Consider the following 115,343-nt stretch of genomic DNA (forward strand, 5'->3'; position numbering starts at 1 on the left):
GGGAAACGAAGACGTGCAAAGGCAAATGCAGCCAACGATGATAGAAATACATTTATTAACGTGGCAATCACGGAAACAACAAAACTGTTAAAAAAGGCCCTTGGTAAATTGGTTTCCTGCCAAATTCTCAAGAAATTCTCCCAATAGAACTCGGTAGGAATAATCTTAGGAGGCCAAGACATCACTTCACCCTGTGTTTTAACAGAGGTCATAAACATCCATATATAGGGACCTAAAAAGATCATCAAAACAATCGTGAGCAATACATACAACAGGACATTTCGGATCATGTTCGACTTTTTCATCATTTCTTATCCTTTCCGGATGATAGTCTTAATTGAAGCCATGTGACACCCAATAAGAATGGGAATAATACGAACGATAGGGCTGCACCATATCCGACATAGTTAAACTCAAAGGATTGCTGCCAAATATGTTTAATGACAACCATCGTACTATCCATCGGCCCACCATTTGTCAGGATGTCTACAACCGCTACAACCTGAAAGGATCCGATAACAGACATAACCATACAGTAGACTAAGATATGCATTATGGATGGCAGCGTAATATGAATAAATTGCTTCCAAGAGTTTGCACCATCAATGCGGGCTGCTTCATATAACGATTGAGGAACCGCTTGAAGGGCTGCAAGGAATATAGGGATATTGTAGGCTGTCCCTCTCCATGCACCTATGAGGATCAGAATAATCATGGCCGTTGTGGGTTGTAACAGCCATGCAGGGGGAGACTCTACTCCTGAAACTTTCAATATGTAATTTAAGATTCCAAGGTTATTATCGAATACCCACAAGAAGATCATGGCAGTAATAACTTCTGAAGTAATCGTAGGTAAAAAATAAAACACTTTAAAAAATCGGATCCCTTTTAGCTTTCGATTCAACAAAACCGCTACTGCAATGGCACCGCTTAATCCAATTGCCATAGAACCGGCGGTATATATCATTGTGTTCCCAATACTTTTGATAAATAACGCATCATTAAACATACGAATATAATTTTCCACCCCATTAAATATGGCGGGATTCGGCAACCTATACTCGTGAAAGCTTAACCAAATCAAATAGATGATGGGCACAATCGAAAACAAAGTCAAAAACGTCAAGGCAGGTAAAACAAATAGATAAGATCCGATATGGTCTTTAAGCTTATGCATATCTCTTTTCGGTTTCATGACCGATTTGTATTCATGAACAGTCTCCGTTTTCATCCTTTTCACTCCCTTATAAGGAAAAGGTATGTTCCAACACATACCTTTTCCTACTCACCCTTTGCTAACCAATTTAATTCGAATTTTCGATCGCTCTTTCAGCGATTTTCTGGGCTTTATCTAATTCCTCCTGTGGATCAGCACCGTCAAACACAGCACGCAATGCTTTGCCCCAAGCATCGTTTGCTTCCGGGAACGCTTCAAGCTTATATGGTTGTGCATATTGTAGTGTTTCAATATATGGCTTCAGTAATGGATCATTATAAAACTCATCATCATATAAATGTGTTTTCACTGGATGACGACCTTCCTCTTTGGCTAAACGAATACCATACTTATCAGAAATAAACCATTTCATTAATTCGAAGGAAGCGATTTTATTCTTAGATCCCTTCGGAACAAACAAGCTTCCCCCACCTAGAACAGATCCTTTATCAGCACCTGGTAAAGGAGCCGTCGCTAAATCTTTGTAGGCATCCGGGAATTCATTTTTGATTCTGGCGATATCCCAAGGACCTGAAATAAAGGAGACTGCTCTTCCTGTTCCGAACATAGCGACAGGATGGTCTGTTTGACGCTGTTGAGGCGGTGGAACAGGAGATGATTTATCCACTGTAGCTAGACCAGTGTATTTCTCCATCGTCTCCACGACCTTAGGATCATTCAAGTTCGCTGTCACTTCATCCCCATTGAACTTCAAGTTATTTGATCCTTCTGCAATAACATTTCCAAAGAAACTCCAACCACTGGCACTCGTGACAATTCCATATCGAGAACCATCTTTTTTCGTTAATTTCTTCGATACATCAACTAATTCATCTAACGTTTTGGGTGGTGCAGTAATCCCGTTCTCTTCAAAAACTTTCTTATTATACAGGTAGATGGTTGTATTCACATCGATGGGAACTCCGTACTTAACACCTTTCCATTCTGTATCCTGAATCCCGCCTGGAACAATTTGATCCTCAGCTCCCCATTCTTCCCATAAGTCATCAAGCGGCTCAGCTAACCCTTGAGCCCCCATCGCAAACGCATGGGCGTGGGCCATATCCGGAACAGCACCACTAGAAACCGCCAGCTTTACTTTATTACTCATATCTCCCCACTCAATCCCAACGGTCTTAACCGAGATATTAGGGTACACTTCTTTAAATTCTTCTATGGCGTCAGCGATCGGTGCGGTGTTCGCATAATCAGCAGCCAGCCAGATTTCTAAATCAGTCATCGGTAAATCTGCTACCTTTTCATTAAAAGCCGGCAGACCTTCTGCAACGAGATCGCGATCAGGCGGATTAACGGTCATTTTTTCTTCTGAGGAACTTCCAGTTTTCGATTGACATCCAGCTAGCACTAATAAAGTGGCAACTACACATAACAATACTCTTTTCATTGTTCTCCCCCTTGTCATATCAACCATTTTAAAACGCTTACATTTCGAAGTTTATGGAGCATACCCCTTTTCTCCTATCTCCTCCCTTCAAGTGTCTGATGAAATCTTTCATTGATTCCCATGCATGAATCTCTTTTCACAAGCTTGGCTGGAATCATCTTATTTTTAGGTGCTAACTCATTGTTGAGTGTACTTAATAAAATACTTGCTGCTTCCTCCCCCAATTTTTCTGGTTGCAATTCCATACTGGTTAATTTAGGGGTAATCTCGTGTGCGAGTGTCTCATTATTGCTTAAAGCAACCAGGGACACATCATTCGGAATATCTATTCCAATCTCTCTTGCTGCTCTAATGACCCCCAGTGCAACTCGGTCAGTATCGGCAATGATGGCCGTATATTTTTTCTTTCTATAGTTTTCTAGTAAACTCATATAACCGTATTGAGAACCATCTTTGCATCGTGAAGGGTCATAATAGATGACATCCTCTTCTATAAACGGTAAAGAATAATTATCATAGGCCTGTTTCAACCCTGATTTCCGATCCTCAGCAACTGTCATATGTAAAGAGGCATTTAAGAATAAGATCTCCTTGTGGCCCAGTCCAATTAAGTATTCCCCTACCTCCTTCACCATTTCTGTGTTGTTATTATCTACATATTTCGTATCTCCATTTCGATCATTAGGTCTTCCAATAATGACAAAAGGTGTTTTAGAAACTTTATATTTCAGGATTCTCTGGTCTTCATCCAGTGGATTCAAGAGGATGACACCATCAACAGGATCATTGGAGGCGAAGTTTATTTCGTCCTCTTCCACTATTCGATCTAACAGAACCCGATAGCCGTTTTCTGAACATTTTTTCACGACACTATTGATAATTTTGGTTTCAAAGCTACTAAGCTCATACTCTGCGTAAGTAGGCATTTTCAGACCAATAATCATGGTTTTTTTCGTTGCTAAGCTGCGAGCCATATGATTCGGAACATAATTCAAACGATTCGCAACCTCTATTACCCGATTGGTCACCTCTGCACTAATCGGACGCTTTTTACTAAACACATTAGAAACGGTACTTTTAGAAACACCTGCTTCTCTTGCAACATCACCTATGGTTGTCATACAATTCTCCCTTTTATCGAACCGGTTTCATTGTTTGTAAAAAAAATAATCCTTACAAACCCAAATTTTGTCTTCAAATGAGTCAATATGATGAATTCCCTATCAAACTCATCGAACCGGTTTCATTAATATGGGTTCATTATAGTTAATTAATATAAATAAGTCAATATTCAGAAAATAGTTTTTTTAAAAGAATTTCCTTCTTTTCTTGCATATTATTATAGAATATATTCCAACTATAAAACTTGGGAAAATTCCCGCAAAAAAAGATCGACCTCTTTATTTCTAAGTGATCGATCTTACAAAGTCATACTTTATTCGATGTTATAGGCTGAAACCAATCCGATTGCTCCTGCCAATCCAGCATTATCACCCAGATTCGGGGGAACAATATACTCTTCTATTCTCTCCATTATTTGTTCATGTTGAATATAATCTCCCATGATCGATTGTACATGAGTATGTATGAGTGGAAACAGCTGTTTCTGCTTCATTACCCCTCCTCCAAGAATGATCCGTTTTGGAGATAATATGAGAATATATTGAGTGATCGCTTGTGCAAGGTAGTAAGCTTCCATCTCCCATACCTTCTTCTCATTACTTAATTCATATGCTTTTCTTCCCCATCGTTTCTCAATGGCAGGACCAGCTGCAAGTCCTTCAAGGCAATCACCATGGTACGAACAGTTTCCTTGATAGGAGTCTTCTACGTGTCGCCGGACAAGGATATGTCCCATTTCAGGATGAGTCAAGCCGTGGACAAGTTTACCTTCCACCAATGCCCCTACACCAATCCCCGTTCCAACAGTGATATAAATACAACTATCGAGTCCTTTCGCAGCTCCCCAAAGACTTTCCCCCAGAGCAGCAGCATTTACATCCGTGTCAAATCCAATCGGGATAGAAAAGTGTTTCTTGAGTTCACCAATCAGATTCACATGATTCCAGTGCCTTTTCGGTGTGCTGGTTATGTAGCCGTAGGTAGAGCTTGAACGATCAAGATCAACCGGTCCGAAAGAACCTACACCTAATGCGCTAATCTTCTTATTTTGAAAAAAGGAATGGACATGTTCCAACGTTTCATCAGGAGTAGTCGTTGGAATTGTTACACGTTCGAATATATTTCCATCCTTGTCACCTACCCCACAAACAAACTTGGTTCCTCCTGCTTCAATTGCTCCAATCATCCTTTGTTGCTCCTTTCCATCACTTTCCAAAGTTCTAGTTATACTGACTTCTTTCCGAAAACCCTTACAATTACTATAATCGAATTCTCAACGTATAGGAAGGTTGTCTTTCTAGCCCGTCCGGTTTCATAACAGTAATTCTTTGATGGATACTCTTCATAGAATCCTGTAGCTTCTAGCCCTAAAAGCTAACTTTCTTTAAGTATCTAATAATTCCTACAGTCCTCTTCCCCCACCGACTCTAAAACACCTCTTTTAGCAAATATTGTTGCTATCTTAAGGAAGAAAGCAGTAGTTGATTTCCGCTACAGGTGCTCGCTTTCCGCGGGGCGTGAGTTGAGCCTCCTCGGGCTTTGCCCTGTGGGGTCTCAACTTTCCCGCTATTCCCGCAGGAGTCGAGCACCTTCCTCTCCAATCAACTTTCTGAGCATGTTTCTTTTTAAAAAGATAAATATTAGCAAACAACATTTTTTAAAGAGTGTTTTTTGACACCTTTTAGATCTGTCACGAAAAATCTCTTAAAGATGGTGAGAAAAAACTGCGTAGACTCCGGCGGATTTTGGTCGTGCCGAGACCCCGTTCGACTAAGCTGAAGAGGCTTGGCCGAACGCTAGCTGCAAGGAGCAGTTCCCCTCGCCATCCAGCACACACTGATTGACAAAGCCTCGTCAGAGCTTATGTTTAAAAACAACAATCTTTGCGAAAAGAGCCAACAGTAAAAAAAGAAACTCAACTTTTACAATAAAGTTGAGTTTCTTTCATTCTATCACCTATTCGATCATTTCTAATAATTTATAAGCTTCCTCTTTGTTTTCAGCATTCAACAACTGATTCCGATAGTCTTCGTCCATCAGCTGTCGGGAAAGTAGCTGTAAGATTTTCAGATGTTCATTTCCTTCACTCTCTTTCGGCACGGCAATCATGAAGATCAACTTGGCATCCGATCCATCCAGACTCTTCCAATCCACACCGTCTTTCTTGATTCCAAACACAACACTTGGTTTTGTAACGGCAGTGGACTTCCCATGAGGAATGGCAATATTCATACCGATTCCCGTGGTACTTTCTTCTTCCCGGTCTATGATGGCCTGTCTAAAATCGATGGGTGAAGTGATCGTTCCCGCTCTATCTAATTTTTGAATCATTTCATCAATAACATCGTCACGTGTAGAACCTTTCAAGTCAACATCAATCAGCGCTAAATTGGTTATATCCGTTAGCTTGTTGATTTCAATTGACTCCATTTGAGGTTGCTCTTCAGCAATTTCTGCTGAGTTCGTAATTTCACCCTCTGCTACCGCCTCTTCATCCGTAACAACATCCTTCTTTAAAAGGTTGATTACTAACGCGGTGACAACGGCACCAGCAATAACAGCAACAAAGAACATCAATACGTTATCCACCGCACCAAGGACAGCAACAATCGGACCACCATGGGCCACTCGGTCTCCTACATGACCAAGCATCGCAATGACGGATCCTGTCATGGAACCAACCATGATACTTGGGATGACACGGAGTGGGTCTTGTGCCGCAAATGGAATTGCTCCTTCTGTAATACCGAATAAGCCCATTGTAAATGCTGCTTTTCCTGTTTCTCTTTCAGAAGCCTGGAATTTCTTTTTGCCGATGAAAGTGGCCAGTCCCATCCCAATTGGCGGGATACAAATGGCTACGGCTATCGGCCCCATAATTTCATAGTTTCCTTCTGCAATCATGGCAGAACCGAAGAGGAAGGCAACTTTGTTCACCGGTCCTCCCATATCGAAGGAGATCATGGCGCCGAGTATGAGGGCAAGTAAGATAGAGCTTGTCCCTTGCATACCTGCCAGCCAGCCTGTTAGTACTTCAAATGTTTGAGCGACTGGTGCACCAATTATAAATACAAATGCCAGTCCGACAATTAAGGATGCCAACACCGGTATAATGATAATCGGCATGATTGGTTGAATGGCTTTAGGTACTTTAATCTTTTTAATATAAAGGGCAACGTATCCAGCCAGGAAACCAGCTATGATACCACCGATAAACCCTGCACCGGCTTCACTTCCATAGAAACTTCCATTCGCTGCAATATACCCACCGACGATACCCGGTGCAAGTCCAGGTCTGTCTGCAATACTATACGCGATGAACCCTGCCAGGATCGGGACCATGAATGTGAATGATGCTCCGCCGATCGCTTCAATGCTCTTCCAGAATGAATCCTCTGGTATGACGAGACCACCCGGCGTTTTCACTCCACCCATCGTCAAGGCAACGGCAATCAATAATCCACCAATCACAATGAATGGGATCATATACGATACGCCATTCATTAGGTGGCGGTAGATTGGGTTTTCTTTCTTCTCCGCCTGTTTCTTTTCTCCGGAAGTAGAGTGGTAGACAGGTACATCGCCACTCATTACTTTCTTAAGCAACTGCTCCGGTTTACGAATGCCATCCTGCACTCCGGCTACTAATACTTTCTTTCCATTGAACCGCTCTTTGTTTACGGTTTTATCAGCAGCAATGATAATACCGTCTGCTTCTTGTATATCCTTTTCAGTGAACTCATTTTCTACCCCGATGGAACCCTGGGTCTCTACTTTCAATTGGACCCCCAACTGTTTTGCTGCTTTTTCCAGATTTTCAGCAGCCATATAAGTATGGGCAATACCATTAGGACAAGATGTAATGGCTAGTAGTTTCATCTCTCATTCTCCTTTTCCGTAATCGCTTACAATCACTATACAATGAAAAGCCGAAACAAAAAGACCATTCTTTTACCGGAGCTCCGGTAAAAAGCCAAAAATAAGAAGCAAAGCCAATTCGCTTTACTTCATTCATTCTTGAACACAGATAGAAAGTTCATGATATCCTGTTGCACAATCAACGTTTGAATCTTCTTGGGGTCTTCACTCAAAGAGGAAATTTCGCTAAAAAGCTGTTTCACTTCTTTCTGCTCTTCATTTTTCACTGCCAATAGAAAGACTAATGATACTTTTTCTACGCCCCATTCAATAGGTTCCTTTAAGGTCGCAATACCAATTGCCGATTGCTTGATCAAGTCCGGGTGTCCATGTGGTATGGCTATCCCTGCCCCGATGGCGGTAGCTGACATTCTCTCCCTTATCATGGTGCTTTCGATATATTCTTTTTCGACGTAGCCTTTTGAATAGAGAGAGGCAGCGAGCTTCTTTATGACCTCATATTTGTTTGTTTCTTCCTGTTGAATAAACACCAAAAATGGATTGGTATATTTTAATAAGATAGATTCCTCAGGTGATCGTTTTAGGGAGCGTTTATCCTGCTTTAGCCACTGCTCCAGACGTTCTTCATCACTATTTTCCAACAGAGGTGACACGACGATATGAGGGACGTTGATTTCCGGCAAAGAAATGGTGCTGATCACTAAGTCCACTTCTTGCTTACAGAGGAAATCCTGTAATTCAGACTTAGCAATACTTCCTAAAACGTGTACAGAATAGAATTTCCGTTCAATTTTCGTACGCAATAATTGAGACATACCGATACCCATATGACAAACCAGTACAACTTTTGATGTGGTTAGATGTTGATTTTTGATTCTCTCAAGTGAAGATTGAAAGTGTATGGTTAAATAAGCTGCTTCTTCTTCAGGAATATCAAGAGCTAATGATTGATTAATATCCACTAACGAAAGCATCATTTGATCAAACATATAAGGATACATTTTCTTGATTTCATGTAACATGACATTCGAGACAGGCAGTCCATGTTCCAAACGATTAAGTGTAGAATGCAAATGGACGTTTAATCCTTCCCATAATTCCCGGTCATTAGTAAAATCGATGTTCGTAGATCGGGATACCCGATCCACTAGCGTACTCATCACCTTTAAGAGAATAGGATTGTCATCTTGAAAGCTTTGGTTTAGGGTGTCCTTCTGGGATCGATATTTCCCGCCAAGGAAATGAAGGGTCAAGTATGCCTTTTCTTTATCAGGAAAATGAATGGAGAAGAAAGGTTCAAGCTTCTCTAAGAAATCAACAGCCCAACGATACTCGGTTTTCTTTTGTAAAAAAAGACGTTCTTCCTCTGATATAGAAATGATTTGTCCCAGTTTGGTCCTCTTGATCATAAGAAGAGTATGAAGGACAATCCGTTCAAAGCTTTCGTCAGTAAAACGCAGAGCATATTTCCGCTGCACTTCTTTCAGCTCCGTATTTACAACACTGAATTCTGTAGTAGAAAATTGATCCTTCATGAAATCATGAATAAGCGCTGGATGATTGACCATTTCCGATAAACGGGACAAGGCTGAGCGCTTATTCTTTTCTGTGCCTTCTAATGTTAAGCCTACCTTTTGCTTTGTACCTAACTTAATATCAAAACGCTTTAACCATGTTTCAATTTTTTCTATATCTCTTTTTATAATGGCCTTACTCACGTAAAACCGGCTCATAAAGTCCTGAGATGTGACCGGAGTAGTATCCATTAGTAGATGATAGGCTATTTGAATAACCCTTCTTTCGTCATCATGGTCACTCAATGACGCATCAGTGGAATGGAGGAGACCGAACAGCTTTTTTTCATCCTCTTCGTTCACTTCCAAACAGACACCCAGTCCAGGTTTTCGAATTAGTTCAGCAGAAGAAATACCTTCTAAAAAATGTTGGATCGATTTCAAATCGTTCCGTACCGTCTTTTCAGAGCACTGTACTTGGTCGGTAATATTCCTTACTAATATATAATGATTGGATTCACCTATAAGCATACGCAGGATTTCGTTTTGTCTCTCATTCATATTTTCACCTTCTTTATGTTTGAGACAATTATCTACCTTATGATACTTTTTGCTTATGGAAATGTAAACTCGGTACTGGGATTGTTGTTCCAAACATAAAAATAAGGCGAGGTTCTAGTTCCCTCGCCCTTCCATCATCTTAACAATCGCACTACCTGCTCAACCGTCACCCGGATCTGCTCACTCGTCACCTCACTCTTTAACGCTTCCTTCAGCGACCGGCACTCCGTCTGAATCGAAAATACAGCATCAAGATACTGATTCACCTCTGCCAAATCCGTATCAATCCGACCCGCGATCCCGATCACTTTCTTACCGTGCTTCTTCGCAAGCCTCGCAACCCCAACCGGCACTTTCCCCATCAGTGATTGCTGATCCAGACTCCCTTCACCGGTAAAAACAATATCAGCCTGCATCACTTTCTCTTCTAATCTCGTAAGCTCCATAATCGTATCCACCCCCGATTGAAGAACCCCGTTCAAAGCCGCCATAATACTTCCACCAAGCCCTCCGGCAGCTCCCGATCCAGGGACATCCTGGACGTCGATCCCATACACTTCACTAAATAGGGAAGAGAGCCTCACCAAACCGGCGTCAAGTTCTCCTATCCCCTCAGTAGTTGCGCCCTTCTGTCTGCCAAAAATATGGGCAGCACCCATTTTTCCGTAAAAAGGATTCGTGACATCGCTCGCAACCGTGAACGAGCATTTCTCCAGTTCGGGTAACCGCTCATGATCAGAAAAGGAAGCTGCCCTAAGCAATGGATTCCCTTCTACCCCAAGCTCTACTCCGTCCTCATCATAAAATGTCCATCCCAAAGCCTGCAACATCCCGACTCCCCCGTCGTTCGTAGCACTGCCCCCAAGGGAAATGACAATGTTGCGATATCCGTTCATGACGGCATCCTTTATCTGTTCACCCAAACCATAGGTATTCGCCTTCATCGGATCCCGTTTCTCAAATGGTACAAGGGGAAGTCCGCTGCTGCGGGCACTTTCAATAAACGCAGTGTCACCATTAAGAACAACATAACGTGCAAGGACAGGGTTCATTAAGGGATCATTGACCGGGACTTCCTTCTCTTCTCCATCCAGACATGAGAGCAGGGCATCCAGGGTTCCCTCTCCACCATCTGCCATGGGAGAGTTCTCAACATGAGCTGATGGCATAACAGAAAGGATCCCCTTACGAGCCGCTTCTCCCACTTCAAAAGCTGATAATGAATCCTTATAGGAATCAGAAGCTATTAAAAAATTCATATCACACACGCTCCTATGAAAAGGTGCCAGAAGCCTGTAAAAGCGACTGGCACCTATATTGATCTATTGTTTTACCCACATGAATTCATACGGATTTAATTCAACTTCTCCACTTACTTCTTTCCCGCTCTGTAAATCGAAGCCTGGGTGAGGAAGTGTTACATCTACGGGAGCAGCATCCAGATTGACTATAAATATGATGCTCTCTCCTGTTTCCTGATTAAAACGCTTCAGTCCGAATAGATTGGCCCCCAGTTCCAGCACTTCCTGCCCTGCGTACGGAGAAAAAGCCGATTCCTTCTGACGGATCGAAATCATTTCCTGTAAGCCTTCAAAGATCCCTTTACGACGGGAGTTTGTCTCTAACTCCTCAAGGATGCTTGAAAGCTCCAGCTTCTCGCGATTGATCCTGCGGTTGATGCCTGACGTTTCAACCCCGTATTCATCATTGTGAGAACCCAGTAAGGAATGATAATAAATGGCCGGAACTCCCACAAACGATAACAGGATCGAATGTGCGGCAAGCATCTTCTTTACTTCCAGCTCTTCTGTCGTATCCTCGCCTCGGTTGACCAATGCTGCTGAATAGTTGATGTTCAACTCATATACAGACTGGCTTCCGTCACTATTGGCTTTGTATGAAACACGCCCGCCGTTCACGGTCACTTTGTCCACGAGCAGTTGCCTCTCCTCATTAGTCAGAATTCCCTCAGTCGGACGCATCCCGATTCCGTCATGACTGGCAAGGAAGTTGAAATAAGTCGCAGTATCCGATACGGTATCAATCGTTTTCGCCCATTCCGTCAGCTTTTCACCATTGTGAGTCGTCAATGAGAACAGCACCAACGGAGGCAGGGAGAATTGATAAACCATATTGGCTTCATCGGTTCCATCCCCGAAATAGCTGATATTTTCTTGATGTGGGACATTCGTTTCCGTAATGATTTGTGTATTTGGCTTAAAGAAGTCCATGACTTCTCTCCACAGCTTGATGATTTCATGTGCCTGGGACAAATGGATGGAGGTTGTACCTGATTCCTTCCAAATGAAACCGATGGCATCCAATCGGATACTTGTCCCGCCCTTACTTGCATACTCAAGTAAAATATCCGTCGTTTCCTCCAATACCGGGAAGTGGCGGAAATTCAAATCGACCTGATCTTCACTAAACGTCGTCCAGGCCGTTTTCACGCCGTCCTGTCCTTCGTATTCATGATACAAAGGCGATGTGCGGGGACGAACCACTTCACTTGCATCAAAAGAGGGATCCTTTGGAACAAAGTATTCCTTGTATCTCTCTTCACCATTGATATAACCTTGAAACCACGCACTGGATTTCGAAATATGATTGGCAACAAAATCAAACATCAAGCGATAATCCTGAGCCAGTTCTTCAATGTTCGTCCAATCCCCGAGTTTCGGGTCCACTTGACGGTAGTCCACGACGGAGAAACCATCATCGGATGTATAAGGAAACATCGGCAGCAAGTGAACGTCCGTAATCGAACCCTTCACCTTTTCATTTAAGAAGGTACGGAGAGAAGCAAGTGTGGGCTTGCCCTCTTCGTAAATGCTGTCACCATAGGTGATCAGATAAACGTTTTCTTCAGACACAGGTGCTGCGCTTTCCCAGGAATGACGACTCCATTTATCCACTAGCCCTGTAAAAGAAGTCAGGAACTCCTCTTTGAAATCTTCCCCATAGATCGTTCTTAATCTTTCTTCCACATTTCTTACTAATTCTTGCTTTGTCATGACTTCACCTTCTTATGATAGTTTTAATGTGAGGTGGCTCTTCGGATTGACTCTCATCTCCGTGCCCGCACTTTCCTGGTATTCCTCCGCAAGATTCGTGATGGAAACCTTACTGAATTCATGATTTAATTTCACGGTTTGAACGATTTCAGTCGGATTGAACAAGCGAATGACTATCGACTTGTCATCATAAGCGCGTTTGCAGCTGCTCATGACAATGGAAGAGTTGTCCATTTCAAATAGTGAAACAGCTTCCGCCATCTCCTTAACCGGATAAGGAATTTCAAAACGCTCCAGGCGTTCTTCAAAAGTATTTAAGCTTTGTTTCTGATAAGAAGCATGTCGATCAACATATTGATTCGTTAGGTCAAACATCGCCACCGGCTCTGCATCCCCGACATAAATGCCGTATTCAAACACCATCTTCTGCTTCATCTGCGCGTCAGGGGTATAAACGACTTTATTGTTAATGCCCGATGCTCTTCCCGGACGCCACAACAGATCATCTTTCCCTAACAGACCAACGCTTCTAAATAAAGTAAGAGCGAGTTCACCTGAATCTTCAAGCACTTCATATTCCTTGATCCCTCTTGTAACGGCTGCAAAGGTATGAGATTCGGTCGATACCCCTGCAAAGTTTTCAAGTGAATAAATAGGGACAGGTGCTTCTGCAAACCCTTTTTCTTTCCAATCCTTCATATACGGATTGTTCACATTCCGCTCAATCAGCCCGAACCCCTGATCGGCAAAGGAAGTCTGAGGTTTGTTCGTCCCTGTGTTCAATCGAACGCGTACACGATGATCCTCAACAGAATTCTCGATCGTATGTTGAACCCGAACGAACTTTTCATTTTTTCGAAGCTCAAGAGTCGAGATGATCACCAACGCTTCACTGTTGATTTCCGACTGGCGGTCCTCCAGGTTTCCTGGTACAAGGGCCTCATGCTTCACTATGATTTTCTGTGATAGTCCACCTGCTTCTACAGAAAGCAGCTCTCCATTTTCCAACCATAGAGGTTGATCACCTTCTAAAGGAGAGAAGTCATAGGAATCTCCTGCATCACCAACGTTTTCAAATCGAAGCAGATTGGAAATTACTTTGCCCATACCTTTCTCAGTCAGGGTCAGATTACCATCCACGAATTCCACTTTTACGTGTTCATTTTCAATCGCCTGACTTCCGCTCTCTTCAAGCTTTTTCATTCCTTCGCTGAGTTCTTCAACGATATATGTCTTGTACCCGATTCCCGCAACATCTTTCAATTCTGCCAACACGACGGTACGATAATAACCCGGCACTTCTACCTGCTTCTCGCCTTCCGCTGTCACAACGATTCTTTTACCGCCGCTTATATATTCCTGGTCGATGGCTTCCATATCAACAGGCTCTCCGCTTTGATCCTTCACGTTGAATTGATCAGATTTTGTAAACAGGACAGCCTCCACAGTCCCGGAAAATACAGACGCATTCGTGTTAAAGAATACATAAATGGAGTCCTTGCCAAGTTTGTTGCTGATCGCTTCAGTCATTTGTTTCTTCAAGATATTCAGGAGTCCTTCTGCAATCCGGTTCACCTTTTCCAGTCGTTGAACGATATCACGATTGGTATCATCGGAGTTACACCCGCCGATACTGTCGTGGGCATGGACATCAAAGAGTTCCTTCCACATTCCGTCTAACCATGCCTGGGGATAACGAAGGCCCAAAGATTGACCAATGACGGCCAGTGGCTCCAGTACATTCAAAATCTTATGTTCAATTTCATAGTTTGCTTTTTTAATATCATAGCGCTGGGAACGAATCGTGTTATGAATGCGGGATTTCTGCGTAGCCGTCAGTTCGCCTTCAATCACATTCGAAAAATCCGCCTCGTTCTCCCAGGCGTCCTTCATGAAGGTCTCATAGTCGGAAAGGACAAACTCATAGTCCTCTGAGCTTTCATTCAGCCGCTTAATGGTTTCAGGGAAATGCTCACGCACAAGCACCTGGTCCCCGCCTGCCGGGAGAAGGAGATGGTCACTATTCTGATTCATATCAGCCAGTTTCTCCAGAATCGGAAACAGTCTATCCTCTTTATATTCCTCTGAAGCTTCAAGGAATTTCCCCGGTCCATATCCGAAATAAATATTGTTGGCATGCACCGTTTCACCGTCTGGGGATTTCCACTTGAAATTCAAATCACCTTTCAATTGGTCGGTGTAGATTCCGCGCTGAAGGACGCTGTTGTCGATACCGAATCCTTTGAAAATCGAAGGCAGATACTGATTCTGCCCGAAAATATCAGGAAGGTAACCACAATTCATACTGTGACCGAAGCTCTTGGAAATCTTCGTTCCGTATAACAGATTACGTATGATGGACTCTTTATGCACGAGAAGGGAATCGGTCTGCGTATACCAAGGTCCGATAAATAGCTGCTTCTCTTCCACAAGCTGCTTCAATCGGTCCCTGTTTTCAGGACGGACCTTCAAATACTCCTCTACGATACTTGCCTGAGCATCGAATACATAACCCGTATAGTCTTGATCTGTTTCAAGGACATCTAAGAGATGATCCAGGTTTTCTGCAAGTAATACATTTGAATCTTCTATTGTAAAATACCACTCACGATCCCAGTGGGAATGAGGTACGACATAAACGCGCTTTTTCATGGATGTTCCCTCCAAATAATAGGTAAAGGGTTCCGGGTCCATAAAGACCCAGCCCCCTTTTTTAGATTATTTTTCGTTCTTTTTCAAAAGTGCAAAGCGGATGAAAATATTTGCGAAGGCGATGAATAACGCCCCGACAGCTAGTCCGATCAGGTAAGCCCAAACATTTTCAACGAGCGGCCAGCCCCAGATAGCAGGGAGTGGATACCACTGAACTGCCCCAAGGACTACAGCTGTTACAGATCCTAAAATAGCTCCAATGATGTTGATCGGTATCGTGATCAGCGGGTTACGAAGCATAAATGGAATCGCTCCCTCACTGATGGCGATAAATCCAAGTAATAATGACGTATTCCCTGCCACTCGCAGGTTCGCATCGAACACACGGCGACCAACTACATACTTATCGATAACCGTCGCCAGTCCCAAACCGATCGGCGGGATAACGATGGCTAAAACCCGGGCTGTTAACGGATAAATTTGATCAGCAGCAAGTCCAATGGCAATCGCTCCGGCTGCTTTGTTGATCGGTCCACCTAAGTCAAAGGCAGTGGCAGCTGCGATGATACTTGCGAGCACTACATTCCCTGCCCCTTGAGCTGCTGTGATCCACTCACTTAGAAGCGCATTTAATCCGCCGAAAACGGGATCAACAATGTAGAAATTCAGGAAGAAAATCGTTAATACGGAAATCGCAGGGATGATTAACATCGGTTTCATTGCGATTAAATTTTTATTTAACTTAATTTTTTCATTTAAGAATTTAGAGACATATCCGGCCGTTAATCCAAGGATTAGTGCCCCTAGGAAGCCTGATGGAATGCCACCTTCGATTCCCCAGAACGTGTAGTGAAGTCCTGCTGCAAACACCCCTCCAATAAACCCTGAAACAAGTCCAACCCTGTCGGCTATTGAATAAGCCACGAAAGCCCCGAAAATCGGATACATAAACTTAAAGATCATACCGCCAAATTTATCGAGATGATGAAGGATCACCAACAGTTCATTTGAGTGAGTCGCATACTTAATATCATGAATTTGATCTACGAGTCCCAGCGGCATGGCAGAGAGTTTCGCAATCCCCATCATCAGACCTGCTGCGACAAGGACAGGAATCATATAAGAAATCCCGGTCATGACCGCCTGAGTGATTTCAGACAGAAGACCTTGCTTATTACCTCCAGTAGAAATCTCTTCTTCACTACTGTCCCCCGAAACGGTTCCATCGGGATTCGTCAACGCGCGATTAATGATTTCCTTGGCATGCTTCAATGGTTCCGCTACACGTGTTTGAACGTAAGGCTTCCCAGCGAAACGTTCCTTATTCTTAGGAGCAATATCGGTAGCGAAGACAACGGCATCCGCCTCTTTCAAAATCCCCCCCCGGTGCTCATCTTCAATCCCATTCGCACCCTGTTTCTCCGTTAGAACGCGGACACCCATTTCACGTCCTGCTTTTTCCAATGCCTCTGCAGACATATACGTGTGGGCGATACCCGCTGCACAGGCAGTGATGGCCAGTACCGTTTTGGTATATTCTTGAGGAGCCTCGACTGCTTCTTCCTTTTGGTCCAGTAATGTTAGAAACTCTGAAGGTGAAGAAGCGCTCATCAAGTTATCGATATAACCTCTGTCCATAAGTCTTGTACTCAGTTCAGAAAGGACACTTAAATGGGTTGAACCGGCTTCTGCATCCGGAATGGCAAGCAGGAACACGAGCTGGACTTTGTTCGTCGGATCAATGCTTTCCCATGTATCGATGCCGTTTCGAAGTCTGGCGACGGCAAATTTCGCTGTCTTTACAGCTGAGCTTTTCCCATGGGGGATCGCAAGCCCTGCCTCTAATCCTGTAGGAGATATCTGTTCCCTCTCAAGTACGGCTTGTAAAAAATCTTCCTTAGACGTTAAAACATCCTGTTTATATAGCGCATCCACAAGCGTTTCAAGAATCTCTTGTTTTGAGTTTGATTCAATATCAAATATGACCAACTGTTCATCTGTCATGTTTCTTAATTCCATGAGTTTCACCTCTCTATAAATGATGGTTATTCTTCGTAAACACTGTTGCTAGTTTCACAGGGAACGAAGTAGTTGATTTCCACTCCAGGACGCTCGCTTTCCGCGTGGCGGGCGGTGAGCCTCCTCGGCGGAAGCGCCTGTGGGGTCTCACCTGTCCCGCTATTCCCGCAGGAGTCGACCGTCCTTCCGTTCCAATCAACTTTCTTAGATACGGTTGTACAGAATCCTTATTTAAACAACGTTCTGAGTATGTGTCTGAAATCCCTTACAATGTAGTTATAACACAGAAATCACAAGGTCTTTTGTACATCCAGCGTACAATTGTACAGAATGAAAACCTTATCATGAGTGAAGTAGGTAAAAGAGTATAGCAATCAGTGATATAATGAATGATAAACAATGAAACGGTTTACAAAGGAGTATTCTATGGGGAAAGTATTGGATCGATTTTCTTCTCATATCGGAGAGCTTACATACGCAGAAAAACATGTCCTTTATTATGTGGAGGAGAATTTGGAGACAGCGAAGAATCAATCGCTGACCGCCATGGCCGAAAGCAATAGCGTCAGTACCACTACGATTATTCGTATGTGTCATAAGCTTGGGCTCGGGGGCTTCTCTGAATTCAAGTTTAACCTAAAGAGCATCGATGAAAACGTAGGGCCGGCAGAAAACATGCTCGAGCGTTATCGCCAGGATACAAATCGAACACTTGAGTCTTTACGAGTGGAAGAATTAGAAAAAATCAGCCAACAGCTTTTACAAGCGAATCGGGTGATGATTGTAGCCGTGGGGTTAACGAAGATGGCGGGAGAATACTTCAGCAAACTGTTTATGCAGGTTAACAAGCCAACGTCATATGTGTATGAATCACATATCATCGATCTGCTCCCAAATATGGTGCAGCAGGATGATCTCATCGTCTTCATCTCATCCAGTGGAGAGACAAAGACCATTGTCGGGGCAGCTGAGAAGATCCGTTATAAGAATGCCGACTCCCTGGCGATCACCAATTCAGCAGACAGCACACTGGCCAAACTCACCCGGAACGCCATCAGCGCCGATGTACAAAAAGTACAGTTTGCGGGGTATGATTTGACGCCTCGGTCTACGATGGTGATCTTGATTGATTTGATTTTTGAGTTTTATTTGAAGAAGGTGATGAAATAATCATTAAACAATTGTTTAGTTGGATTCTTCCTATTGCCTAGGGGTTTCCTATGATTAATCAAACGTTTGTTTAAATCCATACAAAGGAAGGATACGTATTCAAAAAAGCACTCGAATACATAATAAACATGAAAGCTTCAATAACCTCAATTATTCCTAATGTCGTGGAAAAGCTTATAAAACGTAAAAGACCTCAACAACATCAATCATTCGTTAAGGTCTTTTCAGCAACTTCCCCTATTTTATTTACATGTTTTTAGTACACCTTCCCTGGCTAAAAACAGCGATCCCATCACTCCCTGATTGTCATTCAATTCAGGAGGCACAATATACTGTTCAAAGTCGTCAATATTGACATATTGATTAAGAAGTTTTGCTACTTCCCCTCGAATGAGTGGGTATAAAATGGTTTGCTTCATGACTCCGCCACCCAAAATGATTTTTTCTGGAGCGAGGATCAGAATGTAGTTTACGATGGCTTGGGCAAGATAGTAGGCCTCAAGTTCCCAAACTGCTTGCATCTCTTCCAGCTCGTCCCCTTTCTTTCCGTATCGGGTATGTATAGCCGTACCAGAAGCAAGGCCTTCTAAACAATCCCGATGATAGTGACAGCTGCCTTCAAAAGAATCTTCTGAGTGCCTGGGTACATAAATATGGCCCATTTCGGTATTGAAGAGCCCCTTTGACACTTTACCATTTTGAACACATCCCGCCCCAATCCCCGTTCCGACGGTTATATATAAACAACTGTCGGACTCCTGTGCAGCTCCTGAATGAAATTCCCCCAATGCCGCTACATTCACATCTGTATCAACATAAACAGGAACAGAAAAGTGACTTGAGAGGGCTTGATAGATATTGAAATTCTTCCAAAGTTGTTTAGGAGTATTTAATAGTTGTCCAAAATTGTTTCTATTCTCATTTAATTCTATCGGCCCAAAACAGCCTACTCCAATCGAAGTTAAAGCGTAATTGGAAAAGTATGAGTAGACGTTCCCTAATGTTGTCTCAGGATCTTGAGTAGGAAAGACCGTCTTACTTATGATTTCCCCCTTCTCATTTCCGATGGCACAAACAAATTTCGTTCCACCGGCTTCTATTGCACCATATAACATGAATCTCCCTCCAATTGAAAGAAGGGTTCCAACTTGTCTGAACCCTTCCCTTCAAATTATTATCCATTGTTGCTAATCGTGTAATGATATAAAGGAGAGGTGTCCCCCCGCGCTCCTATTGTTCCTTCTTCCACTCGTCATATTGCTTTTGAATTTCATCCAATACTTTCTGCATGCCGGCTTCGTTTAGCTTTTTATTGAAAGCCGGTAAGTATTCTTCAGGATCTACAGCACCTTTTAATAATGCAGGAGAGAATTCACTTGTAACATTCGAGATTGCGGCAATTTCTGTTCTAACCGGATTAGAGTCAAAATAGAAACCAAGTGCCGGAGACGATTTTGCGCTTTCATTGAATCTTTCAAATGCCTCCCATTTGTCTGCCGGATCATCTTCGTAAAGCTTTAGGATCAGCTGATTCCCGATTGCAAAGCTCGGCATGTTATAGTTTTCAACACGAGCAGGTAAGTCTTTAATCGTTCCATCTTCGTTTTCTTCATAGTGAACTCCTTCGATCCCTTTATCAAGCAAGTTTCTTAAATATTCGTCGGAGTTTAATAGATTCAAGAACATCATGGCTCTTTCAGGATGTTTTGAGGTAGCTGAAATGGCTTGCATGGAACCAGTCACTGAGTTATTGAAGATATACGGTTCATGAAGTTCTCTAGTCACGATTTCATATCCTGCTGATCTGGACCAGATGTCTTCTGCGTATGGTTGATAAATCTCTTTACGGACGAACCAGTTAGCCGTTTCCAGGGGCCATGAGTCTGTGCTTGTTGCTGCATCTTTTTGGATATAGCCTTTTTTATAGTATTCATGCATCGTTTTTAACGTTTCCATCGTAACATCTTCTTCGTATTTGTTCACAACCTCATCCGTGTTTCCATCTAAACGGAAGGCAAATGGTAACTCCTCTTGAAGGATGGAGTCGAACGGAAGATACGCATCAAATGTAGCAATAGGTGTTACATTCTTTTCTTTTTCTTTAATAACAGCCAGCAACGGCTCTAAATCTTCAATTGAGTTCACTTTTGAAATATCCAGTCCATGTTTTTTTACCAGTTCATTATTAAAGGAAAGGACGGCTTGCTGACCTACTTCTTTATTCGTTGGTACTGCATAAAGTTCCCCATCAATCTTAGCGCCTTCAAGGAATGCCGGGTCAATTAGCTTCTTCATGTCTTTCCCGTATTCATCCATTAAGTCACTCAATCCAACAAATGCTCCCCTTCTTGCATTTAATGCGTAATTGTTGGCCCATGAGCTTGTGAAGGCAATATCATACTCTTCTCCAGAAGTTGTGATAACCTGCATCCGATCATTATACTCTCCCCAATCCAGAAGTTTAAGGTCGATAGAGGTGTTGATCTTTTCCTTCGTGTACTTGTTTACCTCTTTCATGACATCGTCAACATCTTTTTGAGGTGTTCCGATTAAATACCAGGTCAGAGTAACATGATCCTTCGTGGAGTCACCTGATGTTTCCCCGCTTGAACTTTTCCCGCTACATGCTGCCAATATCCCCATAAGCAGCACCAATACAAGTGAAAGTACCCCTACTTTTTTCATTTCCATCCCCCAGTTCGTTTAATTGATTTGGTTCTATCAAAAAAGGATTTGCTTTCCTTCAATGAATACGATCAATCTTTTACTCCTCCAATAGTCAGCCCTTTTATAAAGTACTTTTGAAAGAAAGGATACGATAAAGCAATCGGAAGAGTGGCAATAACCACCATCGCCATTCTAGCTGAATCTTGCGGAATTGATTCTAAGATTGAACTGTTTTGGTTCGATAGCATGGCATTCTGTTTAATAAAGTCCATATTGTTTTCAATCCGCATTAATAGCGATTGCAATGGTATCAAGTTCGGATCGTCAATGAAAAGGAGAGCGTTAAACCAATCGTTCCAATATGCAAGGGTATTGAATAGTGCAATGGTTGCTATACCTGGAACAGATAACGGCAGAACAATGGTTAGAAATATTCTCCACTCTCCAGCTCCGTCGATGCGGGCGGACTCAAGTATTGCCTCAGGTACGGATCTTAGGAAAAATGTTCTCATGATAATGATATAGAAAGCATTAACTGCCATTGGAAGAATTAAAGCCCACATCGAATTCTTCAAATCCAGAAATTGTGTCATCACGATGTAGAATGGAACCATTCCTCCGCTAAATAGCATCGTGAAAAAAGCGATAAAGGTAAATTGCTTTCTGAATATAAACTGCTTTCTTGATATAGCATAGGCATACAATGCAATGACCGTCACACTGATGAAAGTACCTAATACTGTAACCAAAATGGTTACTCCATAAGCTCTCACCACTTGTGCTTTCATTTCCCATAAATACTTATATGCTTCCAAACTCCACTGTTCCGGAATAAGTTGATAACCATTTTCCGCTAATGATTGTTCATTACTAAGCGAAATGATAATCACATATAAAAATGGAAATATACATAGAAAGGCAAAGGTACCAAGCAATAGATGCATAAAGATGCTCGTCTTACCTGAGAATCCATAAGGGTTATACGTTTTTTTCTTCGATTGTTTCTTATCTGCTTCCTTCTGGTAACTCGTCGTGACATTAGTGGATGTTTCCATCTAGTACTCTCCTTTCTCTCTAAGGTATTTTCTTAGAACAAGGCATTATCTTCATCAATCTTTCTCACAACATAGTTAGTTATTAGAATTAATATAAATCCAACGGTTGCTTGGTATAAACCAGCTGCTGTACTCATTCCTATATCCCCCATTGTCATCAATCCTCGGTAAACATAGGTATCGATAACATTCGTTACAGAGTAAAGAGGTCCCGAGTCACGAGGGATTTGATAGAACAATCCGAAATCGGCGCTGAAGATGCTGCCAATATTCAGTATCGTTAATATCACAATGAGTGGCATGATCATAGGAATGGTAACGTGACGAATCTGCTGCCACTTATTTGCTCCATCAATCATTGCCGCTTCATAATGCGTCCTATCAATACCGACAATGGCAGCAAGATACACAATACTGCTAAACCCTACACCTTTCCACTGGCTAATAACTGTGATGAAATAAGGCCAATATTTTGGTTCGTTATACCACGAAACGGGCTCTATATTAAAGAAGCCCAGCACACTATTAAATAATCCCTTGTCTACACTAAGAAAGGCGAATACAAAGTAACTAACTACCACCCACGATAAGAAATGAGGAAACAACATTCCAGTCTGATAGATTTTGGCTAATTTCTGCTTCGTTATTTCACTTAATATAATGGCTACGGCTACGGATAATATCAATCCGACTATGATAAAGAGGATGTTATAGAGTAGGGTATTTCTCGTTATGACAAACGCATCATTTGTACTGAACAAGAACCTGAAATTTTCAAATCCCACCCATTCACTGTGAAATACGCTGGCGAAAAAGCCATCCGGATGAAACCGAAAGTTCTTAAATGCAATGATCTGCCCAAACATGGGAATATATTTCATGACGATGAGCCATATAAACCCTGGTAAAATCATTAATAGCCATATTCGGTTATCGTACACATTTTTAACAAATCGATTGACTCTGCTCATGTTTCTCCTCCCTTCTAATCTCTATAATTCAATTATATGAAAACCCTTACATGATAAAAAGTTGAGATACCTTAGATTTACTGGTCAAAATAAATACAATCATTGGAATTGACTCTATTTTTAGGAAACTATCAAAAAAAAGCCTCTTAAACGAAGAGACTTTTTCTCATGCTTGTGAGTGTTGTTTTCTCCACTCAGATGGGGTTGCATGTTCGTATTTTTTAAATTGCTTATAGAAATAAGTAGCATCCGTATAACCTACTTTTTTGCCGATATGCCCCGCTTTTTCATGTGAATTCATTAAGAGTTTCTTAGCCCGGTCAATTCTCAGGTGGTTCAGATATTTGGTGAAGGAGTCTTTGACTTCCTTTTGAAATAATTGTCCTAAATAGATAGGATTGATGTGAAAACGATGGCCGAGAGTTTTCAAGGACATGTCTTCTGAGTAGTTCTGATGGATATAGGTAAGAACCGTTTGAATGATCGGACTCTTCTTCTCTTCTCCACTCTCATCATGTTCTATGTACCTTATGCATTGATCCATGATGGCAAGGGCGTCTTCATTACCTTGAAGGTACAGAATTTGATGGATTAATTGAACGTATTGAGAATACTCCAAGGAAATCAGAAACTTGTTTTTCATCTGAAAGAAGTATTCAAGCATGATGCTTTTTATAACGAATACGTCTTTATCCTGTTCTAGCTGAGTGAAGATTCCACTTAAATAATTGCGTACAGTATCATATTCCTGATTGGCTAAGTGCTCCAGAATATCTGGTTTCAGGTAGTTAATCGTCTGCTTTTCGGATGTTGACGATTTCAAGTGCATTTCCTCTGCTATACGATGATCTTGATCCGGTAGCAGCATCTTTAATTCACACGCCATTTCTAACTCCCGGTATACCTTCTCGGCATCTTTGATGAAATCTACCCTTCTACTCATGACAACAACGTGTTCTCTCCCGTTGCATTCATGCTCAACAATCGAGGAGACTTCCGCTTTCTCCTCTTCAAAAGACTCATCAGACCAAATGAGGAGAATATCCCCCGAAGGTGTAGTGATCGCCAATGTACTAGTTTCTTCCTCGATCGTTTTCTGCAGGTGTATCGCTTCTTCCAATTCTGTTTTTAACAAACCTAGACGAAGAGGTGTTTGAATATTGACCATTGGGTAAAACGAGATTCTTTCTTTAAAATCATTCTCCGTCATTTTTCTCATCAGCCATCTCCAAATGGAGTGATCGCGGAGAATAAGAATAGACTCTTCTTCTAGTGTTATCCGATCTATTTTTTCTTTCAAGTGGAGTATGGTAGACAAGAGCTCATCTTCATTAATGGGCTTTAATAAATAATTTTCAATACCAAGTTTCAGGCCTTTTTTCACCAAGTCAAACTCTTGAAAACCTGAAAGAATAATGGACTTAATCGATTCTTTTTCCTTGCTTATCCTCTCTATCAACTCAAGGCCGGTTAGTTCAGGCATTTTAATATCAGTGATTAATACATCAAACTCAATTTCCCTGGACAGTTCTAATGCCTCCATGCCATTCTTCGCCGTAGCCACAATGGTAAATCCAATGTCTTCCCAATCAAGTATATACTTCAACCCTTCTAGAATAAGGGGTTCATCGTCTACCAGCATAACTCTTATCACTTACTACACCTCACTTATTAGTGGTAATTTAACCGTGACGGAAGTTTTGACATTAGGTACACTCCGTATCTCCACACCATAATCGGAACCATACTTTAATTGAATACGCCTGTGAACATTTCCCAAGCCGATTGAATCGGAAGTTCCTTCTTCCTGTTTCAATCTTGATTTGATGTCTTCCAACTTTTTATATTCAATGCCATTTCCATTGTCTTCAATTTCTAGGATAAGTCTATCGTTCTGCTCATAAATGGTGACCGTTAATTGGTTGGTTTCGCTATCTCTCCTGAAGCCATGCAATAAGAAGTTTTCAATCAAGGGCTGTAATATAAATGAAGGCATATAGTAGTCCCTGATTTTTTCTTCTACATTAAAGTTGTCGATTAACTGGTTTTGAAATCGTATTTTAAATAATTCAATATATTGTTGTGCATGGTTGATTTCGTTCTCTACCGTGACCAAGTCTACTGTTTTCAACGAATAGCGAAATAACTGAGCTAATTGGACAATCATTTTGGCAGATGTTCGTCCACCCTCGGCTAATGATTTCATTCGTATGGCTTCCAGTGTGTTGTATAAGAAATGAGGATTAATCTGTGCTTGAAGATTCGCCAATTCAGCTTCTCTTTGTTTCAGCTTGGATAGGTAGACTCTATCTATGTAATCATTTAAATCATCCAATGTTTTATTAATAGTATGGGAGATATCTGTAAGATCATCATCTACATTGGCTGTTATAATTCGTGCCGATAAGTTTCCTTCTTGTACTTCCTTCATCTTATTAAGAATTTCATCAACTCGTTTAGAGTATCCTCGTAACGCTATGTAAGGAAGGGCAATAGACAAAACCGTTAACAATACAATAATAGACAAAATCGTTAATTTATACGTAAGGAGCTGAGCCATTTCCTTCTCTGAAATTACGGCAGTGATCATGAGCTGACTCGTGGGCTCGATGGAGGATTGAATATAATAGCGCTCATCCAAATTTACTTTCTTTTGAACCGCACTATAAGATAAGTCCTTAAGAAGTCTTTCAGGAGCATTCCCATTAGAATAATAGAGTTGTTTGTTCCTATCTGTGATAAAAAAGGATCCCTTAGAGGGGGTATCTTTCAATGATAATAACCTATCTAAATTTTCATAACTGAAATAGACCATTACTTTTCCCAATCGATCCATAGAAACGGGATCGTTTATTTGTTCTTCCACGACATACATATCCTTAGGCACGTTATACATATCCTTCGGAAGGGGGTGGTTTTCTACCATAAAGCCAGTGTCTTCTTTAGATTGATTATTTTGATTCCACCTACCATGATCGAACAGATACACATATTCTGTTCCTAAACTTTCATTTCGAACCAGCAATGCGATGGACTCAGAATCTCTAGAGAAATAGTTCTTTACATAAATATCGAAATTATAAGGAACAAAGGAATCACTGCTCGAGAATTTATCTAAACGATACCCAATATATTCTTGGTAGTCATGTTGTAAAGCAAAAGCCAAATCTTCAATTAACCGTTCTTCTTGGTAAAGCTGACGAATACCTTGACTAACGAATTGATGCTTGGCATGTATTTCAGATTTGATTTCATCGATAACCGCTTCTTGTCTATCAATTTCACGTTGAACGATAAAGTCAGAATAATATTCTGATAGAAAAACAAATAAGGTGGACATTGTAAGGAAAATGATGAGGGAATAAGTTAAAAACACCCTATAAAACATTCTCTTGCTTATTCGTTTGAAAAATAGGAACGCTTTCATTTTTGAATCCCCTAACGTAAGGTAAAAGGGGGAACAGAAGCTCAAGACGCATCTGTTCCCTGTCCTTCACCTGCGATTCTATCAAATTGGCAAATCTGAGGTGCTGTCCGGATGATCCAACCTGTAATATTCTTTTTGAGTTTAAACTTGGTTCAGTCCAATAGGGACGCTCAGAGTTCTACTCCTTTATGACGATTTCAATCGTCTTGATTTCATAAGGATCGAATGTTAAACATAATGGATTTTCGTTAAAATCCGTGATGTTTTCATCTTCCATGAGGTTCACTTCCCGCCATGCATCTACCGGCAATGAGCTGGTGATGGTGACGGACGAGCGTGCACCTTCCATTTCATGAAGACGGACAATCAGGGATTCACGGTCTTCCGCTTTTTTCACCGTGTCGATGATGACGCCATGACCGGAAATAGACAGAAGGGGTTCCTGGAACCCGGGTTGGGTTTCTCCCCGGACGATCCGAAGCGGTGCGTTCAGGTAAGTGGCTTCCCGTTCTATATCATGCTTAGACGTCTGTCCAGCGAAAGGATAGAGTGAATAGACGAAGTGATGATGCCCTATATCCGCCTTGGGATCTGGATATACGGGGCCTTTTAGTAAGGAAAGGCCCAGGACATTATCTTTAATAGAGTAGCCATACTTACTATCGTTCATCAAACTGATCCCATAATAAGGTTCGGTGAGTGCAGCCCATTTATGTCCCACCGACTCGAATCTCGCCATATCCCAAGAAGTGTTCCAGTGGGTCGGGCGTTTGACGTTCCCGAACTGGATATCGTAAATGGCTTCCGTGGATCGGATGGCAACTGGAAACTCCACTTTGAGAAGCTGCTGTCTGGCCGACCAATTAATATCCGTCTCGAAGTCGATGCGTTTTGTATGAGAATAACAATGGATTCTCTGGAAAATTTCCATTTGTGGAGTTTTCCATGTAAATGCTACGGTTGTTTTTAATGGTCCATTTTCAAGTATAGTACACTCCTCAAGTAAATCAATAGGAGTCGATTTCTCCACATAATAAAGGTCAATGTCCCAGGCATCGTGGGCTAGTGGCTTGTCTTCATAGAGTTTCAGCACATTGCCTGATGCTCCCGCCTGAATCATCTCCCGTCCCTCTTCTTTATCGAAGAGACTTGTGATGTGACCATTTGCATTCCATCGGATGCGATAAACCGGTGTTTCCCATTTTCTTTCATCCAGGTCAATGTTACTCAACGTCCCCTTTTCCTTCTCCGCCCTCCCTGTCAAAGAGATCGTTTGGTAAGAGAACGGTCTCGATTCAGGCACAAGGACGAGGGTATCACCATTGGACAGAGTCTGGGTCTCGACCTCTATCCCATCCAGCTCATAAACTCCGTTGGATTCAGGCACGGTGACCAGCACCGATGATGTATATTGATGTGGGTGTAGAAAGGACCAATGATGATCTCCATACAAGATATGATTCTCTTGAGAGGATATAATCGTATCCTTGATTCCAGACGCTTTTTCATAATCTTGGTGGGCATCCTCATATACTTCCGTAATCGAAGAACCCGGGATGATGTCGTGAAATTGGTTTAGTAGAATCATCTTCCACCCCTTTTCAAGGAGCGCCTGGGGATATTGATCCCATCCATTTACAACACTGTTCCAGGAAGAGAGGAGTTCCGCTTCACGGTACCCGTATTCAAGTTTCCGATTCATCTCTTTCATCTTCGCATGGCTTGTGTAGGTACCTCTGTGATACTCCAAATATAATTCCCCGTCCCACGTATGGGTGTACTGATCAGATTTCCCCACGGTATCATGAAGCTTCTCGAAATAGGTCTGGGCATTGACGGACTTAACGGACGGCATGCTTGGAACGGTGTCGAGATGGCGCTTCATTTCGATCATTTCACGATTGACGCCGCCACCTCCGTCTCCGTATCCATATGCCAGGAGCAGTTCTTTATTCAAGTCTTTATCACGGTACTTTTCCCAAATGCCTTTAACGGTTTCCGCCGTGATCAGCCCGTTATACGTATAGAACCATGAGTCGGCAGGTCTTCCCGGTTCAGGCGTCGTAATGAAATGGGTCAGAATTTCGGAACCGTCAATTCCCCTCCACTGGAACGTATCGTGGGGCATCCGGTTGTATTGATTCCAACTGATCTTCGTCGTCATGAACGTATCAATACCAGATTTCCTTAATATTTGCGGGAGGGACCAGCTGTAGCCGAATACATCAGGAAGCCATAATGTCCGGGTCTTCTTATTGAACTCTTTCTCAAAAAACCTTTTACCATATAAAAGCTGACGTACGAAGGATTCCCCGGATGGAATGTTACAATCGGCTTCCACCCACATGGAGCCCTCCACCTCCCACTGACCGTCCGCAACCTTCGCTTTGATTGCTGCGAACAATTCCGGATCTTCCTCCTTCACCCATTCGTAAAGTTGAGGCTGGCTTTGCAGGAAAGTGTAGTCAGGATAAAGTTCCATCAATCTAAGTACTGTGTAGAACGTCCTCCTTGCCTTTTCCTTCGTATGTTTTGTACGCCACAGCCAGGCAAGATCGATATGGGAATGACCGGTGGCATGTATGGTTACATCCGAATACTTAGGAAGGTTATCCATTTCATGTAATAGTACAGAACGAGCAGCATAAAGACTTTGATAAAAGGCATCACTACCTCTGTCCGACCAGTCGATCTCACGGAATGCCCGGTTGAGGATGGTCAATACGATGGAACGGTTAGGGTCGTGCTCATCTTGCTGTTTAATAGAATCCAGTATCGCTTTGGATTTAAAATACAGCTCATCCACTTTCTCATCCAAGTATCCCCACCAGGCTTCCTGTAACCGGTAATACTGGTTAGCAGGCTGACCGCCCCCCTCTAGGCCGGACCAAAGCTGAATGGAAATATCGAGGGAGTCCTCTGCAGGCAGGATGACTTCTTTATGATTGGTGTCGACCCCTTGGAACGGCTTCCCATTCACAAAGAGGAGGGACTCGAATCCTGAGTTGTTCCCTCCTCCGGTCCTTCCGAGATCGAGGTAGAGGACAGCCTTCTTTCCTTCCCATTCTTCCGGGATAGAAAGAAACGTATTCAGCCATAGATATTTGTCCCTTCCTGACCAGGTATCGTTTACTTTCATTTTTTGATCTGAATATCCTTCAGGGAAATTGTTCTCTTTTCCTTTTATAGGCTCATAAAGATTGAAAGAGTCGATGACCCTTATATCCCGGTAACGCAGGCGATCCAACTCGTTCACTCTGTTTTCTAGCTTTTGGATAGGATAAAACATATGGACCCTCCATTCAAGAGTTTTTACTGATAAGTGCCAATGGACTTTCGGGTACGAAGATCCCGACTTCACTTAGAATGAATTCACTAAACATGGAATTGGCCCACGCAAACCAAGAACGAGTGAACTCTTCCGGACGATCGGCATCGAATCCTTCGTGCATGTAAAGGGTGGATGCGTGTGTATTCTTGAACATCTCGAGGATCTTTGCCTTTTCTTCTTGAGAAGTCGCCGTCATTCCCTGGATGGCCAGGCCGATGTGCCAGATGTAATGATCAGGTGTGTGGGGACTTCCGATTCCTTTCGCCTTTTTCCCTTCATAGAAGTAAGGGTTGTGGCGGCTTAGAATGAACTTCCGGGTATTTACATAACTTTCATCATAAGGATCTGTATATCCTAGGTACGGGATGGCCAAAAGGCTTGGTACGTTGGCGTCATCCATCAGATTGTACCGCCCGTCCCCATCGGTTTCGTAAGCATAGATTTCCCCGAAGACCGGATGGTTCACTTTAGCGAATGTTTCGATACCCTTCTTGATTTCAACAGAAAGCTGCTCCATTTGACCGGCGAGCTGGTCCTCCTTCATTTCCTCAAGCATTTCCTTCGCATACCCCAGTACCACAACAGCGAACATATTGGCAGGCACAAGATATCCATACAAACACGCGTCATCACTAGGACGGAATCCCGACCAAGTCATACCTGTCTTCACGGAATATCCACCTTTCCCCTCCCTTAGAAGAGTATCCGATACGCGGCAGTTCTCCCGTTCAAAGAGATACGGAGAGTCGGCCTCGTGATCCTGCTCCACTTTCCATACATCATGGATGACCGTCAGCACTTCCTTTAGCTGGTCATTCAATACGCTCTCATCACCTGTCGCCTTCCAATAAAGGTACGTCAATTGAATCGGATAGCACAGGGAGTCCACTTCATATTTACGTTCCCAGATCCAAGGGGTCATCTCCGTACGGTCAGCCTGATGTCCTAGATTGTCAGCCGTTTGGTTGAAGGCATTCGCATAAGGATCCAGAAGAATGTACTTCCATTGGCGTTCGATGACCCCCTTCAGCATAGCGGCGATTTCCGCATCTTCTTTCGCGAGAGTCAAATACGGGCGAACCTGAGCGGACGAATCCCTGAGCCACATGGCCGGAATGTCCCCTGTTATCACAAAGGTTCCATCCTCATCCTTTTTCAAAGTCGTTTGGTACGTATTCAAGAAGCAATTTTCGAATAATTCATAGACTTCCGGATCATGGATATAGGCCGACTTCACTTTATTCATAATCGTTTGAAAAGACGCTGGTACTACTTTTTCACTCATGATATTCACTCCTCGTCAGTTTGAATTAAAACAGTAATAATTTCTTTAGGTCGTATGGTCCGCTCCACGTTTCCGTGTCCTAGACATTCTTTCTTTTCTTCTAGAATCGTAGAAAGATAGACTTCATCTCCCTCTACACTCAGTTCCTGTGGTTCATCCGTCGGGTTAAACCACCTGACAATGATTCCTATTCCTTCTTCCGCCGGCTTGCATGCTGTCAAGGCTAACGCATCACCCGACCATTTAAATAGATTACTGTTCTTTTCATTTCTTCCTTCAGCTTGTTCTACTTGAACAACAGTCGGATTCAACGGATAGTGATAGGCTTCATTGAAAGCACGCGAATCAATGACATTTCCTCGATGAGGGATCACCATAAATTCTGCTTTATTTAGACCAAGGCACTGTGCTTCCGGTGTTTCAAACACCCCCCAATCCCCGAGCTCTCCGACGGATCGGAGCAGTGTGACCGCAATGGATTTTCCGTCCACGATTTCATATTCATGAAGACCCTTCCCAGCAATCGTCAACCCCTTCTCATGGTCATTGAGGCTGACAAACCTTTGCATATGGTGATCGAACGTCGGATTGATCCACTGGCTTTCCGGTTTATTTGGACGCTTTACCACTTCAAACACACTATCGGCAAAGTGATACAGGTTCCCAGTTCCAACAGGAAACAACGCACGCAAGCGATGGTCTTTTGCTTGATTGTCTATTGTCACTTCGACCTTCAGCCCTTTAGAACCCTTTTCGAGGATGAGCAAGGTTTTAAAGGTTAGCAACACTTCTTCCTCATGTCGTCCCGCTTTACGCTCAGGGTGCCAGACCAGGTCCTGCCGCTCTAATTCCAATTGTTCATCGGCTTGCTTAGGGACAGAAATCTTGGACTCAATCTCAATGGATGCACGATACGGGTTATTTTCAATAATGTTCACGGAAGAGGCTTGCTGCTCCGTTGTGTAGACAATACCGTCACTACTTGCTTTGAACATATACTCGTTTCCGATATCCCCCATGTCTTCATACATTCCAAGGCTTTCATAATGATAGCCTGTTTGTTTGTCCAAGATTGAATAGGATCCATTCTCATGAACGGTCACACAGATATGCTCGTTTTCAAGCTTTTGTTCTGACTGATGCCACATAAGGTTTTCCTCATGAGGCGTATCTTCACCAGGCACTAAATAACACGTTTCATAGCCAATATGAATAGGGGATTCTATTGCAAATGTTATTTCTATTTCCTTCGCATAATAAGGTTTTCTGAATCCATCTCCCGGGAGGTCGTAACCGAATGAGATGCCCTTTTCTTTCACATGAACAGGTAGCGTCGTTCCATCCCCTCTCTCTAATACAAAAGAAGGGAGTGGGGTGCTCTTTAACTTACCGGGAATCTGACGAAAATCCAATTCATCAAAATAGATTTTCTGAACCATCACTTTTTCTCGAATGACCTGAGTAGAAGGTTTTCCCTCCGTGTAAAACAGGATAAGGGGAATCGCTTCAGGGTTATGATGTGTCGTAGAGATACCGGATGCAATCTCACGCGCTTGCTCCGTAACATATCTCAAAGCCCCTTTCTCGACCTTATCGAAACGTGTCTCCATTTCACGGTGAACGCCATCTACACTGCACCCACAAATACTGTCATGAGGATGATTCTCCATAAGCATCTTCCAATAAAATTCCGCAAAATCACGGTGAAGTCTTTTGTCTTCTACCAGGAGCCCCATCGGCTCAAATACTCTTTCCAATAGAGCCTGACAGCGGTCGTTCGCCTGCTTTAAATAGATTCTAGCAGAAGCTGTGTTCACAAGTGTCGACCATCCATCCGTTTTTTGGTTCCTGAGTTCTCCACGAATGGTTTGAAGCTCATCCGGCAGTTCTTTTTTCACCTCATCTATATATTCTTTGAAACTTGAGTGCTTGAATGTGACATTCGGAATGAGATCATTTGCCGTCGCGATAGCTTGTACAATATCTTTTTGCAGAGGTTGATGATCACAACCATTCATAAATAATAATTGGGAAGTAGAAGCAAACTTCTCAGCATCTGCAAGTTTCTTTTCCCAAAAGGCTTCAGCCTCCGCTTTACCGGCGGGAATTTCATTTCCATTGGAATACCAATTGGCGAATAAAATCCCTAATACATTCGAGCCATCAGGAGCTTCCCACTTCATTTCTGAATAAGGGGAAGAGAATTCATCACCGTGATGAACCTGATTATTAAACCCTGTCGGTGTCACCCCTCTTCCGAAGGCTGCAACATCAATATGGGCTTGTTGTAATAATTGCGGTGCCTGTCCATAAATGCCGAACGTATCAGGAAAATACCCCAGCGTACCTTCTTGCCCAAGTTTCTTCGTATCTTTCATCCCATAAAGCAAATTCCTTACATTCGCTTCAGAACTTGTAAGAAATGCATCCTGCAAGATATACCATGGACCGATGATCAAACGTCCTTCACGAATATATCGTTTGACTTCTTCTCCTTTATCAGGACGGACCTGCAGGTAGTCATCCACCATAATCGTCTGTCCATCAAGGTGAAAACTGTGGAAACCCGGATCTTGTGCCAATTGCTCTAACAGATCATCAAACAGCTTTACTAAGTAATAACGGTGTTCTTCAAGTGACATATACCATTCCCGATCCCAATGAGAATGGGAAATAATATGAGCGGTTTTATTCTCCATCATGACTCTCCTCCAATCAATTTCTCTTGTAATTCTGTATAGCGATTCATCGAAACTTTCATCACCCAATAGGAAGGCATGACACCTAAGGCAAAGGGAATTAACCCAGGCATTTGATAAATCAGGTAACCTACCATCGTTAAGCCGATGGAGAGGATAAGATTCTGTTTGAAGCTGATGATCGTAATAATAAATGGCTGGTACAGGTAACGCCTAAAAGACTGGTCAAAATGAACGTAATAGGGGAATAAATATAGAAATGAAAATACATACAGGATTAGTATGAATAAAATGAGCATCGTGCTGAATAAAGCGATGATACCTTTTAGTTGAGTCACAAGATAAAGATCAATCCATAAGAATAGACCAACACCTGAATAGATCCAGCCCAGACCGTTAACCTTCCAAAAATTCTTTTTGTAATAGTGATGGTATTCACGGAAGAAAGGTTCATCCCGTCCACCTTTCAACCACTTTCTAGTAATGGCAAATAATGAAACGGTTGCGGGAAAAATCCCAAGGACAACACCCCCCATTACAATATGTAAAATCCAAAAAAGATTAAGCTGAATCGTCTTCCAAATCCAAAGGCTCGCTTCTATAAATAATCCGCCTAATCGACTAAACATGAAGATCACCCTTTCTGTATTCTGCCAACCACACATAAGCAGCTCCAACCAATTGAGCTTCATCCAGATAGTGACACAAAGAAATGGTAGGACGTACCTTAGCAATAGGCTTTGATTCCAATATCTTGTCCATTCTGGATTCCAGCTCCTCTAAAAAATCAGGCTGTCTGGTAATTCCTCCCCCTACCAAAATCTTCTCAGGATCCAATATGTACTGGATGTTGAAGATTCCGATCGCCAGAGTATAAAAAAAGGAATCTAATGATTTCTGAGCTCCTTCATGGTTCTTCCCGGCTTGTTCAAATACCAGCGGTCCTGTCCATCCATCGTCATAAGGGGCTTGATGCTTCAGCCTTCTTGAAATGGCAGAGGACGAACCCAACTCACTCCATGTCTCATAAACATTTTCATGAATGTCACTTGCTAAAATCGAGTATCCAAATTCGCCGCCATGAAGATTGGCTCCCTTGAAGAGTTTCTTGTTAATGACAAGAGCCCCACCTATTCCCGTACCACATACAATACAGGCGAAAGTTTCACATTCTCTTGCCTCCCCTTTCCAAAGCTCTGAAAGGGCAGCACAGTTGGCATCATTCTCCATGGCCACCGGCAAACAATATCTCTTTCCGAGCAACTGCTTGACATTATGCTCATGAACAAATGGCACAGCACTATACCCTAAAACATGCCCTGCATCCGTCACACTTCCCGGACTACTAATGGTTATGCCAATCAAGGAATAATTCTTGTTCATCCGCTTATAATACTGATCGATCATGTCACTAAATTCATCGATTGATTGAGGGGTTGATTCTTCTTCTTTCTCAACTAATTGACCTGTAATAGAAATCAGCGCAAGCTTAATATAGGTGCCGCCTATATCAATGGTTAATAAAAACTCCATAACTTATCACCCTAAATCCGGAAGCTGATTTGATTCGGCAAGTGCCTTAAACCAGCCTGCACTTTTTTTCTTATACCTTCTCCCGGTCTTCAAATCCAGTTCAACGAGTCCATACCTATTCTTGTACTCATTTAGCCATGACCAGTTATCAATGAAGGTCCATACATGATACCCATAACACTTTGACCCTTCTTCGATTCCTTTGTGAAGCCACTTTAGATGATTGCTCATAAATTCAATCCGGTAGGAATCCTGAATCATCCCTGTTGAATCTCTAAACCTTGATTCACCCTCCACTCCCATCCCATTCTCCGCTATATACCAGGGGATGTTTCCATATTGGTCTCTTATCTTGAGGGCAATATTATAAATGCCTTTTTCGTATATTTCCCAGCCGCGATGTGGATTCATTTTCGCTCCGTCCCATTGATAAGGTTCGAAATAGTGATCAAGTGTGTTTATCGAATTAGGTGACCCTGCCTGTACCCTTCGTGGTTGATAATAATTAACACCAAGAAAGTCCACGGGGGAATCTTTCAATAATTGGAAGTCTCCAGGAAAATAACGGACGTGAATGTGTTCTTGTTCTATGAAGGACAACAACTCTTCCGGGAACTTACCCTTAACAACCGGATCTAAAAAGCTCCGATTATACAGCACATCGGCCCACATAGCTGCTTCCAAGTCTTTAGGCTTGTCTGAGCGGGGATAACTTGGCGTTAAGTTTAAAATGATACCTATTTTCCCCCGATGGTTCCTGTCCTTAAATGCCCTTACTGCTTTCACATGGGCCATCAACGTATGATATCCAGACTGAAATGCTCGATTGAGATCGAACACTCCCGGTAGATGCTTGTCATTTAAATAACCCATTTCAATGGGTACAATGGGTTCATTAAACGTGACCCATTCCTCAACAAGATCCCCAAATCGTTCAAATGCCACCTTAGCGTAAAACTCAAACTCATCGACAACTTCCCGATTGTCCCAACCGCCTTTCTCGTACAATCGAAAGGGCATATCGAAATGAAACAAATTAACAATGGGCTTAATACCACTTTCATTAAGCCTCTTAAATACGTCCCTATAAAAGGCAACCGCCTCTTCATTCACTTGAGTGCCATCAGGTAATAACCTCGCCCACGATATCGAGGTTCGAAAGGAATTAAAGCCCGTTTGCTTCATCGTGACGATGTCTTCTTTATAGTGAGCATAAAAGCCTGAAGTATCTTCCGGTCCTATCTGCTGAAAGAAACGTTCAGGTTCCTTCTGAAACCAATAATCCCAAACATTTTGAGCCTTTCCTCCACTACTTCCCGCTCCCTCCATCTGGGGTCCCGAAGAAGCCGCTCCCCATAAAAAACCATCAGGAAATTCCATCATTAACACCCTCTCTAGAAATCGCTTACATTTCTTCTTAAAGCCATCATATATAGAAAGAAAAGGAGTTGGAATATGTTCACTCCAACTCCTTTAATAAACGCATGAAAACTTTAAAAATGACACTTTTTGTGGATGGTTTCCTACTCTTTTTACTTAGAGGAAGTAAAAGAATGATAAAAAAAACGCAAAGCTCATAAGCTCTGCGCCATTCTTATAACCAATCAAACATGAGAAACAATCAACTCAACCTGTCCCTCAATCTCAAATGTCTCAACATCCGCGGGTATTATGAAATGATCTCCTTTTGTAAGAGAATACTCTTCTCCTTGGACCTTCAGTACACCGTTTCCACCCAGTACACTTGCCAATTGAAATGGCTGGTCCTGCACAAATGCGGCATGTCCATCGACTTGCCATTTGTACACTGTGAAGTATTCTGCTTCCACAAATTTCGTGGACTCTACCCCTTCTCGTTTCTCCACAACCGGTTCAACAGCCGCAGCCTTGTGTGGAATGGTCGTCACTTCAATCGATTTGTCGATATGCAGCTCACGGGTATTCCCTTCCCCATCCTTACGGTCATAATCATACACACGATACGTCGTATCCGAACTTTGCTGTGTTTCTAACACCAATGTTCCTTTGCAAAGGGCATGGATGGTGCCACTTGGAACATAGAAGAAGTCACCAGGCTTAACCGGGATGCGTCGCAGCAGGTCATTCCACTCGCCTTTTTCAATCATCGATACAAACTCTTCTTTCGTTTGAGCTGTATGACCAAAAATCATCTCGGCATCTTCATCACAATCGATGATGTACCAGCATTCCGTCTTACCCAGTTCACCGTTTTCATGTTCTTTAGCATAGGTATCATCCGGGTGCACCTGCACAGAAAGATCTGCGTTGGCGTCCAATATTTTCGTCAGTAATGGAAACACCGGTGAGGAATGGTTCCCAAATAACTCACGATGCTCGTTCCAAAGCTCGCCAATCGTCTTTCCGGCAAACTCACCGTTGACCACTGTGCTCTGGCCATTCGGGTGGCCTGATATGGCCCAGCATTCACCCGTTATATCGGATGGAATATCGTAGTTGAATTGGTCCTTTAACGCCGTACCTCCCCAGATTCTTTCCTGGAATACGGGTTGTAGAAATAGTGGTTGGTTCATGATTGCCTCCTAATGTTTACTTTTTTTATGTATTTATATCATTTCAATATTCTTGTCATGGGCTCTTCCCAACTGATTGTCTTATATTAGTGATGAACTTTCAAGGACGAAATGGTATTTTGTTCTTCGGTGACTGACCATCTACCATACAGATTTATAAAGCTAACCCCAGTGATTCCACCAGCCCTGCGTTGTTTCCTATTCCCGGCAGTGCGATGTAAGTGTCCATTTCTCAAGGATTTGTTTATCCATCCCTTCAATACTTCGGAAAGATTTCTCATATTATACTATCATCTTTAGAATGTATTCCCTTTAAGAAAAAGGCCAAAATCGACAAACGACTTTGGCAGTTGATTATTCTACATAAGTGAGTGATTCAAGAATCTCTGTCAAGCTTAGCTCAGCACATGCCATCGAAGTATCGGCTACTCCATAATACATTTTCACGATATCTCCTTCGACAATGACACCACAAGAAAAGACTACATTTCCGAAGAAGCCATTCACCTCATAGTCAGCTTCAGGCTCTACTAAAGGTGTTTCTGATCGCGCAATCACTTTTGAAGGATCATTCAAATCAAGTAAAACACCACCCATACAATAACGATGATCATCGGATGCCCCGTGATACAGCTCTAGCCAGCCCTTATCTGTCTTAATCGGTACCGCACCTCCACCAATTCGTCCATTATCCCACATGCCTTTTCTCAAACCGATTAGATGTTTGTGGTTACCCCAGTATAATAAGTTATCTGATTCAGCAATCCAAATTTCAGGATGGCCGTTACTGTTGGGAACTGGGCGATGAAGAGCATAATATTTGCCATTGATTTTCTCAGGAAAGATCAACACATCTTTGTTTTCCGGCGCAAAGATCATCCCATGATACGTGACCTCTTGGAAATCCTTTGTCGACACCATGGATTCACCGACTCCCACCGGGGATACAGCGCTATAATAAATATAATAGGTTTCTTCTATTATCGTAATACGAGGATCCTCTATTCCGAAGGTTTCCAGTTTGGTAGATGGGTAGATAAATGGTTTTTCATCGATGGAAAAGGTTCGTCCATCTTTACTTCTCGCAATACGAAAATAGGATAAGGAAGTCAAATAAGCAAATTTGCTACTCCCATTATATCGAATGACTCTCGGATCAGAAAAGTCATAGGTTGGGTCGTTGACATCGAGTTCAAGAATGTCCAATTCCCCTGTCTGATCATTTAAAATGGGAGCTTTCACTATTGTTTTATTATCTGATAGCGGCCTTTCTGCCACACGGAGAAGAAGAATTGTCTCTCCATTAAATGCCGTCACTCCCGCATTAAAAGCGCCGATCACTTCAAATCCTTCATGAAACGGTTTAACATCCAAAGGGGTAATCAAAGGATTTTCTTCATATCGGTATACATTCATCTGCTTTGCTCCTCACTTCTCATATTGTAAAAATGGATCTTCCGTCACGACTTTTTGGGCTTCTGCATCACTGATTCCAGCGTAGAAATGAGCGGTTCCATCACTCTTTCTGACCAACCCACCACTAAATACGACATCCACTAAATCCGGACGTTTCGCTTCTCCTTCAAGAAAATCCGAACGGGTTCCGATCAATTGAATATCTGAATATTCACCAGTGTCTGGGTTTAAGATAAAGACCATCGGATAATAATGACGGTTTTCTTCTTCATCAAAGGAAGCAATATGACCAAGTACACCGACAAGTCCATTCGAAAGAAGATGGGCCTCATTTGCGCCTCCCCATTCTTCTTCGATAAATTGACCCTCTAATAATGGTGCGCTCTCTATTACCTCAGTCGTCAATTCTTCCAAGGAAGATATCTTTACAAACCCAATTTTGCCCCGACCTCCCTTTTCTCCTTGAGGTCTTGTCAATACACCGATCGAGCCATCCTTCAGCTCAACCAACCGAATATCTTTCATTCCATCCGGACCTTTTGCAAATTTCGTTAATTCGGCAATCGTCTTTCCTTTGTAAAAAACGGTTCTCCATCCTAACGCATACTCATTCGTCGGGTGAGGAAAGATTTGAACCCCTCCCAAAATGAGTTCCTCATGAATGATCGTATAGAATGGATCTTGAAGTTCAAATACAGGCGCATCCTCTCTTCGAACCCAGCCACCATCCCTCTCCACAAAGAAAACGACTTCCGAGTGTTCGGTATCCCTTCTTTCTACGCGTCCAGCGATAACAAATTCTCCACTGTCTAGAAAAGGAGCGGTGATATTATAGACATCATGACCCTCAACTCCTTTAAAGACCAATTTTTCTGCTTGTTCCGGCCTTTTTTTGTGTCGAAGCTCGTTCACAAGTTCCTGACATGTTTTCATTTTTCCTTTTTTAATGTTCATAAGTTATACTCCTTTATAATGTGATAATGATTGCCTCGTAAGGGAACAGCTCGATCGTGTTTTCAAGAATAAATTGTGAGCGCTTACTTGAAAGAGCCAAATTTGATTCGCTTGAAATCATATTTTGCAGGTGAATGACTGAGTTATTCTCACTGAAGTTTAAGAGAACGAGTACTCTTTCATCATTACTGTTCTTCACATATTTAAGAACCTGATCAGACTTAACCATTTCCTCATATTCCCCGGAATGAAGTGGTGACCATTGTTTCCTTATGGCTAAAAGCTTTTTGTAGTAAGAGAGAATCGAGTCAGGTTCGGATTCTTGATTGGACACATTTCGATCATTCCCAGCTGGAAGAATCCAGGGCTTATTCTGCGAAAAAACGTGATATTTCTCATGATTCCATTGCATAGGAGAACGTGATGCATCTCTACCTTTTTCATTTGCTATCCTTAGCGCTTCCTGTTCTGTCATTCCATCCCGTAATGCCGACTCATATGCTGTCGTCCCTTGAACATCCTTCATCGCCTGGATGTCATGTATCGTTACGTTCTCCATCCCTATCTCTTCTCCATAATAGATAAAGGGAACTCCTTTTGCCGTCATCATCAAAGTTGCCATCAGCTTAGCCTTATCCAGGTCTTTCTCATGACTACCACTGCCAAACCTCGAAATCGAACGGGGCATATCGTGGCTTCCAAAGAATAGTGTAGGCATTTGATCCTTTGAATGTACTTTTTCCATTTCAATCAATTGTTTATAAATATCTGGGAGATTAAAAGATTCTAAGCTTCCCAGATTAAAATTAAAAACGACATCAAGTTTGTCTTTTCCGCTGTATTTCGTTAACACATTGAGTTCATCCGATCCTACTTCTCCGACCATGAATTTGTCTGGATATTGATCAACAAAGGCGGAGAGGTCTCTTATAACATCAAGAATTCCTTCCTGGTCCTTATCATTGAGATGAATTTGTTCTCCCGTTTCCTCATTATAGGGATTGTCTTTCATTTCATGATGTACTTTCAAGAAGTTGACGACATCTAGTCTAAATCCATCCAGACCTTGATCAAGCCAATACTTCATTACATTGACCATTTCATTTCTCACTTCAGGGTTGCGCCAATTTAAATCAACCTGCTCTTTTGCAAAGGCATGGTAAAAGTACTGGTGAGTCGCTTCATCATATTCCCACGCACTGCCTCCGAAGAAGGATTCCCAATTATTCGGGCGGTCTTTCCATATGTACCAATCTCTCTTTGGATGATCCTTAGAAGACCGGGATTCTTGAAACCAGGAATGTTCACTGGATGTGTGGTTTAAAACGAGATCAGCAATCACCTTGATCCCCCGGTTATGGGCTTCTTTGATGAAAAGCTGAAAATCTTCCATAGATCCGTACTCTTCATCAATTCCATAATAGTCAGAAATATCATATCCATTGTCTACTTTGGGAGATGGATAAAAGGGAGTCAGCCAGATTCCGTCAATACCGAGGTCTTTTAGATAATCCAATTTTTGAATGGCTCCTTTAAAGTCACCTATTCCATCCCCGTTCCCATCGAAGAAACTTGGCACATACAGTTCATAGAAGACGGATTGCTTCCACCATTTCCCCGCCATATACACCTCGCTCCCTCCAAGTTGATATACATTACTAATATAATTATTTTAAATTACAAAATTTCTTTATAGGTCATTTTTACATTACAAATATAGTTAAGTCAATAAACTTTTAGATTTGAAATCGGCTATAAATGTACACACAAACACAATACGCCTTATAATATCAGCCCTCACCTCTATATTAATCTATTATTTAGAATTGTATTCATTTTAAAAATTCTAATTGACTACTAGAATTCAACATGGCATAATCATGTCAAGAAGTAACGTTACATTATAACGATTCACCTTTTGTTGTCATTCAGTAAAATGATAACGCTATCAAACTATTAACAATGGGGGTTAAGGGATGAAGGGAAAATGGTTTTCAAAGCTTACTGCAGGACTATTAGTGTCTTCTTTACTGGTTGCAGGCTGTTCAAACTCAGAAGAAGGCAGCACCGGTGAAAACGGAGGTCCGGTAGAATTAAAAGTGGGAACATGGGCTGGAGCAACAGAATTGAAAGAGTTCCAGGATATTGTTGATCAACTGAACGAAGAATCAGATGAGTACAATTTAACGATTCAAAGTATTCCTGCCGACTATTACAAGAAAATCCAGACGATGGCGTCAGCTAAACAAGCACCTGACCTCTTCTGGCTTTCACAAGAATACATACCCATGTATGCTGAACTGGGTGTGATCTCCCCACTTGATGAATATGTCAAAGATCATAAAGAAGTTGACATGGACGATTATTTCGAAGGCCCATTAGCCATTGGGCAATTGAATGAGAAGCTGTACGGACTTCCTTGGATTAACCAACCCATCATGTTGTATTACAATAAATCTCTATTTGAAAAAGAAGGCGTAGAAGTTCCTCAAGCAGACTGGACTTGGGACGATTTCTCGAAAACAGCGAAAGCCATTACCAAGGATACAGATGGTGACGGCAAAACGGATCAATACGGAACCAATATTGATGGATGGCCACCCATTTCAACTTGGGTATGGACGTATGGCGGAGAAATCATCGATAAAGACGGTAACGTGAAAATCGATGAGCCAGAAGCCATTAACGGTATCAAAAAATTTGACCAGCTGATCAACAAAGACAAGGTCGCTCCAGACAAGACCCAGTCCCAAAACACAGGCGGACCTGAAATGTTCAAAACAGGCAAGATCGGAATGTTCTTTGGCGGTGCCGGGGACGATTTCGAAAAGCAAATCGGCGATACATTTGAAGTCGGCATGACCGAGGTTCCTCACGCTACAGAGCAGGCGACATTCAGCTGGATTGCAGATACCGTTATGTCGAGCAATACAAAGAATAAAGACGTTGCGGCAGAGGCACTCATCGATTTAACGAATGCCATGCATGAGTGGAAGATCCTTCCTCCAACTAAATCAGATTTAGAAAATGTAGCAGACATCCGACCGGAAAAGGAATACGCACTCGATGTCATGAAAAAAGCATCGGAATATTCCAGAGGATATCATAACCAAAGCAAACAAGCTGAAATCGATACAGCTATCTGGCAATACCTATACGAACCAATCTTACTAGGAGATAAATCTCCTGAAGATGCTGCGAAAGAAACAGCGGACGCTCTACGAAAAATTCTGGGCCAATAACATAATTTAAGAGAATAAGCTGGTGTAAATCAGCTTATTCTTTTTCAAAAGGTGTTGATAAACATGAATAAGCTAAAGAAATATGAAGGACTATTATTTATATCACCCTATATTCTCGGGTTTCTTATTTTCACGTTATTCCCAATATCCTTCGCTTTCTATATCGGATTTACCGATTGGAACTCGTTTACGGATCCAACGTTCATCGGACTTCAAAACTATGTAGACTTATTTAACGATCCCAACTTCTTAAATTCACTTAAAGTAACCTGTATTTATGCTCTATTTGCCATTCCTTTGGGTATCATGTCCTCCCTGACGATTGCTGCCATAGTGAATATAAAGGTAAAAGGAGTCTATTTCTTCCGAACGGCTCTATACATGCCAGCAGTCGTATCAGGTGTTTCCATCGCCCTGTTATGGCGTTGGATCCTTGATCCGGAATACGGTCTTATTAATCTACTACTCTCTTACATAGGGATTGACGGTCCGAACTGGCTCGGCGACCCTAATTGGGTACTCCCTTCCTATATTATGATGGCCATTTGGGGCGCAGGCGGCGGAATGCTTACCTATCTTGCCGGACTTCAGGATATTCCCCGCAGCCTCTATGAATCTGCGGAAATAGATGGGGCGAATTGGTGGACGAAATTCACCAAGATTACGATTCCGATGCTAAGTCCTGTCATTTTCTACAATCTTGTCATGGGAATCGTCGGCTCATTCCGAAAGTTCAATGATGCTTATATCATTGGAGGGGCTGGAAACCAAGGTCAATTCTATATGGTCTATCTTTATGAAAATGCCTTTAACTATTATAAGATGGGATACGCAACAGCCATGGCCTGGGTCCTGTTTATCATTATCCTTCTCCTGACACTGTTTGTCTTTAAATCTTCATCTCTATGGGTGTTCTATGCAGGTGAAGTCGAACCTTCTCAGAAGAAAAAACGGAAGTTCACATTATTTAAGAAAAGATCCTAGATTCAGGAGGTGAAAGAACTTGTCAGCTACAACAATGACGAATCAGCAACGCAAAAAAGTCGAATCGTTATTCGTCTATCTATTCTTAATCCTTGCATCCATCGCGACCATCCTGCCTTTGTTCTGGATGATTTCGACTTCATTGAAGTCAGGGGACATCATCTTTGAAATCCCCCCGAAATGGATTCCGGAAACCTTTGAATGGGAGAACTATAAGCGGGCTGTAACGGATATCCCTTTCTTCCTTTACTTTAAGAACACCGTCATTATCACCGGGTTCCGAATGTTTGCCGAGGTATTCGTATCTGCACTCGTCGCTTATGGATTCGCACGATTTAACTTTCCAGGAAAGAACTTTTGGTTCGTAATCTTGCTTTCTACCATTATGTTACCTGGAGAAATAACGATGATTCCCGTTTTCATCATGTTCAGTGAAATCGGCTGGATTAACACGTTCAAACCGCTTATCGTCCCTTCCTTCTTTGGTGGGCAAGCCGTGTTTATCTTTTTACTACGTCAGTTTTTCATGTCCATACCGAAAGAGCTGGAAGAATCAGCTGTCATGGACGGAGCGAACAGGTTTCAGATTTTCTATAAGATTTTCCTGCCACTGTCCAAGCCCGCTCTGATTACGATCGGTTTATTTTCTTTCCAGGGCTCGTGGAACGATCTATTGGGTCCATTAATGTACTTAAATGACTCCAGTAAGTTTACCCTACAGCTTGGACTAGCCATGTTTAACGGGATGACGAAGGTAGAATGGGGTCCTTTAATGGCCGCTTCCTTACTCGTACTGCTTCCGACCATTGTGATCTTCTTCTCAATGCAGAAGCACTTTGTCGAAGGGATTACCGTAACCGGAATCAAAGGGTGAACACCCGGGGGGGGTGAGGAGGATTACTCTCTTTATCCCTGCTTTTATTCTATTACAATGGAGATGACACGTATGAATCTCTCAAAAGACTTGAACGAAAATATCTTTTATCGCATTCTTAATTTCACGTATTGGTTCTTACTGACCAATATCTATTTCTTCCTGTTCACCGTACCATTTTGGATGGTCTTGCAATTTTTCTGGAATCCTGCCAATCTATTCAGCTGGGGCCTTCTTCTAGTCAGCTTGCTGCCGGTCGGTCCTGCACTGACAGCCGTGTTCAGTGTGATGGGGAAGTTACATCGAGAGAAGGCTATCTCCGTCACAAAGGACTATTTCTCAGCAGTGAAAGGAAACTTTCGTCAAGCCCTGCTTCCTTGGACCATTCAATTAATGATAACGTCCATCGTCATTGGCGATATCTTATTTCTTGCCGGTCATGAAATCGGCTCTTATGTTACTCCACTATGTTATTTGATTCTGATTACAAACGGCATCGCAGCCTTATATCTCTACCCCATACTGTCCCGTTTAGAAGTTCCACTTAGAGGACTATTAAAACTTGCATATGGCTATACATTATTTAACATCAAAACAACCCTTTTCCTTATTAGTATGGTAGCCGTAACTGGTATACTAGTATATATCATTCCATTTATTTCATTATTCTTCGCCATCGGGCCATTTTGTTATGGAGTTATGTGGATCATGAAGAATATTACAGTAGAACTAGAGAAGAAATTAATCGTTTAGCAGATTGCGAGTGAAAATGATGAAGAAGAAAGTAACGATGCAAGACATTGCCAATCGTTTAAATATATCGAAGAACTCTGTTTCACAAGCATTGACAGGAAAGCCCGGAGTCAGTGAAGAAACAAGAGAAATGGTAAAGAATGCTGCAAACGAGCTGGGTTATGATTATCCTAAATCCCGTCAGTTATCAAACGGGAAGAAAAAAGGAAGAATCGCTCTCATCGCATCGGACTTGGCCTTCTCCCTGAAAAGCTTCTTTGGTGAGATATTCTTAAGCATTGAAAAGGAAGTGGTTCAGAGAGGGATGACATTGCAGATTCAGTCGATCAACAAGGAATCGACGATACAACTGATTCTCCCTTCTTTCATAGAGAATAAATCGGTGGACGGCATTATCATTCTTTCACATATCAGCAACGACTACATCAATAAAGTCATTGCTACAGGAATACCGACCGTTATGATTGATCACCATCATCCGACGAATCAGTCGGATGTGATTATTACCAATAATCGATTCGGTGCCTATACTGCCGTCGAACATTTGATAAAACTAGGACACAAAGAAATTGCATATGTAGGAAATGTCGAGTACTCCCCAAGTTACCAGGAGCGATATGAGGGATATATCCATGCATTACGGGATCACCAACTGACACCAGCTGAACCCATAATGTTTACTGATGCCATAGAAGAAGAAAGCATCATTTACGATTATATTCAGAACCTGACGAATAAACCGACAGCTTGGTTCTGTGTAAACGACGGACTGGGGTTTCTCGTGAACTCATGCCTTCAGCAGCAGGGATTAAAAGTCCCCCAGGATGCTTCTGTTTGTAGCTATGATAATGGTCAACTCTCACAGTTAGCCAACCCTAAAATTACTACGATGGATATCGACTTAGAGCTATATGGTAAGAAAGCCGTGGAACAACTGTGTTGGAGAATGGAAAATCGTGGGGAACCTTTTCAAGAGATTTTGATTTCTTCAGAATTAATTAAAAGAGACTCTACCGTGGCTCCCATAGTGAAAGCCTAATCCTCATAATAAAACAGACCTAAAGAAAGGGGGAACCAATCTTTAGGTCAGTTTTTTAATTTAAATCAAATACACGAACAAATGCTACACCTTTTGCCTCTATGGTCAGTTCATTCGAATCCATAAATGCTTGAGCCCCTACGTTGAATAGATTCCCTTTTAGGTTTACTTTGGCAATTTTATCTTCAGGATAGGGATTATAGTACATATACAACGGAGGACATTCCGGTCTAAAAAAGTCTGTTCGAGAGATGTTCAACTGAAGAATATTGGGTTCACTTGTTTTCTCCACCATTGCGTCCCACCAAAGGGTATAGGCCCCGCCATAAACAGACTTATGGGTATGAAAGTCACCAAATGCATATGGAGATTTTCCGTTTTTATCACAGTGTAAGGTCTCGTATGGTACATCAGTTGGCAAATCCGGTCGGCTTTGAAAATCTGCATCCAGATAATCCCCAAAGAAAAGCCGCGCATTTGCTGCGACATGAAGAGCATACTTCCCGATCGTTTCAGCAAGCTCCTTTTGGTAGCCGGCAACAGGCAGTAAGAAAGGGAGCAGAAGAAGGGACTCTAAGCTATAAGCTGTCTGAGAAGCTTCCTCTCTTGAGTATCCTCTCCATCCCCGCATCAACCCGTTAATTTCTTCATCTCCCCATTTTCCTATGTGCAGACATCCTTGCTCCGGGTCCATAGTAAAATCAACGATCTTCTCTAAGTCAAATGAATAACCTAAGTGAATCAACCGAGTGGCTGCTAATACAGCCATGGCACCACTTGGGATCTCATACCATGGATTATCTGTAAAGGATTGATAATGCTTCATGGCTATCAAGGCTTCCTGTAAATATTTCTCTTCACCAAATACTTCATAGCCAACCAACATTAAATAAGAATATGCACCAACCGTATCAGGCTGCCGATAGAAATTCTTATTCGTAAATGGCTGATGGGTAGAAAAGTCAAAGCCTTGATCATTAAAGTTATAATCATTAACCTTTGCAATGTTCATTAATGTTTCTATACTTCGCTCGACCAGTCGTAAATACTCTTCCTGATCATGTAATGACTGGCGAATGATTTCAAACGCATAGCAATTGACCAGCATTAGATACCAGTATTCTTCTTTGTTGTTGGCGGGATGGTTTAGAAAAATGGAATATTCATCACTGAAATAGGTCTTTAATGTTGGCAAGAATTCCTCAACAAGGTCACCTCTTAACCGTTTTCCAAGTATAATACCTCCATATGTAATAAGCTCGTGATTTCCATCTTCTACAAATGCACCGAATCGTTTAAATCCTTGGGAGTCTGTAAACATCACGTTGTTTTTTTCATCTAAGATATGGCTGTTGAATCGGTTGGCGATGAATTTCCAATCCAGTGGGGGGTTTTGGGGAAGATCTGGCATTTGATGAATAGATTGATTATGCTTTTTCATATTCTCACCTTTTTCATTAGGATATGATCAGAATTAATCTGCTTTAGTATTTATTCAATCCATTTGCTCCATTTACCTTTTTAAGTTTCGCCAAATTTAGGAGTTAGAGAATATGAAAAGAGATGGGAAGATGACCGTTTTCATGTGAAGAATATAAGTTTAACAGCCTAAAAAAGGAAAGAACGTCTCCGCTCTTTCCTTCCATTTAAAATCCGTAAACTTCCATCTCGTAAATCCGTGCAGCCTGATCCCCTGTTTGAGTAGGTTCGTTTATCGATAAACGAACGAAGCGAGCTTCTGTCACCGGTATCGTATGCTCGGTAACAGAGGCTTGATTATCATCCACGCTTACGTTCTCTTCCCACGCTTCTCCATCCATACTTGTCTCTATAACAAAGGATTTCGTGTTAAACGCCGGAGATTCTCCTCCTGCTTCAGCATGTTTCACGATGAATTTAGATAAATGATACGTATCTTGTAAATCAACCATCATCCACTGATCCGTTCCAAGCGCACACCATTTACTGTTATTCTCCACTACCCCATCAACAGCCTTATCTGCTCCTTCACTTGGAGCACAGGCACCACTTGATTCAGTCGCTTTATTCAAGGCAACATTTTCAATCGCATCCGCGTCTTCAGAGACGAAAATATACGCTTGTTTCGTCATGACATCTTCGCCCGATGTATTCCGAGCCGTCAACGTAACTGAAAATAACCCCTCCTCTAGATATTGAACAACAGGGTTTTCCTCTGAACTAACCCCCGGCTGACCGCCCTCGAACTGCCATTCCCACTCTTCCGTGACTTCTGAAGCTTCACTGAAGAATTGTATCTTATCCCCTGGGCGTATAACCGTTTGATCGACCCGAAAGTCTGCTTCCGGCTTTGGATAGGCTGGCCAGTCCATCGTGACGACACTGCCTTCTCCTCTTACAAGCTCTTCGCCTACTGGTACCACCTCATAAGAAGTAATTTCTTCTTTTCCATTCCTTTTCAAATCATTTAAGGCTAAGACATGGTTTGGAGTTGCTCCTACCCATTCTTTGGAACCATCTGAATGAATTCTGTACACCTCATAATGTTTAACTTCGTCCATTTTATTCCATGACAACCTGACATCCGCATATAAACCATCTGCAAAATGTACTTGAGAGACCTCAAAACCTGTTGGCTTTCGAGGCTTATCTTTTCCATCTTTATCATTGTAAATCTTCATTTCTCCTATATGGATTTCATAATCCTCAGGTTTTTTAACTTTATCGAAGTGAAGGGATACGGAGGAAAGACGTTTTCCCTTAAATTTTGTGAGATTAAACGTTTGTGTGACCCAATCTCCGCGACTCTTCTTTTTCACTTTTAATAAGGAAGTCTTATCATAATCAAAGCCTAGTTGTACGTCCATCTCTGGTTTCTTTTCATCCGTTTTATACGTAATCGAAAACTTTGTGTCTTTGGTAATTTCCACATCTGTTTCATAAAGAGACAGAGTTGTCTTGCTATTCTCGTCACGCGTGCCTTGAACTTTCAATGAACTCCCACCGTAGTAAGACGTACTCCAATCATAGGCTGGACCTAATAATTCGCCTTCACCTTCCACTTTCCAACGCCAAGTCGGTAAAATGTCTTGGAGACTTCGGTTATTCCACTCCCGTTCAGATAACTTTTCTCCGTCAATGGCAAAGAATTCTCCACTCCCCGTATTAAAGTTCGTCGTGAATGGAAGCGACTGAATCGTTGTCTTTTCAGAAAAATGACTTGAAATTCCAGGCCAATTCACTTCAGGATCCCCTGTCCAAAACGCTTCTTCTTTTTGATAAAACTCGTTCATCGCACTTGACGATTTAAATGCCCAATCCGGGCGATAAATACCAAGAGATGTCCAAGGAGAACCGTCCTCCCTGAATAGGTTGTCCCACTTCACCGAGGTTTGAGTCCCGTTTGCTTCCACATCTATTCCTGAATACAAATCGAAAGGAAATCGTCCAATTTCCAACGCCTTTTCATACGAGCGTTCTTGACTTTCACCCCTCCACCAGAAATTCAGGAACATACTGTCGGATACACGTTGGCCCTCATCTTGCAGAAAGTACGTATTCTCATCCGTCAAATAGTTCTGCCAATCTATTTCGCCTGATTTCACCATCGAATCATACCACATAATCTCAAAGTCCTTTGGCTTATGATTCTGAAGGTAGATAAGAAACTCTTGCATCTTCTCAGCTCGCTCCTCGTCTCCACCCTCGGTCTCCTGATTAATAAACCAGCCGTCAAACCCATAATATACTGCTACTTCAAGCAACTTGTCAGCAGCCGGGAACGACCCATCCTCCCGCTGAGTCAACATTTGATCGACCCACTCTTCTTTTCCGCCATACACTTTTGGCGGGAAAAAGACGTTTCCTAAAATCGGTACCCCGTTACGGTGAGAAGCATCGATCACATCAGCACTCGGTGGCACGATGATACCTTCTCCAGAAGAACCTGCCCAGTACACCATCACGTCTACATATTGCCAAAAAGCAAATGTATTCGCATAAAACTCCTCTCCTCCTTGAGAAGGTACTCCACTTGTATGAGGGTTCAAAGCAGATAAAGCTACAACACGTGCAGAATCGGTACCTTCACTTGACTCTACCCGTTTCGCCATAGGAACCATGGACCTGTTGTAGGCTGCGTCCGGATCCTGGTCAGGCGACCATTCTAGAAGACCTTCCGGATACCAATGAGAAGAAGTGGGACCTTCCGCCAATACTGCCATGGGAAATAGAAACAAAACGAAAAACATGAAACTTCCAACCATTCTTTTATAACCGTTCTTCATTTCCATTGCTCAACCTCCTATTATGAATGGATCAATCCTTTTATCGCCTCGTTCCAATCCACCCCCTTCATGAATTAGAAACTACTAATCTCCTTTTTGTAAACGTTTACAAAAATAGAAAAAAGCAGATGAATTAAATTTAATTTAGTCGAGAAGGTAATAGGAATCAATTGATTTGGAGGATGTTGTAAAGTATGAACAGTTAATCTTTAAATATTACAGTCTATTTATTTATCAATCTGGGAACGAATTTATGAGAAGCTGGAGGGGAAGGTTCATATTATAGGTGCTTTGTATGTGAGTTTGAAGCTTCCCTCATAAGTATCAATGGGAGGGAACTTCTTATGAATCGGGAAATGAAAATTAAAAAATCATTGCAATATTAATAGATGAAGCTAATAAGATTCGGTCCGAAAATCAAGTATTAAGAACAATTTAAATTTAAAACATATCAAAATGGGAAAACACCTTTTCAAACTCATATCCTAGATTCAACAATTTCATAGTTCAAAAAAAGGAAGCACGAGAACCGTCCCGATGCTTCCCCCGTGTCCGCTTAACCCTTCACGTATACAACATTGTTTTCTGATTCGAGTGATATTCCACGCCATCCGGCTTTTAATAATTCCTGTTGTTTCGAGACATCAGCCATCGGTACTTTCTCCATGTTGTACATCTCTCTTTCATCTTTGCCGTCGAGTCGTTTGACGAAGATGTAGCGCAGTTGATGGTCATATTTATGTTTCAGGGCAGCGATGTGCATGCCCTGTTTGAATTTGTCTTTCATACTCGGGATATTGAAGGGAGCGACTGTGCAGGCTACATAGGTGAAGGTCCGGTCCAGGTTCTTCACTTCATCCATGATCAGGTACGCCAGTGTCTGTTGGAGGCGGTTCCCTCTGTACATCGGATGTACGATCGATATTTCCTGGTAGATAACCTGTGGAAGCTCCTCAGTGGCCAACCCGATATCAAGGCCAAGATGCTCGTCATCTATGTGCGGGATCAACAAAGCGCGGAAAGCAATGAGTCCACTCCCCGTGAAGGCTCCGATCATCAGTCCATTCCCCTCCAGGATATAAATGAATTCCTCTTGACTGAGGGGCTGCAGAGTCGATTTTTCATTGAGCTCCTCCACCACTGTCTCCTGCAGATCGAGTATTTGCCGTAAATGCTCCATCTCCAACAAACGTACTGTATAAGGTTCTTTCGTCTTTTCCAAAACGCCTTCGAATAGTTGCTCCATGCTTTACATCTCCTTACTCTATGTCACTTGTATACTTGGTCAATTCATTCAATATCCCTTTATCCACCTTCACCCCAAGGCCCGCTTTTTCGTTCAGGCGGATGAATGGAATATCATTTTGGAGATCCCCGATATCCTTGGAAAACTTAATCGGGCCAGTCAATTCTACACTCGTGATCGCTTTTTTGGAAAACGCGACGTGGAATCCAGCCGCTGACGCGATAGATGATTCCACCATCGATCCGACCTGGCATTCCATACCCGCCATCTCAGCCATATGAGTGAGCATGACTGCAGGATAGATTCCTCCGCATTTCATCAATTTAATATTTACTTTATCCGCTGCCTGCTTTTGAATGATATCACGCATCTCACGTTTTCCCTTTAAACCTTCGTCGATCATTAGCGGGAGAGTGGTCATCGATTTGATCCTGACCATGCCTTCGATATCATCGGCTGCTACAGGTTGCTCGAGCCAATCGATGCCCAGTTCTTCAAGAAAGCGAATGGCCTTCAAAGTCCTGCTGCTGTTCATCCATCCCTGGTTGACGTCTACCCGGATCGGTACATCGCGGCCCACTCGTTCCCGGACCGCCCTGATCCGCTCAATATCCTGGTCGATAGCTGTCCCGACCTTCATCTTAAGAGATGCAAAACCTGCTTCTATCATCCTGGCCGCTTCCTCTGCCATTTGCGCAGGCTCTGTTATGCTTAACACGTGGGTCAAGGGAAACGCTTCATGATAGCGTCCGCCCAACAGCTGATAAACCGGCTGGTCCAATGCTTTTCCTATAATGTCGTAGCAGGCGATATCGATGGCCGCCTTAGCAGCAGGCGCGTTGTAGATCGCTTGATCCATCAGTTCATGGATCTTCTCGATTTGAAAAGGGTCTCGGCCGATCAATGCCGGGGCAAGCGTATATTTGAGCACCTGGAAGGTACTTTCCCATGTTTCTCCGGTCACATGCTCATCAGCAACTGATTCGCCATACCCGATGATCCCCTCATCCGTCTCCATCTCGACGATAATGGAAGGCATGTCATCGTACGTATGATAACTGATAATAAAAGGCTCTTTAAGCGGCAGTCTTATGGCATACAAATTGATTTTCTTTATGATCATATCAAACTCACTCCTATTCTTCTAACATCTTTTCGCTGGGCTTGGTATAATGTCGTTATATAGTCGTTATTAAGGAAAGGAGAACCTATGAAAACGAAAATCGCCCTGATCGGTTCAAAGGATTTCACCCATCATGTAGTAACAGCCATTGCGCCTGATCTTCCCACCATTGACATTATTCCCTACATCTACACAGATCCCACTGAAGCAAGCAAGCTGCTGACAACGATCACTCCATGCGATGCGCTATTATTTTCTGGGGCGCTGCCATACTTTTTTTCAAAAGAGGCATGGAGCCCCATCACCATTCCTGTTCTTTACCTTGAGCAGGATGAAACAGCACTGGTCACCTCTTTACTATATATCCTCCACCATCATGGGATACATCCCCAGAGGGTATCAATTGATTTGATGGATACCTCCATCATCGATCATGTTGCATCGGACCTGCATCTCAAGAATCCGCCCCGCCATGTGAAGGACTGCAGGGAACGCCTGCCCCACCACTTCGACATCAGAGAATTCACGGAATTTCACAGGCATCTGTATGAATCAGGTGAGACGGAGCTTGCCTTGACGAGCATCCATGCGGTGTATGATCAGCTGATTCAATTGGATATTCCCTGCATGAGAATGATTGATCCAACAAAGTCGCTTATACGTACGATTCATGAAGCAGTTTCCCAAGCCGAGCTGTCTAAACGAAAAGCAGCCACTATCGCAGCTGCCACTATTTCCTTACATGATGAAAGAAACAATCTTCCTCTTAAATCCCTGGCCCACCTGATGAGAGGGAATCTCCAGAGTGAGGAAGATTCCTATATAATCTACAGCAATAGAGGAAGCATCGAGGCTTTTCTAGAAACCGATGAATTCTCCACTTTGTTCGAGAATGGATATAGCATTCACATCGGATTCGGCTATGGAGACACCGCACAACAGGCAAGGGCAAACGCAGAGGCAGCCCTGTCATTTGCAGAACGGAACAAGACCGAAAGCTGCGCTTTTATCTTAAATGAAGAAAAAGAACTGTCCGGTCCTTACCCTGCACAAACGAGCAAGCAACAATTAAAGAATAATCATCCCAACTCGCTGACACTGGCGAAACAATTGAAAATGAGTCCTGCCAATTTGTCCAAGCTCATTCAATTCCAACAATCCCGTTCCTCCCGGGAGTTCACGGCTGCAGAGCTGTCGGATTACCTTCAAATCACCCGGCGCTCATCGGAACGGATCTTGAAGAAACTGGTCGACAACGGGTCAGCCAAGATCACTGGAGAAGAAATGACCTATTCCCAAGGAAGGCCCCGAGCCATCTATGAACTGACCTTCCCCATCTATTGAGCACATCAGGAGGAAATCGTCGCATCCTCCTGTTCCGCTGCCTTCATTTCCGTCTCACTCAGCTTTTCAATGGTGAAACCGGTGAATGCATAGATGATGGAAATGACCGGCACAACGAAATTCAGTACCGCATAAGGGGCGTACTCAAATGCATGAACACCGAGAGTCCCTAATATGAACACACCGCACGTATTCCATGGGATGAAAACCGACGTCAGCGTCCCACCGTCCTCCAGAGCCCGGGACAAATTCTTCGAATGCAGTCCTTTTTCTTTATAAGCATTGGCATACATCCGGGAAGGAACGACCACCGAAATATACTGTTCTGAACAGGAAGCATTGGTGGCAAAGCACGAAACGACAGTGGACGCCACAAGACCCTTCGCTGTTTTGGTCACCTTCAGGATCTGATTGACTATCGCCGACAGCATGCCCGTATGCTCGAGGATCCCCCCGAAGGTCATGGCAACGATCGTCATGGATACTGTGTACATCATCGAATCAAGGCCACCGCGGGAAAACAGGTCATCGACCATCGTATTCCCCGTTTCAATCACATATCCGCTTTGCAGGGCTGAAACCGCATCAGCAAACGAATCACCTTGAATAAATACCTGTGCTCCGACCCCCAGGACGATCCCCACTATCAGGGCCGGGATGGCAGGAACCTTTCGCGCTACGAGCACAATGACAAGAAGTGGCACAATCAAAAGGAAAGGTGACACGACAAAGCTGTCCTGCAGAACGCCGATCGTATTCTCGATTTCTGCCGTATCGACCCCGTTCTTTCCAAAATTCCTACCGAGATAGGCATACACTAGAAGGGCGATGACAAATCCGGGAATGGTCGTATATAGCATATGGCGGATATGTACAAACAAATTGGTGTTGGTCAGTCCCGAAGCAAGATTCGTCGTATCCGACAACGGCGACATTTTATCACCAAAGTAAGCCCCTGAGATAATGGCACCGGCTATCATCGGAGCGGGAATCCCCATACTCATCCCGATTCCCATGCCGGCCACCCCGATCGTCCCCATCGTCGACCATGAGCTCCCGATGGCAAGGGAGACAATCGCACAGATCACCGCAATGGACAGCAGAAAAAGGGACGGCGTGATCATTTTCAACCCGTAATAAATCATTGTCGCCACAACGCCCCCTCCAATCCAGGCACCGATCGTCAATCCGACCAGCATGATGATGACAACGGCCGGAAGAGCTAGGCGGATCCCCTTATACATCGCCTCCTCAATCTCTTTCCACTTGAAGCCGGCAAACCAGGCAACAAGCGCTGCCGTGGTCGTCCCGATGATGAGCGGGATGTGCGGCCCCTGCTCCAACACCACGATCGTGATGGCCATGACCGTAATCATGACGAGCAGCGGAATAATTGCCAACCCAAAAGACATTTCCTTTTTCTTCATCCAAATTCCCCCTTGTAATCCCCTTTGTTTTTAGACAATTTTAAATTGTCGCTAAATAGACGTTATATAAGTACTATAATGGGAGAGTGGGAAGTCGTCAATCGGATATTGGTAGGAAGCATGGGGACGGTTCTCCTGCTTCCAAGACGTTTTTTATGCTTTAAATACAAGATTCGGAGAAATGCCAAAAATCCTCGCAGCCTGTCTTTGAGATAGTCCATTGATCCCTTTTACTTTTCTCAGAACTTTCGTTCGTTCTTCCTTAGGCAAACTCTTCACTTGTGGGATTTCCAAGCTTCCTAGGCATTTCCTGATTTCCTCTCTTGCTTCATCGTCTGATAATCTCCTTTTATGAAAATCACTATCTTCTAAGCACTGATCATTATTATTTCTTTCATTAAACTCTTTAAATCTCATCCGGGAAACCGAAATGTCAGGAGAAAACAAATTTAATAGATAATGAGGATCAAGCAGGTTCGGAGGGTAGCTCTCCTTCCCATAATAGCCTAGGCAGCTGCTCCACTTCCATTCATGGGGATGGTTTACGATTCCTGCTTTTACAGGGTTTTGGTGAATGTATCTTGTGGCGATGAGGAGGTACTTGCTGTTTTCAACATTTTCACTTTTGAATCGATCCTGGAAGAGATGTCCGGTTGTTCTGTATTTCCAGTTGTAATACTTGGCGTAGCTGACACCTATACGCTTCATCACGATTGAAATGCTTTCATTTCCCTCTTTCAACAGAAGGTGGACATGATTCCCCATCAAGCACCAGGCATACATCCTTATTTCCGTTTTGATTTTATATTTTTTCAAAATACCCAGAAATTTCATCTGGTCTTCCTCATCGTGAAAGATTTCCTGTTTATTCGCCCCCCTAACGATCACATGGTAGATGCCACTTTTGCTTTTCGTCCTTGCATCCCGAGGCATCCCATTCACCTCCAAGTTTCATCATTTATACGTCATCACTTTTTTCTCTTCCCCTGTTAACGATGCGATAGACGGTCGTACCATTTTTCGTAATGAAAGAGCTTCATTGAGAGATTTATCGGAAATACATTCTTCTCCCTGAAGGTCGGAGATGGTCCTTGCCAGTTAGATGATTTTGATTTGTACACGATTGCTGAGTCCTTTCTGAATGGATAATTTCTGCAAATCCTTTTGTTGTTCAGGCTTTAATGGGCTTTTCTTGATTAACTCCTCAAAAGGAACACTTCCATAGCGGCAATATTGTCTTCCCCTTGTAGCGCTCACCTGTTTCTTTATTTCCGATGATGTCTCAATACCTTTGAAACCATGATTCCTCAAATTCACTACTTTCAATGAAAGCAAAATATCGATTTGATCCAAATAGGACCACATATACGACTTCTATGCGTCTTAATTTGCTTCTCGGAACATGTACAATAATGCTCATTGGAGCCTAAATATTAGCGGAAACATTTCGACCCATACTTCCCCTTGATCAAGAGAGGGGCAACTTGATTAGCCGGTGCCCCTCTAATCTATCTGATAGTTTCTTTTTTGGGTGAGTTGTTAAATCAAGAAACACCTAATGAGGAAAATAAACAATGTTTATTACATGGGGATGATCAATAGGGATTATGCAATTATCTGGGGTTAAAAATGTTTTTTGTAGTGGAATGGAACTGGATGGGTGAATAACATGATTAGAACATACATGCGAGGGTGAGAATTTACAGGATCAGCATAAAAAAGGGACTTGATGTGGAAAGGAGGATAGGTTTAAGCAAGTCTTTCTTACCATATAATAAATCTACCATAATTGTTTAAATATTACAAAAACTTAATTATAAAAATAAGGAAAGGAAGCATGAGAACCGTCCCGGTGCTTCCCCGGTGCTTCCATATATGTAAAATACTTTACTGTTTCTATTACATTTAGAAACTATACTGACATTAGGGGATTTATTTATAGTTTGACAGGGAATGGATGTCAGGAATTTTATAGTACTTTTCTTTCTTCAGGAGGAAGCCTTCTTCTATAAGCTTATTTAAGGTATTTACAACCGTTACTCTTGTTGTACCTACCAGATCCGCTAGTTCTTGGTGTGTAAATGTGATGGAAATGATAAAGCTCTTCTCACTCTCTTGCTGTCCAAATGTTAGTGCCAGATGTAGTAAGGATTCAATAATTCTTCTATGCGATGGACCAAATGACAGTTGGATCGAAGATTTTGTTAAAATGTTCATCTTTATATTCGTCAATTCCATCCATTGTTTCATTTTTTTCTTATCTTCAAGAAGAATTTGTTCGAATTGACGAATTGGATATTTCAGAATGATAGAAGGAGCTGCCGTAATAGCACCTGTAAGGTAGGTTTCGGAGGAAGAAATGCCGCATTCACCCAATAAACCGTTTTGTCCGATGATTGTTATGGCCTTCTCCCTCCCATCCTCTGAAGTTAGAAATAAGCGTACTCTTCCTTTTTTCACTATGTAAATGGCATCAGCCCTTTCTTCCTGTCTAAAAATGACATGATGCTTCTTACATTCAATCTTATGACCAAACTGCTCAATATCCTGCCAATCAAAAGGAAGATTTTCCAACCATGGTGAAAGGCTTTCGACAAGTAAATCCATATTAAATCCCCCTACTCTCTCTCTGAAAGGATGTATAACAACATGTCTTATCTTTATGATGCGTATCGAAAGGAATTTCCTATTTTGCAACAGTACAGCCAGCTATCCAGTTGTTCTCAAAGTTCTCTGCACCAAGAGGTAAAAGCTTCTGTTACGAAGTATATGAACTCATGGGAACAAAGCGGGATGGACTGGGAAATGTGGATGACTGCTTGTGAAGAAGCGAGAAGTCAATTCGCACAGCTCATCAATGCAGAACCTTGCGAGATCGCCATTGTTTCATCTGTTTCTCATGCCGTTTCGGCCATTGCTACAAGCCTAAAACCACAAGCCAAAAAAAACGAGATACTCGTAACGGATTTCGATTTCCCAACCGTTGGTCATGTCTGGCTTTCTCACCAGGAACGCTACCAGATCAACTATTTAGAAGCAAAAGAAGATGGAACCATCTCCTTAGAAGATTACGAAAAGGCGATTTCAGACCAAACACTCCTTGTATCCACTTCACATATTTCTTATTATAACGGATTTAAACAAGATTTATCTGAATTATCTAAAATTATACACAGTAATGGGAGTCTATTATTTGTTGATGCTTACCAATCTGCTGGACAAACCCCTATCGATGTCAAAGCCATGGATATTGATATGCTTTCAACAGGCTTGCAAAAATATATGTTAGGTATTCCAGGTATAGCTTTCTTATATATTCGTAAAGAGTTAGCAGAGACATTAACTCCTTCCATCACTGGTTGGTTTGGTCAGAATAACCCTTTTGCATTTGATATACGAAATAGCACTTATGCGGATGGAGCTAGACGATTCGATTCGGGAACCTTCCCCATGATTAATGGATTTGCAGCGAAGGCAGCATTAAATATATTACTGCAATTGAACATGAAAGAAGTAGAAATGTATCTACAATCCTTATCGGAAGTAGCCATTCAGGCGGCTAAAGATTCTGGATTAACGATCAAAAGTCCTCTTGATGTTACGAAAAAAGGTTCAAATACAGCCCTCTTCATTCCGAACGCCGGGCAGGCTGAAAAACGAATGAAGGAACACGGATATATTGTATCCGCTCGCAATGACGTAATTAGAATCGCTCCTCACTTTTACAATTCAGCTACAGAAGTGAAAAACGCCATTTATGCTTTAGCAGAGGTACACGCTCAATTAAAAGTGAACTAACTTATAAGGGGGAATAGGTAAATGAAAAGAGAAGAGACACTACAATTTTATGGTGGGGTTCCTGTTTTATTAGTACCATTCGCTGCAATGTTTGTTGGGATTCTATGGCTGGGTTTCACCGGTGCTGCATTGCCAGAAGCTTTTTGACCGATGATATTGCTTGGTATTTTACTAGGATTACTATTAGCAAAAGATAAGAAATTGTACATTGACTCTCTTATTCATGGAATTAGTTCGAATATGCTTGCCATTATGTTATTGGCATGGTTCTTGGCAGGTATTATGGGAAAGCTCCTCAGTGCTTCCGGACTAATTGAAGGATTGGTCTGGGGATTCCTTAATATGGGGATTACCGTTGCCTGGTTCCCTCTCATCACGTTTCTCATCGCTGCATTCATGAGTATGTCGACAGGGACAGCCGTTGGGACCTTAATCGCTGCAAGCCCTATTTTATTTCCGGTCGGCTATATGCTAGGAGCAGATCCATTACTAATTGTAGGTGCGATCATAGGAGGTTCATTTGTCGGTGACAACCTGGCTCCCATATCAGATACAACCATTGTGTCAGCCTATTCTCAAGGAACCACCATTGATAAAGTAGTCAAAAGCAGGATCCGCTATGCAATTGCTGCAGGTGCCATTACCATTGGATTCTACATTATTATGGCATTAGTAAAAGCGAATAATAGTGCGACCGTCCAATTACCAGATGAACTGAATCCATTAGGTCTTATTATGTTAACGGTTCCGCTATTGCTCCTTTTTATGATGATAAAGGGAAAAGATTTAGTTACGGCTCTTCTCTACTCTACATCCATTGGAATCATCGTTGCACTCATTTCAGGTCTTATCCAATTTAAAGATATTTTACTTATTAACCGGGCTGAATTTACTGCGGGTGGTATTATCATTGATGGGATCTTCGGTATGGTTGGTGTCGCTGTCTTTACCATTTTCTTAATGGGCATGATCGGAACCCTTCAAAAAGGTGGCTTCATTGACTGGCTCATGGTGAAATCAGAGTCCTTTGCTACTACTCCCAAGCGTGCTGAAATCACCATCGTATTCTTAGCATTACTGATTAACTGTCTGACCACTGCAGGAACCCCGACCATGGTTATGCTAGGATCCTTTGTTCGCAGACTAGGACATAAATTTAAAATTGCACCGTGGAGACGAGGCAACTTACTAGATGCTTGCTCTACATCAATCATAGGATTTCTCCCATATAGTGTGGCCGTACTCATTCCTTTTGCCTTTGTTGGGGATATGGTTGATAAAAATGCCTATCCAACCTTTACTCCTGTCGGGGTAGCACCATTTGTCGTATACTGTATCGCAATGGTAGCTGTTATCATATTCTCCGCAATTTCCGGTTGGGGACTTGAGTTTATGAGCGACAAAGAACACCTGGATGAAACGAAGGAACTGTACGATGAGGATGACCATGATGGAGCTGGTGCTTCTAAATTAGCTTAGTTTTGGGGAAGCATGGGGGGGGAAGCATGGGGACGGTTCTCATGCTTCCTTCGAATAAAAAAAAGAAGCACGAGAACCGTCCCGGTGCTTCCTCGGTGCTTCCACTTACTCCTTGTCCAAATACCCCTTCTTCAATTCGCGAACTATATTTAAATAATTGTCATTGCCAAGAAATCCATAAATAAATTCCGCGTTTCTATAAGCTTCTTTTATGCTCGAACAGTCTCCATTCATCTTTTCATAACATTGCCCCTGGTAATAATAAAAATTCCCAAGCATCGAGATATTCTCATTTTCTTTGGACTCTTTTATTCCCTGAACGACCGTTTCCAGTGCCTCCTGATATTTCTTCAAGTCATACAGGGTCTTGGCCTTGTTATATAAGATTCGCAGCCTGTAGATTTCCGGCTGACGGAGCAAGGAAGGGGTAACCTCTTTAAATTGACTCTTCAAGGCTTTGTTATAGTACATGAGTGACGCTGTAAGGTTATCGTTCTCTCCATGGATAAGGGCTAAAGAGTTTAGGATTTTGAAATGAAGAAAACCCTTTTGATTGATCAAAAAATATTCTTCTTTAAGTAAATCCTTTAAGAGCGACACAGTCATCTGGTAATTCTCTCTCTTTAGACGGTAAGAACTGACGACATTCATCCATCTTAAATATTGCTCGAACCAAGTACGGTTGTTTGTTTCCATTGTCCGAAGTTCTTTTTGTGTCAATTGGTGAACATCATTGAATCGCTGCTTAATAGATAAGTTTTCAATAAAAGAAACGGTTCTGTTTATGTATTCTACATTATCATCCAATAAATACTGCAAGAAATAACTGATTGGTTTATTTAACTTCAAAGAGATAAAAAAGATTGTTTCAAGAGTAGGTTTGGTCTGCCCTCTCTCGATCAAACTTAAAGCTGACTGTGTACACACATCTTGCGCCAAGTCCTTCTGAGTCATGGAATTTTGCTTTCTTAGACGGATGATTTCCTTACCCAAATCCACTATTCCCATATTACCCCCATCTTTCTAGTCAAAATATCATCTAGGTAAAGTATGACTTATATACCTTAAATTGTCATCTGTAAATATGAATCTACTTATATTTTGTTTATTTTCAAAAAATTTAATTGTATAGTTGGGTTGCAGTACAGAATACTACATAAAACAAATTCTAGGAGGAATAACCATGACAGCTTCAGCTTTGTTATTGACTATTGGATTAAGCATCGGTGGGGGAGCGGATAATGCCGACATTGCCGACCGATTAAAGGATATCATTCCCGTCGATATTGAGAATGATTTGCCACACGAATTCAGTGTAAAAGTGGATAAATAATATGGAACTTCGCCACAAGATACCCGGACCGTCCTTGATCTTCAAGCCCAAAACCGAATCAGGGAAAATCGCTGATAAACCGACATTATGGAGACCTGCTACACTATCATTGATCATTCTTCTGGCTGCTCTTGCAATAGGTGTATTGCTGACGGATACCAGCAAGTTATCCTTTACCGAGGAAAATCTGAATAGTGCAGAAAGAGTGCAGGCATTTATAATAGGAGCAGTTGCCGTAATCGCCCTCTTCTTCATCTCCCAATCTATACTTGCTTTATACTTGTACCTAACCGTCAAGATGTTCAGGCATTTCAGCTCGTATCGAGAATTACTGTCTTTAGCATTCTTCGTTTCCATACCGGTTTCTCTCGCAGAATTATTGAAGGAATCCAGTCCTTTATTCACTGCCAAGGAAAATATCACAGCACTGTCCTCATATATGGGAGGATCCCCTATATTGCAAGGGGCCATTGCACCAATGGAAATATTCAATATATGGAGTTTGGTCATTCTCACCATCGGTCTCCGTCAACTGACCAAACTAAAGACCTTTAAAGTCTTATTCATTGTTGCCGGCCTTGTGATATGGGACTCACTAACAAGTATGGGGACTGCTTATATCACCGATTTATTCAGTGAACCGAAATAAAATGAGGGGAAATTATGAAAAGAAATATACTTGTACGCCAACATGATAGCAATGATTGTGCTCCTGCATGTTTAGCCATGGTTTCTTCCCATTACGGTAAAAAAATGGAGCTTTACAAATTCAGAAATAAAATGCAAACGCAGCGTAAAGGAACCATACTTAGCGATCTCGTAAAGACCGCCAATGAAATAGGCTTTATCAGTAAACCTATAAGGGTGGATAAAGAAGGATTTCAAAGTAGATTCACCCTTCCTTCCATAGCCCAAGTCATTCTGGAAAATGGTCAAAGCCACTTTGTCGTCATCAGGGAAATCTACAAAAACAAAGTAGTATTATTAGACCCCGGCCAAGGGAAGCGTGTAGAAAGCATAGATTCGTTTTTTAAATACTTTACGGGACTGATGGTGCTCCTTACCCCAAACAACAATGTTTTTGTGAAGAAAAATGATGAGGTGGCAAACAAGAAAGTATTCCAGCGGTTCCTCACTCTGTTAACCCCTCACAAATGGCTGTTAGGGATGATCATTTTAGCATCCATTACGTTGACAGTGACGGGGATTGTCGGTTCATTTTTCAATCAAGTGATCTTCGACCAGGTCATTCCCAATAACTTAGAGACGCAGCTCCTGGTCTTCACCCTGTTATTCCTGGGAGTTTCCTTGGTACAGGTAGTGATTGGTTTCATCAGGGCTCAGTTGGCCATTCATGTATCTCAGAAAATGGATATCTCTCTAGTATTAAATTATTTCAAGCATATTTTCAATTTACCTATAAGCTTCTTCTCCACCAAGAAAACAGGTGATATCCTGACCCGTTTCGGAGACAGCTTTGTCATTAAAAATGTACTGACCAATTTAGTGCTGACCGTCTTTCTGGACTTGATCCTGGCTCTGGGGACCGGTATCATCCTGTTTAACATATCCCGAGAACTGTTTATGATCATCGCCGTTATAACCATCATTCACATCATCATCGTTTATTCCTTTAAGGAGCCTTTCAAGAAGTATAACTTAAAGAAAATGGAGCAGGACTCAAGGTTGAATTCTACTATAGTCGAAAGCTTGAATGCCATTAACTTTGTAAAATCTTCGAATCATGAGAAATCCATCATGGATCGAGTCGAAAAACATTTCATAAAGTCTCTTAAGATTGATTTCAGAATGCAGCATTTAGCGAATCTTCACGACAGCATTTCTTCCACTTTGATGACGATCGGAAGCCTCGCTCTTATCTCTTACGGTGCTTTGATGGTGATGAATGAAACCATGTCCATTGGTGTTCTGCTTACATTCAGTGTCCTATCCTCTTTCTTCATGGATCCGATAAACCGATTGGTGAATATGCAGCTGGAGATTCAGGAAGCGGACATCTCCATGAAACGTCTGTCAGAGATTCTTGATATTAAAGAAGAGCCCTTGGAAGATGACAAAAAGATCGAATTTAAATCCATTCAGCATTCAGTTACATTTGAAGACTTGAGTTTCGGCTACCGTACAGGGAAAAATACGTTGAAAGATATCAACATCTCCATCAATAAAGGGGAGCGCACAGCCATAGTAGGAACTTCGGGATCTGGAAAGTCCACTCTAGCCAAGCTTCTAGTTGGCCTTCACTCCATAAATGAAGGAAGAATATTAATTGATGATGTAAATACCCAAGATTACACATTAACTTCTTTACGTAAACGAATAGGCTATTGCCAACAGGATGTCCAGCTGCTTCCCGGGACAGTCTTTGAAAACCTGACCCTTGGGCAGGAACACCACGAAATTAAAGATATTCAAGAGGTTCTCGGCAAGATTGGCTGCTCAGGATTTATCCATACGCTGGATGACGGGTATGAGACCCATATTGAAGAATCAGGCGTCGGGCTTTCCGGAGGGGAGAAGCAAATCATCAATCTTACCCGCTGCCTATTAAAGAACCCTGAACTCATTGTACTCGATGAAGCCACAAGCAATATGGATTCAATGAGAGAAAAAGAAGTTTTCGAACAACTATATACCAACTTCCCGAATAAAACGATGTTGATCATCGCTCATAAATTAAGCCTGATAAAAAATTGTGACAAGATCATAGTAGTCAAGGATGGGCAAGTCCTTGAAACAGGGACCCACCAATCGTTAATGGACACCAAGGGGGAGTACTATCACCTTTGGAACGCACAGCATAGCGAGATTCACTCTGGCAGCCAGGTGAAGGGACTTTCAGAAGCCGATACATGTAACGACTACGACGAAAACGATGATGTTTTTCAATACTAATTAGGAGTGAGGTATCTTGGTTATGGATGTAAAGGAAAATAAAACTTTAAAGCTGAGCAATGTTGTCTTACATAAAGTGAACGTCGAAGAACTAAAGAAGGTGTCAGCTGAGAAGATCGTGAAATTATTGAACGCACAATTACTATCTAAAGGAGCCGCTCCCAAAGGTCCCTTGATCAACCATACTTACTTAAGGAATGGGGAGAACCAAGTCAGTTTCATGATGCAGGCGAGTAAACCGGTAGATGTCAAATTCCCCTATGGTTTCAGTGACTCTCTCAAAATTGAGAATTGTTTATATACCCGATTCCAAGGAAAAGAATACGATATCGATTATGCCTATCAGAAAATGAATCTTTATGCATATGAAAATGATATTTCATTAAAGAAAGAGAGTTATAGTATATTCCTCTCCAATGAGCCTGAAAGCGATAAGGTCGTGATTGATATATTTATGCCCATGAAGTAAGTGAGCTGAATACTTCTCAAAGTGATAGGGAGGGGTAGGTGAAATGGGTATAAAGGGAGCGAAAACAATGGAAGCTATTTTAGAAAATGAGTTATTATTACCGAATCATTATGTAGATGTTACTGATCAGGAAATGGAGTATGTTGATGGTGGTGTCGCAATCGCCACTATCCTCGGTATCGTCACTGCTGTCATTGCAGCATCCGGTGCAACATATGGAGCTGGTAGAGTAGCAGGTGAAAGAGCCTATTACGCAGGATTGCGAAATAGTACGTATCAGAAATGGAAATGGCAAATCCGTGCCGCAGCTGTGGGAGTTGGCGGCGTAGCAGGTGGTATCTTCATGCTTGGATTTGAAAACAAATTCTATTCCATGATTTAATTACGTCTTTCACCATACTTAGTTTAACTTATTATATCAAATAATATATAAAAAAACACCCATTTCGCCTGTCCTCCCTATCACTTTGAGAAACAAAATTGAGTAAGGATGAAATTAAATGAAATCTTATCACATTAATGAGATCACTGATAGTCAAATCATGTACAATCATAAACCCTTTATGCTCATCCTCACCCTTCTGGGATCCGTGATCTTTTCACTCATACTATTGGGATCTTTATCAATATATGCAAGTAGTTCTTCTGTATTCACCTCATCAGGTGAGTTGCATTCACTGAATAAAACAGAAATTGTCGCTGCTGAAGCCGGCTACATTACCCCCTCCCTCTCTCCATTAGAGAACCGTGTAGAGAAGAATCAGAAGCTTGCTGTTATCCAAACCGATTCGGGAAGCTTAGACATCCTCTCTCCTGAGGGTGGCTTCTTTGTTCAAGATCCCTCCATTATGAAAGGGAAGTTTCTTTCTGCAGGTGATCCAATCGGTGTGGTCTCAAGTAATAAGAAGATGTTTATCCAAACGAACATCCAGAAAAAAGACATGATACATGTAAATGAAGGAACCGAGGTAGGTGTCAGGTTTTCGGAGATACAAACCGAAACCAAAGGAGAGATCACGAGTATTCAATATATTCCGAGTGAAGATCAAGAGGATGTTTATTCAGTCAAGATAGAGCTGAAAGAGTCAATCAATCACCAAAAAGTCCGGGAAGGTATGGAAGCTCTCGTTATTTTCGAGACCACACACCAGTAGGAGGAAAACCTATGAATTACACAATCGAAATTGAAAATGTCAGCAAGATGATCCGCTCGAAAGAGATCATTAAGAATATTTCTTTCAATGTAGGAAAAGGGGAAATCTTTGGATTCCTAGGTCCCAATGGTGCAGGAAAGACCACTGTCATTCGTATGCTCGTTAATTTAATCAGACCGACAAGCGGAACAATCCGTATCTGCGGACATGACATAAACACAGACCGGAAACAGGCAATGGCCCAGATCGGAGCGATCATTGAACAACCAGAACTCTACAATTACATGAGCGGGTACGCGAACCTTAAGCATTACGCAAACATGAATAACACTCCCATCACCCATGAAAGAATAATGGAAATCGCCTCAGTCGTAAATATAGAAAAAAATTTAAAAGAGAAAGTCAAAACCTATTCACTGGGTATGAGGCAACGACTGGGACTTGCTCAAGCATTGTTGCACAAACCAGAAATCCTCATACTCGATGAACCTACCAATGGACTAGATCCCAATGGGATAAAGGAGTTCAGGAAATACGTCAGACACTTAGCAGACGAACATGGCATGACCATCTTGATCTCCAGCCATCTACTAAGTGAAATTGAACTAATGTGTGATCGAATCGGGATTATCGAGCATGGTAAACTAATTGAACTGAAAGACCTTAAAGCTCCTTCCCCCCTTCAGAACCATAAGTTTCTCATTAAAATCAGTGACATCAAACTTGCTGCTGACATCCTTGGTACGAAGGACTTGCACTTTAGAAAGGTGGATCCGAATACAATTGAACTGAGAATCCCTGAAGAGAATATGCCTGAAATTATACAAGAATTGAACTCTCATAACATAAGAATCTATTGGGCAGCTCCTGTCACAGAAACATTAGAGGAACATTACTTCAGTACCCTGTCAGCATCGGAGGGCATGTAATATGTTTAAACTGGTTAAAAATGAATGGTACAAAAATTTTTTCCGCATCAGAAATTATGTTAGCTTACTCTTTATCCTGTTCTTCTCCATCATTACGGTTCTGCTGCCGACTTTCTTTTCCTCCCAGTATACGACTGGCTCTTATGACAAGGACAATTGGAAGGAAGAAGTCCAGAGTGAATTGACTGCCTTGGATAACAAGTATTCAGAAGCAGATAAAAAGTATGAATCCAAGCTTCAATCCGATCCTGAATCGATGGAAGTCATGATTCTAGAATCAGAAAAAAATGAAATCACTGAAGAAATCAATCGATTAAACTATTATCTTGAACAAAACATCATACCTGTCAGCAACAATAATCTGTATGATAATTTACTTTCAGTTACACAGATGACGGGATTGATCACTGTTCTGATTACAGTAGTCGCTGTATCTCTCATAGCAGATGAATTTTCATCAGGAACCATCAAGCTGTTGTTAATCAGATCTGTCTCGAGATTTAAGATCTTACTATCCAAGCTGATTACCATGATTCTGTATATCTTATTCTATACAGCTTCAGCAATCCTTTTTACACTGGTCATCAGTTTACTGATGAGTGATATCAATTCTTCATCGTCCTATGTATTCTCTAAGGGTATACACAACTTCATGCACGAAAACTTTTATGTGCTATTTGCCCAAAATATAGTAACTCAGCTTTTTTCTATAATGATGGTTTCACTTATCGCCTTTTCACTGACTGTGATTTTCATAAGCAAATCAGTTACTTTACCTCTTTCATTGGCTATTTACTTCATGGCGGGACCAATGACAATGTTCCTGAGTCAATTTACTGATCTAACGAGGTACCTTTGGTTTGCAAACTGGGACTTTAAACAATTTCTACTGCCCTTCAAGCACACACAAGGGCCGCTTATCGAAGGAATGACTCTTACATCATCCCTGCTGATCAATGTGCTCTACTGTATTCCTTTGCTGCTCATTACATTTTACTTCTTCCAAAAGAAAGAAATTTACAACTAAGGAGTGTCGGACACATGAAAGATTCAGTTTTAAAAAAAGTGATTCTATACATTCTCGGCATGATCATCGGTCTTACGATCGGTATTGTTATTTTTATCCCGATCGTAGAAGATACTGCAATAGGGCTAGTCATCGGGTTTTGTCTAGGCGTTACAACAGGGATTTCTTTGCAGCCCTTTGCTAAGAAGAAATGGTTCTGATGAGACTCGTATACAGGGAATTGTCCCTTGTTCATCAAGCTCCAATTTCACCGGTTTCATCCTAGCCTTTGAGTCCAAACAAAAATGATGAAGTTTTCATGTCTCGAGAGTAATAAGGGAAAGAGATCTCATTCTGGTTAAGGATTTTAAAACGGGAAATCCGTCCCTGTTCTTCCCATCTATTATTGACCGAGGGAAGCAAGGGGGCGGTTCACTGTTTGTCCCATTTTCATCTCCTCCTTCACCGTCTATATACAAGAATCCGGTTCAGAAGGATACCATGGGACAAACTTTTCTCATTCAAAATCACTTTAGTTTACGACACCAACCCCACGCTCCCGGTACGCTTCAAGCTCCGCCATCAACTTAGCTTTCTCCACTTCAAACTCCGCGTCACAGTCTTCCTCCGCTACCTCATCTTCAGTAAACCATTCCGGCAGCTTTTCCGTTCGAACCGGTTTCCTTCCCCCACTTTGTACGTTTCGCTTATACACTTTCTCGAACATGATCTGTAACTCTTTCGCCCTCGCATCCTTCACATCCCGCACGTTCAACTGCTCCCACTTCACCAGGATCGCGTCCACATAGCTCCAGTAATGTTTCCCCTGTTCAACCGCTCGCTTCATCGCTTCCACGACGAGGCTCTCGGAAAGACTTTCACACCAGGTTTTGATTTTCTCTTGAATATAAGACCCCAGCCTGCCGAATTCATTGTCTTTGAAAAAGGTAAGCGGACACTCACCCGCACTTTGTTGTTGTTGTTCATTATTTTCTGAAGGATTCTTTGAAGTACTCTCTGTATACGTCCCCTCTTCCACCTCAGGAGCCCCCTTCCCCTGATGGGACAGACCTTCCTTTAAAGGGGACGACGTGGTACGTTCAGGCGTAACAGGTGGGCAAATAGATACGAGCTCAGACACGGTGCACCGTTCATTCATCACCCGTTTGACATTCTCAGCGATTGGCTGCACATACATCACATTGTTTAAAATAATGCTCGATGAAGAAATCGTTCTGAACTCCCTGACCAGCAAATGATGATCCACCAGAAAGTCGATGGCATCCTTCACCTGCCGCTTTGTAAATCCGTATGTATCAGCAAATGCCTGATAGCTCTTCTGAAGCATATCCCCCTTGAATTTCGTCCTGGCCCCTTTGATCATTCCGCTGTCATCCCTAATCATCGTCGGTCTGTACCAATATACGATATCCGCGAGTAACGCAATCGCCACAAAATGGGCCTTCCCGCTTGAAAAAGTAATGTTCTTATACCATAAATGAGGAACGATATTCCCCACAATCTCCAATTCACCGATTTGATCCACTACCTGACATCCTGATTTCATCTTCTCTTCCACCCTTCTTATCTATTCATGTTTTAAATAGGTTGGAAGAGAGAAAATGGACACCCCTTGAAGAATATTTTTTAAAAAGATTCCATTATTACGATAATACTGGGCTTATCAATAATTTCCGATATGAAATAACGTCATGCCGAATATAATTTAGAAACAAAATGACAAACTTTCAGGAGGACAGCTATGAACATATATATTGAAGTGGAACCAGGAATCGAATTATTTGTGCATGATATCGGCAGTGGCGAGCCCATTGTATTTATTCCAGGCTTTACATTCACTACTGAAGTCTTTTCCGAGCAGGTCAAGCATTTTTCAAAAACTCACCGTACGATTGTGATGGATCCGAGAAGCCATGGCCGGTCCACCATGACGGTTCACGGGAATGACTATGTCACGCATGGAACAGATCTCGAAAAGGTATTGAAGCAATTAAAGGTCGAAAATGTAACGCTTGTCGGCTGGTCATTCGGATGCTTAACGGTTTGGGAATATATCCGCCAATTCGGTACGGATGGGATCAAATCCATTGTTTTCATTGATATGCCGCCAAAATCTTTATCCGTTCAACAAGACCAGGATTGGGTGGAAGGTCCGCTTGATGACATGGCTGCGGCCTACACGAACTACCTTCGCCATCCAAAAGGACAACGGGATTTCATTGCTGCTTATGCCACCGGAGTCATGGTCCAACGGGAGCTGAAGGAAGAAGAATTGGTATGGATTGTCGAGCAATCACTGAAAACACCTTACTATATTGCCGCTAATTTGTTTTCTTCCGGGCTCTTCTCGGATTATCGTGTGGAGGCGGCAGAAAGCAGTGAATCCGTACCGACTCTATATGTTGTCGCCGAGCACTGGGCTGAAGTTGCGACCTCCAATCTGAGGAAGCTTGCGCCTAAAGCGTCGGTGGAGGTATTGGGAGGACATCTTATGTTTTGGGAGTATAGTGAGAAGTTTAATGGGATTGTTGAGGGATTTTTAAAAGGGACATAGGGTCATAAAATAAGACGAGGGAATGAAACCCCTCGTCTCTTTCACTTTTGGGACAGAGTGCCTGTCCCCATGTCCCAAAAGCCTTATTTCTTCCGATACTTATCCTCAATGATCTTATACCCCTCGTGGTTAATCTTATTCCACTCAGTCTTCTTATAGTTAAGCGCTTTAAGTCTCTCGTTGATCCAATCAGGATCATATTCCCTGAAATATGATGATTCAGCCCATGACTCCATGACATCATGCTCTGGATGCTTCCCATCACGATATGCTTTAAGAAATTCATAGAACCCATGCATCCCGCCTATATCTTCAGGGGGTGCTGTCTCTGCTCCATCAAGAAGGGTTGGAAAACCAAAGTAGTAATCATCGACAATCTGCTCAAGCTCCACGGTGACATGCCAATCATCACCAAAATCATAGGCATATCTGATTTCCTTATACTTCTCCAGATAGTCATCGATCTTTAAACCAGTGGGCTTGCGCACTTCAATCTTCAATCTTTCCTGATAGTTCTTCTCAAATTCCACCCTTTCAAGTGGCATGGATTTTAGCCGTTCTTCATACATGGCTTTGTTTTTCTTATAATGCTGATGCTCAAGGTAAGCTTCTTCATTATCCGTGACAATCTTATGATCCTCAGTCAAATCAAATTCAAACAGGTGGTAGCCCTCATAAGGGTAACCACTCTGAAAATTGGTTATGTTCTGGATGACATCATGAAGCCTTTTATATGTCGCTCCTGCTGGCATGATGACTCTTCTCCATATTAAGGGATTGGACTGTTCTAATTCTATTCTTACAATGTATGATTTCAATTTGGATTCATCTCCATTTACTATTTGATGAGCAGCACCGACAGCAAGCATATGCTTAAATCTATTACCCATTCACTTTAAATGATTACCTTACCCGGCTCCATATAACCAAGAGTTCTTGGGTTGGTCGATTAAAGAATACCATAATAGAACATACTTTTTTCAATGTTTTTATTTCATTTACCTCGAATCTTTCTTTGGTTAACTGATCGGGATCCAATTCTTTAACTTTTAATGCGATATATACAAAAAAACAAGATTCCTTCAATCTAAGAACCTTGTTTCACTGCATTAAGATTTTTTTCCCTTTCTAGAAACGACGTATAAGATTAATACTAAAATAAACAATGAAATACCTACAACACTAGTTAGTGATTCATTGTTAAACGTAAAGTTCACGATTGTGAGAATTAATAAACAGAAAGCACCTATTAGTGGTAATTTCTCTTTTAACATGACAAAATACCCCCTTTCAACCACAACATTTCTACTATTTTTGCGTAAATAATACATTTTTTGTAAATTTAATAGAATTTATTTCAAATTTTATGATAGAGTAACTGTATTATATTGTAAAGGAGACGAAAGTCGTGAAATTTAAGAAACTCATATCATTCATCGCTGCTGTATTTTTGTTTAGTACACTTGCTCCGGTATTTCCTGCTGCTGCAACTGAAACTGGACTTACCGAAGAAGACCAAGCAATAGACGAGGAAATGTTTGAACAAACAGAAGTTATCTTAGGAGCGATAGAAAAAATTCCTAACGGTATTGTAAAGCAAGGTCCTGAAAAAACGGCGCAATGGTTACAAAATAAAACTGGATTATATGTGAGTGTTGATTCTGATCAAAACCTACTTTTCAGTGAAACTCCACCTGCTCAAGAAGGTACTTTCCAAACAATGAGCGTAGCCGGTTGTGTTGCAGCTGTTGGAATAGCGATTGTCAGTAACGGCCTTCCATTTTCAAAAATATTAAAAGTTAAATCAGCCATAAAAGCTCTTGGTGGAGTTTCAAAAACAGTATCTAAGGTTAAAAAATATTATGATAAATACCGATTTAATGGATTCTCGAGAAATGATTCCATTAGAAAAGCTTTAGATAGCGCTTCAGATGGACTAGCCGCTAATACTAAGTCTGCGCTTCTAGACTTCTTTAATTTAACAAATGTCGTTGCGAACTGTTTTTAAATATTGATTAACACAAGTCTACGAATTAACACAAAAAAGGATCTTCGAATAGAAGGTCCTTTCATCAATATTCAAAGATTTATTACATTGTATTTTGATATTAAACCATAAAAAATAAGAGTAAGCTTTAGCTCGCTAATGGGTTTATTCTTATTTATACTTATTTCTTATCAAGTTGGTTCATAAGTTATTCGCTTTTCCCCAGCTTGATTAGCCTCTTATGTTTCAATAGAATAAAAAAGAGGAACAGCTTTGCTTTCTCCTCTTCTGACTATTCGTCAATATTCCCCTGAATAATTTCCGCTTCTCCAGTGAACCAATCCGGCAACTTCTTCGTCCCCTACTTGAATTGAACCCAGTCGGGTGGGGGTCTGACCCCAATCTCCCCATCCCCTAGGCAGTCATACCTGTCGTATCATTACGTCGACGATAAACCACCTTGGATAACACAACACTGCATTCATACAACAACAGTAAAGGAACAATGACTAGAACATCTGATAACAAGTCAGGAGGTGTAATCAAAACAGACGTCACAATCAGAAAGAAATAAGCATATTTCCTCATCTTTTGTAAGCGAAAAGGGTTCAATACCCCTATGCTTGTGAGAAACATGATGACTACCGGTAGTTCGAACAAGAAACCAAATGGCAGCGTCATACTGATCATAAAGCGAAAATATTTCTCCACGGTAAAGAACTCCATGAACATATCCCCTGATAAAGACAACAGAAAGTCAAGAACGATGGGAAAGATTAAAAAGTATCCCATGCAGATGCCTAGAATGAAAAGGATGAATAATGCCGGGATGTAGGCCAGGGTCACTTTTCGCTCATTTTCATGTAAAGCCGGCCGGACAAAGAGCCAAATTTGATAAGCGGCAACTGGAATGGTTCCGGCAAGAGCGACGACACTGGACAGTAGTAGATACACCCACAGGATATCAGTCGGACCCAGTACGGCAAGCTTTATCGGGAAATCCTGGATGAACCACTCATATAAATCCTGGATATAAAAAAAAGCAATCAGAAAAATAACCACAAATGTAACAAGTGTGATGATCAGTCGTTTGCGCAATTCTTCCAAATGTCCAATTAAATTCAAATCCATCTTCTCCATACATACACCTCTGGTTGTGAAAAAATCTGTTATAGAGCTTATATGACAATGCCATAAACCCTTACTCTCAAAAATAAAAGGAAGACTGGCGATAACAAGAAGGTGCAAGTAAAGATTACCTGCACCTTACTGACTATCATAGATTCATTTACTTTTCACTACTGGTCTTGGATTCGCGGCTTTCCGACTCGCCATCTGAAACCAATTCTCTCGTAGACTTTTTAAACTCCTTTAATGTCGACCCGAAGGCTCTTCCGATTTCCGGGAGCTTGGATGGGCCGAAGATGATAAGGGCAATGACTAACACTAATATCAAGCCCGGTATTCCGATATTTTGAAGCATAATATCCTCCTAATAATGATGTTTTAGTAGCTTGGAAGATTCAATCCAACAAATCATTTGTTTGTTAGACGATTATCCGTGCTTTTTCGGGTTCTTCTCATTGGGCTTTACAGCTTGGAGAGAACCGGATGCCACATTCCCCTTGTAGAGAACGGCATCACATTTAGGCAGGCGGGCCACCGTTTCAGCGGAGCAGCTTGCAGGAACAAGGACGGCTGTTGCTTCGTCCCCCACCTTCGGCCATACTTGTTTACCTGATTCATTTAATGGCGTGATCCCTCCGGTTGCAAGAGAAAGTGCCCGTGACAGTTTGTACTCACTGGACCAGCCATACAGTTCGGCAGCCCGGTGTGCCTTATAGAGAATATCTCCGATTCCAAACGGTGACCAGTGATCGGTGATACTGTCATTCCCAAGCATGACGTGTACATTCTGTTCTTGCAGCATCGGAATCGGCATGACACCTTTTCCGTTTGGCACATGTGACGCAATGGAAATCCCTAATGATGCCAGGCGGTTCGCCATGTCCACGTCAGCGCCTGGGGCTAAGTCTGCAAGAGCAAATGCGTGGCTGATGGTTACTTTTCCTTGAAGGCCGGCTTCCTCAGTCAAATCTGCTAATCTGCTTATGGCCTTTATACCGGATTCCCCTCCCTCATGAAGATGAATATCAATCCCGGCATTATAATCTGCTGCAATTTGTACCATGGTTTGTAACGACTTTTCCATATTCCCATCGACCTTAGTTGGATCAAGTCCGCCAACATGTGTCACGCCAAGTTGCATAGCCTCACGTATGAGTCCCTCAGAGTCAGAAAGGAGCAAACCGTGTTGAGGGAATGCCACAATCTCGTGCCCTATCTTATCTGAGTAATTGGCTAAGGCCAGTTGTAATTTCTCCAGATTCTTAAGGCCCACTACCGGATCGATGTTACAATGGCTTCTCGCAAAAGTTGAACCATACCCGAGGATCAACTCAATCAGTTTCTCTGCACGCTCCTGAGCAGTCGGAAGTAATTCCAGTAGTAGGGACTGTTCCAATTCGATCATAGAGAAAATGCCATTTTTCCTCGTGGCTGCCGCTTTCCAAGGACCACCATAATAGGTTTTGTCCAAGTGAATGTGCATTTCCTTAAAAGAAGGAATAAGAAGTCTACCATCGGCATTATAGCAGTCAAGATGCTTTTCATATCGTACACTTGTATCTAAAATCTTCGTGATCTTTCCTTTATCGATTCGAATATTTTTCAAGACAGTGTCAGTTGCGACGACTTCTCCATTTTCATACTGATATCCGCTTTCTAAACGTACATTCAACAGCATATAAGAACTGTTTTTGCCCGGTTGCTTGGTGTGGTGTTTATTCTTTTGATGTTCTTTCGCACCTGCCATTTGGGGTCCAAATAATCCCATGGAACCGGTCACCCCAAGAACAGCAGAAGCGCCTCCAATTCTCCCTGCGTCCTTTAAGAATTTTCTCCTGGATAAACCATACCTTTCCTGATCCATTTACTCATTCTCCTTACATAATGTTTTTAATAAGCTAAAACAAGCGTATCAAAAACGTTTGGACATTTTTTATAATTACTTTTGGTATTTTTAAAATATTATTACTATTCAGCAGAATCCAGTTAACATGGTAGAGTGGGGACGGTTCCCACTCTACCCCTTAACCTTATACAAAAAATGAACCGCAACTCCAAGAATCCTTGCCGCCTGCTGCTGGGACACCTCTTCACTCTCTTCAACACACTATCACTTTCCTCTTTCGGCAGACTCTTCAATTGAAGAATTCCCATTTGACCCACGCCCTTCCTGCTCTCCACTCTGGCATAATCATTGGATAGTCTCCCGCTGTAATCCCTGTGGTCTTCTATTGATTCGTTCGCTCATTAAACTCCTTGAACCTCACTTTGCAATTTGATTTTAACCTTCTGAAGAGTATTGAGGAATTTGATGCAGACTTCATTCAGATCTCTTGTTTCATAAAGAAACGATGTTGAAACTCTTTCATTCCATAATTGACCAAAAAAGTTAAGTGAGAACCGTCCCTCCCCTTCCCCATTGCAACCCATCATTATATACAATACAATTCATTATATATAACCTAATAAATCTAAAAGCCATAAAGGACTGTATGAAATGTCGAAAACCAAAAAAGTGAATACGCTTATTTCCCTCAAGGATGAAGTGAAAGAGAAACTTAGAGAGGATATTATTATGTTCAAGCTAAAGCCCGGCGACCGCATTGTGGAAACAGAAGTGGCCAAAAGGCTGGGCATTAGTCAGGTGCCGGTAAGGGAGGCACTTAGGGGCCTGGAGGAAGAAGGGCTCATTAATACAATTAAATATAGAGGTGCCTTTGTAACTGATATCAATCCCGTTGAAATGTATCATATGTTTTCATTAAGGGCGAAGATTGAGACAGATGCCATTGAAGTAATTCTCCCCCAGCTGACCAAAAGGCATTTCGGTGAATTATACGATATCGTGGACAAAATGAAATACGCGGAAAAGGATTATGCGGTCCAGTCGCAACTGGATATGGAATTTCATCGTACGATCATTGAGTGGTCCAATGTAGATGTGTTTTTACGCATTTGGGGAATGTTAACGAATCATATCCGACGATATATCACGTTATTGAATCCGAAGGTCCGGATCCTTCCAGAGGAAGTTCATCAATATCATCAAGCCCTTGTGGAAACGCTGGAAGAAAGAGATGTAGAGAAAGCGAAAATCGTTTTCAAAGAACATATTATGAAAATGGTTGAAAAATAGACTCCAAACGAAGACCCCTATCTATTTATGGTAGGGGTCTTGACGTGCCTCTGTGGATTATATATAATCACATATATTATATATAATATTAAATCTGAATTTTCACAAAGGTTTTGGGTAAGTAAAGAAATTTTTTTGAAGCGTATTGTTAGCGGTTACATTCTGTATGAAGCAGGATTCTCATGATGCTTCATACAGGACCAATTACAAAGGGGGAATCAAGATGAAAAAGAAGTTCAACGTTTTTAGCCTGCTTATGGCAGCTGTCTTACTGATTGGATTAGCAGGTTGTGGAAAAAGTGCGGGTGGATCAGCTTCCAAAACCGTTACGTTAAAGCTGGGGCACAATCAGCCTACCTCTTCGCCATTTCATGCAGGTGCTGAAAAATTCGCAGAATTGGTAGCAGAGAAATCAGATGGGAACGTGAAGGTTGATGTGTATCATGACAGTCAATTAGGGGATGAAGGCGAACTTGCTACAGGTACGAAAATGGGAACAGTGGATATTTCGCTTGTGGCGACTGGAAGTGTGACACAATATTATCCTCGCTATTCCATGTTTGATTTGCCTTTTCTCTTCAGGGATTACGATCATGTCGATAAAGTATTACAGGGCGAAGTGGGAGAACAGCTTGCCAGTGAAGCGGAAGAGCAAGGTGGCTTTAAAGTGATGAGCTACTGGGAGTCAGGGTTCAGACACTATGTGAACAGTAAGCGTCCATTGAAATCACCTGAGGACCTGGAAGGACTGAAAATCAGGACACCTGAATGGCCCGTTCTGACTTCTGCCACAGAGACTCTGGGGGCCAGTGCCGTACCGATGCCATTCTCCGAGCTTTATATGGCAGCACAGCATGGGGTTGTCGATGGTCAAGAAGGACCACTATTTGCGATCAAAAGTTCGAAGATGTATGAAGTGCAGGATTACATGGTCTTAGATGGTCATACGTATACAGCGATGCTCCTGATTATGAATCCAGATAAGTATAATAGTCTATCAAAAGATGTCCAAGAGGTATTAATCGACGCATCGAAGGAAGCCGGGGATTATGAGAGACAGTTAATCCGTGATAATGAAAAGGAAGATATTCAGTACCTGAAAGAAGAAGGCGATTTAGAAATAGAAGAAAACCCGGATAAAGAGGCATGGAGAAAAGCCGTTCAGCCTGTCTATGACAAGTACAGCGATGAATTTGGTAAAGATCTTATTCAGCAAATCATGGATACAAAGTAGATGTATAGGGGGGCTTTCCCTGCCCCCCTTTCATGAATGAATCAGGAGGTGGGACGTATGAGAACTTTAAAGCTCATTGGCCAAGGACTAGAAAAGCTCGTGATATACGCCGTTCTATTCCTTATGGCCGTTTTGGTTTCTCTTGTCTTCATTCAGGTGGTCCTTCGATATGTCTTCTCGAATGGGCTGGTCTGGGTAGAAGAGCTTGATCGATACATATTTGTTTGGTTAATGTTTTTAGGCATCGCAATGGGCGTTTATAAACAAAAACATATTGCGATTACGGCAGTGGCCGATCGACTGAAAGGGTTCTCGAAAGGCATTCAGCTTCTCGTACATATCATTACAGGATCCTTTTTTGCCGTGTTGTTTTGGCAGGGGATTCAATTCGTAGAGGTGAATATGTCCGGCACGGCTGCTGTACTGCCTATTAATCTCGGAATCATTTATTCTATTATACCCCTGTCTGGTTTCATTGCGATGATCTTTGTTGTCGTATTAATCGCGACATCCAAGGAGGAGAAACGATGATTTTATTACTGTTTATAGCCTTTTTTGTCCTATTGATCCTGGGGGTGCCGGTTGGGATCTCTTTAGGAGTCGCCTCGATCATCACCATTTTATGGGAAGGGGTGGTCCCGCTACTATTGATTCCCCAAAAAATGTTCGTTTCCATGAATAGCTTTACATTACTGGCCATCCCTTTCTTTATGCTGACGGGTGTGATCATGGATAAAAGCGGATTAACGCAAAGACTTGTTAACTTTGCCGATTCCATCATTGGATGGACGAAAGGCGGCATGAGTTATGTGAGTGTCACTTCCGGGATGATGATGGGAGGCATTTCCGGATCAGCACCTGCTGATACAGCTGCACTTAGCAGTGTCATGACACCAAGCATGGTGAAACTGGGCTATCCAGCACGATTTGCCGCTGCCTTGCAAGCAGCATCAGGATCCATTGGCATTATTATTCCACCGAGTATTCCGATGGTTGTGTTAGGCGGAATTGCCAGTATTTCCGTCGGGAAGCTATTCTTAGGAGGAATCATTCCCGGTATTCTCATTGGGATTCTATTTATGGTGGCATCGAGGATCATTTGCATCAAGAAAAACTATGGTGTATCTAAATCCAACTCGTTTTCATTCAGCTATTTCATCGACAGCTTTAAAAAAGCGATACTCCCTTTATTTGCTCCGGTCATTATCGTTGGCGGGATTTTAACAGGCGCATTTACACCTACAGAATCCAGTGTCATTGCGGTTGTCTATACGTTAATCCTGGGATTGTTCGTTTATAGAAGTATTCAATTTCGAGACTTGTCATCGATTTTCATGGAAGCCGTCATCAGTTCAGGGAATGTGTTGTTAATCATTGCTGCCTCATCCCTGTTCAGCTGGATTCTCGTGAGTCACAACTTCCCACAGATCCTGAGCAGTCTCATCACAAGCGTATCAGACAGTCCATTCTTTATTATACTCGTCATTAACTTAATCTTTATCGTTGGCGGCATGTTCATTGAAGGTCTTGCGCTGTTAATTATGTTTGTTCCCATCCTCTTACCCATCGCCATGGGTGCCGGAATGGATCCGATTGTATTTGGGGTTATGATCGTCATTAACATTGCGATTGGAACACTGACTCCTCCGGTTGGTGTCTGCCTGTTTGTGGCATGCTCCTCCGCCGGCGTTAAGCTCGATTATGCGATGAAAAGTGCCATTCCATTTGTTCTGGTGCTTTGTTTTGCACTCGTTTTAATCGTGCTGTTTCCGTCGATTGTTACGTTTATTCCTAGTTTGATTGAATGATAAATCTAACTAAAGAAGAAATTGCAGAAGGAGAGATACATATGACTAAGAATCTATTTGATTTAACCGGAAAGGTAGCCGCCATCACGGGGGCTACGCGTGGTATTGGACGGTCAATGGTAATGGCTCTGGCAGAAGCCGGAGCAGATATTGCCTTACTTCAAAGGAATCCGGAACAGACTGATGTGAAGGAAGAAATTGAACAGCTTGGTAGAAAATGTTCGATTATACCATGTGACCTTGAAAAGGTAGAAGAAGTGAAATCTGCTATTCCCATTGTGATCTCGACATTTGGAAAGATTGATATTTTAGTAAACAATGCAGGTATTCAGCGCCGGTCACCTTCCGTTGATTTCCCTGAATCCGATTGGGATGATGTGCTGAATATCAATTTAAAAGTGGTCTGGTTATTATGTCAGGAGGCAGGACGTCACATGGTTGCGAAAGGGGAAGGCAAAATCATCAACACCGCTTCCCTCCTTTCTTACCAAGGAGGATTAACCGTTCCAGCCTATGCAGCAGCCAAAGGCGGTGTGGCACAACTCACGAAAGCTCTCTCCAATGAATGGGCAAAAGAGGGTGTCAATATAAACGCGATCGTCCCAGGGTATATTGCCACGGACATGAATACAGCCTTAATCGATGACCCTATCAGAAGTAAACAAATTCTTGATCGGATTCCAGCAGATCGATGGGGAGAGCCGGATGATTTTAAGGGGACCGTTGTTTATTTAGCTTCGAGGGCTTCGAATTATGTGCATGGGCATTTGGTGGCTGTTGATGGGGGTTGGCTTGGGAGATAGTTTGATGGTTTGAGTTTATTTTTATAAAAACATCCTATAGATTGGACACTGAAGACGTGACCTTTCTATAGGATTCTTTCATGTATCTTTATATTATTTCTTCCTATAATACTCCACATACCACTCAGCAAACCTACCCAATCCTTCTTCAATAGAAGTTTCAGGTTTAAATCCAACCGCTCTCTGCAGACGTTCAGTAGATGCATAAGTAGCTGGAACATCACCAGGCTTAATAGGTTCAAATACTTTTTCAAACTCCACTTCTCTACCAAGTGCGTTACCTAACGCTTTCTCCAGAGTTTCAATAAAGTTCATCAATTTTTCAGGACTGTTATTCCCTATGTTATAAACTTTGTGACATACACCTTCATCAGATGGCGGGGAAGTGATGAGTCTTTCGATTCCAGTAATTATGTCATCAATATAAGTGAAGTCTCTATATAAGTCATTTTCAAAATCACCATTGTTAAAAATCTTAATAGACTCACCTGCAAAGTACTTATCCGTGAATCCAAAGTAAGCCATATCAGGTCTGCCCATAGGACCATATACCGTGAAGAAGCGTAAACCTGTAGCAGGAATCTTATACAAATGGCTGTATGTGTGTGCCAATAATTCATTTGATTTTTTAGTAGAAGCATAAAGTGAAACCGGATTATCTACAAAATCACTTTCTTCAAAAGGAACTTTCTTGTTAGCGCCATATACAGAACTAGAGGAAGCGTATACGAGATGATCTACAGGGTAATGTCTGCAGGCTTCAAGGATATTATAGAACCCAATGACATTACTTTGCATATAGACATCAGGGTTTTCAATCGAATAACGCACCCCCGCTTGTGCAGCCAAGTTAACTACGACATTGGGTTTATATTCTTCAAATACTTCATTAAGGGCTGCTTTATCCGAAATGTCCTGTTTAATAAAAGTAAAGTTCTCATAAGGCTGAAGTTTCTCCAACCGATCTTCCTTAAGGTTCACATCATAATAGTCATTTACATTATCTAAACCCACGACAGTGCAACCTTGTTCTAATAGTTTCTTAGAAAGATAGTACCCAATAAACCCGGCGGCTCCTGTCACAAGGTAAACTTTATTAGGATCTAATGGTTTGTAGTTCATTGGACTTCGACTCCTCTAATCCTTTTCGTTCCGCAGCTTTCCTACCAATAGAATGATACTCAACTCTAGCCGTTTCCATATCTTCTACCTTATAAATATTTCTACCGTCATAGACTAAAGGTGTTCTCATTAGCATTGTATACGCTTCTGGAGTAATGGCTCTGACTTCGCCCCATTCTGTGAAGATAAAGCAAACATTGGCATCTTTCAAGGCTGCTTCCACATTATCTACATATGTGATGTGTCCTTTACCATTTCTTCCTTCCGGATACACTTTTGAGAAGTTTTCTTTCCCAACAGGATCAAAAGCATAGATGTCTGCTCCCTGATCAAGCAGTAAAGGTACATTCTCAAGAGAAGCTGCTTCTCTAAGATCATCGGTACCAGGTTTAAAGGTTAATCCAAGTACTGCGACTTTTAAACCGTTAAACGTAATCAATCTTTTGCTTGCCTTTTTATATAACATTGTTTTTTGTTCTGTATTCACATCAATTGCAGCTTTAACAGTCTTTAACTCATAACCATTTTGTTTCGCAATATAATCAAGGGCCTTAGTATCTTTAGGGAAACAAGATCCACCATAGCCAATTCCAGCATTTAAAAACTTGCTTCCAATCCGTTCATCGAAGCTCATTCCTCTTGCAACATCTTGAATATCCGCTCCAACCAATTCACATAGATTCGCAATATCATTCATATAAGAAATCTTAAGAGCGAGGAAGTCATTTGAAGCGTATTTAATCATTTCAGCTGATCGTCTGTTTACAGAAACAATTGGCAGTTTAAATGGTTCGTAGATATTCATTAATATATTCTCTGCCCATTTGCTTTCAGTACCGATAATAATTCTCTCTGCCTTCAACGTATCATGTACAGCAGACCCCTGTGCCAGGAACTCCGGGTTTGAGGCTACTTCCACTCGCACGTCATTTACTAAGAAGTCTTGAATAAACTGTTCTACTTTATCATTCGTTCCTACTGGAACAGTTGACTTAACAACGACAAGACAATCTTTTTCAACAGATTCTGCAATTTGTCTAGCTACAGTGGCAATATATGATAGATTAGCAGAGCCATCAGGTTGTTCTGGAGTACCTACACCGATGAAAATCGCATCTGCATCTTTATAAGCTGATTTGTAATCAGTAGTGTAGTCTATTCTACCAGCAGCATAATTTTCTTTCATTAATTCTTCTAGACCTTTTTCAAAAATAGGAGACATTCCTGACTTCATTGTCTCCACTTTATTTTGATCGATATCTACACAGGTAACCATATGTCCTACTTCAGCGAAACATACTCCTGCTACTAGACCAACATAACCAGTTCCTGCTACTGCAATATTATTCATTGTATACCTTCCCTTCAAGTTTATATTAATTGTTTTAAAGATTATGTTCATGATGACAAATAAAACATACTTTTCCCATTTCAAATAATAGTAATAGAACTAACCGCAGGAATTTAATTTTGTTCATAAATCCTCTAGAGTTAATTAATCTTTTTTCTTACCTTCGACAAGACCCCAACCAACAAATTCCTATTCAAAATTATTGCTACTAATACAGCAATAACAAAATTCAATGCATTCAGAATGTTCACATTCAAATAGCTTATAATTGCTACAAATACCACTATAGACATTGAAAATATAATTTTAGCAAAACTATATTTAATTTGAATCGATTTTTGTAAATCAATAGCTCTATAAATTGATAAGGCAAAATAAGAAACTAATGTAGATAAGGATGCTGCGTAAAGCCCTATTTTGGATATTAACAAAAGATTAATAGATATATTCAAAAATGCTGCTATAAATGACGATAAACCAATGCTTTTTGTTTTTTTGAATGCTACATACATCCCACCAAAATATGCCGCCAAACTATGGAAAAACATAGCTAAAAATAAAATTGGCATTTGGTAGTATGCCAAAAAATATGATTCATCAATAAATAATTTAAATAAAACAGGCGATGTAGTAATTAGAAGCAGAAGTATACCTACCAAAAAATTCCACAAGTTGTTAAAAATATTTGTATAATATTCCTTTGCATCATTATCTTTAGAGCTAACCGTAGCAGATTCTTGCCAAGCCAAATTAAAATTATTATATAAAAGGCTGAATAGACTAGGTATTTTGTTTGCAATTGCGTATATGGCTGTCATTTCAACGCTAAGGAAAGCAGTGATAATCCATCTATCCGAGACACCCACTACCCACCAAGAGACAGAGTTTGGCAGTAAGGGAAAAGAATATTTCAATAACTCCTTAATATACATTAAATCAAATAGTTTAAACGAAATTAATTTAACTATCCCACTAGATGCAATTACATATCCCGTTGCAAAAACAATAGAAATAATTAGCGATATTAATAAACCATAGAACCCAAGACTTTTTTGCCCAACAAAAATAAATATTAATAATAGATTCAAAACTGAATTAATTATACTAGCAGTTGAATATTTTTTAAGTAAACCTAATCCTCTACACGCCTGAATCACGTAACTATAGTACATGTTAATAACCATATAAATACTAACCAGGATCTTATATTCAATATTAAAACGATTTAAAACCGCCATGCTTATCAGGAACAAAAATATTGACGAAAAAAAAACATATATAGAAGAATTCGTAATTATCTTCTTTCGTGTTTCATCTGTATTTTTATCCAATAGAAATCTGAATACTGCTTGTTCGATTAACAAGGAAAATATCGGTAACACTAAAGATAAACTTGTTATAATTAAGTCATAGGTACCATATTCACTTTTAGTTAATGCTGTAGTCAAAATAGGTAGTATTAGAAAGGTTGCCGCTTTAGGAAGAACAGTTCCTAAGCTTAGAACAAATGTATTAATTAATAGAATTTTTTCACGTTTCATAATTTATCCAATCTTGAAAGTGTAGATTTTGTTATTAAAAAGCGGTTCGAGTTATGAAATATTATTTAATTACTTTTAGAACTTTTACTCCAATAATTGAGCTAAAGAGTAGAATTTTAACTTCCTAAATGTCAAGAGCCATTACTATATAATTGAGTTAAGGTCTTCGAACTCTCTTTAATATCATATCCATTTGTAATTAATGCAGATTCAATACTTCCCCAGCTTTGCCTATTAAATTTCAATGTGTTTTCTATCGCACAAACCCATTTTTTCATATCATCAGATAAACTTACTCTGCTTATTAGTCCAATTTTCAAATCCGCTTCAACAGGTACGACATCTGATATTACACATGGTACCCCTGCAGCTTGAGCTTCTACCAAAACTATTCCTAAACCTTCATACAGTGACGGGAATAAAAATAAATCAATAGAAAAAAGTATGCGGGCAATATCACTTCTAAGCCCTAGAAAATGTACTCTATCCTCTATATTTTTTTCATGGACTAATCTCTTTATGTTATCCTCTTCAATTCCTTCTCCTACTAGTACCAAATGAGCTTTAGGATCTTTTTTTAAATATGCTGCAAATAAGTTAATTATAAATACATGATTTTTCTGTTTTGTAAAACGACCAATATGGCCTAATATGGTACTATCACTAGATATTTTTAATTCGTCAGTGAGATATCTTTTATTCCTGCTTAAGCTTTTATACATTGTCAAATCTATTGCATTGGGAAAATGTCTTGCAGTACCTAACTTAAATGAAGATTTACCAAAAACATATTCACAAGCTTCTCTGGAACAACCTATTAAATGGGTAGCATTCTTTAAGATTCTATATCTCATAGTTCCCCTGTATATTTTTCGTATTATAGAGTTTTGTTTACTATCACTAGTATTATGACTGTGAGATATTCTAACAGGTATACCCAGTTCTTTTCCTATCTTCAATACAATCCCACTAAAGAAAAGGACATGGCTATGAATAGCATCATATGGCCCATAATCTATTAGAGTTTTTTCTAGTTCTTTTTTGTACTTTGCCAAATCACTTTTCGGTGTTGAGTGTGAAATAATTCTTCCACCCATTTCTAGTATTTCATTATTGTAAAAACAATTATTATTAGTTTGTACAGCAAAATCAAACTGTATTTTTTCACGATCTATATTTCTATAGATATTCATAATTAGTGTTTCTAATCCCCCTGCATTCATTCCTCCTACTACGTGTAATACTTTAATTTTCTTCCCAAAGTTCTTCTCTGGCAAACTTTAACATCTCCTTCTTTTTTATATTTATTACTTCATTTACCCGAATAACCAAATTATTATTTTCATCCAAATTAGTACTAATTTGTTTTATGATATTTTCTGTGTCTTTAGTAAAATCTATTAAATTATCTTCCAGTCTTAATTCCCTGAAAATACTACTAAGCTTACGGTCCCAAATTACCCCAAAAGTATTCTTACCTAGGGATATAGATGGTAAACATGCGTGTAGTCTTTGAGCAATTACTATATCTTGTTGTTGAATTATTGAAATTAAATCTTTATAATCACTTGGATAATCAGAATAAAAGACGTTTTTATTTTCGCCTAGTTCTTTCTTTATGAAAAATTCAACAAAACCATTATCTGTTGGGGATCCATTAGTGAATATATTGACATCAAATCCTAATGAGATTAATTTTTTTGTAAGTGTTGACCACCAAAATGCGCACTCGTCTCTACTCCATTTAAAGTTGCTATGTCTTTTTAATTCGTGAGGATCCATTATACCTAAACCGATTTTCTTTTTAGCTTGTACCTTCTGTTCATAATCACACATTTCCTTTACAAATAACGCAGGGTCTGAAAGAACAACTACCTTACTTTTTAGATCTTTACTAATTGAAACCAAAAAATCTTTTGAATCAGAATCTCTAACTGAAATGCACCGTGCATAGTCTAGTGCTTCTAAGAGATACATCTTAGCTAGTTTATTCCAAGGACCTTTTGCACCTACAAAAGAAAATACAACAGGTATATTATTTGACTTCGCTACCTTAACTATGTTGTTTATTCCCTTTGGAAAATTCAAATAATTATCTATTAATAGGTGCCCTCCCCCTATAACTATTAAATCAGTATTGGCAATACACTCTTCTAGCTCTATTTTTAAATTATTATTATTTTTATAGTGGTTAAGTACCTTAATCCTTCTAAAAAAATTTGGAGTTAGTTTCTTTAGCAGGCTTGTTGAATTCAATTTTATTTTGGTGTTCTTTTCAGAGTTTTGAACTTTTCCTACAGTAAAATCAAAATTAGTAACTTGAATTGGTTCATCGGAAAGATGTATTAAATAATTAATTGTTTCTGCTATTATTCGGTCTCCAAGATTTCTTGAGTTTCCTACTCCACATACTAAAACCTTTTTCACGCTATACACTCCTAAAATTCCCCATGTGTTTTTTCCATCTGAATAAAACTATTTTAATTAATTTAATGATTCAAAGAAAAACTTATACGGGAGCATGTGTTGCCCTCTCCATGAATCTCCAAAATAAGCAAAATAACTATAAACTAAACAATAAAGAAGCGTTATAAATAATATTAACAATTTAATGTTCCTATCTTTATTCACTCTAATAATTGCAGGTAGTAAAAAGCACACACTTAAATTTACATACCAAACCATTCTCCCAATGCCCAGTCCTATTAAGGGTGCAAAAAATTCCGTTGATACATTTATAATAAAAAGAAGAAAATAAAATTGATAGTTCAGACTGATCTTACTAAATGCATTATAATTTAGAGCAAACAAAACTAATAGAGGTAAAGACGTTAAAAATGCCGTATCAAACCTACCTGAAGATTCGATGTACCCTTGATAACGACCCGCGCTTATTAATGGGAATATTATATATTTAACTAATAGAAAACCGACAGGAATAATAAAAAATATCTTAATACCATTTATTTTTTTAAATACTTTTTGGTTGTTTCTACTTAAAAAAATAAATGCTAATGCAAACAATGAAGAGTAATGAAACAATGAAGCTAAAAATACAAATAGAAGAAACTTTTTATTATTTCCTTCAATTACATATCTATAAGCAAAAGCAATAATTGCCACTGCGATACCCATACGCATAATTCCAAAATAATAAAAATACTGTGTTGTTGCGAAAATAAAGACTGCTAGTGGTAAACTTATTTTATCCATTTCATAACTTAAAGATTGGTAAAATAAGAAAACTGTAATAAAAGCTGATATTATAAAAAGCCACTGGGCATCACCTAAGAAATATGAAATTCTATACAATAAATAAAAGCCGGGTTCAGTGACATAATTCTGATAATAGGTAATTAAGTCCATACTATTTACTAAAAAGTAGTTATTATAGTAATTAAGTCCGTCTACACCAACACTAATATCTCTAAATCCTAATATGAGTATAAGTCCTGCCATTGAAAGCCAGATAAATAAATAATTCGGCACTTTCTTACCATTATTATATCTTGAAAATACTTGTGCCAAATAACCAAATGATGTCGCCCATAATATAGCGAATCCATATGTTAAGTAGGATATTACCACCTTAAAATCTCCTAACAAATATTCTAATAGTGCTACCAAATTAAGCTTGTATAATGATTCAATTTAAACATCTGCAAAGTTTTTAAATTGCTTTAAAAATTCATTTCTTCTATGTTCAATTATTTTTTTTTCATATTTTTTTGCTTCCCTATAATTTCTTTTGGCCTGCTCTAACATGACCTGTGTATTAAAACCAATTAAAATCATATTTATCTCACTAATATTCTTCCTAGTATTACTAAAAATAAAATTTTTATCTAGTAGTTCAGGAATTCCAGCAGTATTAGCACCAAAAGCTGGCAAACCACGGCTCATTGCTTCAACTAATGCACGCGGGAGTCCTTCTTGTCTACTTGGTTGGGTATAAATATCAATTGTATCTAGCCACTTAAAAATTTCATCATGAGGTAAAGACCCCAAAAACTTTACCTGTTCAATAACATCATACCTCTTGGCTACCGATCTCAAATATTTAGAATCTCCACCACCAACAAGTTGATATTCAAAGTTTGAAATTCCTTGTTTTTTCAATTCACCTAAGGATTGAATAATATATTCTTGGCCCTTATACTTCACATCTATTGCAGCTGTGGTACCTATTATAATTTTATTATTTCTACTGTGATTGATTCTATCTAGTCGATTGTTTATTATTGAACTATTAAAACCTTTCAATGCAACATTAGAACAATTTATTGATTCCCCATTAGTAGGATATCTACCTTGTAAAAATTGATTCGTTACATAGATTGAATATAGTGAATTAAAAACCAGTTTCCTTGTTTTTAAGTATTGAAAAGGAGCAAAAAGTTTTCCTTTAAAACTATGATTCCAAAATGCATCCCAAGGACATGCTACAACCTCTACTAAATAGGGTTTTTGTTTTCTTGCTGCTTCTGAAACTGCTAATGCCCCGATTGAACTTGGTAATCTTCCTATTAGTGCATCACAATTTTTAACTTCCTCTTGAATAATTTTTTTCGCTTTAAAAATACTATTTATGCTTTTAATAGATTTGAAATTTGGAATATCAATGAATTTAACCCTTTCCGATGATGCAACTGTAAGGTTATCGCTATATGTTTTTATATGCTTTTGTCTACTTAATACGACTACTTCATCGAAAACAGAAGTGTACCTCTCCAACATCTCTTTAGAAAGCCCACCTGTACTATAATATTGATTATTAAATTTATGAAAGATATGATCATGTGCAAAAATAAGTTTCATTTCTATTCCCTTTCTTTAATAAGTTTAGCAGGAACTCCCCCAACTATCGTATTTGTTTCTACTACTTTTTTAACGACAGCTCCTGCAGCAACAATACTACCTGATCTTATATTACTCCCGGCTAATATCCTACAACCCGACCCAATCCAAACATTATTTTCAATAACAGTTGCCTTAAGTTCACACCCTTGGTCCCTAATATTTACTGATTTACTTGAAAATATATGTTCTTCGGATAAGATAGTACTAGCATGTGCTATAGAAACATCGTTTCCAATTTCCACACCACCTGAGGCATCAATATAGCACATTGGATGGATGCTTACATTGTCCCCTATTTCGAGATTATGTATCTTATGCAAATATACCCCCGAAAACACTGCTACATTTTCCCCGCAACATTTCGCACAATTCTTAAGACATATATACCTCACAAACATTGCTAAATAGTTGTCATGATGTCTTGTGAATTTCAACAAAAAAAGATAAAAGCTTCTTGGTAAAAACCTTGATATTTTAATAATTAAATTTATCACCATTGACAACTTCTGAACAATAACACGTTTTCTTATCATAAATATCACCTTATAATTAATTATCCCTTTAATATTAAAATTTATATTTCACTTAATTCATTTAAATAAGTCTTCACTACAATACGTCTATCGAATTCTTTTTCAACTTTCATCCTTCCTTTAATTCCCATTTCATTTCTAGCATTTTCCCCTAATTCTATAAACTTTTCAATCTTATTTATCAGATCTTGGGTATTTTGTTGTTCAACAAGATATCCGTTTATATCGTTATCTATTATTTCCCTGCAACCAGCTCTATCTGTAGTAATTATTGGTCTACCACAAGCTGCACTTTCAAGTAAAACATTCGACATGCCCTCTGGATAATACGTTGGGTGTATAGTACAATGTGATATTTTATGAAATTTTCTAACATCATTTTGTTTACCATGATAACTAATAATATCTTGTGCCTGCATTTCTTTTAGTTTAGCTTCATAAGCCTCCTCACAAAATCCTACAATATGAAACACTGTATTTGAATACTTACCTTTAATATAAGAAGCAGCATCTAAGTATTGATCAATACCTTTTTCTTTCATTACACGCGATATAAATAAGAAATTTATATTCTCATCCGACGGGTAATCCATTAAGGAATACTCGTTAAGATTAACGCCCGACCCTGGTAGTATTTTATGGTTACCTTTTACAACCTCTTTTTTAGTTAGAAACTCTTTATTCTCTTTATTCTGGAAAAATACACATTTTGCTCTTTTCAAGGCTATTTTATACAAAAAAAGCGTTATTTTTTGTAATAAACCACCATTTTCAACAGCTGACCCTAACCCAGTAATATTTGCTATATAAGGAACTTTTGCTAATCTACAAGCCAGCCCACCATAAATGTTTGGTTTAATTGTATAAGTTAAGACCACATCAGGATCAACATTCTTAATTATCTTTTTATAATTAATTAACAACTTTAAATCCGTTAATGGATTAGTTCCTCTTCTACTAATAGGTGTATCAATGAATTTACAACCCAACTCTTCCAATTTCGGTACATATTCATCATTTGGTAAAGATACAATCACCTCGTGATTCTGCTTAATCAATTCTTCTAGTAATTCTTTTCTAAAGTTATACAAACCCATACCGAAATTAGCTAATACAAGAATCTTCATAAATTAAACTCTCCTTGCTGGAACTCCAACATAAACTCCAGGTTCATTAATATCTTTTATTACAACAGAACCCGCACCTATTTTGCATTCACCTGTGATATTTATATTATTACTTACAATACAACCTATCCCCAGCCATGACCCTTGACCTATACTAACTGATCCAGCCAAATGAGCTCCTGGTGAAACATGTACATAATCTTGAATATTATTATCATGATCTATTGTACAACCAGTATTAACTATGCATCCCTTCCCGATTTTCGTGCAACAGTTAATAACTGATCCAGCCATGACAACAGTTCCAATTCCTACCTCTACTTGTTTTCCAACTACTGCATTTGGGTGGACTAAAGTAGGAATACTCGCGCCTATTTTTTCTAGTCTTTCATGAATTTTTTGTCTGGTAGCGTTATTACCTATACCAACAAATATTTGATATTCATCAATGTATTCAAAAACATCACTTGATTTCCCTTTAACTTCAATTCCCATTGATGTTTTGAGACTCTCATCATCATCTAAGAAAGCAACACTCTGCCATCTATTCATTTTCAAGGCTATGTCGGCCACCACTTTCCCATGGCCACTGGCACCTATTATTAGAAGTTTTTTTTTCATAGTTTCATTCTTTCCTCTTCATTTCCTTGGAAAGGCTCTATCGTCGCTGCCGTCTCAGAATTGATTCCCTCTCTAACAAAAACCTTCTTAATAGTAGAAAAAATAATTCTACAATCATTAATAAAGCTCATACTATCCACATATTTAACATCAAATTCAAACTTATCTTCCCAGCTAATAGCATTTCTCCCACTCACCTGTGCTAAACCAGATAACCCTGGTCTAACCTCATGACGCCGCTTTTGACGTTCATTATAAAGAGACAAATACTGCACCAATAATGGTCTAGGGCCTACTATGGACATATCTCCCTTTAAAATATTAAATAGTTCTGGAAGTTCATCAAGTGACGTTGAACGCAAGAACTTTCCAAACTTCGTTAATCTAACTCTGTCAGGAAGTAACTCTCCATTCTCATCCCTTTGGTCTGTCATAGTTCGAAACTTATACATCATAAATATCTCTTCATTCAACCCTGGTCTTTTTTGTTTAAAAAGGACTGGACTACCCAACTTTACTTTTACAAGAATAGCCACGATTGGAAAAACCGGAATAATAGAAAGAACAATAATTACAATCAATGAAAGTATGAAATCCATCGGTCTTTTCATAAAACTTCTATAAATACCACCTTGCAAATTCTTCATTATTTCAACCACAACCCTTTAACAATCTCCACAACTCTTTTTAAGTCCTCATCCGTCATCTTCGTATCCGAAGGTAAACAAACACCATTCTCAAACAACTTCTCTGAAACACCCGTCCCAACAAAATCATACTTCTCAAAAAACGGTTGCAAATGCATTGGCTTCCAAATAGGTCTAGACTCTATATTCTCTTTTTCAAGAGCATCCATAACATCTATAGGCCTAACATGACCACTCAAAGTCATCGAACTTAACCAATAATTCGGTTCATCCCATTCATTACTAGGCATAAACTCAACACCCTCAAGTCCACCAAGCTCTCTTTTATAAAAGTCAAAGATATATCTCTTCTTCTCAACCCTCTGATCTAACACTTTTAGCTGCCCTCGACCAATACCCGCAACAACATTGCTCATGCGATAATTAAAGCCTAATTCACTATGTTGATAATGTCTTGCCTGATCTTTACTCTGAGTAGCCCAAAATCTTGTTTTCGCTACTCGTTCTTCATTATTTGAAACTAGCATCCCACCACCCGAGGTAGTGATGATCTTATTTCCGTTAAAGGAGAAAATACCGTAATCTCCAAACGTTCCTGTATGCTTTCCTTTATAATAAGTGCCTAAACTCTCAGCAGCATCTTCTATCAATGCAACCTTATAATTTTTACAAAGTTCTACTATTTTATCCATATCAGCAGATAGACCATAAAGGTGGACTACAATCACTGCTTTTACTTCAGGATATTTTTCAAAAGCCTCTTCTAACGCTTTAGGACACATATTCCATGTTTCATAATTACTATCTATGAAAACAGGGGTAGCATTTTGATAGATAATTGGATTCGCCGTAGCAGAGAATGTTAGAGTCGGACAAAAAACAATGTCCCCTTCTTCGACACCAGCCGCTCTTAAAGCTAAATGAATAGCTCCCGTACCAGAAGATAGGGCTGCTGCAGCTTTTGAACCAACTTTAGCCGCCAATTCTTTTTCAAATTCATTTACGTTTTCTCCAAGAGGAGCTATCCAATTGGTGTCAAACGCTTCTTTTACATATTCCATTTCATAACCTTCATCACTCATATGTGGTGATGAAAGAAAAATTCGATCTCCCATACTCTAAATCTTCCTTCCACTATTATGTCAGTTGCTTATTACTTACTTGGATATAAGATGCTCTATCCACATAACTAATAAACTACTAAATACTTTTTCATAAACATAGGTACTTAAGTTTCTTTAAGTACCTATGTTTATATTCATATATTACTTAGTGATTTTTTCTGCATTGACTATGTTCTTAAGATAGCTCACTACCTGATCCCGTAAATCTTCACGCTCCAAAGCAAACTCCACAGTAGCTCGAATAAACCCAAACTTATCACCTACATCATGACGATCGCCTTCAAATTCATATCCAACCACCATCTGTTGGTCATTCAACTTCTTAATCGCATCCGTAAGCTGGATTTCATTCCCTGCTCCCGGAGTTTGGTTTTCTAGAATATCAAAGATCTCAGGTCGCAACACATAACGTCCCATGATTGCATAGTTAGATGGTGCATCTTCCACCTTTGGCTTTTCAACTAAGTCATTGATATGGAAGACACCATTGTCTATTTCATTTTGATTGATCGAAATAACCCCATACTTCGAAACATCCTTTTGAGGAACTTCTTGTACTCCAATAACAGAAGAATTATACCGCTCATACACATCAATCAACTGCTTCAAACAAGGCTTCTCCTGAGAATGAACAATATCATCCCCAAGCAACACCGCAAATGGCTCATCCCCAATAAATCGACGCGCACATGAAATAGCATGCCCTAACCCAAGAGGTTCCTTCTGACGGATATAATGAATATTCGCCAGCTTTGAAATCTCCTGCACTTCTTCCAACTGCTCATACTTACCCTTTTTAGCAAGTGTCTCTTCTAACTCATAAGACTTATCAAAATGATCCTCAATCGCTCTCTTCCCTCTACCTGTCACAATAATAATATCCTCAATACCAGAAGCCACTGCTTCCTCAATAATATATTGAATCGTAGGCTTATCTACGATCGGTAGCATCTCTTTCGGTTGAGCTTTAGTAGCTGGCAAGAACCGTGTTCCAAGTCCCGCCGCAGGAATAATCGCTTTTCTCACTTTTTGCATATTTTCCACCCCTTAATTTACATTCTGAACTAATACTCGTTCTTTCTTGTTCGCTAACTCCAATACATAGTTAGATAAATACTGAGGATCAAAGTCCGTATGGTTCTCAATCAACTTAGAAACTCTCCCATACTCAAACTCCACCGTCTTCCCAATAAAAATCTTAGGAAACACAGCATCCCCATGAACTTCATTCTCACCCAACAATTCCTCATACATCTTCTCACCAGGACGAATCCCAGCATATTTAATCCCGATTTCATCTATTGAATAGCCTGATAGTTTTATCAGATTTTTTGCCAGGTCAACGATTTTAACCGGCTCACCCATATCCAGCACGAAGATTTCTCCCCCACGAGCCAATGCACCAGCCTGCATAACCAATCGGGATGCCTCTGGAATCGTCATAAAGTATCTCGTCATATCCGGATGGGTAACCGTAACGGGACCACCAGCTTGAATTTGCTTTTTGAATAATGGAATGACACTTCCGCGGCTGCCCAAAACGTTTCCGAAACGGACCGCAACGAAGTTCGTTTGGCTTTGTTTGTCCAGATTCTGAATGACCATTTCAGCGATTCTCTTTGTTGATCCCATTACGTTTGTAGGATTCACTGCTTTATCCGAAGAAACAAGCACGAATGTTTTGACTCCAAATGTATCTGCTGCTTCCGCTACATTTTTCGTACCGATGACATTGTTCTTCACGGCTTCTTTCGGGTTATATTCCATTAACGGCACATGCTTATGAGCCGCTGCATGATACACCACGTCAGGTGAGTGACTTTCCACCACTTCAAAGATACGGGAGCGGTCTTGTATGTCTGCAATGATCGGAATGATTTCAAACTCTTCTTTGTATTTATTTCTAAGCTCCATATCAATCCCGTAAATCGAGTTTTCCCCATGCCCTAATAATAGAAGCTTTTTGGGTTTAAATTTACTAACCTGGCGACAGATTTCGGAACCGATTGATCCGCCTGCGCCTGTAACAAGGATGGTTTTGCCTGTTAGTTTTTCAGAGATGCTTTGAGTATCCAGTTCTACCGGATCTCTACCTAATAAGTCTTCCACTTGCACATCGCGGAACTGGTTCACGGACACTTTACCGGATACGATATCTTCCAACATCGGCATGATCTGCGTTTTGGCATTGGTCTTACTGCATTCCTGGTACACTTTTTGAATCTCTGATTTACTCATGGATGGAATCGCTATGATGATCGTTTCTACGTTTAGCTTCTCTACTAGTTTCGGAATGTCTTTTGTTCTGCCAACGACCGTGACATCATAGATTTGAAGCTTCTGTTTCTTCGGATCGTCATCAACAAACCCCACAGGCAGGATCTCCGCCTCATGATTCTTCATGAATTGGCGGACAAGCATGGAGCCTGCTGCCCCAGCGCCGATGATGAGGGCACGCTTCTTTTCTTGTTTCGTCTTTATGTAGTAGTCTCTGTACATTCTCCAGGAGAAGCGTGATCCACCTATGAGAATGATATGGAGCATCCAAGTGACACCGAGAACCCGTACATAAATATCACCGTTCACAATAAACTGGATGGCTCCCGTTGCGAGGATGGAGAAGGTGATCGCTCGAATGATGGCCAGCATCTCTCCTACACTCGCGTACTCCCATGCTTTCTGGTAAAGACGGTAAACGAAAGCAAACAGATGATGACTCACCAGTAAAACTACTGAGCTGAAAACGAGTGTCGGAAGGGTGTACCAGCTGAAAGTAGGGTGTAGAATGTAATAACCGATATAAATAGCTGTTAACACAATAATGGAATCCAATAGCATCAGCATGGAAACTCGTTTCGTATAACTCAAATGGACCTCTCCTTTTATCTGTTTTCGACAAAATAAATACCTAAGGGAAAAATATAATTTTATACTCTTTCCTTAGGGATCTATATTCTCTTAGATTCTTTTAGTCGTTTTTCAATGGCTTGGTTGATTAGTTGTTGAATTTCGACAAGATGCTCATACGGTGCGTCTTGATAGATATAGCGTATGGCTTTTTTGATGCTCTTTGGCATTAGGTTGAAGCTTTTCAACTAGATATCTCCTTCTTACTCATTACCTCTTAATAACAAAATATGAAACTTTTCACTAAAGCGTTTTCATTGTTTTTCTTTACTTATTTCGATTAAAATAGTAAGTGTGGGCATCTAACCCTTCCTCACATCCCACCACTGACGACGAGCGTCTAAGGTTAAAAACTTCTAGTCTTAACCCACGGTGTGACCGAGTGCCTCCATTGATAACGGTAAGGAGACATTCCCAAAATTCTACTGTTGGTATCGTGCAACATTCTATCTCTAATTTACCAACGACAATAGCATCTTAGGACCTTATTGATTCTGTTCTTCTATCATTAAAAGATGCCCAGGAATTTTCTCTTTTTTATCTTCTCTGGTATCTCTTTATAGATGTTCTTTCCTTCAATCAGCAGTTCTGCATTTTCTGTAAAGTAATAGATCATGTCTATTCCATACTTTTTCTCTAGGGTATCCATGGCTTCTTCCATTTTGAAAGAGCGATTATGTATATTGTGGGCGTCTGACGCGATGAAGTGCGTCAGGTTGGCTTCTATTAGTTGCTGTGAAAATTTTTGGATGTTCTTGCCGAAATAGCCCGTCAGACTGGATGCTGTCAGTTGTGTGGCAGCACCGTTTTTGACCAGGTTGTATAGCTTATCCGGCCGTTCGATTAGTTCTGCGTTTCGTTCGGGATGCACGATGACGGGGATCAGCCCTTCATTTTGCAACTCGTAGAATAGTCTGTCTGTATATCTCGGTACTGAACTCGAAGGGAATTCAACAAATATGTATGGGGAAACTCGGTTTAATGGTAAAAGCTTTCCACTATGGTAGTCTTCAATCATCTCTCCGTAAATTCTGCATTCCTGACCTGGCAGTACGGTTATATCAATATTCTCCTGTTGCAAATGATCATTCAGTTCATCTACTTGATGGAGAATATCCACTTTCTCATTCTCATACTTGCCATTCATATGATGAGGAGTAGCGATGATCGTATGGATACCTTCCGACACCGCCTGCTTGGCCATATCGACACTATCCTGCATGGTTCGTGCTCCGTCGTCCACGCCAGGTAAGATATGACTATGGATATCAATCATCGCCATCTCCCTCTCTTCACACTTATTAGTTCTTTCGACTTACCTCAGCATCTATTATTTTACTACACTAGGTATTTTTGTAAATGGGTGAAATTTGTCGAATGGTCACTATTTCATTGTTATCTTTTACCATAATAGTAATAATAGTTTGTATCTTTGATCTCACGATTGTTCAGGATGACACCCAGCAGCTTGCCTTTTGCCGTTTGAAGGAGCTCTTTCGCTTTTTGTCCACTTTCAATTTCCGTTGTACCTGAACTAACGACCAGGATCGTCCCGTGACATTGGTTTGCCAATACTTGGGCGTCGGTTACGGCCAGGATTGGCGGCGTATCAAAAATCACCATATCGTAATCTGCATAGACGTCAACAAGGAATTCTTCCATGGAACGTGAACTTAATAATTCAGCCGGATTTGGTGGTACCGGTCCGCATGTCAATAGATCCAGATGATCTACTTCCGTTGGGTGGATGACGTCTCTTAACGTTTTCTGTCTTGTTAACACTGTCGTCAATCCGAACGTATTCTGTACATTAAACGTATAATGAGCGGTCGGTTTACGCATATCCGCATCCACAAGTAGGACATTCTTTCCTTGCTGCGCAAACACGACGGCCATGTTCGCCGCTGTGGTCGACTTCCCTTCTCCCGGTCCGGATGAAGTAATCATGATCGAACGCATTTCCCGGTCTACCGATGAGAAGTTGATATTCGTACGAATCGTTTTATACTGCTCGGAAATGGGAGACTTTGGGGCAGTAATCGTAACCAGCTTACGCTTCGTCTTCATCATGAGCTTCTGTAATTTCTTCGCTTTACCCAACTCTCTCACCTCTTTCACGTGATGGTCGATCGGAACGGCTGTTTCCTTTCCTCTCTTCCTTCTGATCTTCTATTCTTGCAATCGAACCTAATACAGGAAGCCCTAATAACTTTTCCACTTCTTGTTCCGTTTTGATCGTATTGTCGAGGAATTCAAGTAAGAAGGCAATGCCCACTCCGATCATCAATCCGACCACTGCAGCAATCGCGATGTTCAGCAGTGGTTTTGGTTTGATTGGGGATTGTTTTTCTCCCACTTCTGCTTTTGCCAGGATGCTTACGTTATCTACGTTCATAATCTTTGTGATTTCAGTTTGAAAGACTTCCGCTGTCTTGTTGGCAATATCCGCCGCAGTTTGCGGGTCCGTATCTGTAACGGAAAGGTTGATTACCTGAGATTCCGCTTCACTGCCTACTGTGATTTTTTGATTCAATTGAGATGCGTTCAAATCCAGGTTTAAATCGGAAGCAACTTTTTCAAGAATCGCAGGACTTTTAATGATGACATTATATGTATTAATCAACTGCAGATTCGTTTGGATTTCACCTGGATTGTATGCAGGCTGTTCCGATTTCGCTTGGTTGACCAACAGCTGAGTGGATGATTGATAAATCGGCGTCAAAAGAAAAAAACTGACCGCTCCACTAACCAAGATCGCTGTCAGGGTAATCAAAATAATTAAACTCATGCGCTTTCGCAACGTCTCCATCAACTCGCGCAAACTGATTGTTTCTTCCATAACTTCCTCCTAATAATAGAAAAAATATGTAAAATAATTTCAGATCCTGTTGTATTTTCAGTCGTTTGTTGTCATAATTTTATTAAAAATGTAAGATTTCCATACTTATCTATTAAACTACAAATTTTGCTAATTGAAAAGGGAAAATAGGGAATTGGAAATGATTTCTTTACTCTTTTTCATAATAAAAGGGGGCAATAAGTATGAAAACCTTTTCATTGATAATCTTAGCCATCGGGTGTGCCGCAGTACTCTTTTACGGGAATCAGTACTGGGAGGAAAGAACTTCCCCCTCTGCAGCTGGAAGCCATTCAGCGAATGTGGAAGGAACCTATATCGAAGTAGCGGAAACTGCGGACTATGAAACCCTCATAGAGAATTGGCCTGAAGAAGCCAAGGCTTCGTTCCAAAAGGCTCTTAAGGAAGGAACTCCTTATCGACTGGCCCTTGTCGGTTCGACTGCGCTTGGCGAAGGTGAAAACGGTTGGAGTGAGCAAGCGAAAGACGCACTCGAAAGTGCCTTCGATGGAAAACTGGAAGTGGAAATCTATGCATACGATACCACTTCGATCGAGTTTGTGAACGGAGAGGATGCAGATGAAGTACTGAGCACCGATCCGGACCTTGTCCTACTCGAACCATTCGCCCTCAGCGACAACTCGAACCTGGTTGGTTCCAAGAACAATCACGAAAGCATCCAAATCTTCAAGAGAAAATTGAATGAGCAGAATGAAGAAGCTGTCCTGATGCTTCAACCAACACACCCGATTGTCGGAGCCACCTACTATCCGAAGCAAATCGAAGAATTAAAGGCCTTTGCCGAAGAACAGAACATCCCCTACCTGGACCATTGGACAGCTTGGCCTGAGGAGGATGCCTTGTCTGCTTATTTAGTGGAGTCACAGGAAACACCGAATGACGAGGGACATGAATTGTGGGCAAAGTATCTTCTGGATTATTTCATTGCTGACTGACGACCGATCACTATTTTCTAAAAAGGGTGACATGCTATGAAAAAGTTCATAGCGCTATTGATCCTGGCCTTTCTCATTACAGGATCCGGTTGTTCGGATAGTGACGGTACGCTGGGTGATGAGGTAGCATACCACAGTGATACTTTATCCCGGGATGATGCGGAGGTTCTCGTGTATAACGAACTTAGCGAAGAAGACAAACAGACCTAGACCATCAACTTCTATAAAGAAAAGGGAACCAATTATTACATCAGGGTGTACGAAGAGGGAAATGGTGAAATCAGTGTAAAGAAGAAATTCACCGAGGACTTTCATACTTGTTCTATGTACATTTAGATTTTAGCTCTCTCCAGCGGTTGATTGGAGTGCAAGACGAAGACTCCTGCGGGAAAGTAGCTTATGTGAGACCCCGCAGGCTTGCCGAGGAGGCTCACGGGCTACCCGCGGAAAGCGTAGTCTTGCACGGAAATCATTAGCGGTATTAAGGACCTAAACTGCAATTGTTAATCTTTATGTCGTTTTTTTAGTTCTGTCCCGGCCTCTTTCTATTTTTTCAAACAGGAAGGGAAAAGAACTCGGCTTAGGGAAAAGATAAGGAATACTTAATCGAGGTGAACCCAATGTCTTATACCCTATTTATCTCCATCGCTCTTATTATTGCTGTCCTCTTTTCTTTTGCCGCCTGGTTCAACACCCAGGTGATCATAAGGGAATTAACAGATATAAAGAAACAAATACATATAAAGGATGAGAGAAAATCATCCTTTCTCGACCATAACCTTGACCAGGAAAAATGACATTTTGACAGTAAAAATTTCTATCAATTTCCCTCTTAATCTGATATGGTAATGATTAGGTTGCGAAAAGGTGAGGGAACAAATTAATGAGAGTTGATAAACATAAACGAAGTAAAAAACGTAAATGGGTAAAGGTCGTAGGGATTCTCTTTCTGCTGATGCTGCTCGGTGGCGGTGCTTACGCTTATAGTATCTACCATTCTTTAAACAGTGCGGTCGAAACGATGCACAGTCCGATCGAACGGGAGGTGTCTTCTAAACGTTCGAAAGAAGTGACGTTTAAAGATAAAGAACCTTTCTCCGTCCTCTTACTGGGGGTGGACGAGCGGGAAAACGACAAAGGCCGATCGGATTCCATGATCGTACTGACGGTGAACCCTGATACGAAATCCGTGAAGATGATTTCTATCCCACGTGATACATTGACAGACATTGTCGGACATGGGACACGGGATAAGATCAACCACGCCTATGCATTCGGTGGTGTCGAGATGGCTATGGACACAGTAGAGGGATTACTCGATATTCCCATCGACTACTATGCCCAGATTAACATGGAAGGCTTTGAAGATATCGTCAATGCTGTAGGCGGCGTGACGGTAAACAACGATCTGAATTTCAGTTACGGCGGCTATTCCTTTGAAGAAGGAAAGTTAACGTTGAGCGGGAAGGAAGCACTTGCCTTCTCCCGTATGAGATACGAAGATCCCCGTGGCGATTTCGGTCGTCAGCTGAGACAGCGTGAAGTCATCCAGGGCGTCATCCGTGAAGGTGCCAGCGTATCAAGCCTATGGAATTTCGATAATATCTTCGATGCCTTAGGAAACAACGTGAAAACGAACCTGAAGTTTCAAGAAATGGTCGATATCCAGAAGCATTACAAATCTGCCTCTAAAGATATCGAACAGATCCAGATCAAAACAGGTTCCGGTACGAAGATTGACGGGATATATTATTATGTGATCCCTGAAGAAGAATTAAGTGAGATTCAGGGTACTCTTCAGGAACACCTGGAAATATAAATAGGAAAAAGCTAAGGATGCGATGGCTCCTTAGCTTTTTTCTTTATCTCTTTTCTCTTTTTTGTTTATTGACGTATGCCTCTTCTTCTTTAGACGATAGTAATCCCGTCGCTTTCCCTATCGTTCCCTCCTGGATTCTCCAAACCTTATTGTGATCACTGACTGCATCAGAGAAATCCCCTTCTTTCCAGCTCGTCAAGATATCCTCGTATGTTCCCTCATGTTTATATTTGTTGATTTCTAATTGATTCAGCAAGTAATCAATCCGTTCATCGGTGATTTCGAAGAATGACCACTTCTCCTTTGCCGCTACCTTTTGATGACTCATGGCATGTATGTACTGTTGCATAAGATTTTCACTTAACGGGGTCTTTACTTCCTCACCGAATGGATTACCACCCTTGCTCACTTTCTTGGCCTCTCCATCGTCGTTCATCTCTACCCCAGCCGCTTGTTCCGCGTTCCCACCAGCTGTCCGGGTCCCATCATTTCCTGCCCTGTTCATATCCAAACTCCCGACAGCTATATAAACACCTAAAGCCGTTAACAGGAGTACACTCCCTATGATGATACCGACTACCTTTTTACTCATGGTCTTGTCTCCCCCTCGTATGCACTGAAGCTATACTTCCACTATTTTCTGTATGTAGTAATCTTCTAGGTGTTGGGCTATTAGTCCTTCTAGTATTTTAAAATAGAATCCTTATCTTACCATATAATGAAAGATAGTCGCTACGTTGGTTGTCATACCCGACTTACTTCCGTATAATGATTTAATGTTTGTAAAATGATTTCCAATCTACATAAAGGGAGTTTTGATAGATTTGAAGAATCAGACGTGGTTGTCCGTTCAATTCTTTGCGATTTTTTTCACATGGGGAATTTTCATCCCTTATTGGACAGCGTGGCTGGTGGAAAGCAAGGACTTTTCCATATCGGCTGCAAGTACGGTGATTGCGGTTGGGATGATTGCGCGGTCGTTTTCGAGCTTTTTCTTATTTCCGAAGTTGAGTCAGACGGTTTCGTTGGGTCGTTTATCAAGATGGCTTGTATTGATTTCCGGGGCTTCATTGTTATTGTTCCTGCCTATGAATTCTTTCGGGATGATTTTGGTGTGTATGGTGTTATTCAGCCTGGTGTATCCGATGTTGCTTCCCATGGTTGAGAGCATGGCGGTTGTCATGATGAAGAAAGATGGCATCGATTATGGACGGAGCCGTTCGTGGGGATCGATTGGGTATACGGTTGCTTTGCTTGCCGTTGGATTTCTGACTTCCATTTTTACCGAGGGAGCCGTGATTTATCTGTTGTTCGGTGGGATTGTGGTGATATTGCTGTCATCTCTTGCGAAGTTACCCCAGTCTATGAGTGGGACCCGGAGGCAGGAAAAGCTTTCTTATCGGGGTTTGTTGAAGTCCCGTAAGTTTGTCTGGGCAATGGTGATTGTCGTGTTGATTCAGGGAGCTCATGCTTCTTACTATAATTATGGTGTCCTTTATTTGAAAGAATTAGATGTCAGCGCCGTTTATATCGGTGTAATTTTAAATATTGCCGTGCTATCTGAAATTCTGTTCTTCGCGATTTCAGATCGACTCTTAAAAGGGAAAAGCATTTCTGTCATGTTTATGATAGCAGCAGGGGCTGCTGTGACGCGTTGGACTCTGTTGTTCCTATTCCCCAGCACCCCTGTGTTCATCTTTACCCAAATCTTTCACTCACTAACCTTCGGATTAACTCATTATGCATTTATGCGATTAATTTATGAAGAATTAGAGAGTAAAGACATCCCCGCTGCCCAGGGAGTGTATACTTCGTTGGGTATGGGATTGAGTACCGCGATTCTGACGTTTATCGGTGGATTCTTGTATGATGTGTCCCCTGGTGCTTCGTTTCTGGGAATGGCTGTTGTGGTTCTTCCTTGCGTGGTTCTTGGCGGGTGGATGTATTGGAAGTATGACCGTGGGGCGGATGGTGTACTTGGTTATAAATAGAGAGTTTGTGGGCCGTTCGGGGTGTGGATTCCGGGCGGTTTTTTTATTGGAAGACCTTTGTGTAAACCGCTCCCCTTGTGGAACCGGTTTTTTTTACGTTTAGTGATTTCAGAATTTCCGCTGCCGTTTTGGCTGAAGGCAAATGAAGAAAATTTCTCAGTTCCTGATTGGTGATAGAGGGTTTGATGAGGAGAAAGTAGTCTTCGATGGCTTGGAGGTGAGCCGTTTTAGATAAGTGGCAGCACCCTGGACAGAGCCAGGTCCCTATTTTTCTTATCATGATCTGGGAGCACTTTTGGCAGTGGACACCTTTGATGAGATCGGACTCCGTCAGCCGGTAGGTGGGAAGGATCGATGAGTATGCTGATTGATGCTGGTTCAGGAGGAGTCTCTTCACTTTTTTGAGATCGATGACTTCACGGGTGTATTGCGTGTTCATCTTACTGATTTCACTCACGATATTTTGGGCATGGATCATTTTGTCGTATGGCGGGATCCGTTTGTGACCGGGTGCCATTTTGAGTACGGTGGCCGGATTACTAATGGCCACGAGGAATTCGATCGGTGGACACGGCAACTTATTATTGTAGAACCATCTTTGGAGAAATAGTTTCTGGCGGTTAGCCTGGGTGATGGGATCAGGATAGCCCGTTTCGATTCCACCCAACAGCTTGGATAGCTGATTGAATTCAGGATCAATGGTCAGGATCCCGGCTATATTTTTAATTTCAATCGGGAGGGCGTAATAAGGCGTGACCAGAAGACTATCAATCTGAAAATAATCCGGAGCGAGTGGCAGTCTGAGATCGTTTAAAATCATATATTTCTTATCCGTCAGGAAACTCAAATGATAATCCACCGTCTTCTCACCATTGTATCCAGCTTTTCGTTTTTTAAGATCCTGTTCAATGAGGGGTCTCTTCGGGTGTTCAAGGGGGTTCAGCCTATGAAGTAAGGCTTCTGTTTGGAGGAGTTTGATGGGAGGGGTTCGTTTTTTCACATTCATTAATTGGGGGTCACTCCTTTGGGGATTGGTTTATAGAATAGTTCTACTTTTCGGCTAAAAATCCTGCTTTTTGATGAAATTTTGTTTTGGATTGTCTGTTTTAGCTGGGATAGTGTCCTTCTTCTGGGCTGCAGGCCGGATGAGGGAGTGAATTCCTTTCTGTTAGGATTCTTCGCGGGAAAATCATGCGGGTTTTAGCAATAATCGTGCGGAAATTACGACTATCATGCGGCATTCGAGATTATCATGCCACACTTTGATTAATCATGCGGCTTTCCAAATAATCGTGCCACGGTGTCGAATTTTCTTTACTCGACGAACCAATAAACAAAACGCCCCACCCTCTTACAGGCAGGACGTTCCTATCAAACTTAGAATCTCTTATATCCTACAAACTTAGGGTTCCAATACGTATTACTCAACTTTGAAACCACAACCCCGCTATCAGATGCGTGGATGAATTCGCCGTTTCCAACATAGATTCCCATGTGGCTGATGCCGGCTTTATACGTATTCTCAAAGAATACCAGATCCCCTGCTTTCGGGCTGGATACAAAGGATGATTTGCTGTAGTAGCCTTCTGTGTTCGTACGTGCAATCGATTGTCCGGCCTGGTTGAAGACATAGTAGATGAATCCGCTGCAGTCGAAGCCTGAAGGTGATGTTCCTCCCCATGCGTATGGCGCTCCAACGTATTTCTTCGCGATGTCCACTACATTTGAAGACGGTGCTTCACTTCCACCAGTGGTACCAGAAATAGAAAGCTTTTGTCCTACATAAATCATGTCTGAGCTTAATCCATTCCACGATTTAATCTGGGAAACTGTTACATTATAGCGTGAAGCGATATGAGATAATGTATCCCCTGATTGGACCGTGTATGAGCTAGAGCCTGACGGTGGAGTTGGCGTTGTGCTTGTCCCTGTAGAGGAAACGATTAATTTCTGACCCGGATAGATCACATCACTCTTTAGGTTGTTCCATTTTTTTAATTCAGCTACATATACATCAAATTTAGAGCCGATTTTTGATAAGTAGTCGCCTGATTGTACTGTATATGTTTTGGCAGATGTGGAAGTGCTTGTTGGAGCGGATACCTCAAGGACCTGATTAACATAAATCATATCTGAACTTAGGTTATTCCAATTTTTCAAGTTAGAAACAGATGTATCATATTTATAAGCAATCACCGAAAGGGAATCTCCCGATTGTACGCGGTATGAAGCCGCTTCCGTTGAATTGGCAGCAAATGACGAGACTAGTGCAGCAGTTGTTACAGCAATAATTGTCTTTTTCAAACAAATTTCTCCTTCATTCTGTAAAATTTTCATGCTTTTCCATTATGTACGAAGGAGATTCATATTTTAATAGGCTTATTTTCTTATCTGAAGAAAATAAAGGAAGAAACCCCAGTATAATAAGGTTTGGTACATTATGGTTTAATTTCCATCATCACTCTTAATAGGAGTAATTCAATGGATATTTGTTAAGCTATTTTTTTCGATAGATATATGCAACACTCCCAAGGCCTCTTATGTAAACGCTATATTTTTTCATTGACAACTTGTATATACAGGATTACAATAAAACTATATCTTGTATATACAACAAGATTCCTTTTAAATGAAAGCGTTTCGTTTTATTGGATGTTTTTTACGAAAGCATAGAGAGAAGCGTTTTCCACACACTATTAAGGGGAATTCCATTAATAGAAATGAAAGCGGGTTCAAGACAACTTTCGACATTATTCGGGAGTTGCCATGAACCGTAACTAAGGGAGGGATTTTCATGAGCGTGAAACGTGAAGACGTTCTGGAAATTATTGAAGCGATTGGCGGCAAGGATAATATCCGCACGGCCACTCATTGTGTGACTCGTCTTCGATTAGTATTGAATGATGAGAAAAAAGTTGATAAGGAAAGATTAGTGGCCATTGATCTCGTGAAGGGTTCGTTCTCTTCCAACGGTCAGTTCCAAGTTGTCATCGGACAAGGTCTTGTCAATAAAGCGTATCAAATGTTAGCAGAAGAAACGGGAATTGAGCAGGCTTCCAAGCAGGATGTGAAGGATGCTGCCACTCAGAACCTGAATCCATTGCAGCGTGCGATCAAAGTGTTGGCGGATATCTTCATACCAATTCTTCCTGCGATCGTAACAGCCGGTTTGTTGATGGGTCTGAATAATATTTTGACCGGACCGGGGATTTTCTTTGATAAAGATACATCGGTCATTGATGTGTACCCGCAATGGGCGGATCTGACGAACATCATTAATTTAATCGCGAATACCGCCTTCGTGTTCTTACCGGGACTGATTGGTTGGTCGGCGGTGAAGCGGTTTGGCGGAAGTCCACTCCTCGGTATTGTATTAGGTCTTATGCTTGTACACCCGGATTTACTTAATGCTTGGTCTTATGGTACAGCTGAAGAAATTCCGACATGGAATCTGTTTGGTTTAGAGGTAGACAAAATTGGCTATCAAGGACAAGTGTTACCGATCTTATTTGCTTCCTTATTATTAGCGAAAATTGAAAAGTTCCTGGATAAACGGGTTCATGACTCGATTAAATTGTTAGTTGTTGCTCCTGTAGCCTTACTGATTACTGGTTTCGCATCCTTCATCCTGATCGGACCTGTAACATTCTTCCTTGGAAACATGCTGACAGATGGTGTTGTCTGGGTGTTCGATCATGTATCCTGGTTAGGTGGACTGCTATATGGTGGATTGTATGCAGTGATGGTTATCACGGGTATGCACCATACGTTCCTGGCAGTAGATTTACAGCTTGTATCGAACGCAGGCGGAACATTCTTATGGCCGATCCTGGCACTATCGAATATCGCTCAAGGATCTGCAGCCCTTGCCATGATGTTTGTGGCGAAGAAAGAAAACGAAAAACTTCGCGGGTTGGCAGGAACCTCTGCCCTATCCGCTTATCTCGGAATCACAGAACCTGCTATGTTCGGAGTTAACTTACGTTATAAATATCCGTTCATCTCGGCATTGATTGGTTCTGCTATTGGTGGGGTATTACTCGCAATGACAAGTACGAAAGCATTCTCCATCGGTGTCGGCGGACTGCCTGGAATCCTGTCCATTAAATCAGAATACTGGGTACCATTTGCAATCGGTATGGTCATCGCCATCGTCGTCCCATTCGTACTGACGATGATCTGGTCAAAATTCAGCAAAAACGAAGCTGCCTAATAAATAGAAAAAGAAAACAGTTGTAACAACTTGTATATACAAGTTAAAATAAGGGGGACAAATCAATTCTAGCCACTAACCTGCCCAGGTTATGTGTATGGGATGGTTGTCTCCCTTTTATTTAGGGACGGACCTTCTTAAATGCTTGCAGTAGAGCGGAGTGCCCAGTCTCAATGGGTGAAAATTAGAGGACTATGTGTTGGAGGTCCGTCCCTTATGATGGACCTTTAGATAAGAAAAATCGCAGAAGAATCATGTTTGACGATCATGATTGTGTATAAGTGAAAAGGGTTGAGGTCCGTCCCTCAAAATTAAATCTAGGATGGTGTATAGGTTATGAAGCAGCCTTGGTGGAAGAAGTCGGTTGTGTATCAGATTTATCCGAAGAGTTTTTATGATACGTCTGGGAATGGCGTTGGGGATATTAAGGGGATTACGGCGAAGTTGGATTATTTGAAGGAGCTTGGGATTGATGTGGTGTGGCTGACGCCTATTTACAAGAGTCCTCAACGCGACAATGGTTACGACATTAGCGATTATTTCAATATTCATGATGAGTATGGATCGATGGAGGATTTCGATGAGCTATTAGAGCAAGCCCATCAGCGTGGAATCAAGATCATCATGGATATCGTGATCAACCATACATCCACGGAAAATCAGTGGTTCATTGAGTCTCGTAAGTCGAAGGATAACGAGTACCGGGATTTCTATATTTGGAAAGACGGTAAGCCGGATGGTTCCGAGCCGACAAACTGGCAGTCCAAGTTCGGCGGTAACGCTTGGCAGTATGATGAGGAAACGGGTCAGTACTACCTTCACCTCTTTGACGTGACCCAGGCTGACTTGAACTGGGAGAGCGATGAAGTCCGCCGGAAGCTTTATGACATGATGCACTTCTGGCTGAAAAAAGGCGTCGACGGCTTCCGCCTGGATGTGATCAATCTTATCTCCAAGGATCAAGACTTCCCTGATGATGATGGTTCGGTCGCACCTGGAGATGGACGCAAGTTTTACACTGACGGTCCCAAGGTCCATGACTATATGCAGGAAATGAACAAGGAAGTCTTCTCTCAATACGACATCATGACCGTTGGAGAAATGTCTTCCACAACGATCGATCATTGTATCAAGTACTCACGTCCTGACCGGAACGAGCTCAGCATGACGTTCAACTTCCATCATTTGAAGGTGGATTATCCTAACGGGGAGAAATGGTCGGTCGCTGACTTTGATTTTCTTAAGCTGAAGGAAATCCTGTCTATCTGGCAGCGTGAAATGAATAAAGGCGGCGGCTGGAACGCCCTATTCTGGTGTAACCATGACCAGCCTCGAATCGTATCCCGCTACGGCAATGACGGTGAGTACCATAACGAATCAGCGAAGATGCTCGCAACGACGATTCATATGATGCAGGGTACCCCTTATATTTATCAAGGTGAAGAGTTCGGGATGACAAATCCTAAGTTTACAAGCATCGATGAGTATCGTGATGTTGAGTCCATCAACATCTTCAACATTTTAAAAGAACAAGGTAAATCCGAAGAAGAAATTTTAGAGATCCTGCGTCACAAGTCACGTGATAACTCAAGAACGCCTGTACAGTGGAATGGGGAAGAAAATGCCGGATTCACGAGCGGCACTCCTTGGATTCCCGTCGCGAAAAACTATCAGGAAATAAATGCAGAACAAGCGTTAAAAGACGAAAACTCTGTCTTCTATCACTATCAGAAGCTGAATCACCTCCGGAAGGAATATGACATCATTGTGGATGGAGACTATCAGCTGATTCTGGAAGATCATCGCGACCTTTTTGCTTATGTACGCAATGGGAATGGGGAAAAATTGCTTGTGGTGAATAACTTCTATGGTCGTGAAACGGAGTTCACTCTTCCTGATGAGGTCGATGTTGAAGGCTGGTCGAGCGAAGTGTTGTTGTCTAACTACGAGGATACGGCGAATGTTTATAAGAACATTACGTTACGTCCTTATGAATCAATTATTTTCTATTTTACTATATAATTCTTGGAGAACCTGGCATCTACTTAAGATGTCAGGTTCTTTTTTACTGATAATTCAAAAAATATATACTAGAATGATGAGATGTGTCATAATAATGGTAATTTATTTAAGGAGGATTCAGCGATGCCCCAGATTGTAGAAATTCAGCCTACTCTTCAAGTAATGGAACAAAAAAGAATTGAGCTTCAGGAATATGCTCTATTAAATGGGGTCTCAAATCCTACTACCATCCAGATGAGTCAAGAACTTGATAAACTGATTAATGAGTTTAATCAACTAAAAGCTACATAACAAAAGCCTGTGTGAGTCTGGAATGATTCACACAGGCTTCTCCTTTATGATTATTCAGTAGCTTCCTCTTCCTCTTCCCCTTCACTAGCCAAGAAGAAAATCGCCGCAACCTTCCATCCATCTTCTTTATTATGGAAAACGGTTACCTGCTTCCCTGAATGGGTCACTTCCTTATCGCTGTTCGGGTCCTTCGTTGTCGCTTCGATTTCTGCATACACATCTGCTTTTTTTCCAGCTGCGTAATTGATGATCTTCACGTTTTCCACCGTACGTTTCGAATCGACTGAGTCAAAGATTTGTTTGACATAGCGCTCTTCGTCCGCGTATTCGAAATTCACCGGTGTCTTCGAGATGACGCTCATGTATGATTCGAAGTCTTCTTCGTTAAAGGCATTGATATATTGATCAAAGGCTGCGTTGATCGCCGTTTTCTCTTCTTCCGGGATACCCTCTGCTTCTTTCAGCTCGCTCGCATCCTCAACGATTTGTGTCATTTGATTCAGAGATGCCGCTTCGTCTGTTGCCGGGTCTTCACTTGGCTTTACCTCTTCCGTACTGTTTGTGTTCTCTTCCTTCTTCTCTTCGTCTGCACCACAAGCACCCAATAGTAACGTACTCATGCCAATTCCCAACATGACTTTCTTCCAATGCTGTTTCGACAATGCTCTTCACCCTTTTCTAAAATTTGCGCTATCTCCATTCTATTGAAAATATTCACAACACTCAAGTTCAATCTCATTTCTTCCTATTAATTATGGTAAAATAATAGCAGGTGATATTATGACGAAAAGCAATAAATACAAACAAATCTTCGAGGATCTCTCTGAAAAAATACAGGATGGTACCTATACAGCGAATTCAATCCTGCCATCGGAAAACGAGCTCACGGTGATCTACGCAACTTCACGTGAGACCATTCGTAAAGCGCTTACATTATTGGCACAAAAAGGATTCATTCAAAAGCTCCGTGGGAAAGGGTCCCTTGTTCTCGATGTGTCGCGGATGAGCTTTCCGATTTCGGGGCTTGTGAGCTTTAAAGAGCTGCAGACTTCGATGGGCCGGGATCAGATTGAGACGTCCGTGCACGAGTTTGGATTGATGCGTGCCGATGACCAGATTGCTTCACAGCTCGAGACTTCTGGAAGCGCCGAAGTCTGGAAAGTCGTTCGCTCCCGTCAGATCAGCGGGGAGAGAATTATATTGGACAAATCCTATTTTTTAAAGGAACAAGTCCCTTTATTGACGAAAGAAATATGCGAGAACTCGATTTATGAGTATCTGGAGGGTGAACTGGAACTACCAATCGATTTTGCCAAAAAAGAGATTGTTGTAGAAGAGTGTACGGATGAGGACCGGAAGTATCTTGATTTAGATAAATATGATCATGTGGTGGTCGTGAAGAACTTTGTCCATTTGAAGGATGCGACATTGTTTGAGTATACGGAATCGAGACATAGGTTGGATATGTTCCGGTTTGTTGATTTTGCACGAAGAAAGCATTAGGATGGGTCCACTTCCTGGTTGGGGAGTGGATTTTTTTTTAAAAGTGCATGCCGGGGGTACAACATTTTTGGGGTGATATGAATGGGTAAAGCAAATTCGACACCTTGGCACGATTATTTGAAACCTCGCATGATTAATCAAAATCCCGCATGAAAAATTCATAACCGGCACGATCCCCCTCAAATCCCGCTTGATTCTCCCGCGAAGGAGCTCCAGGTAAGGGATTCCCCCTTCAAATACGGCCCTCAATCCACATTCAAGACTACACTCCAGCTAAAACCGACAATCTAAAACAGAATTTCATTCGAAAAGGGATGGAAAAACTAAATGAGTAACGAACAATCTTCCTGATTACCGAGAAGGGAGCCTTCAACAATCAAACCCTCCATCAATTTTATACGAAAACTTGCAGTTGAAAACCGGTCCAGACTCCTTCAGCGTACTGCGAAAAAAATACAATGACCGGAAAATAAATGGACAAAAAATAAGATCAGTCCGTCAGTAAAATGCCCGGACTAATCTATACATGCTATTCACCAGCTATGCTACTGGCTTGCTCCGGCTTTTCTTCTTCAACTTGCTTCTCTTGCGGGACTTCATCTTTTACATTTTCATCGGGCGGCTCACTACTACTTGCATCCTCTTCTTCTACTTGAGGTTTGTCTGCCGTATTCTCCTCCTGTTCCGGATCCTCAACAACATGCGGCTCCACTTCTTCATCTTCAACCTTTACAGGAGTTTCTTCCCGGCTCTCAGCCTCTTCCTCCTCAGGTTCAGCCTCTTCCTTCTCAGGTTCAGCCTTTTCCTGATCATCTACATTTGTTTCATCTTCCACCTTTGGCTTTTCTTCCACTTTACTTTCAACCGATTCCGGCACAATCGTTTCTTTCAATTCGGTTGAATCCACCGCTACGCTATAGGTTTCATCGACATAGTTAATAAATCCCTGGATGTGATAGGTTAAGGAGGTTGCCTCACATCCCCCTGTCATGTCAGTGATGGCATCTGGGTCAGTGTTTAAGGATTCCCCCGGTTTCAGTTTTTGACTGGTGAGCATTTCCTCTCCGCTGCCTAATTTGAGGGATATGGTAACCTTCGTACTCATATCTGAAATGTTTTTTACCGTTAAAGTATTCTCTATGGAGCAATTGCTTCCATACTGAATTTCTGAAGCTTGAATCTGCAGCAAGTCCTCTGTTGTGGCATTTTGAATGGTACCCGATGCACTCGTTTCCGAGGTAAACCACGCATATGTTCCTGGTAAAGTAGTAAAGGCAGTTGAAATTAAATAGATGGAGGAAAGGATAAGGAAGGTGCACATCGTTATAAGGGACCCATTCCCTTTTAGTCCATTATGTAGCGGTTTC

Annotated in this window: 99 protein-coding genes and 1 pseudogene (2 of these 100 cut by a window edge); 35 read left to right on the plus strand and 65 right to left on the minus strand. The window is 41.2% G+C overall.

Annotated elements, in window-relative coordinates; translation table 11 throughout:
- The 12 genes and pseudogenes from ACYH0O_RS22975 to ACYH0O_RS23030 form a co-directional block, all read right to left on the minus strand.
- Positions 1 to 308, minus strand: partial view of a carbohydrate ABC transporter permease gene (locus ACYH0O_RS22975; protein ID WP_426909934.1) — the 5' end (the start) only. Its footprint begins 550 nt before the window's first position; the window shows 308 of its 858 coding nt (coding positions 1–308); the start codon lies at positions 306 to 308; the stop codon falls past the left edge of the window.
- Positions 305 to 1,231, minus strand: a complete 927-nt coding sequence (locus ACYH0O_RS22980; protein WP_482630469.1) for a carbohydrate ABC transporter permease — start codon at positions 1,229 to 1,231, stop codon at positions 305 to 307. The genes ACYH0O_RS22975 and ACYH0O_RS22980 overlap by 4 nt, the downstream gene beginning before the upstream one ends.
- A gap of 73 nt (positions 1,232 to 1,304) precedes the next feature.
- A complete protein-coding gene (locus ACYH0O_RS22985) occupies positions 1,305 to 2,621 on the minus strand; it encodes an extracellular solute-binding protein (protein WP_482630470.1) in 1,317 nt (438 codons plus the stop codon).
- Positions 2,622 to 2,695: 74 nt separating this feature from the next.
- Positions 2,696 to 3,595 (minus strand): LacI family DNA-binding transcriptional regulator, encoded by a 900-nt coding sequence (locus tag ACYH0O_RS22990; RefSeq protein ID WP_482632649.1) that lies wholly within the window; start codon positions 3,593 to 3,595, stop codon positions 2,696 to 2,698.
- A gap of 15 nt (positions 3,596 to 3,610) precedes the next feature.
- A pseudogene (locus ACYH0O_RS22995) lies at positions 3,611 to 3,745 on the minus strand (LacI family DNA-binding transcriptional regulator); the annotation flags it as partial.
- A gap of 311 nt (positions 3,746 to 4,056) precedes the next feature.
- The gene (locus tag ACYH0O_RS23000) at positions 4,057 to 4,929 is read right to left on the minus strand and encodes an ROK family protein (protein ID WP_482630471.1); all 873 of its coding nucleotides are present in this window, start codon (positions 4,927 to 4,929) and stop codon (positions 4,057 to 4,059) included.
- 770 nt (positions 4,930 to 5,699) lie between these two features.
- Entirely contained in the window at positions 5,700 to 7,622 is a 1,923-nt protein-coding gene (locus ACYH0O_RS23005) for a fructose-specific PTS transporter subunit EIIC (RefSeq protein ID WP_482630472.1), read from the minus strand.
- Positions 7,623 to 7,750: 128 nt separating this feature from the next.
- Positions 7,751 to 9,697 (minus strand): BglG family transcription antiterminator, encoded by a 1,947-nt coding sequence (locus ACYH0O_RS23010; RefSeq protein WP_482630473.1) that lies wholly within the window; start codon positions 9,695 to 9,697, stop codon positions 7,751 to 7,753.
- A gap of 134 nt (positions 9,698 to 9,831) precedes the next feature.
- Complete coding sequence (locus ACYH0O_RS23015; protein ID WP_482630474.1) at positions 9,832 to 10,956, minus strand: glycerate kinase family protein; 1,125 nt, start codon at positions 10,954 to 10,956, stop codon at positions 9,832 to 9,834.
- Positions 10,957 to 11,019: 63 nt separating this feature from the next.
- Entirely contained in the window at positions 11,020 to 12,711 is a 1,692-nt protein-coding gene (locus tag ACYH0O_RS23020; protein WP_482630475.1) for a sugar phosphorylase, read from the minus strand.
- A 12-nt stretch (positions 12,712 to 12,723) separates the two neighbouring features.
- A complete protein-coding gene (locus ACYH0O_RS23025) occupies positions 12,724 to 15,363 on the minus strand; it encodes a glycoside hydrolase family 38 N-terminal domain-containing protein (RefSeq protein WP_482630476.1) in 2,640 nt (879 codons plus the stop codon).
- 66 nt (positions 15,364 to 15,429) lie between these two features.
- Positions 15,430 to 17,382, minus strand: coding sequence for a fructose-specific PTS transporter subunit EIIC (locus ACYH0O_RS23030; protein ID WP_482630477.1), 1,953 nt, complete (start codon positions 17,380 to 17,382; stop codon positions 15,430 to 15,432).
- A gap of 426 nt (positions 17,383 to 17,808) precedes the next feature.
- Between ACYH0O_RS23030 and ACYH0O_RS23035 the strand changes: the two genes are divergently transcribed.
- Positions 17,809 to 18,552 (plus strand): MurR/RpiR family transcriptional regulator, encoded by a 744-nt coding sequence (locus ACYH0O_RS23035; RefSeq protein ID WP_482630478.1) that lies wholly within the window; start codon positions 17,809 to 17,811, stop codon positions 18,550 to 18,552.
- A 242-nt stretch (positions 18,553 to 18,794) separates the two neighbouring features.
- On the opposite strand, the gene ACYH0O_RS23040 is transcribed toward ACYH0O_RS23035, so the two are convergent.
- The 16 genes from ACYH0O_RS23040 to ACYH0O_RS23115 all read right to left on the minus strand — a co-directional run bounded on the left by ACYH0O_RS23040 (position 18,795) and on the right by ACYH0O_RS23115 (position 42,066).
- A complete protein-coding gene (locus tag ACYH0O_RS23040; RefSeq protein ID WP_482630479.1) occupies positions 18,795 to 19,667 on the minus strand; it encodes an ROK family protein in 873 nt (290 codons plus the stop codon).
- 115 nt (positions 19,668 to 19,782) lie between these two features.
- Entirely contained in the window at positions 19,783 to 21,237 is a 1,455-nt protein-coding gene (locus ACYH0O_RS23045; RefSeq protein WP_482630480.1) for an ABC transporter substrate-binding protein, read from the minus strand.
- Positions 21,238 to 21,308: 71 nt separating this feature from the next.
- The gene (locus ACYH0O_RS23050) at positions 21,309 to 22,274 is read right to left on the minus strand and encodes a carbohydrate ABC transporter permease (RefSeq protein ID WP_149154680.1); all 966 of its coding nucleotides are present in this window, start codon (positions 22,272 to 22,274) and stop codon (positions 21,309 to 21,311) included.
- Between the two features lie 32 nt (positions 22,275 to 22,306).
- Complete coding sequence (locus ACYH0O_RS23055; protein ID WP_149154681.1) at positions 22,307 to 23,245, minus strand: ABC transporter permease; 939 nt, start codon at positions 23,243 to 23,245, stop codon at positions 22,307 to 22,309.
- 166 nt (positions 23,246 to 23,411) lie between these two features.
- Positions 23,412 to 24,899: a response regulator transcription factor gene (locus tag ACYH0O_RS23060; protein WP_482630481.1), complete on the minus strand. Its 1,488-nt coding sequence runs from the start codon at positions 24,897 to 24,899 to the stop codon at positions 23,412 to 23,414.
- A gap of 3 nt (positions 24,900 to 24,902) precedes the next feature.
- Complete coding sequence (locus ACYH0O_RS23065) at positions 24,903 to 26,672, minus strand: sensor histidine kinase (protein WP_482630482.1); 1,770 nt, start codon at positions 26,670 to 26,672, stop codon at positions 24,903 to 24,905.
- A 178-nt stretch (positions 26,673 to 26,850) separates the two neighbouring features.
- On the minus strand, positions 26,851 to 29,961 hold the full coding sequence (locus tag ACYH0O_RS23070) for an alpha-mannosidase (protein WP_482630483.1): 3,111 nt from the start codon (positions 29,959 to 29,961) through the stop codon (positions 26,851 to 26,853).
- A 13-nt stretch (positions 29,962 to 29,974) separates the two neighbouring features.
- Positions 29,975 to 31,288, minus strand: a complete 1,314-nt coding sequence (locus ACYH0O_RS23075) for a glycoside hydrolase family 125 protein (protein WP_482630484.1) — start codon at positions 31,286 to 31,288, stop codon at positions 29,975 to 29,977.
- A gap of 5 nt (positions 31,289 to 31,293) precedes the next feature.
- Positions 31,294 to 33,990 carry an alpha-mannosidase gene (locus ACYH0O_RS23080; RefSeq protein ID WP_482630485.1) on the minus strand — a complete coding sequence of 899 codons (2,697 nt, stop codon included), beginning with the start codon at positions 33,988 to 33,990 and terminating at the stop codon, positions 31,294 to 31,296.
- Positions 33,987 to 34,616, minus strand: coding sequence for a YesL family protein (locus tag ACYH0O_RS23085; RefSeq protein ID WP_482630486.1), 630 nt, complete (start codon positions 34,614 to 34,616; stop codon positions 33,987 to 33,989). The genes ACYH0O_RS23080 and ACYH0O_RS23085 overlap by 4 nt, the downstream gene beginning before the upstream one ends.
- Complete coding sequence (locus tag ACYH0O_RS23090; RefSeq protein ID WP_482630487.1) at positions 34,609 to 35,520, minus strand: ROK family protein; 912 nt, start codon at positions 35,518 to 35,520, stop codon at positions 34,609 to 34,611. Before ACYH0O_RS23090 ends, ACYH0O_RS23085 begins: the two co-directional genes overlap by 8 nt.
- Positions 35,521 to 35,526: 6 nt before the next feature.
- On the minus strand, positions 35,527 to 36,903 hold the full coding sequence (locus ACYH0O_RS23095) for a glycoside hydrolase family 1 protein (protein WP_482630488.1): 1,377 nt from the start codon (positions 36,901 to 36,903) through the stop codon (positions 35,527 to 35,529).
- 221 nt (positions 36,904 to 37,124) lie between these two features.
- Positions 37,125 to 38,072, minus strand: a complete 948-nt coding sequence (gene manA, locus ACYH0O_RS23100) for a mannose-6-phosphate isomerase, class I (protein WP_482630489.1) — start codon at positions 38,070 to 38,072, stop codon at positions 37,125 to 37,127.
- A gap of 354 nt (positions 38,073 to 38,426) precedes the next feature.
- On the minus strand, positions 38,427 to 39,488 hold the full coding sequence (locus tag ACYH0O_RS23105; protein WP_482630490.1) for a BtaManbiosPhlase: 1,062 nt from the start codon (positions 39,486 to 39,488) through the stop codon (positions 38,427 to 38,429).
- A gap of 12 nt (positions 39,489 to 39,500) precedes the next feature.
- Entirely contained in the window at positions 39,501 to 40,442 is a 942-nt protein-coding gene (locus ACYH0O_RS23110) for an MTP-1 family protein (protein WP_482630491.1), read from the minus strand.
- A gap of 13 nt (positions 40,443 to 40,455) precedes the next feature.
- Positions 40,456 to 42,066, minus strand: a complete 1,611-nt coding sequence (locus tag ACYH0O_RS23115; RefSeq protein ID WP_482632650.1) for an alpha-glucosidase — start codon at positions 42,064 to 42,066, stop codon at positions 40,456 to 40,458.
- A gap of 352 nt (positions 42,067 to 42,418) precedes the next feature.
- Here ACYH0O_RS23115 and ACYH0O_RS23120 point away from each other — a divergent pair, with 352 nt between their 5' ends.
- From ACYH0O_RS23120 to ACYH0O_RS23140, 5 genes are all read left to right on the plus strand, one after another.
- The gene (locus ACYH0O_RS23120; RefSeq protein WP_482630492.1) at positions 42,419 to 43,684 is read left to right on the plus strand and encodes an ABC transporter substrate-binding protein; all 1,266 of its coding nucleotides are present in this window, start codon (positions 42,419 to 42,421) and stop codon (positions 43,682 to 43,684) included.
- Positions 43,685 to 43,747: 63 nt separating this feature from the next.
- Positions 43,748 to 44,668: a carbohydrate ABC transporter permease gene (locus tag ACYH0O_RS23125; protein WP_482630493.1), complete on the plus strand. Its 921-nt coding sequence runs from the start codon at positions 43,748 to 43,750 to the stop codon at positions 44,666 to 44,668.
- 19 nt (positions 44,669 to 44,687) lie between these two features.
- Positions 44,688 to 45,542 (plus strand): carbohydrate ABC transporter permease, encoded by an 855-nt coding sequence (locus tag ACYH0O_RS23130; protein WP_482630494.1) that lies wholly within the window; start codon positions 44,688 to 44,690, stop codon positions 45,540 to 45,542.
- A gap of 72 nt (positions 45,543 to 45,614) precedes the next feature.
- Positions 45,615 to 46,295: a YesL family protein gene (locus tag ACYH0O_RS23135; protein ID WP_482630495.1), complete on the plus strand. Its 681-nt coding sequence runs from the start codon at positions 45,615 to 45,617 to the stop codon at positions 46,293 to 46,295.
- Between the two features lie 19 nt (positions 46,296 to 46,314).
- Positions 46,315 to 47,334, plus strand: coding sequence for a LacI family DNA-binding transcriptional regulator (locus ACYH0O_RS23140; protein WP_482632651.1), 1,020 nt, complete (start codon positions 46,315 to 46,317; stop codon positions 47,332 to 47,334).
- 55 nt (positions 47,335 to 47,389) lie between these two features.
- On the opposite strand, the gene ACYH0O_RS23145 is transcribed toward ACYH0O_RS23140, so the two are convergent.
- The 4 genes from ACYH0O_RS23145 to ACYH0O_RS23160 all read right to left on the minus strand — a co-directional run bounded on the left by ACYH0O_RS23145 (position 47,390) and on the right by ACYH0O_RS23160 (position 53,968).
- A complete protein-coding gene (locus ACYH0O_RS23145) occupies positions 47,390 to 48,775 on the minus strand; it encodes a hypothetical protein (protein WP_482630496.1) in 1,386 nt (461 codons plus the stop codon).
- A gap of 205 nt (positions 48,776 to 48,980) precedes the next feature.
- A complete protein-coding gene (locus ACYH0O_RS23150; RefSeq protein WP_482630497.1) occupies positions 48,981 to 51,605 on the minus strand; it encodes an endo-beta-N-acetylglucosaminidase in 2,625 nt (874 codons plus the stop codon).
- Between the two features lie 550 nt (positions 51,606 to 52,155).
- On the minus strand, positions 52,156 to 52,845 hold the full coding sequence (locus ACYH0O_RS23155; RefSeq protein ID WP_482630498.1) for a GNAT family N-acetyltransferase: 690 nt from the start codon (positions 52,843 to 52,845) through the stop codon (positions 52,156 to 52,158).
- A 13-nt stretch (positions 52,846 to 52,858) separates the two neighbouring features.
- On the minus strand, positions 52,859 to 53,968 hold the full coding sequence (locus ACYH0O_RS23160; protein ID WP_482630499.1) for a mandelate racemase/muconate lactonizing enzyme family protein: 1,110 nt from the start codon (positions 53,966 to 53,968) through the stop codon (positions 52,859 to 52,861).
- 87 nt (positions 53,969 to 54,055) lie between these two features.
- Here ACYH0O_RS23160 and ACYH0O_RS23165 point away from each other — a divergent pair, with 87 nt between their 5' ends.
- Positions 54,056 to 55,312, plus strand: a complete 1,257-nt coding sequence (locus ACYH0O_RS23165) for a transcriptional regulator (protein ID WP_482630500.1) — start codon at positions 54,056 to 54,058, stop codon at positions 55,310 to 55,312.
- Positions 55,313 to 55,317: 5 nt separating this feature from the next.
- Here ACYH0O_RS23165 and nhaC read toward each other — a convergent pair whose 3' ends face one another.
- From nhaC to ACYH0O_RS23185, 4 genes are all read right to left on the minus strand, one after another.
- Positions 55,318 to 56,739 carry a Na+/H+ antiporter NhaC gene (nhaC, locus tag ACYH0O_RS23170; RefSeq protein ID WP_149154694.1) on the minus strand — a complete coding sequence of 474 codons (1,422 nt, stop codon included), beginning with the start codon at positions 56,737 to 56,739 and terminating at the stop codon, positions 55,318 to 55,320.
- Positions 56,740 to 56,892: 153 nt separating this feature from the next.
- Positions 56,893 to 57,672 (minus strand): transposase, encoded by a 780-nt coding sequence (locus ACYH0O_RS23175; protein WP_482630501.1) that lies wholly within the window; start codon positions 57,670 to 57,672, stop codon positions 56,893 to 56,895.
- A 165-nt stretch (positions 57,673 to 57,837) separates the two neighbouring features.
- On the minus strand, positions 57,838 to 58,092 hold the full coding sequence (locus ACYH0O_RS23180; RefSeq protein WP_482630502.1) for a hypothetical protein: 255 nt from the start codon (positions 58,090 to 58,092) through the stop codon (positions 57,838 to 57,840).
- A gap of 579 nt (positions 58,093 to 58,671) precedes the next feature.
- Entirely contained in the window at positions 58,672 to 59,346 is a 675-nt protein-coding gene (locus tag ACYH0O_RS23185; protein ID WP_482630503.1) for a Crp/Fnr family transcriptional regulator, read from the minus strand.
- 42 nt (positions 59,347 to 59,388) lie between these two features.
- On the opposite strand from ACYH0O_RS23185, the gene ACYH0O_RS23190 reads away from it, so the two are divergent.
- From ACYH0O_RS23190 to ACYH0O_RS23200, 3 genes are read left to right on the plus strand one after another with little or no spacing between them, the layout of a single operon-like run.
- Entirely contained in the window at positions 59,389 to 60,537 is a 1,149-nt protein-coding gene (locus ACYH0O_RS23190; protein WP_482630504.1) for an aminotransferase class V-fold PLP-dependent enzyme, read from the plus strand.
- A gap of 21 nt (positions 60,538 to 60,558) precedes the next feature.
- Positions 60,559 to 60,684: a hypothetical protein gene (locus tag ACYH0O_RS23195; protein ID WP_482630505.1), complete on the plus strand. Its 126-nt coding sequence runs from the start codon at positions 60,559 to 60,561 to the stop codon at positions 60,682 to 60,684.
- Positions 60,685 to 60,687: 3 nt separating this feature from the next.
- Entirely contained in the window at positions 60,688 to 62,016 is a 1,329-nt protein-coding gene (locus tag ACYH0O_RS23200; protein ID WP_482630506.1) for a Na+/H+ antiporter NhaC family protein, read from the plus strand.
- A gap of 105 nt (positions 62,017 to 62,121) precedes the next feature.
- On the opposite strand, the gene ACYH0O_RS23205 is transcribed toward ACYH0O_RS23200, so the two are convergent.
- Entirely contained in the window at positions 62,122 to 63,024 is a 903-nt protein-coding gene (locus tag ACYH0O_RS23205; RefSeq protein ID WP_149154702.1) for a helix-turn-helix domain-containing protein, read from the minus strand.
- Between the two features lie 175 nt (positions 63,025 to 63,199).
- Between ACYH0O_RS23205 and ACYH0O_RS23210 the strand changes: the two genes are divergently transcribed.
- From ACYH0O_RS23210 to ACYH0O_RS23250, 9 genes are all read left to right on the plus strand, one after another.
- Positions 63,200 to 63,349: a hypothetical protein gene (locus tag ACYH0O_RS23210; protein WP_482630507.1), complete on the plus strand. Its 150-nt coding sequence runs from the start codon at positions 63,200 to 63,202 to the stop codon at positions 63,347 to 63,349.
- A gap of 1 nt (position 63,350) precedes the next feature.
- Positions 63,351 to 63,998, plus strand: a complete 648-nt coding sequence (locus ACYH0O_RS23215) for a YIP1 family protein (protein WP_426891882.1) — start codon at positions 63,351 to 63,353, stop codon at positions 63,996 to 63,998.
- Between the two features lie 14 nt (positions 63,999 to 64,012).
- Positions 64,013 to 66,262, plus strand: coding sequence for a peptidase domain-containing ABC transporter (locus ACYH0O_RS23220; protein ID WP_482630508.1), 2,250 nt, complete (start codon positions 64,013 to 64,015; stop codon positions 66,260 to 66,262).
- A gap of 16 nt (positions 66,263 to 66,278) precedes the next feature.
- On the plus strand, positions 66,279 to 66,731 hold the full coding sequence (locus ACYH0O_RS23225) for a hypothetical protein (RefSeq protein WP_482630509.1): 453 nt from the start codon (positions 66,279 to 66,281) through the stop codon (positions 66,729 to 66,731).
- Positions 66,732 to 66,774: 43 nt separating this feature from the next.
- On the plus strand, positions 66,775 to 67,113 hold the full coding sequence (locus tag ACYH0O_RS23230; RefSeq protein ID WP_426891885.1) for a hypothetical protein: 339 nt from the start codon (positions 66,775 to 66,777) through the stop codon (positions 67,111 to 67,113).
- 118 nt (positions 67,114 to 67,231) lie between these two features.
- Positions 67,232 to 67,885: an HlyD family secretion protein gene (locus tag ACYH0O_RS23235; RefSeq protein ID WP_482630510.1), complete on the plus strand. Its 654-nt coding sequence runs from the start codon at positions 67,232 to 67,234 to the stop codon at positions 67,883 to 67,885.
- 11 nt (positions 67,886 to 67,896) lie between these two features.
- Positions 67,897 to 68,814: an ABC transporter ATP-binding protein gene (locus ACYH0O_RS23240; protein WP_482630511.1), complete on the plus strand. Its 918-nt coding sequence runs from the start codon at positions 67,897 to 67,899 to the stop codon at positions 68,812 to 68,814.
- A 1-nt stretch (position 68,815) separates the two neighbouring features.
- Positions 68,816 to 69,841 (plus strand): ABC transporter permease subunit, encoded by a 1,026-nt coding sequence (locus ACYH0O_RS23245; protein WP_482630512.1) that lies wholly within the window; start codon positions 68,816 to 68,818, stop codon positions 69,839 to 69,841.
- 14 nt (positions 69,842 to 69,855) lie between these two features.
- Entirely contained in the window at positions 69,856 to 70,041 is a 186-nt protein-coding gene (locus ACYH0O_RS23250) for a glycine zipper family protein (RefSeq protein WP_149154709.1), read from the plus strand.
- A gap of 311 nt (positions 70,042 to 70,352) precedes the next feature.
- On the opposite strand, the gene ACYH0O_RS23255 is transcribed toward ACYH0O_RS23250, so the two are convergent.
- The gene (locus ACYH0O_RS23255; protein WP_482630513.1) at positions 70,353 to 71,387 is read right to left on the minus strand and encodes a DnaD domain-containing protein; all 1,035 of its coding nucleotides are present in this window, start codon (positions 71,385 to 71,387) and stop codon (positions 70,353 to 70,355) included.
- 195 nt (positions 71,388 to 71,582) lie between these two features.
- On the opposite strand from ACYH0O_RS23255, the gene ACYH0O_RS23260 reads away from it, so the two are divergent.
- On the plus strand, positions 71,583 to 72,395 hold the full coding sequence (locus tag ACYH0O_RS23260) for an alpha/beta fold hydrolase (protein WP_482630514.1): 813 nt from the start codon (positions 71,583 to 71,585) through the stop codon (positions 72,393 to 72,395).
- 83 nt (positions 72,396 to 72,478) lie between these two features.
- Here the strand turns inward: ACYH0O_RS23260 and ACYH0O_RS23265 are convergent, their stop codons facing one another.
- Positions 72,479 to 73,285, minus strand: a complete 807-nt coding sequence (locus ACYH0O_RS23265) for a plasmid pRiA4b ORF-3 family protein (RefSeq protein ID WP_482630515.1) — start codon at positions 73,283 to 73,285, stop codon at positions 72,479 to 72,481.
- A gap of 518 nt (positions 73,286 to 73,803) precedes the next feature.
- On the opposite strand from ACYH0O_RS23265, the gene ACYH0O_RS23270 reads away from it, so the two are divergent.
- On the plus strand, positions 73,804 to 74,403 hold the full coding sequence (locus ACYH0O_RS23270) for a hypothetical protein (protein ID WP_262481631.1): 600 nt from the start codon (positions 73,804 to 73,806) through the stop codon (positions 74,401 to 74,403).
- Between the two features lie 393 nt (positions 74,404 to 74,796).
- Here the strand turns inward: ACYH0O_RS23270 and tatC are convergent, their stop codons facing one another.
- The 3 genes from tatC to ACYH0O_RS23285 form a co-directional block, all read right to left on the minus strand.
- Positions 74,797 to 75,522 carry a twin-arginine translocase subunit TatC gene (gene tatC, locus ACYH0O_RS23275; RefSeq protein ID WP_482630516.1) on the minus strand — a complete coding sequence of 242 codons (726 nt, stop codon included), beginning with the start codon at positions 75,520 to 75,522 and terminating at the stop codon, positions 74,797 to 74,799.
- Positions 75,523 to 75,670: 148 nt separating this feature from the next.
- A complete protein-coding gene (locus ACYH0O_RS23280; protein ID WP_482630517.1) occupies positions 75,671 to 75,865 on the minus strand; it encodes a twin-arginine translocase TatA/TatE family subunit in 195 nt (64 codons plus the stop codon).
- A gap of 72 nt (positions 75,866 to 75,937) precedes the next feature.
- Positions 75,938 to 77,188, minus strand: a complete 1,251-nt coding sequence (locus tag ACYH0O_RS23285) for an amidohydrolase (protein WP_482632652.1) — start codon at positions 77,186 to 77,188, stop codon at positions 75,938 to 75,940.
- Between the two features lie 819 nt (positions 77,189 to 78,007).
- Here ACYH0O_RS23285 and ACYH0O_RS23290 point away from each other — a divergent pair.
- The 5 genes from ACYH0O_RS23290 to ACYH0O_RS23310 all read left to right on the plus strand — a co-directional run bounded on the left by ACYH0O_RS23290 (position 78,008) and on the right by ACYH0O_RS23310 (position 82,491).
- Positions 78,008 to 78,646: a GntR family transcriptional regulator gene (locus ACYH0O_RS23290; RefSeq protein WP_482630518.1), complete on the plus strand. Its 639-nt coding sequence runs from the start codon at positions 78,008 to 78,010 to the stop codon at positions 78,644 to 78,646.
- Between the two features lie 223 nt (positions 78,647 to 78,869).
- Positions 78,870 to 79,880: a TRAP transporter substrate-binding protein gene (locus ACYH0O_RS23295; protein WP_482630519.1), complete on the plus strand. Its 1,011-nt coding sequence runs from the start codon at positions 78,870 to 78,872 to the stop codon at positions 79,878 to 79,880.
- A gap of 57 nt (positions 79,881 to 79,937) precedes the next feature.
- The gene (locus ACYH0O_RS23300) at positions 79,938 to 80,411 is read left to right on the plus strand and encodes a TRAP transporter small permease (RefSeq protein WP_482630520.1); all 474 of its coding nucleotides are present in this window, start codon (positions 79,938 to 79,940) and stop codon (positions 80,409 to 80,411) included.
- Complete coding sequence (locus ACYH0O_RS23305; RefSeq protein WP_482630521.1) at positions 80,408 to 81,688, plus strand: TRAP transporter large permease; 1,281 nt, start codon at positions 80,408 to 80,410, stop codon at positions 81,686 to 81,688. Before ACYH0O_RS23300 ends, ACYH0O_RS23305 begins: the two co-directional genes overlap by 4 nt.
- 41 nt (positions 81,689 to 81,729) lie before the next feature.
- Positions 81,730 to 82,491: an SDR family oxidoreductase gene (locus ACYH0O_RS23310; RefSeq protein ID WP_482630522.1), complete on the plus strand. Its 762-nt coding sequence runs from the start codon at positions 81,730 to 81,732 to the stop codon at positions 82,489 to 82,491.
- Positions 82,492 to 82,584: 93 nt separating this feature from the next.
- Here ACYH0O_RS23310 and ACYH0O_RS23315 read toward each other — a convergent pair whose 3' ends face one another.
- The 18 genes from ACYH0O_RS23315 to ACYH0O_RS23400 form a co-directional block, all read right to left on the minus strand.
- On the minus strand, positions 82,585 to 83,613 hold the full coding sequence (locus ACYH0O_RS23315) for an SDR family NAD(P)-dependent oxidoreductase (protein WP_482630523.1): 1,029 nt from the start codon (positions 83,611 to 83,613) through the stop codon (positions 82,585 to 82,587).
- Positions 83,588 to 84,964: a UDP-glucose dehydrogenase family protein gene (locus tag ACYH0O_RS23320; protein ID WP_482630524.1), complete on the minus strand. Its 1,377-nt coding sequence runs from the start codon at positions 84,962 to 84,964 to the stop codon at positions 83,588 to 83,590. The genes ACYH0O_RS23315 and ACYH0O_RS23320 overlap by 26 nt, the downstream gene beginning before the upstream one ends.
- 140 nt (positions 84,965 to 85,104) lie before the next feature.
- Complete coding sequence (locus ACYH0O_RS23325) at positions 85,105 to 86,505, minus strand: oligosaccharide flippase family protein (protein WP_482630525.1); 1,401 nt, start codon at positions 86,503 to 86,505, stop codon at positions 85,105 to 85,107.
- Positions 86,506 to 86,636: 131 nt separating this feature from the next.
- A complete protein-coding gene (locus tag ACYH0O_RS23330) occupies positions 86,637 to 87,782 on the minus strand; it encodes a glycosyltransferase family 1 protein (RefSeq protein WP_482630526.1) in 1,146 nt (381 codons plus the stop codon).
- Positions 87,751 to 88,932, minus strand: a complete 1,182-nt coding sequence (locus ACYH0O_RS23335; protein ID WP_482630527.1) for a polysaccharide pyruvyl transferase family protein — start codon at positions 88,930 to 88,932, stop codon at positions 87,751 to 87,753. Before ACYH0O_RS23335 ends, ACYH0O_RS23330 begins: the two co-directional genes overlap by 32 nt.
- Positions 88,933 to 88,989: 57 nt before the next feature.
- Positions 88,990 to 90,093: an EpsG family protein gene (locus ACYH0O_RS23340; RefSeq protein ID WP_482630528.1), complete on the minus strand. Its 1,104-nt coding sequence runs from the start codon at positions 90,091 to 90,093 to the stop codon at positions 88,990 to 88,992.
- Between the two features lie 63 nt (positions 90,094 to 90,156).
- Positions 90,157 to 91,323, minus strand: a complete 1,167-nt coding sequence (locus ACYH0O_RS23345) for a glycosyltransferase (protein WP_482630529.1) — start codon at positions 91,321 to 91,323, stop codon at positions 90,157 to 90,159.
- Between the two features lie 2 nt (positions 91,324 to 91,325).
- A complete protein-coding gene (locus tag ACYH0O_RS23350; RefSeq protein ID WP_482630530.1) occupies positions 91,326 to 91,898 on the minus strand; it encodes an acyltransferase in 573 nt (190 codons plus the stop codon).
- 41 nt (positions 91,899 to 91,939) lie between these two features.
- Positions 91,940 to 93,025 (minus strand): glycosyltransferase family 4 protein, encoded by a 1,086-nt coding sequence (locus ACYH0O_RS23355; protein ID WP_482630531.1) that lies wholly within the window; start codon positions 93,023 to 93,025, stop codon positions 91,940 to 91,942.
- Between the two features lie 3 nt (positions 93,026 to 93,028).
- Positions 93,029 to 93,646 carry an acetyltransferase gene (locus tag ACYH0O_RS23360; RefSeq protein WP_482630532.1) on the minus strand — a complete coding sequence of 206 codons (618 nt, stop codon included), beginning with the start codon at positions 93,644 to 93,646 and terminating at the stop codon, positions 93,029 to 93,031.
- Entirely contained in the window at positions 93,643 to 94,293 is a 651-nt protein-coding gene (locus ACYH0O_RS23365) for a sugar transferase (RefSeq protein ID WP_482630533.1), read from the minus strand. Before ACYH0O_RS23365 ends, ACYH0O_RS23360 begins: the two co-directional genes overlap by 4 nt.
- Positions 94,293 to 95,408, minus strand: a complete 1,116-nt coding sequence (locus ACYH0O_RS23370) for a DegT/DnrJ/EryC1/StrS family aminotransferase (protein WP_482630534.1) — start codon at positions 95,406 to 95,408, stop codon at positions 94,293 to 94,295. The genes ACYH0O_RS23365 and ACYH0O_RS23370 overlap by 1 nt, the downstream gene beginning before the upstream one ends.
- Before the next feature lie 150 nt (positions 95,409 to 95,558).
- Positions 95,559 to 96,452: a UTP--glucose-1-phosphate uridylyltransferase GalU gene (gene galU / locus ACYH0O_RS23375; protein ID WP_482630535.1), complete on the minus strand. Its 894-nt coding sequence runs from the start codon at positions 96,450 to 96,452 to the stop codon at positions 95,559 to 95,561.
- A 12-nt stretch (positions 96,453 to 96,464) separates the two neighbouring features.
- Positions 96,465 to 98,285, minus strand: a complete 1,821-nt coding sequence (locus ACYH0O_RS23380; RefSeq protein ID WP_482630536.1) for a polysaccharide biosynthesis protein — start codon at positions 98,283 to 98,285, stop codon at positions 96,465 to 96,467.
- Between the two features lie 80 nt (positions 98,286 to 98,365).
- A complete protein-coding gene (locus ACYH0O_RS23385; protein WP_482630537.1) occupies positions 98,366 to 98,512 on the minus strand; it encodes a hypothetical protein in 147 nt (48 codons plus the stop codon).
- Between the two features lie 320 nt (positions 98,513 to 98,832).
- Positions 98,833 to 99,600, minus strand: a complete 768-nt coding sequence (locus tag ACYH0O_RS23390) for a tyrosine-protein phosphatase (RefSeq protein WP_482630538.1) — start codon at positions 99,598 to 99,600, stop codon at positions 98,833 to 98,835.
- A 119-nt stretch (positions 99,601 to 99,719) separates the two neighbouring features.
- Positions 99,720 to 100,391: a CpsD/CapB family tyrosine-protein kinase gene (locus ACYH0O_RS23395; RefSeq protein WP_482632653.1), complete on the minus strand. Its 672-nt coding sequence runs from the start codon at positions 100,389 to 100,391 to the stop codon at positions 99,720 to 99,722.
- A gap of 25 nt (positions 100,392 to 100,416) precedes the next feature.
- Positions 100,417 to 101,163 carry a YveK family protein gene (locus tag ACYH0O_RS23400; RefSeq protein ID WP_149154732.1) on the minus strand — a complete coding sequence of 249 codons (747 nt, stop codon included), beginning with the start codon at positions 101,161 to 101,163 and terminating at the stop codon, positions 100,417 to 100,419.
- 203 nt (positions 101,164 to 101,366) lie between these two features.
- Between ACYH0O_RS23400 and ACYH0O_RS23405 the strand changes: the two genes are divergently transcribed.
- The 4 genes from ACYH0O_RS23405 to tagU all read left to right on the plus strand — a co-directional run bounded on the left by ACYH0O_RS23405 (position 101,367) and on the right by tagU (position 103,956).
- Positions 101,367 to 102,137, plus strand: coding sequence for an SGNH/GDSL hydrolase family protein (locus tag ACYH0O_RS23405; protein ID WP_482630539.1), 771 nt, complete (start codon positions 101,367 to 101,369; stop codon positions 102,135 to 102,137).
- 36 nt (positions 102,138 to 102,173) lie between these two features.
- Complete coding sequence (locus tag ACYH0O_RS23410) at positions 102,174 to 102,347, plus strand: hypothetical protein (protein WP_482630540.1); 174 nt, start codon at positions 102,174 to 102,176, stop codon at positions 102,345 to 102,347.
- Positions 102,348 to 102,757: 410 nt separating this feature from the next.
- On the plus strand, positions 102,758 to 102,934 hold the full coding sequence (locus ACYH0O_RS23415) for a hypothetical protein (RefSeq protein WP_482630541.1): 177 nt from the start codon (positions 102,758 to 102,760) through the stop codon (positions 102,932 to 102,934).
- Positions 102,935 to 103,020: 86 nt separating this feature from the next.
- Complete coding sequence (gene tagU / locus ACYH0O_RS23420) at positions 103,021 to 103,956, plus strand: polyisoprenyl-teichoic acid--peptidoglycan teichoic acid transferase TagU (protein WP_482630542.1); 936 nt, start codon at positions 103,021 to 103,023, stop codon at positions 103,954 to 103,956.
- A gap of 43 nt (positions 103,957 to 103,999) precedes the next feature.
- Here the strand turns inward: tagU and ACYH0O_RS23425 are convergent, their stop codons facing one another.
- Positions 104,000 to 104,548 carry a DUF6241 domain-containing protein gene (locus ACYH0O_RS23425; RefSeq protein ID WP_482630543.1) on the minus strand — a complete coding sequence of 183 codons (549 nt, stop codon included), beginning with the start codon at positions 104,546 to 104,548 and terminating at the stop codon, positions 104,000 to 104,002.
- 232 nt (positions 104,549 to 104,780) lie between these two features.
- Between ACYH0O_RS23425 and ACYH0O_RS23430 the strand changes: the two genes are divergently transcribed.
- A complete protein-coding gene (locus ACYH0O_RS23430) occupies positions 104,781 to 105,947 on the plus strand; it encodes a 3-phenylpropionate MFS transporter (protein ID WP_482630544.1) in 1,167 nt (388 codons plus the stop codon).
- Positions 105,948 to 105,990: 43 nt separating this feature from the next.
- Here the strand turns inward: ACYH0O_RS23430 and ACYH0O_RS23435 are convergent, their stop codons facing one another.
- Entirely contained in the window at positions 105,991 to 106,953 is a 963-nt protein-coding gene (locus tag ACYH0O_RS23435) for a nuclease-related domain-containing protein (RefSeq protein WP_482630545.1), read from the minus strand.
- 371 nt (positions 106,954 to 107,324) lie between these two features.
- On the minus strand, positions 107,325 to 108,251 hold the full coding sequence (locus ACYH0O_RS23440) for a C40 family peptidase (protein ID WP_482630546.1): 927 nt from the start codon (positions 108,249 to 108,251) through the stop codon (positions 107,325 to 107,327).
- 490 nt (positions 108,252 to 108,741) lie between these two features.
- Between ACYH0O_RS23440 and treP the strand changes: the two genes are divergently transcribed.
- The 3 genes from treP (at position 108,742) to ACYH0O_RS23455 (ending at position 112,473) form a co-directional block, all read left to right on the plus strand.
- Positions 108,742 to 110,160 (plus strand): PTS system trehalose-specific EIIBC component, encoded by a 1,419-nt coding sequence (gene treP, locus ACYH0O_RS23445; protein WP_482630547.1) that lies wholly within the window; start codon positions 108,742 to 108,744, stop codon positions 110,158 to 110,160.
- A gap of 336 nt (positions 110,161 to 110,496) precedes the next feature.
- Positions 110,497 to 112,182, plus strand: coding sequence for an alpha,alpha-phosphotrehalase (gene treC / locus ACYH0O_RS23450; RefSeq protein WP_482630548.1), 1,686 nt, complete (start codon positions 110,497 to 110,499; stop codon positions 112,180 to 112,182).
- Between the two features lie 123 nt (positions 112,183 to 112,305).
- On the plus strand, positions 112,306 to 112,473 hold the full coding sequence (locus ACYH0O_RS23455; RefSeq protein WP_426891909.1) for an aspartyl-phosphate phosphatase Spo0E family protein: 168 nt from the start codon (positions 112,306 to 112,308) through the stop codon (positions 112,471 to 112,473).
- A 50-nt stretch (positions 112,474 to 112,523) separates the two neighbouring features.
- On the opposite strand, the gene ACYH0O_RS23460 is transcribed toward ACYH0O_RS23455, so the two are convergent.
- Positions 112,524 to 113,135 carry a nuclear transport factor 2 family protein gene (locus tag ACYH0O_RS23460; protein WP_482630549.1) on the minus strand — a complete coding sequence of 204 codons (612 nt, stop codon included), beginning with the start codon at positions 113,133 to 113,135 and terminating at the stop codon, positions 112,524 to 112,526.
- A gap of 118 nt (positions 113,136 to 113,253) precedes the next feature.
- Between ACYH0O_RS23460 and treR the strand changes: the two genes are divergently transcribed.
- Positions 113,254 to 113,976 carry a trehalose operon repressor gene (gene treR / locus ACYH0O_RS23465; protein WP_482630550.1) on the plus strand — a complete coding sequence of 241 codons (723 nt, stop codon included), beginning with the start codon at positions 113,254 to 113,256 and terminating at the stop codon, positions 113,974 to 113,976.
- Positions 113,977 to 114,505: 529 nt separating this feature from the next.
- Here the strand turns inward: treR and ACYH0O_RS23470 are convergent.
- Positions 114,506 to 115,343, minus strand: partial view of a hypothetical protein gene (locus tag ACYH0O_RS23470; RefSeq protein ID WP_482630551.1) — the 3' portion only. It continues 2 nt past the right edge of the window; only the last 838 of its 840 coding nucleotides appear in the window; the start codon is cut by the window's right edge — 1 of its three bases falls inside, at position 115,343; its stop codon occupies positions 114,506 to 114,508.

The sequence above is a fragment of the Rossellomorea sp. H136 genome (assembly GCF_056838065.1).

Excerpts from the sequence above, each read along its gene's own strand:
- ACYH0O_RS22980 (WP_482630469.1), bottom strand. The coding sequence starts at position 1,231 with ATGAAAACGGAGACTGTTCATGAATACAAATCGGTCATGAAACCGAAA.
- ACYH0O_RS22985 (WP_482630470.1), bottom strand. The coding sequence starts at position 2,621 with ATGAAAAGAGTATTGTTATGTGTAGTTGCCACTTTATTAGTGCTAGCT.
- ACYH0O_RS22990 (WP_482632649.1), bottom strand. The coding sequence starts at position 3,595 with ATGGCTCGCAGCTTAGCAACGAAAAAAACCATGATTATTGGTCTGAAA.
- ACYH0O_RS23000 (WP_482630471.1), bottom strand. The coding sequence starts at position 4,929 with ATGATTGGAGCAATTGAAGCAGGAGGAACCAAGTTTGTTTGTGGGGTA.
- ACYH0O_RS23005 (WP_482630472.1), bottom strand. The coding sequence starts at position 7,622 with ATGAAACTACTAGCCATTACATCTTGTCCTAATGGTATTGCCCATACT.
- ACYH0O_RS23010 (WP_482630473.1), bottom strand. The coding sequence starts at position 9,697 with ATGAATGAGAGACAAAACGAAATCCTGCGTATGCTTATAGGTGAATCC.
- ACYH0O_RS23015 (WP_482630474.1), bottom strand. The coding sequence starts at position 10,956 with ATGAATTTTTTAATAGCTTCTGATTCCTATAAGGATTCATTATCAGCT.
- ACYH0O_RS23020 (WP_482630475.1), bottom strand. The coding sequence starts at position 12,711 with ATGACAAAGCAAGAATTAGTAAGAAATGTGGAAGAAAGATTAAGAACG.
- ACYH0O_RS23025 (WP_482630476.1), bottom strand. The coding sequence starts at position 15,363 with ATGAAAAAGCGCGTTTATGTCGTACCTCATTCCCACTGGGATCGTGAG.
- ACYH0O_RS23030 (WP_482630477.1), bottom strand. The coding sequence starts at position 17,382 with ATGGAATTAAGAAACATGACAGATGAACAGTTGGTCATATTTGATATT.
- ACYH0O_RS23035 (WP_482630478.1), top strand. The coding sequence starts at position 17,809 with ATGGGGAAAGTATTGGATCGATTTTCTTCTCATATCGGAGAGCTTACA.
- ACYH0O_RS23040 (WP_482630479.1), bottom strand. The coding sequence starts at position 19,667 with ATGTTATATGGTGCAATAGAAGCCGGTGGAACGAAATTTGTTTGTGCC.
- ACYH0O_RS23045 (WP_482630480.1), bottom strand. The coding sequence starts at position 21,237 with ATGAAAAAAGTAGGGGTACTTTCACTTGTATTGGTGCTGCTTATGGGG.
- ACYH0O_RS23050 (WP_149154680.1), bottom strand. The coding sequence starts at position 22,274 with ATGGAAACATCCACTAATGTCACGACGAGTTACCAGAAGGAAGCAGAT.
- ACYH0O_RS23055 (WP_149154681.1), bottom strand. The coding sequence starts at position 23,245 with ATGAGCAGAGTCAATCGATTTGTTAAAAATGTGTACGATAACCGAATA.
- ACYH0O_RS23065 (WP_482630482.1), bottom strand. The coding sequence starts at position 26,672 with ATGAAAGCGTTCCTATTTTTCAAACGAATAAGCAAGAGAATGTTTTAT.
- ACYH0O_RS23070 (WP_482630483.1), bottom strand. The coding sequence starts at position 29,961 with ATGTTTTATCCTATCCAAAAGCTAGAAAACAGAGTGAACGAGTTGGAT.
- ACYH0O_RS23075 (WP_482630484.1), bottom strand. The coding sequence starts at position 31,288 with ATGAGTGAAAAAGTAGTACCAGCGTCTTTTCAAACGATTATGAATAAA.
- ACYH0O_RS23080 (WP_482630485.1), bottom strand. The coding sequence starts at position 33,990 with ATGATGGAGAATAAAACCGCTCATATTATTTCCCATTCTCATTGGGAT.
- ACYH0O_RS23085 (WP_482630486.1), bottom strand. The coding sequence starts at position 34,616 with ATGTTTAGTCGATTAGGCGGATTATTTATAGAAGCGAGCCTTTGGATT.
- ACYH0O_RS23090 (WP_482630487.1), bottom strand. The coding sequence starts at position 35,520 with ATGGAGTTTTTATTAACCATTGATATAGGCGGCACCTATATTAAGCTT.
- ACYH0O_RS23095 (WP_482630488.1), bottom strand. The coding sequence starts at position 36,903 with ATGATGGAATTTCCTGATGGTTTTTTATGGGGAGCGGCTTCTTCGGGA.
- manA (WP_482630489.1), bottom strand. The coding sequence starts at position 38,072 with ATGAACCAACCACTATTTCTACAACCCGTATTCCAGGAAAGAATCTGG.
- ACYH0O_RS23105 (WP_482630490.1), bottom strand. The coding sequence starts at position 39,488 with ATGAATGTATACCGATATGAAGAAAATCCTTTGATTACCCCTTTGGAT.
- ACYH0O_RS23110 (WP_482630491.1), bottom strand. The coding sequence starts at position 40,442 with ATGAACATTAAAAAAGGAAAAATGAAAACATGTCAGGAACTTGTGAAC.
- ACYH0O_RS23115 (WP_482632650.1), bottom strand. The coding sequence starts at position 42,066 with ATGGCGGGGAAATGGTGGAAGCAATCCGTCTTCTATGAACTGTATGTG.
- ACYH0O_RS23120 (WP_482630492.1), top strand. The coding sequence starts at position 42,419 with ATGAAGGGAAAATGGTTTTCAAAGCTTACTGCAGGACTATTAGTGTCT.
- ACYH0O_RS23125 (WP_482630493.1), top strand. The coding sequence starts at position 43,748 with ATGAATAAGCTAAAGAAATATGAAGGACTATTATTTATATCACCCTAT.
- ACYH0O_RS23135 (WP_482630495.1), top strand. The coding sequence starts at position 45,615 with ATGAATCTCTCAAAAGACTTGAACGAAAATATCTTTTATCGCATTCTT.
- ACYH0O_RS23140 (WP_482632651.1), top strand. The coding sequence starts at position 46,315 with ATGAAGAAGAAAGTAACGATGCAAGACATTGCCAATCGTTTAAATATA.
- ACYH0O_RS23145 (WP_482630496.1), bottom strand. The coding sequence starts at position 48,775 with ATGAAAAAGCATAATCAATCTATTCATCAAATGCCAGATCTTCCCCAA.
- ACYH0O_RS23150 (WP_482630497.1), bottom strand. The coding sequence starts at position 51,605 with ATGGAAATGAAGAACGGTTATAAAAGAATGGTTGGAAGTTTCATGTTT.
- ACYH0O_RS23155 (WP_482630498.1), bottom strand. The coding sequence starts at position 52,845 with ATGGAGCAACTATTCGAAGGCGTTTTGGAAAAGACGAAAGAACCTTAT.
- ACYH0O_RS23160 (WP_482630499.1), bottom strand. The coding sequence starts at position 53,968 with ATGATCATAAAGAAAATCAATTTGTATGCCATAAGACTGCCGCTTAAA.
- ACYH0O_RS23165 (WP_482630500.1), top strand. The coding sequence starts at position 54,056 with ATGAAAACGAAAATCGCCCTGATCGGTTCAAAGGATTTCACCCATCAT.
- nhaC (WP_149154694.1), bottom strand. The coding sequence starts at position 56,739 with ATGAAGAAAAAGGAAATGTCTTTTGGGTTGGCAATTATTCCGCTGCTC.
- ACYH0O_RS23175 (WP_482630501.1), bottom strand. The coding sequence starts at position 57,672 with ATGCCTCGGGATGCAAGGACGAAAAGCAAAAGTGGCATCTACCATGTG.
- ACYH0O_RS23185 (WP_482630503.1), bottom strand. The coding sequence starts at position 59,346 with ATGGATTTACTTGTCGAAAGCCTTTCACCATGGTTGGAAAATCTTCCT.
- ACYH0O_RS23190 (WP_482630504.1), top strand. The coding sequence starts at position 59,389 with ATGTCTTATCTTTATGATGCGTATCGAAAGGAATTTCCTATTTTGCAA.
- ACYH0O_RS23195 (WP_482630505.1), top strand. The coding sequence starts at position 60,559 with ATGAAAAGAGAAGAGACACTACAATTTTATGGTGGGGTTCCTGTTTTA.
- ACYH0O_RS23200 (WP_482630506.1), top strand. The coding sequence starts at position 60,688 with ATGATATTGCTTGGTATTTTACTAGGATTACTATTAGCAAAAGATAAG.
- ACYH0O_RS23205 (WP_149154702.1), bottom strand. The coding sequence starts at position 63,024 with ATGGGAATAGTGGATTTGGGTAAGGAAATCATCCGTCTAAGAAAGCAA.
- ACYH0O_RS23210 (WP_482630507.1), top strand. The coding sequence starts at position 63,200 with ATGACAGCTTCAGCTTTGTTATTGACTATTGGATTAAGCATCGGTGGG.
- ACYH0O_RS23215 (WP_426891882.1), top strand. The coding sequence starts at position 63,351 with ATGGAACTTCGCCACAAGATACCCGGACCGTCCTTGATCTTCAAGCCC.
- ACYH0O_RS23220 (WP_482630508.1), top strand. The coding sequence starts at position 64,013 with ATGAAAAGAAATATACTTGTACGCCAACATGATAGCAATGATTGTGCT.
- ACYH0O_RS23230 (WP_426891885.1), top strand. The coding sequence starts at position 66,775 with ATGGGTATAAAGGGAGCGAAAACAATGGAAGCTATTTTAGAAAATGAG.
- ACYH0O_RS23235 (WP_482630510.1), top strand. The coding sequence starts at position 67,232 with ATGAAATCTTATCACATTAATGAGATCACTGATAGTCAAATCATGTAC.
- ACYH0O_RS23240 (WP_482630511.1), top strand. The coding sequence starts at position 67,897 with ATGAATTACACAATCGAAATTGAAAATGTCAGCAAGATGATCCGCTCG.
- ACYH0O_RS23245 (WP_482630512.1), top strand. The coding sequence starts at position 68,816 with ATGTTTAAACTGGTTAAAAATGAATGGTACAAAAATTTTTTCCGCATC.
- ACYH0O_RS23250 (WP_149154709.1), top strand. The coding sequence starts at position 69,856 with ATGAAAGATTCAGTTTTAAAAAAAGTGATTCTATACATTCTCGGCATG.
- ACYH0O_RS23255 (WP_482630513.1), bottom strand. The coding sequence starts at position 71,387 with ATGAAATCAGGATGTCAGGTAGTGGATCAAATCGGTGAATTGGAGATT.
- ACYH0O_RS23260 (WP_482630514.1), top strand. The coding sequence starts at position 71,583 with ATGAACATATATATTGAAGTGGAACCAGGAATCGAATTATTTGTGCAT.
- ACYH0O_RS23265 (WP_482630515.1), bottom strand. The coding sequence starts at position 73,285 with ATGGGTAATAGATTTAAGCATATGCTTGCTGTCGGTGCTGCTCATCAA.
- tatC (WP_482630516.1), bottom strand. The coding sequence starts at position 75,522 with ATGGAGAAGATGGATTTGAATTTAATTGGACATTTGGAAGAATTGCGC.
- ACYH0O_RS23280 (WP_482630517.1), bottom strand. The coding sequence starts at position 75,865 with ATGCTTCAAAATATCGGAATACCGGGCTTGATATTAGTGTTAGTCATT.
- ACYH0O_RS23285 (WP_482632652.1), bottom strand. The coding sequence starts at position 77,188 with ATGCTGTTGAATGTACGTTTAGAAAGCGGATATCAGTATGAAAATGGA.
- ACYH0O_RS23290 (WP_482630518.1), top strand. The coding sequence starts at position 78,008 with ATGTCGAAAACCAAAAAAGTGAATACGCTTATTTCCCTCAAGGATGAA.
- ACYH0O_RS23295 (WP_482630519.1), top strand. The coding sequence starts at position 78,870 with ATGAAAAAGAAGTTCAACGTTTTTAGCCTGCTTATGGCAGCTGTCTTA.
- ACYH0O_RS23300 (WP_482630520.1), top strand. The coding sequence starts at position 79,938 with ATGAGAACTTTAAAGCTCATTGGCCAAGGACTAGAAAAGCTCGTGATA.
- ACYH0O_RS23305 (WP_482630521.1), top strand. The coding sequence starts at position 80,408 with ATGATTTTATTACTGTTTATAGCCTTTTTTGTCCTATTGATCCTGGGG.
- ACYH0O_RS23310 (WP_482630522.1), top strand. The coding sequence starts at position 81,730 with ATGACTAAGAATCTATTTGATTTAACCGGAAAGGTAGCCGCCATCACG.
- ACYH0O_RS23315 (WP_482630523.1), bottom strand. The coding sequence starts at position 83,613 with ATGAACTACAAACCATTAGATCCTAATAAAGTTTACCTTGTGACAGGA.
- ACYH0O_RS23320 (WP_482630524.1), bottom strand. The coding sequence starts at position 84,964 with ATGAATAATATTGCAGTAGCAGGAACTGGTTATGTTGGTCTAGTAGCA.
- ACYH0O_RS23325 (WP_482630525.1), bottom strand. The coding sequence starts at position 86,505 with ATGAAACGTGAAAAAATTCTATTAATTAATACATTTGTTCTAAGCTTA.
- ACYH0O_RS23345 (WP_482630529.1), bottom strand. The coding sequence starts at position 91,323 with ATGAAACTTATTTTTGCACATGATCATATCTTTCATAAATTTAATAAT.
- ACYH0O_RS23350 (WP_482630530.1), bottom strand. The coding sequence starts at position 91,898 with ATGATAAGAAAACGTGTTATTGTTCAGAAGTTGTCAATGGTGATAAAT.
- ACYH0O_RS23355 (WP_482630531.1), bottom strand. The coding sequence starts at position 93,025 with ATGAAGATTCTTGTATTAGCTAATTTCGGTATGGGTTTGTATAACTTT.
- ACYH0O_RS23360 (WP_482630532.1), bottom strand. The coding sequence starts at position 93,646 with ATGAAAAAAAAACTTCTAATAATAGGTGCCAGTGGCCATGGGAAAGTG.
- ACYH0O_RS23365 (WP_482630533.1), bottom strand. The coding sequence starts at position 94,293 with ATGAAGAATTTGCAAGGTGGTATTTATAGAAGTTTTATGAAAAGACCG.
- ACYH0O_RS23370 (WP_482630534.1), bottom strand. The coding sequence starts at position 95,408 with ATGGGAGATCGAATTTTTCTTTCATCACCACATATGAGTGATGAAGGT.
- galU (WP_482630535.1), bottom strand. The coding sequence starts at position 96,452 with ATGCAAAAAGTGAGAAAAGCGATTATTCCTGCGGCGGGACTTGGAACA.
- ACYH0O_RS23390 (WP_482630538.1), bottom strand. The coding sequence starts at position 99,600 with ATGATTGATATCCATAGTCATATCTTACCTGGCGTGGACGACGGAGCA.
- ACYH0O_RS23395 (WP_482632653.1), bottom strand. The coding sequence starts at position 100,391 with ATGAAGACGAAGCGTAAGCTGGTTACGATTACTGCCCCAAAGTCTCCC.
- ACYH0O_RS23400 (WP_149154732.1), bottom strand. The coding sequence starts at position 101,163 with ATGGAAGAAACAATCAGTTTGCGCGAGTTGATGGAGACGTTGCGAAAG.
- ACYH0O_RS23405 (WP_482630539.1), top strand. The coding sequence starts at position 101,367 with ATGAAAACCTTTTCATTGATAATCTTAGCCATCGGGTGTGCCGCAGTA.
- ACYH0O_RS23410 (WP_482630540.1), top strand. The coding sequence starts at position 102,174 with ATGAAAAAGTTCATAGCGCTATTGATCCTGGCCTTTCTCATTACAGGA.
- ACYH0O_RS23415 (WP_482630541.1), top strand. The coding sequence starts at position 102,758 with ATGTCTTATACCCTATTTATCTCCATCGCTCTTATTATTGCTGTCCTC.
- tagU (WP_482630542.1), top strand. The coding sequence starts at position 103,021 with ATGAGAGTTGATAAACATAAACGAAGTAAAAAACGTAAATGGGTAAAG.
- ACYH0O_RS23425 (WP_482630543.1), bottom strand. The coding sequence starts at position 104,548 with ATGAGTAAAAAGGTAGTCGGTATCATCATAGGGAGTGTACTCCTGTTA.
- ACYH0O_RS23435 (WP_482630545.1), bottom strand. The coding sequence starts at position 106,953 with ATGAATGTGAAAAAACGAACCCCTCCCATCAAACTCCTCCAAACAGAA.
- treP (WP_482630547.1), top strand. The coding sequence starts at position 108,742 with ATGAGCGTGAAACGTGAAGACGTTCTGGAAATTATTGAAGCGATTGGC.
- treC (WP_482630548.1), top strand. The coding sequence starts at position 110,497 with ATGAAGCAGCCTTGGTGGAAGAAGTCGGTTGTGTATCAGATTTATCCG.
- ACYH0O_RS23455 (WP_426891909.1), top strand. The coding sequence starts at position 112,306 with ATGCCCCAGATTGTAGAAATTCAGCCTACTCTTCAAGTAATGGAACAA.
- treR (WP_482630550.1), top strand. The coding sequence starts at position 113,254 with ATGACGAAAAGCAATAAATACAAACAAATCTTCGAGGATCTCTCTGAA.